The organism is Frankia sp. CeD, from assembly GCF_000732115.1.
Classification (GTDB): domain Bacteria; phylum Actinomycetota; class Actinomycetes; order Frankiales; family Frankiaceae; genus Frankia; species Frankia casuarinae.
In genome coordinates this window covers 1-94,137 of record NZ_JPGU01000003.1, presented here as the reverse complement: position 1 = coordinate 94,137, position 94,137 = coordinate 1, and the positions used below count along the sequence as shown (strand labels likewise).

The window sequence follows — 94,137 nt, the reverse complement described above, 5'->3', positions numbered from 1 at the left end:
GNGNNNNGATCGGGGACATCGTCCTCGCCGATCGCATCGTCGCCGCCGACCTCGGCGCGGAGTCCGGCCTTGACGAGGAACCGCCCGCTCCGCCGATCGGCCGCATCAGCGAGATGGACCGCAATCTCGGGTTCCACAGCAACGGCGCGCCGGCACCCCGCGGCGGCCTCGCCCACTCGTCGAACCCCGCGGGGTCGTTCCTGAGCCTGGAGGATCTCGGGCTCGGTTCGTCCACGGTGGTCCCGGATCCGGACCTCGTCCACCGCCTGGGCACGGTGCTCGACGTCACCGGTCGGCGGATCGTCACGGGTAGCGTGANCAGCGTGTCGACGGTGACGGGCACCGAGCGTCGGGCCACGGCGCTGACCGAGCGGCTGGACCCGGTGGCGGAGTCGATGGAGGGGTACGCCGTCGGGGTGGCCGCCCGGGCCTTCGGCGTCCCGGTGGTGGAGATCCGTACCATCAGCAACACGGTCGGGCGCCGGGACCGGTCCGGCTGGAACCTGCCGGTCGCGCTGGCCAGCCTCCGCACGGCCGCCGCGGCACTCGTCACCCACCCGGACGGCCTGGTGACGGCCGCACCGGTGGCCACCGCGAACGACGTCTCCACCACGATCCCGGCCGGGCACCCGGGTGCCCGCGGCCACCACGGGAACAGCGGCCACCACGGGACGGGAGAGCACTGAGATGGGTGCTGGCCGGGCGACCACCTCGAACCTTCCGGGTCCGCTCTCGCTCGCCATCTCGCCCTGCCCCAACGACACGTTCGCCTTCCACGCCCTCGCGCACGGACTCGTCCCGGGAGCACCCGAGGTGTCGGTGACCTTCGCCGACATCGACGTCCTCAACACCCGGGCCGCCGACGGGCGGGACGACCTCGTCAAGGTNTCCTACGCCGCCCTGCCGTGGCTGCTCACCGGGTATCAGCTGCTGACGGCGGGCGGGGCCCTGGGCCGCGGCTGCGGCCCACTCGTCCTCACCGCCGGGCGGTCGGACCTGCGCGGTGCCCGGGTCGCCATCCCCGGCACCCGCACCACGGCCTACCTGCTGTTCCGGCTGTGGGCGGCCGACGAGGGCGTGACGAACGTCGACGTGCTTCCCTTCGAGAAGATCATGCCCGCCGTCCGCGATGGCGCGTATGACGCGGGGCTCGTCATCCACGAGTCCCGCTTCACCTACCCGTCCTATGGACTGACGGCGCTCGTCGACCTTGGCGACTGGTGGGAGGGCCAGACCTCGCTGCCCATTCCGCTCGGCGCGATCCTCGCCCGCCGGGGGCTGGACGGTCCGGTGCTGTCCGCCGCGGTGCGGGCGAGCGTCGCCGCGGCCTTCGCCGATCCCGCCGCCAGCGCCGACTACGTCCTCGCCCACGCCCAGGAGATGACGCCCGACGTCGTCGACGCCCACATCCAGCTGTACGTCAACGAGTTCAGCCTCGACCTCGGCGACGAAGGGTTCGCCGCCGTCGAGGCCCTGCTCTCCCGCGCCGCCGACGCCGACCTCGTCCCCGTGCTTCCGCGGCCGCTGCGCTGAACCGCGAGCCCCCTCGGAGGGTCCTGATGGCAGGATGGAGACGTGAGTACCGATCAGATACCGGCTGTCGGCGTCGCGGAGCTACCGGTCGAGCTTTCCGCGGACGGTGCCCCGCTGATGGTGGACGTGCGGGAGCCCGACGAGTGGTCCGCCGGTCACATCGCCGGCGCGCTGCACATCCCGATGAGTGAACTGGTCGCCCGGCTCGACGAGGTTCCCCGGGAACGCGAGGTCGTCGTGGTGTGCCGCTCGGGCGGTAGGTCCGCCGCCGTCACCAACTACCTCAGGCAGGGCGGCTGGCAGGTCCGCAACCTGACTGACGGGATGCNCTCCTGGCAGGCGCACGGCCGCCCGATGGTGAGCGAGAGCGGCGCCGCGCCCACCGTCCGCTGAGAACCGCCGGCCGACCCCGCCGGGTCCGGGCCGACCCCGCCGGCTGCTCCGCATTTCTCGGATGATTCAGCGCCGCGGGCTTCCGGTCAGCCGCTCGGGGTCAGCCCCAGTGCCGGCTGGTTCGGGCACTTCTGGAGAACGGCGCGCATCGCGTCCGCCTCCGCCTGGACGACCCACAGGCGGTAACGGGCCTTCAATCCCACCTGGCGCGCGACGTAGGGGCACTGCTCCCCCGGGCTCGGCGGCAACCATTCGGCGGCGTCGTGATCGCTCTTGCGCTGATTCGTGGGACCGTCGACAGCCAGCAGGTTCTCCGGATCGTTGGCGAACTGGAGCCGTTCCCGAGCGGTCCAGTTGAGCGCGCCGGTCCGCCACGCATCCGCCAAGGGGACGACGTGGTCGATCTGCACGCTGGCGGAGTTCCGTCCACGGTCGAAACGGATGATTCTGGTGGTGTACGGATCCCGGAGCTCGCCGGTCAGCACCGTGCAGCCGTCCGATCTGCGGATGGTGGTGCTGCGCAGATCTCGCCGCAGAATGTCGTTACGGGTGTCACACCCGTTGTCGTCGATGTCCGACCAGGCGGGCCCGAACTCGTCCCGGCGGTACCTGGGAGAGTTGTCCTCCGCTTTGATCGGAAGGGTGGCGAGCAGCTTCAGCGCCGAGCCGCTGGCGGTCGGGGCACCAACCTGGTTGGACGTTCCGGTCTGGTCGGAAAGGTCACTGCAACCGGTCAGGCCGCCGACGAGGACGAAAACGGCGAGGACGGCGAGGGCCGCGGCTCCGCCGGGTCGACCGGGCCGACCGGGTCCGTGACGATCTGGACCGACACCGCTTCTTCGCACCGGACTCCCCACCTCGACGGTTCGGAACCCGTGGGAAGTGCTCGCCCCGCTTCGGGTCCGTTCGGATCGAGGGTGACATTAACTGGAGATCGGCCCGCCGGGTTGGTCGGCCACCGTCAGGGGACGGGAACGCGGGCTCCCGCGCTCACCGGATTGTCGTGCAGCTCCAACTCCTGGGCCGTGGCGTCCCGTGGGATGTCGAAGACCATGGTGCCCGCTCTGAGGTCACCCGGGTTGATCGAATCCCACAGATCCTCGTTACTCAGCTGGAAGCGGGCGAGGAAATCGGCGCTGTGCCGGCCGCCGCCGCCGTCCCACAGAAACTGGGATGAGGTCACCAGCGTGCGGGTGGAGTCGCCGATGTTGCGCACGGTCACGTGGGCCAGGCAGAACTGGCCGTCCGTGTGCCGAGCGAGCAGTCCGTCACCGAGTTTGGNCTGCCCGCATCGGAAGGAATCCACGATGAACTCGAGCTGGCCATCCGTGACGGGGCGGTTCAGGCCGCTGGCCGGACCCGGTGCCGTGCTCGGACCGGTGGAGCGCGACGGGACGGTCGTGGCCGCCGACTGTTCCGCGGAACCATTTTGGCCGCTCTTTCCGGGCAGGCTGACCACGACCGCGATGGCGATCAGCGCGCCCAGGACGATGACGGCGATCCAGACGAGTCGCCTGCGATCGAGCCCGCGGGCCGGCGGCGGCTGGGCGAAGGACGGGTACGGCGCGCCGGGCTCGCCCGGTACCGGCCCGTGCCGATCGGGAGCCTGGCCGGACCACGGCCCCGGCGGCGCGCCGGGGACCTGCCCACCCATCCGCTCGCCCAGCTGGGCGGGCCGCGGGCCGGGGCGTCCCCTCGGGCTGTGCGCACCGGACTGCCCCGGTGGTGCCTGGCGTGGTTGTCCCGGTCCCTGGCCCGCCCGGGCGGCGGGAGCGCCCGCGTTCCAGTGGACCTGACGCGCGGGAGCCGAGGTCGCCGGGCCGATCCGGGTCGGGGCGGCGCGGGGCACCTCGCCGGTTCTGCTCAGGAGCTCCTCGGCCTGACCCATCGCCTCGCCGATGGCACCGGTACCGCGGGAGGGTGGCTGCGCGATGAGCCGCAGCAGCAGGTCCCGGGCGCTCGGCCGGTCGTCGGGATGCTTGGCCAGGGCCGCGCTGACCAGGCCGACCAGTGGCTGCGGCAGACCGCGCAGGTCCGGGGCGGACCCGACGATGCGCATGCCGAGGTCGATGTCCGTACCGTCGCCGAACGGGTGGCGGCCGGTACCAGCGTAGGCAATGAGGATGCCCCAGGCGAAGACGTCCGCCTCCGGACCGATGGGCTGGCCGTGCACCTGCTCGGGCGCCATCCACCCGGCGGAGCCGAAGCCCCATGCCGTGGGCTTCGCCTTCGCGCCCTCGAGGGCCTGCGCGATCCCGAAATCGATCACGCGTGGCCCGGACAGTGAGAGCATCACGTTGCTGGGCTTGAGATCCCGATGGACGAGGCCGGCGCTGTGGATCGCGGTGAGCGCCGTCGCGACCCCCACGGCCAGTCCGGTCAGGGTCGACGAGGTCAGCGGGCCCTTGTCGACCTGCATGTCCAGCCGGACGCCGTCGATGAACTCGGTGACGAGGTACGGCGCGGGCGCATTCGGATCCGCGTCCAGGACTTCGGCGGTGCAGAAGGGAGCAACCTTGCGTGCCGCTTCGACCTCGGCCCGGAACCGGCGGCGGAACTCCTCGTCGGCGGCCAGGTCCGGTCTGATGACCTTGATGGCAACCCGCCGTCCGGCCCGGTTCCTCGCCAGGTAGACCGTGCCCATGCCGCCGACCCCGAGCCGGCTGAGCAGAACGTAGGGGCCGACCGACCGGGGCTCGTGTGGATTGAGCGGATCACCTGGTTCGGAGCGGCCGGGACCCATGCGTGCGGCGTTGTCGGCCACGGTCAGCACCGCACGGCTGTGATCACGACCGCTGTCCACTGCTTGTCACACGAATGCCTCTCGAATCCCGATCCGACGCCTCGTTCCGACCGCCGATCCGTGCCCTCCGCCGATCAGCGGAGGTGGGACGGCCCTCGGCGATGCCACCGCGGCCGGCTGCGGGGCTGCTCATGGTTCGGTCTGGTCTACGTTCGCAGTCTGCCGCACTGCCAACGCTTCCAGTCGCACGCGGGCTCCCCGCCGACGGGACCGGTCGGCTCCCCGACAATGTGTTGCCGCCACGGCGCGCAGGCCGCGGCGGATGAGGCCCTAACCGAGGAGGCATCGTGAACCGATGCGTACCAGTGTGGCCAATCTGATGAAGGGCTCGATCTCGGCTCATGCCCGGATCCCGATTGATGTGGCTGGCTCGGCCGGTGTCGCTGATCTGATGGGAACAGCGGATTCGACAGCGGATTCGATGGATGCGGCTAGGGTGACCGTTGTGCTGGCGGAAACGTGACATCCGGTCCGTCCGAGCCCGGGCCACGCGGGGTGGACGGCCCCTGGCTGCTCTGCCCCTGGTGCGGTGGCCCGGTGCCACTGACCCACCTGGCGGCGTCCGACGAGGAACCGGGCGCCCAGGTCGCGGTGTGCACCGGGTGCGGCCGACGGGTCGGTTTCCTGCCGCCGGTCTAGACCTCCAACTCGTTGGCTACGGCGTGCACGACCTTGGCGACCCGCTGGGCGGTCCGCCGGTCGGGATACCGGCCGCGACGAAGGTCCCGCTGCACGTCGTCCAGCACCTTGATCATGTCTTCGACCATGCTGTGCAGCTCGTCCGGACTGCGCCGCGCGGCCTGGGCGGCCGCCTTGGCGACCGACGGCGGGGCGGTCAGCAGCCGGACCGACAGTGCCTGGTCGCCACGCCGCCCGGCGGCGACGCCGAACTCGACCCGGTCGCCGGGTTTCAGCCGGTCGACCCCGGCGGGCAGGGCGGCCTTGTGCACGAAGACGTCGCCGCCGTCGTCCCGGCTGAGAAAGCCGAAGCCCTTGTCGACGTCGAACCACTTGACTTTGCCGGTGGGCACGGGCGACCTCGTTCTGTGTAACGGCAGGACAACGCAACGGAAGATGAGTGATTCCCAGGCTATCCGTCGGCCGCACGTCGCGTGCGTCTTCGGTAGCGATCGGCTGTCGGGTGCGCCCATCTCCCTCCCGTGACAGTGGCCCGGCCCGCGTTCGGCACCACATCCTCGTAGGCTGTCGCACGTGTCGGCGAAACCCTCGTCCCGGCAGGTCGGACCCGTGGCCGGCGGTGCGGTAAGCGAGGTCATGGCTCCGGTCGCAACCCCGCCGCCGGTGACCTGGGCGGATCGGCTGGTCCGGATCGGGGCCGTGCTCTTCGGAACCGGTCTGGTCGCCACGGCGGCGGCGGTGATCCCCTTCTTCCTGGGCGCCGAGAATCTGCCGACCTGGCTGAACGCCGTCGCCGGCGGCGGACTGACCATCGGGTTCGCCGTGGCGCTGGTGGGGGTGCTCGCCGCCGCCCGATCCCGGATTCCCGAGGAGAGCGATCCCGATCTCTACGTGAACAACCCACATCCGCCCGACCACGGGGCCCGCAGGGAGGCCGATCGTCCCGGGGACGCCGACCACCCCGGGGACGGCACCGGTTCACGGGCAGATCCTGTCACCCGTTCCCGGTAGTTCCTTGATCTCACGGCCGGGGGTGCGGACCCCCGCCGGGCCCACCGCGTCGCGGCGTCAGCCCGGCTGTCGTCGGCGCCGGGCCTCGTCGACCAGCCAGGGCGGGAAGTCGGCCAGCCGGGGGAGGACGACGTCGGCGCCGGCGGAGAGCAGATCGGCGGCCGAGCAGGGCCCGGTGGCGACCCCGACGGCGAGAGCACCGCCGTCGCGGGCGCCGACCATGTCGCCGACGTGGTCACCGACGAAGACGTCCACGCGGTGGGCGCGCAGGGCCTCGCCCTTCGTCTGCGCGAACCGGGCTCCCTCCACCACGTCGGCGGTGATGCCGATCCGGTCCAGACTCGCGCGGGCCAGCGCCGTGCTCTTCGCGGTGACGACCACTACCCGGCCGGCTAGCCGCCGCACCGCGGCCACCGCGGCCACCGCGGCCGGCATCGGCAGCGACGCCGGCAGCGCGTGGACCGCGTAGAGCTCGCGGTAGCGGGCCGCCACGGCCGCGACCTCGGCCAGCGGGAACCAGTGGGCGAGCTCCGTCTCCAGCGGCGGGCCGAGCCGGGCGACGACCGTCTCGGCGTCCACCGCCACCCCNGNCTCGGCGGNCAGGACGGCGAAGGTCGCCCGGATGCCGTGCCGGGCATCCAACAGGGTCAGATCGAGATCGAACCCGACGACCGGGACGGATGCCCGCCAGAACGACACCAGCCGAGCTTAAGGGCCGATGTTCCCGGGAAGCCCGCATTATCCAAGATCGCCTACCGGATCTGTACGATCTGTACGCCCCGGGCGGGCGAGATCCGGCTCACTACGCCGCTCGACCGGTAGTGTCCGCGGGTGTGACCAGGGTTGTGGTGGATGTGATGCTCAAGCCGGAGATTCTCGACCCTCAGGGGCAGGCGGTGCTCGCCGCGCTGCCGCGCCTCGGCGTGAGTGGGATCGTCGGGGTCCGCCAGGGCAAGCGTTTCGAGCTGGAGCTGGAGGAGGGCACGGACCTCGACGGCGCGGTCCTGGCCCGGGTCGAGCACCTGGCCTCGACCCTGCTGGCCAATCCGGTGATCGAGGACTACGCGGTGCGCATCGAGGACGTCTCCACGCCGTCGGTGGGCAGCCCCGCCGGCTGAGCCTCTCCGCGCAGCCAGCCAACCAAGGCAGCGCCGAAGGCGCAACGCGGGGGGCTCGGGGCGGCTCGGCCCCCCGGCCAGCATGACGAAAGCCCCTGACGGCNGCCAGCCAACCAAGGCAGCGCCGAAGGCGCAACGCGGGGGGCTCGGGGCGGCTCGGCCCCCCGGCCAGCATGACGAAAGCCCCTGACGGCGCAGCACGCGCCGCCAGGGGCTTGCGTGGGCGAGGGGGGAGTTGAACCCCCACGTCCGCTAGGACACACGGACCTGAACCGTGCGCGTCTGCCATTCCGCCACTCGCCCGAGTGGGACTATCTCTTGACCAGACGACACGCTACCACGCCGGAGATGTCCTTCACGGAGGGGGGTCGGGCCCGTCGCGAACATGTCAAGCTGCCGAGCCGTGGGACGTCCGCGCCCGGGGGCATACGATCTCACAGACCGGGAGAAGGGAGGTCGAGCATGGGCGTGCTACAACGCTTCGAACGGCGCCTGGGCGGCCTCGTCGAGGGTGCGTTCGCGAAGGTGTTCAAGGGCGGAGTCGAGCCCGTCGAGATCGCCAGCGCGTTGGCCCGGGAAACCGACGATCGGCGGGCGGTCAGTTCGAACCGGGTGCTGGTGCCCAACGAGTTCGCCGTCGAGCTCGCCGGCGGCGACTTCGCCCGGCTCGCCCCCTACGACCGGGCGCTGTGCGACGAGCTCGCCGAGATGGTTCGCGAGCATGCGGCCGAGCAGCGTTACACCTTCGTCGGCCCGGTGTCCGTGCGGATGTCCGAGGCCACCGATCTCGATGTCGGCGTCTTCCGGGTCCGCAGCAGCGTGGCCGCCGCGGACCCGGGAGCGGTGACTGAACGGCGCGCACGCCCTCCCCGACCGGGCGCTCCCGGCACCCCGCACCTCGTCATTACCACGAAGGCCCCGGGAGGGCCCGCGGGCGGAGGGGAACGGGAGTATCCCTTGGACGCCGAGACGACCGTGATCGGCCGCAGCGTCGAGTGCGACATCCGCCTGAACGACACCGGTGTGTCTCGTCGCCACGGCGAGATACGCCGGCTTCCCGACGGGCAGTTCCTCTACGTCGACGCCGGGTCCACCAACGGCAGCCTGGTCAACGGTCGCGCGGCGACGCAGGTCAAGTTGGTCAACGGGGACAAGATCGAGCTCGGTACCGCGACGATCGTCTTCCGTCGCGAGGACGGGCGGGGGAATGGTCCGGCGCGCGTGGGCGCCCGTGGAACACCTCCGCCGGCCCAGGCCGGGGGCCGGGAGACCATCCCGCCGGACCGCCGTCCCACGCCCGCGCCGGACGACCCGTACCGGCGCGGCTCGTCGCCACACGCCGGCCGTGTCGACCCGTACGCCGATCGTGATCGGCGCGGTGGGCCGGGGTACCGGGACGATTCATACCAGAACCGGAGGGACCCGTACCGGGACCGGACACCGGAACGGGATCACGGCTACGACCAGCCGCGCGACCACGGTGGTCGTGACCCCTATCACCGTGCCCCCCGTGACGGGCGTGAGGGACGAGCCGACGCTCCTCGGCGAGCCGACGCTCCTCGGCGAACCGACGCTCCTCGGCGAGCCGACGCTCCTCGGCGAGCCGACCCCTACCGCGAGCCGAGCAACCTCGGCCGCCGGCCCGGCTCCGGTTCGCCGCCCGATGGGCTCGAACCCCTCGACGACGTGTACGACGCCGACACGGAGCTCCCCGGCCGCGCCGCCGCGGAGCCTCCCGGCGGGGATGGTCGACGTGGCCGGCCCAGATCGGCTCGAGGCTGGTAGCGCCCGATGGACCCCACTGAACCCAGCGAACTCGTACTGCTGGTTGTCAAGATCGGATTCCTTGCCCTCCTCTGGGGATTCGTTCTGGTCGCCGTGCGCGCCGTCCGGCTGGACATGTTCGGCCCCACCAAGCGTCAGCAGCGGCGCGAGCCGCCCCCCCTGGTCCGGCCGACGCCGCCGCGCACTCCACCCCAACCTCCACGCAAGCCACAGACACCTAGCAAACTCGTGGTGACCAAAGGCCCCTTGACCGGCACAACGATCCCGCTAGGAACGGCACCTGTCACCATCGGACGGGCACAGGACTCGACTCTGGTCCTCGAGGATGACTTCGCATCCGGGCGGCATGCGAGACTCGTGCCCCACGACGGGCAGTGGTTCGTGGAGGACCTGGGCTCGACCAATGGCACATTCCTCAACCGTACGAAGGTGACCAGTCCCATGCCGGTACCTCTCGGCGCGCCGGTCAGGATCGGGAAGACGGTCCTGGAGCTCCACCGGTGAGCCTCAGGCTTCACTTCGCCGTCCGCTCGGATGTCGGGCACGTACGGGAAGGAAACGAAGATTCAGCCTATGCCGGGCTCCGCCTGCTGGCGGTGGCCGACGGCATGGGTGGTCATGCCGCGGGGGAGGTCGCCAGCTCAACGGTGATCTCCCGCCTGGCGGATCTCGACGACGCGATCGACAGCGACGATCTCGTGACGGAGCTGAACGAGGCCGTCCGGGACGCCAATCGGCAGCTGCGCGAGATGTCGCTGGAGAACAGCGCGCTGGACGGCATGGGCACCACGGTGACCGCCGTGCTCTCCTCCGGTGACATGCTCGGGGTGCTGCACGTCGGCGATTCCCGGGCCTACCTGCTGCGCGACGGCGTCCTCAGCCAGGTCACCCACGATCACACCCTGGTGCAGGATCTCGTGGACCAGGGTCGGATCNCCCCCGAGCAGGCGAACACCCATCCGCAGCGCTCGCTGCTGATGCGGGCGCTCGACGGTCGGGAGGTCGAGCCCGATCTCTCCGTGCGCCAGGCGATCGCGGGAGACCGCTACTTGCTGTGCACCGACGGCCTGTCGGGGGTGGTGAGCGAGGAGACAATCCTCGAGACGCTGCTGCTGCCCACCCCGCAGGAGGCGGTCGACCAGCTGGTCGACCTGGCCCTCAAGGGCGGCGGCCCGGACAACATCACCGTCGTGGTCGCCGACATCGAGGAGGACCACGGCGAGGCGGAGCCCTATCCCCTCGTAGCCGGCGCGGCGGCCGAGAAGCGGGCGGTTCCCGGCGCGTCGCCGGCCCGCAGCGGGCCGAATCCCCAGTACCCCGACCACGAGTCCGCGGCGGCGAAGGCGGCCCGTATCGGTCGGCCGGGCTTCCACCGGCGGGACCGCCAGGCGCAGGCCAGCGATCGGGGCGACGACGACGGCGACGACTCCGACCCGGAAGGATCCGGGGGNCGGCGCTCCGGGCGGCGGGTCCTGTTCGTCTCCACCGTGGTGTTCGTGCTCATCGCGGCCGGTGCCGCGGCCGGGTGGACCTACGTGCGCGGGCAGTACTATGTCGGCGTCGACGACGAACACGTCGCCCTCTTCCAGGGAGTGAAGGGCATTCCGCTGTCCTCGGTGGTACTCCCCCGCCGTCAGCCACTGTCGGAGGTTGCGGAGCCCGATCAGGCGGAGCTCCGACGAGGCATCCGCGCCGGCAGCCGCGACGATGCGGAAAAGATCATCTCGCGCCTACGGACCCCGGCCACGCCCTCCGTACGCCCGAGTCCGAGTCCGACCGACCGTTCCAAGGTGCCGTCGGGCACCTCGGGCTCCTCCCTCCTGTCCACCGCCCTGTGCCAGCCGGCGACCGGTGCCGGCGTCACGGTCCCGGGATGCCCGACCACNCCCGNCCCCNCCCCCNCNCCGTGATCTCAGGCCAGCGATGNCCCGCCCGCCGATCCCCCTACCTCCGCTACGCAGGCCGAGGTCGGCGGACCTCACCGCGACCTTCGCCGGTTTCCCGCTGCCCNCCGGCACCANCCTCCCGCCGTACCGGCGCCGGGAGCTCATCCTGATGATCTTCGCCGGCGTGCTCGCGACCAGCGCGCTCGCCGCGTTGACCTTCGCCGACATCGGCCAGGTCTCGCTCGGGATCTTCTCCATCGGTCTCGGCTTCTTCNGCCTGTGGGCGCTGGCCCACCTGGCGGTACGCAGGTTCGCGCCGGCCGCCGACCCGGTGCTGCTCCCGGTCGTCGTCGCGCTCAACGGCCTGGGCCTGGTCATGATCTATCGGCTCGACCTCGCCAAGGCGGATGCCGCCGAGCGGGCGGGAACCCACATTCCGCCCGGTGCCGCGCAGACGCAGCTCGTCTGGACCCTGCTGGCGGTCATCGTCTTCATCCTGGTGCTGGCGCTGGTACGCGATCATCTCTCGCTCGCCCGGTACGCCTACACGGCCGGCCTGGTCGGTCTGGTCGGTCTGGTGCTGCCGATCGCGCCGGGCATCGGCGCGACCATCAACGGCGCGCGCCTCTGGCTGCGGATCGGGCCGTTCTCCTTCCAGCCGAGCGAAGTCTCGAAGATCATTCTTCTGATCTTCTTCGCCGGCTATCTGGTCAACAAACGCGAGGTCCTCTCGGTGGCCTCCCGCTCCTTTCTCGGGATGGGGATCCCGCGCGCCCGCGACCTCGGGCCGGTACTGGTGGCGTGGCTGGCGAGCCTGGGCATCCTGATCGTGCAGAAGGACCTCGGCTCGTCCCTGCTGTTCTTCGGAATGTTCATGGTCGTCCTCTACGTCGCCACCGAGCGGGTATCGTGGCTCTTGGTCGGCTTCGTGCTGTTTCTGTTCGGTGCCGTGATCGCGCACAGCATGTTCAGCCATGTCCAGGTCCGGGTGGACGGCTGGCTGCACGCCTTCGACGGTGACAACCCGTCGAGCACGTCGTACCAGCTCGTGCAGGGCCTCTACGGCTTCGCCGCCGGTGGCATCACCGGTACGGGGCTCGGGGAGGGGCACCCGCAGAAGGTGCCGTTCGCGAACACCGACTTCATCATGGCGAGCCTCGGTGAGGAGCTCGGTCTCACCGGCGTCATGGCCATCCTGATGATGTACGCCCTGGTCGTGCTGCGCGGGATGCGCGCGGCCCTCGGCGCGAAGGACCCGTTCGGCAAACTGCTGGCGGCCGGGCTGTCCTTCACCCTGGCGCTGCAGGTGTTCGTGCAGGTGGGCGGGGTCATGCGGCTCATCCCGCTGACCGGGCTCACGCTGCCGTTCGTCTCCTACGGCGNGNCGTCCATCGTGGCCAACGCCGCGATCATCGCGTTGCTGCTGCGGGTCAGCGACGCCGCCCGCCGCGCACCCGAACCGGTGCCGGATGCCCCCCTGTTCGACCCGGGCGCGGTTGCAGAGAGTCCCACCCAGGTGGTGAAGACGACATGAACCGCACGGTGCGCAAGGTCGCCGTCGCCTGCATGGTCCTCTTCGCCGCGCTCCTGGTGAACGCGAACTGGCTCCAGGTGGGCGAGGCGGGCAGCCTCAAGTCCCAGCCGACGAACGGGCGTCAGATCACCGAGCGCCTGGAACGACAGCGGGGCGCGATCGTCGCCGGTGACGTGGAGATCGCACGTTCGGTGCCGTCGAACGACCAGTACAAGTACCAGCGGCAGTATCCGGCCGGGCAGCTCTACTCCAACGTTACCGGCTACTACACGCTGTTCACGGCGGCCGGCCTGGAGCGGTCCGAGGACGTCTTCCTGTCCGGAGACGACGACCGACTGCTCGCAAGCCGGGTGACCGGCCTGTTCACTGGCGCGGAGCGGCGCGGCGGTTCCGTGGTCACCACGATCAACCCCGCCGTCCAGAAGGCGGCGGCGGAGGCGCTCGGCAACCGCAAGGGCGCGGTGGTCGCCATCGAGCCGTCGACCGGCGCGATCCTGGCGATGGTCACCAACCCTTCCTACGACGCGAACGCGCTGGCGGCCCATGATGAGAAGGCCGCGGCCAATGCCTATGGGCTGCTGTCGGGCAATCCAGATCAACCGCTGCTGAACCGGGCAGCCCAGCAGACCTATCCGCCCGGTTCGACCTTCAAGCTCATCACCGCCGCCGCCGCGCTGTCACAAGGCAGGACGCCGGACACTCGTGTCGCGGCACCCGATGAGCTACCGCTCCCACTGAGCACCGTGCGGCTGCCGAACTTCGGCGGCGAACGCTGCGGCGACGGCGAGACCGACACCCTCATTCACGCGCTCGCCATCTCCTGCAACACCGCGTTCGCACAGCTCGGTATCGATCTCGGTGCCGACACCCTGCGCCGGCAGGCCGAGGCCTTCGGCCTGAACGCGACCTTCCCCGACTNCCCCTTGCAGCAGGCCCGTAGCGTCTTCCCCGCCAAGCTCGACGCCGCGCAGACCGCGCAGTCGGCGATCGGCCAGTACGACGTCCGGGTCACGCCCCTACAGATGGCGGAGGTGGTCGCGGCGATCGCCAACGACGGCACGGAGATGAAGCCCTATATCGTGTCCGAACTACGCAGCCCGGACCTCAAGAGGATCAGCAAAACCGAGCCGAAGAAACTCGGTGAACCGGTGAGCAGCGAGGTGGCCGCCCAGCTCACGACCATGATGGAAAGCGTGGTGACGTCGGGGACCGGTCGGCGGGCGCAGATCGGCGGCGTCACCGTCGCCGGGAAGACGGGGACCGCCGAGCACGGCACCAGCCTGCCGCACGCCTGGTTCGTGGGGTTCGCNCCGGCGGACGCTCCGAAGATCGCGGTTGCCGTCATCGTCGAGGACGGCGGCGGCGAGCTGGGTACCGGTGGTGCCGTCGCCGCCCCCGTCGCGAAACAGGTCATACAGGCCGCATTGGACAAGCCATGAACAACTCCCCGGGCAATCCCATCTCCCCGTCGCAGCCCTTCGCCGGCGCCGCGTCGCCGAACACCGTCCTCGACAACCGGTACCGCCTGAANGGGCGGATCGCCGCCGGCGGCATGGGTGAGGTCTGGCGTGGCCTGGACCTGACCCTCGGCCGCCCCGTCGCGGTGAAACTGCTGCGCCCGGAGTACGCCAGCGACGAGTCGTTCCTGGTGCGGTTCCGCGGCGAGGCCCGCCATGCCGCCCGGCTGTCACACCCGGGCGTCGCCTCGGTCTATGACTACGGCGAGGTCGCGACCGCCGACGACTACCCGACCGCCTACCTGGTCATGGAGCTGGTGGAGGGGGAGCCCCTCTCCGCCGCGCTGCACCGGGAGAAGCGGTTGTCCCCGGAACGCACGCTGGACATCCTCGGGCAGGCGGCCGACGCGTTGCAGGCCGCGCACGCCCTCGGCGTGGTCCATCGCGACGTCAAGCCCGGCAACCTGCTGCTGCGCCCGGACGGCGNGGTGAAGGNCACCGACTTCGGGATCGCCCGCGCGGTCGACGCCGCGCCGCTCACCGCCACCGGCATCATGATGGGGACGGCCTACTACGTGTCCCCCGAGCAGGCGTCCGGGCGTCCGGTGACACCGGCGAGCGACGTCTACTCGCTCGGCGTCGTCGCGTACGAGTGCCTCGCCGGTCGCCGCCCCTTCGACGACCGCAACCCCATCGTGGTCGTGATGGCCCACCAGCAGGACACCCCGCCCCCGCTGCCGACCGACATCCCCTACCAGGTACGGGCCCTGGTGGACTCGGCGATGGCCAAGGACCCCGCGCGCAGGCCCAGTTCGGCGGGGGCATTCGCGCGTTCGGCGGCCGGGATCCGGCGCAGTCTGTGGAGCCCGGAGCCGGCGCGCTGGCCCGGCGCACCGGACGCGACCGCCCGCCATCCGGGGCNGGGCGCCGNCCTCCCGCCCGCCGGTGCCGCCGCTCGCCCGCCCCGATCCACCTCGCGCACCCGGCCACCGTCCTGGGTGGCCGCACCGCCACCGTCCGGTCACACCAGTGGACCGGGGCGCACCGGCGCTTCGCCGGACAACGCCCAGGCGGTTCCCGATGGCCCGGAAGCCATGCTCGGCGGACCCGACGTACCTGCAACGGCCCTGCACAGCCCGCCCTTCGGCGGCCCCGACACGGCGTACGGTGGCCCCGAGTCGGCGTACGGCGGCTCGGCCTACGGGACGTCGGACCGTGGCGGCCCCCGCGATCCCGGCACCGCCTACCACCCGGGTCCGCCGCCGTGGGCCCGTNCCCCCGGCGGCCCCCCAGGTCCGTCCGGCCCGGACAGCCCGGATGATCTGCGGCCGGGCTGGGAGGGGCGAGCCGCTCGACGGCACCGGCCGAAGGCGGCCTCCCGTCCCGCCCTGCCACTGCCACTTCTGATCATTCTGCTGATCCTCACCGTGGTGATCGTCGCATTCGCGACCAACAGGTTGTTCTCCGGCAGCAATTCCGCATCGAACTCCGCGACCACACCACCGAGGGTGGTCTACCCAACCGCAATCGGTGATGAAATCGTCAGCGGTAACGCCGGGTCGGCGATTTCCGGCGCGGGAGGGGCGACGGCAGGGGAGTATTCGTGACCGACGTGACGGAGATGTATGCCCCGGGGGCTGGGCCGCAGATCATCGGCGGGCGTTACGAGCTGGGCGAGGGCATCGGCTATGGCGGCATGGCGGAGGNCTTCCGCGGTCGTGACATCAGGCTCGGCCGTGAGGTCGCCGTCAAGACGCTGCGCCCGGACCTCGCCCGTGATCCCACCTTTCTCGCCCGGTTCCGCCGAGAGGCGCAGTCCTCGGCCGCGCTGAACCACCCCGCGATCGTCTCGGTGTACGACACGGGCGAGGACCTCATCAACGGGGCGCAGATCCCCTACATCGTGATGGAGTTCATCGAGGGACGGACCCTGCGCGACGCGCTGCAGACCGAGGGCCGGTTCACCGAACGCCGCGCTATGGAGATCACCTCCGACGTCTGTGCCGCCCTGGACTACAGCCACCGGATGGGGATCATCCACCGCGACATCAAGCCGGCGAACGTGATGCTCAGCCCGGACGGCTCGGTCAAGGTCATGGACTTTGGCATCGCCCGCGCCACCACCGCGACCTCCTCGACCATGACCGCGACGGCGGCGGTGATCGGCACCGCTCAGTACCTGTCCCCGGAGCAGGCCCGAGGAGCCCGCGTTGACGCCCGCAGCGACGTCTACACCACCGGGGTGCTGCTCTACGAACTGCTCACCGGGTCGCCGCCGTTCCGCGGGGACAACCCGGTGGCCGTGGCCTACCAGCACGTGCGGGAGGACCCGCTGCCGCCGTCCGCTCACGATCGCGACATCTCCCCCGAGGCCGACGCGATCGTCCTCAAGGCGATGGAGAAGGACGCCGACGACCGCTACGGCACTGCGGGTGAGATGCGCGACGATCTGGAACGGGCGCTGGCCGGACGGCGCGTGCACGCCATGATGGGAGGTGGTGGCGCGGGCGGGGCCGCCACCACCCTCGGCCCGGCCGCGCCCGGCACGGCGATCCTCAGCCGCGGTGACCGAGCGGGTTATCCCACCCGGGACCGCTACCGCGACGACGACTACCGCAACGACGACCAGACCACTTACCGCGACGTCCCCTACGACGACGGCCGGTTCGGCACCGGTCCGTTCGACCGCTACGACGTGACCGGGGCCATCGACCGGCGGGCCGTTCCCAATCAGGAGCGTTCCCAGGCGTGGAAGTACATCCTCGCGGGTCTCGGAATCGTCATCGTCTTCGTCGCCGTCGTCCTGCTCGCCACGACCTTCCTCAGCACCGGTGACAACACCGCCTCCACGAAGAAGATCCTCGTCCCGACCGGCCTCGTCGGGCAGAACGAGCAGCAGGCCCGCGCCCGGCTGCAGAGCGCCGGCTTCGGGGGGGAGGTGGTCACGAAGCTGGTCGATTCACCGGACCTGGCCGGTCGGGTCACGGCGGTCGACCCGGCCGAAGGCAAGGAGGTCGCCGCCAAGGGGGTGATCACCCTGTCGATCGGCAAGGCCGCCGACGACGTCCAGATCCCCGCCGACCTGATCGGGAAGACCCAGGCCGAGGCCGAGGCGGCCCTGCGGGCGTTGGGGCTGGTCCCGAACCCGATGGCCTACGGCAACCCGACCAGCCAGAAGGTCGGCACGGTGGACAGCACCGATCCGCAGGCGGGTTCGGCCGTCAAGCGCGGCAGCACGGTCACGCTCAACGTGGTCAGCCCGAACGTCAACGTTCCCGACGTGCGCAACCGCACGTACGACAATGCCGCCGCCGAACTCGGCCGCTACGGGCTGAGGGCGGCCCAGCAGCCCGTCGCGAACAACAACGTGGCGCCGGGGACGGTTGTGGACCAGAGCCCGTCCGGCGGCAACGTCCCTCGGGGTTCGACCATCACGCTGTCCGTCGCCCAGCAGATCCAGACCACCGCGCCGCCGACTCCAACCGAGACGCCAACCGGGCCCACCCCGACCACGGAGCCGACCAGCACTTCGCCGAGCCCGACGGGTAATCCCACCCCTGGGACACCGGCCACGACGAAGCCGGGCGGCCTGGGGGGGCTGCTGGGCGGCCGCAACGGCGGTGGCGGTTCCGGCGGTGGCGGCACCTGAGGTCGTCGCGCCGACGGAGGCGGTCGTGGCTGCTCAGGCAGTATGGGACTGCGGCCGCCCACGGCAGGGTGCCTGATGCCGCGGGAGGTCACGATCTGATGCGCATCCTGGTGATCGACAACTACGATTCGTTCGTCTTCAACCTTGTCCAGTACCTGGGCCAGCTCGAGACCGAATGCATCGTGCGCCGCAACGACGAGATGACGCCGGCCGACCTCGCCGCGCTCGGCGTCGACGGGGTCCTGCTCTCCCCGGGACCGGGTACGCCCGAGGCGGCCGGCGTGAGCATTCCCATGGTGCGAGCCTGCGCGTCGGGCGGCATGCCGCTGCTCGGGGTGTGCCTGGGCCATCAGGCGATCGCGGTCGCGTTCGGCGCTACCGTCGACCGCGCCCCGGAGTTGCTGCATGGCAAGACCTCGGTCGTCCGCCATGACCGGACCGGCGTTCTCACGGACCTGCCGTCGCCGTTCGTCGCGACCCGCTACCACTCGCTGGCCGTCGAGGAGGACACCCTTCCCGAGGAAATCGAGGTGACCGGCCGGACCGAAAGCGGCGTGGTGATGTCGCTGCGCCATCGACGCCTCCCGCTCGAGGGCGTGCAGTTCCACCCGGAGTCCGTCCTCACCCAGGGCGGCCACCTGATCCTCGCCCGTTGGCTGGACCAGTGCGGCGACGGCGGCGCGGCGCGCAGGCTCGCACCGGGGCTGTCCGCCGAGGTCGAGACCCTGCGGACGGCGGCGTTCTCCTAGCCGCGCCTGGCGATGCCGGACGGGTCGATCGGCCCGTCGTAGCCGGGTAGCCGGCTGTCGGCGGCCTCCTCGACGCGGTATCCCAGCCGGTAGGCGTCGACGTACTGCCGGTAGATCGTGACCTGCGGATTGGCCTGCAGGCTGGAGCGCAGCGCGGCGACCTCCCCGATCGCCGTGATCCGGAACGGCGGGGNGAAGANCTCGCCGTGCAGCAGAAGAGTGTTCCCGACGCAGCGGACCGCCGTCAGTGCCGTCACCCGGCGGTCCATGATGCTCATCGCCTCGGCGCCGCCGGCCCACAGCGCGTTCACGACCGCCTGGACATCCTGCTGGTGCACGATGAGATCGTCGGGCCTCGGGGCGGGCACGCCGGGGGCGTACGGGCCACCCCGGCCCTCCCGCGGGGCGTCGTCCAGCTCGACGGTCAGCGCCGGCCCGCGCACCGGGGCCAACCCCGCGGGACCGGCCAGCGACTCGACCAGGGACCGGGCGGCGGCATCGGTCCCGAGCGCGAAGCCCGGTGCCCCCGACGGGACGGCCTGCGCCGTGGTCGCGCGCCGCCGCGACTCGGCGTCCAGCCCGGCGCGGCGGTCGGCCACCCGGCCCGCCTCCTCGTCTACAACCTGCGCGACTCCCGCCCGCTCCTGGGCCGCCCAAGCGGCAGTGTCCCGCGGGCCGGCCCGATCGAACGGGCCGCCGTCCAGCACCACGACGCCGGACAGCACGCCGGCCCAGAACAGCGACNCCGCCCAGATCNCCCGCCGCGACCGGCCCCCCGGCCAGGGCCAGGGCCGTAGCCCGCCGTGCACCGTCGTCCCCAATCTCCCTCGGTGCCCCGCTGAACGGTTCACCCATGCATGCCGATGAATCGCCGGGGGCGGCACGCGACCATGCCACAACCAGCCCGGCCGGGCGATCCGTCCGCCGCGTCGGAGGTATCGCCTCCCGCGCAGGCTACGCGGCCGATGGCGCTCTCGATGCCACATGGGTCTGATCGCCCCGGCACCGGCCGCGACGTCGGCGTCGCCCGGGCCCCGACCGGAGGTGAATCCCGCCGGCCGGTACGCAACGGCGTTTCCACGGACGCCCTGTCTACGCTGGTACCCAGCGCGAGACCGCCGATGGCCGGACGAGGACGGCGACGACGGTCGCCGCTCTCGTCCACGCACGGCCATCGAGGAGTTCCGCAGTGCCCGAGTCACGACGCCGCAAGCCCAAGAAGCCAACCCCGACCACCACCGCGGGCGCGTCGGCACGCAGGCGGAAGCCGCCGTCCCCGCCCTGGTTCGGCGGTCTGATCCTCGCGTTCTTCCTGCTCGGGATCGCCTACCTGCTCGTCTACTACTTCTCCAACGGCGGCGTCCTGGGGATGGAGGGGCTGGGCGGCTGGAACATCCTTATCGGGTTTGGTTTTGTCGTCGTCGGACTGGCCGTGTCGACCCAGTGGCGATAGCCGGCCCGCACGCCAGACGCCTGATGGCCACGCCCGGCACAACCACCAGAGCTTCCAGCCGTGTTATTCATCCACAACCGTTGTCCACAAGTGTGGATACCTCCACCTTGATCACCGATTACCCAGGGAATCCTGTTGCATCCTGAACGTCAGAAGATTTCCGGCTCCTCACCCTACGAAGCCACGATCGGGTTCTCCCGGGCGCTCCGCGTGGGCGAACGCGTGTTCGTCAGTGGGACTGGGCCGGTGTGGCCGGACGACACGGTTCCACCGGACGCTGAGCTGCAGACCCGGCGGTGCTTCGAGATCATCCGCACCGCACTGCGCGAGGCGGGCACCGATCTCGGTGACGTCACCCGTACCCGGATGTTCATCACCGATCCCGCCCACGCTCCGGCCGTCGGCGCCGTCCACGGCGAGCTGTTCGCCGCGATCCGCCCAGCCGCCACGATGGTCGTCGTTGCGGGACTACTCGACGAGCGTTGGGTCGTCGAAGTGGAAGCCGAGGCGATCCTTGGGTCCGGGGCTGGGTCCGGGGCTGGGTCCGGGTCCGGGTCCGACTGACGGCCGGCCCTGACGCCGGGTCCGGATCCGGGACCGTCAGCGCGCGATGACCGCCCTGCGCAGACGCGCCACGGCGCGTTCGGCGTCGCCGGTTGTGACGATCAGGCGCCGGAACTCGCCACCCGGGCGGACCTCCACCACGACCGCGGGCCGGCCGCGGTAGACAGCGACAAACTCCTTGCCGCCCCGCGACCGCCAGGTCCCGAGGGCCATGACGCGCGGCAGTCCGGTCCCGGGCGCCCGCCATCCGTGCACTTCCGCGAACGCATCCGCCGCCAGGCGTACGTCGAGTACCTCGTCGAGCCGCACGGAGACGTCCCCACGCACCGCGCCGATCCGTTCAAGCCCGCGCAGGACGACCTCGACCCGCTTGTCCACAACCTCCAGGCTGGCCACAGCTCCCACGTTAATGCCACGACCCGCTCGGGTTCGCCTGATCGCCGTGGCCACCTGTCCCGGGACCGGCCTGCACGATCAGGTCGAGGGGGACGGCCGGGCGTAGGCCTCGGCGTCCTCGGCCCTGATCACGTACATCACCGCGTTGATCAGGGCCAGATGGGTGAACGCCTGGGGGAAGTTTCCGAGATGGCGGCCACTGACCGGATCGATCTCCTCGGCATAGAGATCCAGCGGGCTGGCGAGGCTCAGCAGCCGTTCACACAGCTGCCGGGCACGGGTCAGCTCGCCGATCTCCACCAGGGCGGAGACCAGCCAGAACGAGCAGATCAGGAAGGCGCCCTCGGTGCCGGAGACCCCGTCGTCGGTCTCCTCCGTGCGGTAGCGCAGGACCAGCCCGTCAACGGTCAGCTCGTCGGCGATCGCGAGCACGGTGGCCTTCACGCGTTCGTCGGCCGCCGGCAGGAACCCGAGCAGCGGAATCAGGAGCAGTGAGGCGTCGAGCGCCTTCGATCCGTAGTACTGGGTAAACACACCGCGATGATCCACACCCTTCTCGCACACCTCGGCGTGGATCTCCTCCGCCACGGCCCGCCAGCGCGCCGCCGTCTTGGCGTCCCCCCGCATCTGCGCCAGCCGCCGACCCCGGTCCAGGGCAACCCAGCACATCATCTTGGACACGGTGAAGTGCTGCGGCGCCCCGCGCACCTCCCACATCCCGCGGTCCGGCTCCCGCCAGTGCGTGGCCGCCGCCTCGACGAGGCGCACGAGCACCGGCCAGAGCCGTTCGGAGAGGTAGTCACGGGACTTGGTGTGCAGGTACACGGAGTCGAGAACGACACCCCAGACGTCGTGTTGACGTTGCAGTGCCGCTGCGTTGCCGATCCGTACCGGGTAGGCTCCCTCGTAGCCGGACAGGTGACCGAGGACCTCCTCGTCGATCTTCGGCTCGCCGCTCACCCGGTACATCACCTGGATGTCGTCGTCATCGTTCTCGGCGACGTCGGCGATGAACGAGAAGAAATCGTTGGCCTCGTAGTCCAGCCCGAGGGTGTACAGGCCCCACAGCGCGAAGGTGGAATCGCGGATCCAGCTGTATCGGTAGTCCCAGTTCCGTTCGCCGCGCGGGGTCTCCGGCAACGAGGTGGTCGAGGCGGCGAGCAGAGCACCGGTCGGCGCGTAGGTCAGTCCTTTCAGCGCGAGGGCGCTGCGCTGCAGATGGCGCCGCCAGGGATGGTCGGGAAACATTCCCCGCGACAGCCACTGGCGCCAGAACTCCGTTGTCCGGTCGACGGCGACGCACGCCTGCAGGTAGGTGTCCGGAAGCAGGGGCTCCTCCGGGCGCCAGGTGAGCGCGACGAACGCGGTGTCCCCCTCCCGCAGCGTGGTGCGAGCCAGTGCCCGCCGGCCGTCGAAACCGAGCCGCAGGTCGGTACGCAGCCGCAGCGTGACGTTGGTGCCCGCATGGCTGATCACGCCGGAGGAGTAATCCTCTCCCTCGTACTGCCAGGACTCGGGCTCACGGCCGTAGTCGAAGTTCGGCTCGCACACCAGGCTGAGATCCACCGAGCCGTGCTCACAGCGAGCCAGCCGGAGCAGCACGTGGTCGGCGTCCCAGTCGCTCGGCGTCCGACGGTGCGTGTTCGAACGCTTGTGGGTGCGATGCCAGCGCCCGACCACCAGGCAATCGGTGACGATGAGCCAGCCGTTCGGCGTCTGCCAGGTGGTCTCGAGAATGTTCGTCCCGGGGAGGTAGCGCCGGCCGGCCGGGATCTGCGTACGCTCGGGACCGAAACGGAAGCCCCCGGCCGACCGGTCCAGCACCGACCCGAAGACACTCGGGGCATCGGGCCGGGGCACACACATCCACTCGACGTTGCCGCTGGGGGCAACGAGACAGGACGTCNCACAGTCGGACAGGAATCCGTACTCGGCGATCGGCGGGAAGGGACTGCCCCCNCTGCGCCGCACCGGTGAATGTGCCATCTGATCCCCCTGCCCGCGCCGTGCCACGGCATCCATCACGCTATCGCCACCACACGTAGATCGCTACTATGAGTATTGACAAGAAAGCGAATGGTAGCCGCTACTCGGCGGCGTGCAAGCGTCGCGGCCGTCCTCACCCCCGCGACCAGGGCTGTCGGGCTACAACTGCCGGGCTACACCAGTGTCGACGACTTGATGATCGCGGCGGCGAACAGCAACGCGAGCACGGCGGCGACCCCGCCCGCCTGGAGCAGCACCCGGCGGGGCGGGACGTAGGCGTAGATCAGACCGATGATGGCACCGACAGCCAGCCCACCGAGATGCCCCCATTTGTCGATGTTGCTGAACGAGAAGGTGATGGCGAGGTTGATCCCGAGCACGATGAGGATCTGCCGGGAGTCCACCCGCAGGCGGCGGGCGATGATGTAGTAGGCGGCAAAGAACGCGAAGATCGCGGTGGACGCGCCGACCGACACGGTGAACCCGTCACCGAGCACGTAACTCAGGGTGTTCCCACCGAGCGCCCCCGCCACGAACAGCGCGAGGTACCGAGCCCGCCCGAGGATCGCCTCGAGCTGAAACCCGAGCAGATACAGCGCGTACATATTGAACAGGATGTGGAGCACGCCGGCGTGCAGGAAGGCCGCGGTCAGCAGCCGATAGTACTGGTCGTCCGCCGCGATCCGGATTCCGATCATGGCGAAGTCGCCGGTGAAGCGGTTGAAGGTGCCGCGGCCGGTCAGCCCGGGCGCGCCCTGCAGGATGTAGGCGGCGACGCACAGGCCGATGAGGATCTGGGTGACCAGCCCCTGCCGGGCGACCTGAGCCGGGCCGCCGAGTGTGGTCCGCGTTCGGCGCTGCGGCGTGGAGCGGTCGCCCTCCTCCGGGCAGTGGAAGCCGACCGCCGCCGGGCGCATGCAGTCGGGGCAGATCGGCCGGCCGCAGCGCTGGCAGGAGACGTAGGTCTCCCGGTCCGGATGACGGTAGCAGTGCGGGATCATCGCGGCGCCGGGTGGCTGCGGCCGGCCGGCGGGAGGACCACCCGCGGGAAAACCGCCCGCGGGAAGACCGCCGGTGGGCGGCGGGGGACCGCCGGAACCGGAAGGTGGAGTCCACCCCGACCAGCCGGGCGCCGGGCCGACCGTGGGTCGCCACCCCGGCTCGGCCACCGGGTGCCCCGATCCGGCCGGGCGCTGCTCCGGGCCGCCCGGCTGGTCATCCGTGGGCGGTTCGACGGGCGGGTTCGCCGTCACCGCGCCGCCCCGGAGGCCAGCGTCGCCGCCGGAGGGGTACGGCTGACGTGAACACGTCCGGCCGCCCGTACGCACGCGGCGGCCGACGACCGCGCACGCCGCGCGGCTGGAGCTCTCATGCGCCGTACTCCCGGGTTCGAGGCGGTGACCGGCCGGTCAGGCGGACCGGCGGTCGATCACGATCTCCTGGATGACGATGTCGGACTTCGGCCGGTCCTGCGCCCCGGTCGGCGCCTTGGCGATCGCATCCACCACGTCGGTTCCCCGCGTGACCTCACCGAAGATGGTGTGCTTGCGGTTGAGCCAGTCGGTGGGCGCGACCGTGACGAAGAACTGCGAGCCGTTGGTCCCCGGTCCGGCGTTCGCCATCGCGAGCAGGTACGGCCGGTTGAAGGTCAGGTCCGGATGGAACTCGTCGGCGAACCGGTAGCCCGGACCACCTCGACCGGAGCCCAGCGGGTCACCGCCCTGGATCATGAAGTTCGGAATGACCCGATGAAAGATCGTTCCGCTGTACAGCGGCGTGCCGGTCTTCTTGGCACCGGTCTCCGGGTCCGTCCACTCCTGCGTGCCGGTCGCGAGGCCGACGAAGTTCCGCACCGTCTTGGGAGCGTGGTCGGGGAACAAGCGGATCTCGATGTCCCCCTGAGTCGTCCGCAGCGTCGCGTACAGCTCCTCGGCCATGAGCCTCTCTTCTCTTCAGATCGATCTCTGCGGGTGTCTGGTCAGCCGGCGTCCGGATGGGTCTCGATCGTATGCGCCGGGCGCCGCGGGGGAATTCCATCACCGAGGTTCGCACCGGGTACACCTTCCCAAGGGCACAGCCCAGACATGTCACCCAAGTATTAGTGACACGCTACGGAGGGTTAACGCGTTGGAGAAGCCCGCCGACGGGGTACGGCACACTTCACAGATCTTGACCACACCGATACCTGGGCACACCACCAGTTCGATGGTCGGACGCCTCGACCATCGGCTCAACGAGAGGGCACCATGAGTACGATATTGAAGGACAGACTGTCACATGTCGCCGACACGGTGCCGGTTAGCGGGCTGTCCGACACCGCGAAGAGCGCCGCCGACCGCGCCGGCACGGTCGCTCACAAGGCGGCGAGCAAGGCCGGGGGTACGGCCGGCTCGGCCGCGTCGGCCACCAGGGATGTGGGCGCCAGCGTGGCGCACCGGATCTCCGACGCCTCCAGCACGGCCACCAAGACCGGTGCGTCGGCCCAGAAGGCGGCCGGGAAGGCCGCGGGCCGGGCCGTCGGCAAAGCCACCGCCGTGTCCGGTCGGACCGCCAGGCGGATCGAGAAGGCCCGGGCGCATGCCGAGCTCGCCGCCGAACGCGCCCGGGCCGCCGCCGAACTGCGGGCGGAGAAGCATCGCTCCCGGCGCGCGGTGCAGCGCGAGGCCAAGGCGCGCCTGCAGGCCGACAAAGCCCAGGAGATCCTGGAAAAGCGGCTGGCGAAGGCCGAGTCCAAGCTCGCGAGGGTGCACCGCCGTCGGCGGCGGGAGTTCCTCACGCTCGCCCTCGTCGGCGCGGGTGCGGCGGGGACCGCCGCGGTGCGGCGGTACCTGGCCCAGGCGGAGGAAAGCCCGGCCACCACCGCCGAACCCGTGCCGCTTGACACCACCGCCACCGCATCCCCCGCCGGCACCACCGTATCCCCCGCCGGCACTGATACCCGGGGCGCCTTCGACGAAGGCCTGTCCGCCTCGGCGACCCCTGACTTCGAGGAGTTGCCCGGCGTCGACCCGTCGCGCGGTGCGCCCAGCCGGCGGCGCTGAGATCACGTGCCGGCGATCGACGTGCCGGCGATCGACGTGCCGGGCAAAGCGTGGCTGCCGGACGCACCCGCATCCCGGCAGCTCGTGGCCAGCATCCGGCAACCGGTCACCTCGTCCCCGCGACCGGTCCGACCGGGCCGACCGGGCCGACCACGCGGTAGGTCCCGGGAGCGCCGGCTGGGACGGCGGGGTGCGCCGGTGCTCTCGGCGCAACCGGCCGGTAGGCCGCCCCGAGAGGTGGGCGCGGGTCGGGTTCCCCCTTGTTCGGCCAGAAGGACATCGCCCGTTCGGCCTGCGCAGTGATGGTCAACGACGGGTTCGCGCCGAGGTTCGCCGAGACCGCGGCGCCGTCGACGACGTGCAGCCCCTCGTATCCGAAGACCCGGTGGTAGGGATCGATCACNCCGGTGGTGGGATCCGTGCCGATGGGGGCCCCGCCGAGGATGTGCGCGGTCAGCGGGATGTTGGCGATCTCGCCGATCGACCCGCCGGGGTAGCCGCCCATCCTGGCCGCGATCCGGCGGGCGGCATCGTTGCCCTCCGGGATCCAGGAGGGGTTCGGCTCACCGTGTCCCTGCCGACTCGTCAGCCAGCCGAGACCGAACGGCCCACGGCGCAGGGAGACGATCAACGAGTTGTCCCACGACTGCATGACCAGCGCAATGATGGTCCGCTNGGACCATCGCCAGGGCAGTGACGACGCCAGCGCCTGATGTGGGTGGAGCACGACCTGACGCAGGTATTTCAGCCAGCGCGGCACCCGCCCGCCGCCGTCGGTCATCGACGCGCTGATCAGTGCCATCAGGTTGCTCCCCCGGCCGTAGCGCACGGGTTCGATGTGGGTGTGCTCGTCGGGGTGGAAGGACGAGGTGATCGCGACTCCCCGGGCGATCCGCTGATCGGGGCGCAGCCTGGATGCGCCCAGGATCGCCTCGGAGTTCGTCCGGGTGAGATGACCGAGCCGGTCGGACAACGCCGGCAGGTCACCGCTCTGTTTCATCGCCAGCAGCAGCCGCTGGGTGCCCAGGGTGCCGGCGGCGAACACGACCTGCNCCGCGGTGAGGGTACGTCGCCGACGCCGGACGAGNCCCCCCGTCCGGACCATGTCGAGCTCATACCCGCCGGTCGAGCGTGGCCGGACAGCCGTGACCGTGGTGTCCGGGACTACCCGCACACCGGCCCGCTCGGCCAGGTACAGGTAGTTACAGTCGAGGGTGTTCTTGGCCCCTCGACGGCAGCCGCTCATGCACTCCCCGCACTCTACGCATCCCGTCCGAGCCGGGCCGGCGCCGCCGAAGTACGGGTCAGGGACACGCACGCCGGGTTCCCGGCTGCCGTCGCGGCCGAAGAAGACACCGACCGGCGCCGCCGCGAAGGTGGACCCGACCCGCATCTCCTCGGCGACCGTGCGGAACACCTCGTCGGAGTACGTCGTCGTCGGGTTGGGATTCNCCCCGAGCATGCGTTCGGCCTGGTCGAAGAACGGCTCCAGCTCACGGCGCCAGTCGGTGATGTCCCGCCACTGCGGGTCGGTATAGAAGGCGTCGAGCGGGCGGTACAGCGTGTTCGCGTAGACGACCGAGCCGCCACCGACCGCCGTTCCGGACAGCACCACGACCCGACCCAACCAGGTGATCTTCTGGATACCGTGGCAGCCCAACCGCGGCATCCACAGATACCGGCGAACGTGCCAGCTGTTCTTCGGCAGCGTGTCCGGGGTGAACCGGCGACCGGCCTCCAGCACGAGGACACGATGGCCCTTCTCCGCGAGCCGTAGCGCGCTGACGCTGCCGCCGAACCCGCTCCCGATCACGATCACGTCGGCGTCATAGCCGCCGTCCGACCCGGAATCAGCCACGGGTGTCGTCCACCGAAGTCACCATGACTTCCCATGATGGGCTGTCGCTGGGACTATGCAACACCATCCGCCACTGACCGTCACCATCCGCGGCCCGCCGCCGCTCGCCGCGGCGAGCGACCCGGACCACAGGTCGACCGGCTCAGGCCGCGCCGTCAGCCGCCGACTGGCTCGCCATCTGGGCATGCGCACGTCCCGCGCGAGCGGCCTCCTCGATAGCCTCCAGCGGTGGCCGCGGGATCGACACGNGCGGCGCCTCGGATTCCGGGCGGGCGGCTCGGGACCCGTAGGCCTCCCATCCTGGGCGTCCGGGCGCGGGTCCCTTCTCCTTCGCGGTGCGGGTGTAGCGCCCGCGCCCCTGGTTCGGGACGGTGGAACCCGGCGTCGGTCCGGTCCTGATCCCCCGGTTCTCCAGGCAGGCGCGGCAGTTGCAGTCGGCGGACGCCCTGGGCAGGCGATCGAGTCGCCAGGACAGATTGTCGATCTCGTCGCCATCCCCGACCAGGACACCGGTCGTGATGATGTGCACTAGATGCAGGGCCAGTTCAACCGGTTCCCAGCTGTCCTCCTCCAGGATCACCCGCAGTTTCTGGTAGATAGCCAGGTAGTCGGACGTCGGGCGCCGCATCGCGTTCGCGAGGACCGTGATCACCTGGCTGGCGGCCAGGGTCATCGGCTCGGGCGGCGGAGGGGGCAACGGGACTGTCGGGGCGCCCCGCTCCGGTTCGGGAGTCGACGCGTCCGCTGCCCCAGCGGTCTCGTCCGTCAGGACGTGTGGCTCGTCCGTCACGGCCCCGCGGGTGGCGGGATCGACGGTGCCCACGGCCGGAGCCGGTTGGGGGTCGCCGTCCGCTCGGGCGTCACCCGGCTCCGGCTGGTCTGAACGGGCGCTGTCCGGATCATCCGAACGGGCGGTGTCCGGATCATCCGAACCGGCGCTGTCCGGGCGGTCGGCGCCCCTCGAGGGGGCGAGGTTGACCGCCGGGCTGGCGGCACCAGGCGAGCCATCGCCCGCCACGGACGCCATCGCCCGGGGACGACGGCCGACCGCAGACGCCGTCCGCAGGCCGATCCGGCCACGGCGACCGCCGCGGCGCCGACGAGCGGGCGCGGCCGAGGCGGCGGTTGCCGAGCCGGCCTCCGCGGACGCCGGAGCCGCGGACGCCGGAGCCGCCGGCGAGGATGCGACGTCGGCCTCGACCAGGCGGACCTCGCCTGCCCGTACGGCGGCCTCGGGGATGCTCAGGGCTAACCGCGTCGTCCTGCCAGCCGCGGGCCGGGCCACCGTCGCCAACCAGCCCTGGTTGCGCAGCCTGGTGATCTGGCGCTGCACGTGGGTCCGGCTGTAACCGGTCTCCGCGACCAGGGTGACCAGGCCGGGGGCGCTCACCGCGGCACCGGCGGGCGCCGCCNGCGGNACCTCGGCGACGTGGCTCGCCNGCGTCAACGCGACCAGCTTCGCCGCCGACGGCAGGGCCGCCCGCAGCACCGCCCGCTGCCATCCCCCGCGATCGGACACCAGCGTGCCCGGCTCCTGCGCACGGACCAGAACCAGAGCACCGGGGAGGGCAAGCTGGGTCACGGCCGACGCCACGTGCCTCCCTTCCTCGGCGGGGTCACTCGAAGCTGACGGACTGCGCCCGCCCGAGCGGACCGGGGCGGGNTGCCCGGGGATCATGCCGACCTGAACGGGTTCGGTGGGTCGGGGACCGGTCAACGTCTGTCCAGGCACGGTACTCCGTGCCTGGAGGGGAGGCTCCTGGGGAGGGCCACCACATTCACATGAAGAGGACATGACTTCATCACCCTCGTTGGGGACTCGTGGTGCGACAGACGCATCAAACATCGCGCGACTGACGCAAAGCAAAAGATGGGGCCGGCGGCCACGAAAAGGCCACACCGGGCCATCCGGAAAGACCTCCCGAGCAGTTCTTCTCCCTGCCTTCAACCTCATCGGGTGACACCAGAAATCGATTTTTAATCCGTCATATTCAATTCCTTATTACCGCGTCACCCGGCGGGACTGCATCCCCGGGGAGGAGGACTCGGCGGCGTGGAGGATCCCCCCGCACCTCGCCGGAGGGATGGCCGGAGGGATGGCCGCCACGGTGACCGCGCCCGAGTACATCCTGCCCACGGCACGTGCGGAGGAAAGTCCGGGCGCGCTCACCGGTTGAACCGGCCCACCGGTATCCGGAACTACGACGGGACTCGGCGCACAAGAAAAATCGCCGGGAACCGGAACACCGGGAGAAACCGGACCGCCCGGTCACGGCATTCTTCGTCCTTGCCCGGCGAGGCCGGACGGGAACAGCCACCTCGCCCGATCGACCCGCCGCCACACAACGGACGCCAACCACCGTCACCGACAACAGAGATCGTGGACCTCCATTGTCGTACCTCGTCGTCTTATCGATCGATCACGGCAGGGGAGCGGCTGGCGCCCAGTGGCTTCCGGTCCGACGACGGGGTTACCGGGGACCGGTGACCCAACCATTCACCACTTCTCACCATGGATCACGCCGACGGGTGGGAAGGATGGTCCAACGTAGGGTTCACCTGGCCCGAACACACGAAAACAACACCGGAAGCTGTTGATCGGCGGGCAGCTCCACTCCACGTTGGCCTCCCCCGCGTTGGCCTCCCCCGCGTTGGCCTCCCCCGCGGGCGGACGGGGTTCCCGGCCGACCAGCCGGGTATCCCGGACCGGGCTTCGAAGGAGGCGGACGATGGCCGACATCGTGGTCGGGGTCGATGGTTCCGAGGGCTCCCACACGGCGCTGCGCTGGGCGTTCACCGAGGCGGAGTGGCAGGGGNGCGGCATCCAAGCCGTGATCGGCTTCGCCCGTGGTCCGGCCCAGCCCGGGATGCGTGCCGGCCTGGCGCAGGCGGCCGAGCGGACGCTGCACGAAACCGTGACGGCGGTCACGCCACCGGGATCGATCGTCTCCGTAACGGAGCAGGCCGTGGACCTGCCGGGTGCGGAGGCCCTGCTGACGGTCGGCCGCGACGCCCGCATGATCGTGGTCGGCGCCCGGGGGCAGGGGCTGCTGCACCGGCTGCGGATCGGGTCGGTCAGTGCCTCCGTCGCCGTACACGCCACGGTTCCGATCGTGATCGCCCGCGGTGACGTCGAGGCCGCGACCGCCGGCTCGGGCGCGACCCCGGCCGGCGCACCGTCCCGACCGTCCCGACCGTCCCGACCGATCGCCGTGGGTGTGGACGGCTCCCCCAACGCACTGTCGGCCCTCGCCTGGGCCGCCGGGGAGGCNGCACTGCGCGGGGTTCCGCTGATCGCCGTGCACGCCTGGCTCGCGGCGATCCCGTTGCCGTTCGCCGAGGCACCGGGGGAGATCACCCAGGCCCTGGAGGACCAGGCCCGGGCCGTGCTCGACGAGTCCATCGCGGGCGTCCGCGACCGCGGCCAGCTGCCGGCCGGACTAGACCTACGGGCCGTGGTGCTGCCCGCCTCGGCCACCCAGGCCTTGATCGTCAAGGGTCGCGAGTGCGATCTCGTCGTCGTCGGCGCCCGCGGTCACGGCGGCTTCGCCGAGCTGCTGCTGGGATCGGTCAGCCACCAGTGCATGCTTCACTGCCCCACCCCGGTGGCGATCATTCGGCAGCGGTAGCGGGGCGGCAGCCACCGACCGTTAACGGGTCGGGCCGTGCACGACCGCATGCGTATCCGGGAGGATCCCGTCCCAGGCGTACCACCGCTCGTTGTTCTGCCCGGGCGCCGGATCCCACGGATTACGCAGCAGCACCCGCCGGCGCGCCACGTCCACGGCGAGCAGGGTGTAGGCGTGCGCCGCGACGAGTCCGCCGGGCCGGGTTCGACGCCGGGTGGTCACGATCACCACCTCGCCGTCGGCGAGGAGCTCCCCGAGGGCGGGAACGGTCGCCTCGTGGGCGGCGAACACGTGCGCCGATCGCCCGGTGAGCGTCCGCAGGGCCGTCGCCGCATTTCCGAATTCGATGGCGGGATAGCCGCCGTGCAGCCGGGCGTAGGCCTTCTCGTACAGCGCCGGCCACAGCTCCGGCCGTCCCGCCGCGTCGTCGCCGTCCATCGCGACCTCCTCGTACCCAGCCGCACGCGACCGGGAGGTGCCCGGCGCCCGCGGCCCGGGTGCCTCGTCCTCCGATCGCCCGTACGGCGGCTGGACCCGACGAGCGGGCAGGCTGGCCGTGACGGTGACGCCCACGCCGGCGCCGGCCGGTCCGCGGGGGTGCATGATGATCGTGACAGTACCGTTGGGGTTGGCCCGCAGCCGCTCCGCGAGTAGTCCGGGATCCTGGCGGGCGATGCCGATCAGCGCCGCGACGAGGTAGCAGTCGGCGACGCCGCCCTGCCCCACATCGCTCGGGCTGATCCCGTCACGCACCGTCGGGTCGCCGGTGCGGTCGACCGCCACGACCTCGCCGGGGCGTCCGCGGACGACAGGGTAGCCGGGTTCGAGCCATGGGAAGGCCAGCAGGACGTCTCCGATCATGGCCGAGGAGGCCCCGGCGATCAGGGCGTCGGTGAGGTCGGCCAGCGCCGGCAGGTAACCAAGGATGCCGGGGCTCGGATTTTCGATCACCCGGGCGGCCACCGCGGCAAGGACCGCCAGAGGCCGGCCGCGCAGCCGGGAGATGACCGCCTGGCGCATCGCCGCGGACAGGCCAGCCAGCCGAACGCTGATCGCCGTCAGATCATTGACGGTCACCGTCGCCGGATCCGTGCCGATGCGGGCGACCAGCTCGGCCGCAGCGAAACGCGCCATCCGCCGGTCGATGCCGCGCGCCATGGCCGGCGCTCCGACAGCGACCGCGTGCAGTCCGAACCCGACGGGGTCGTCCCGTCCGGACGAGCCAGCCAGACCGAGCAGGCCAGCCGGAGCGGACGGTTTGCGCTCCCCGAACAGGCAGTGCGGATCGGACCAGTCCACGCCGCCGAACGGATCGGGCAGCCGGCTCAACCGTCCCCCGTCCGCGGCGACGGCTCGGGCCAGGGCGGCCGACCGGTCGCCCGCCGCCCGCAGGCGGTCGGACAGGACGCCCAGCAGGACCGGATCGAACAGAACGGTTTCGTCAATCGGGACCTTCACGGCGGGCCTGCCCCCAGCGTCGCCGGCATCGCCGGAGCCTCCGATAGCCCCGGGCAGGTCCTCCCTCCCCCCNGCATCGCCCTCGACGCCACCGGTGGCCAGTCCGTGCGCCAGCATCCACACCCGTGGGTCGTTCCCGACGCCGCCGGACGCGTCGAACCGGCGCAGCCGGGCGAGCTCGTCGGCGGATACCACGGCAGCCGCGCCTAGACCGAGGCGCAAGGCGTGGGCACGCTCGTCGTACCGCTCGGCGAGCCAGTCGAGCAGCCCGGCCCGATCGCGCAGCACCCCGGCGCCGACGTCAAGCGCCCGCTGCCAGTCGTCCAGCCGGGCGGCGCACCGGATCCGCCACGGTGACCGCCATGCCCGCGGGGTGTCGGCGGCACGCGCACCGGCCAGCACCCCGGCCACCTCCGGGACGAGTCGGCGCAGCCGGGCGGCGCACTCGCGCAGCTCGCCCGCGGCCGCGGCGAGGGCCGCGACATCACGGGGTGTACCAAGGTCTGCTCGCATCGGGCACGCCATCCGGCTCGCTGGCGACGGGATGATCAAAGCGTAACCCGACGGGTCCCCCTCGCCGCGTCGGCTCGGCCACCCGCGACCGCGGGCGCTCGTCCGCGTTAGGGTTTTGATCATTTGGCCGCAGGGACCACGGCCTCCGCGACCCTGCCGCCAAGAACACCGAGAACGCCAAGAACACCAAGAACACCGAGAACTGGGAGGGCATGTGACCGAGGCCGTTGTCGTCGCCGCAACCCGATCACCGATCGGGCGGGCGTTCAAGGGTTCGCTGCGGGGGATGCGGGCCGACGACCTCGCGGCCATCATCGTCCGGGCAGCCCTGGACCAGGTTCCGGCCCTCAACCCGGCCGACATCGACGATCTCATCCTCGGTTGCGGGCTACCCGGAGGCGAACAGGGACACAACATCAGCCGCGTCGTCGCCGTCAGCCTCGGGTTCGACACCGTTCCCGGCACGACGGTCTCCCGGTACTGCGCATCCTCCCTGCAGGCTCTGCGGATGGCTGCGCACGCCGTGCGCGCGGGAGAGGGTGACGCGTTCATCGCCGCCGGGGTGGAGGTCGTCAGCGGCTTCGTCAGGGGCAACAGNGACAGCCTGCCGGACACCCAGAACCCGCGCTACTGCGAGGCCCAGGCCCGTACGGCGGCCCGTGCCCAGGCGGGGTCCGCGCCCTGGACGAATCCCCGGGCGGCCGGCGAGCTGCCCGACGTCTACATCGCCATGGGGCAGACCGCCGAGAACGTGGCCCAGCTCGCGGGTGTGAGCCGCCTCGAACAGGACGAGTACGCCTGCCGCTCGCAGAACCTGACGGAGCGGGCCGTCGCGGACGGCTTCTTCAAGCGGGAGATCATTCCGGTGCCGCTGCCCGACGGCGGGGTGATCGACNGCGACGACAGTCCCCGGCCGGGAACCACGATGCGGGCGCTGGCCGCTCTCAGGCCGGTGTTCCGCCCGGACGGTACCGTCACGGCCGGCAACGCCTGCCCGCTCAACGACGGAGCCGCCGCGGTCATCGTCATGAGCGACACCAGGGCCCGCGAGCTCGGCATCACCCCGCTGGCCCGGATCGTCTCCACCGGCGTCAGCGCACTGTCACCGGAGATCATGGGCCTGGCCCCGGTGGAGGCGTCCCGGCGGGCCCTGGCCCGGGCGGGGATGACGATCGACGACGTCGACCTGGTAGAGCTGAACGAGGCGTTCGCGGCGCAGGTCATCCCGACCTACCGGGCGCTCGGGCTCGACGTCGCGAAGCTGAATGTGCACGGTGGCGCGATCGCGCTCGGTCACCCGTTCGGGATGACCGGCGCCCGGCTACTCACCACCCTGCTGAACGGACTACGCACCACCGACACGACCATCGGCCTGGAGACAATGTGCGTCGGCGGCGGGCAGGGCATGGCGCTGGTCGTCGAGCGGCTGTCCTGNACCGGGAGTTCGCGACCTTTCGGGCTTCGGGTCTGCCGCGACCGACGCTCCGTGCTAGGCAGAAAGAGCACGCGCATGCGATCGGTCACCGGAGCATCCAGGCAGAGCAGACCGGATCGCCCGGCAGGGAGGTCGACCATCATGATGTTCGCATCCGTCGGAGAGAGGTTCGTCGTCCACGGCCGCACGGTGGGCAGCCCGGAACGACACGGGACCGTGGTCGAGGTACGCGGCGAGGACGGAGGCCCGCCGTTCGTCGTGCGTTGGGATGACGGGCACGAGGGACTCTTCTTCCCGAGCTACGACTCGCTCGTCGAACTCCGACCGTCACGGGAGTCCGCGGGCGTCTGACCCCGGGCACGTCCGACCCCGGAGAGGATGGCGACGGTAGCCGAGCCCGGGGAGCCAGGCCCGGGGCGTGTTGATCGCCTGAAACATTTTCCGGCGAAATCGGCTGCCCCGGGGCCTTCAGGCGGTGTGACCTGCTGCGCTATACAGCNGGGACACAGCCGTCGGACCGACAGGTAACGCGCGTCGATCCGGAGGCAACGCGGATAACTCCGGAGCGTGACCGATGTCGACGCCTTCCCCCTCCACCGACGATCCAGCCGATCATCCCGGCCGGCCCGAACACCGGTCGGAGCCAGGCCGCACCTCGGAACCGGAGCACGGGTCGGGCCCGGACCGCCGGTCCGGGCCATCGGCGGCACTCGCCCGTATGGTCAGNNNNGTNNNTNNGNGNNNGGGCATCGTCGCCGTCGTGGCGCTGCTCGTCACCGCCGCCCTGGGGTTCGGAACCACCCGGCTGGAATTCACCACCGGCCAGGACAACTATCTGAACCCCGACTCCCAGGTTGCCCGGGACAACGTCGCCTACCAGTCCCTCTTCGGCGGCCAGGCGATGGTCACGCTGTTCACCCTGGACAAGGGCGAACGACTCGAGGACCTATTCACCAAGCGCAACATCAGCCAGTTCCGGGAGTTGCAGGCCAGCCTCGACGCCGATGACCGGATCGAATCGGTGATCACCCCGCTCACGGCGCTGGAGTTCACGAACAACCTGGTCACGAGCCCGGACGGCAATCCCGTCAACAGCCCCGCCGGGAAGATCCTGCTCGGTGCCCAGCGCCGCGATCCGGATCCGGTCTCCGCCCAGCGGCGCCTCGCCGACTCCGTCACGACACTGCGGCGGATGCAGGCGATCCCGGTGGCCGAGCGGGTCTACGACAACCCGGCCTGGGTCTCCTTCCTGCTCCGCGACAACACGGGTGCCATCCGTAAGTCGATCAAGCCGTTCTTCCCGACCGAATCCACCAGCCAGATGGTCACCCGACTGCGGGGCAACGCCTCCCTCACGACCGAGGGCCAGGCCGCGACCCTGGCCGAGAAGGCCGCGTCCGAACGCATGTTCGATAATGCGACAACGATGTCGACCGGGGCGCCCGCGCTGCTGCGCGACCTCAACGACTACCTGCGCGGCGGGTTCGTCACCCTCGGGGGCATCTCCCTGGCACTGATGGCCGGCCTGCTGCTCGTCGCCTTCGCGGTGCGCTGGCGGCTGCTCCCGCTCGGCGTCGTCGCCGTCGGCCTCATCTGGGCGTTCGGCCTCGCCGGCTACGCGGGTGTCCCGCTGTCGGTGGTGACCATCTCCGGTCTGCCGGTGCTGCTCGGCGTCGGCATCGACTTCGCCGTCCAGCTCCACAGCCGGGTGGAGGAGGAGGCCCAACTGGCCCGGGCCGGCCATCCCGTCACCGCGGCCCTGGCCGGGCTGCTGCCCGCGCTGAGTGTCGCCACCGTCGCCGCGGTGCTGTCCTTCCTCGCGCTGGAGTTCAGCGACGTCCCGATGATCCGGGACTTCGGCACGCTGCTCGCCCTGGGCCTGCCGGTGATCGTCATCGCCACGATCCTGTTCCTCACCGCCTCGTTGGGCCTGCGGGAACGTCGCCGGCCGACCCCCCCGAAGGACTACACCCACGGCCCGCTGGGTCGGACGGTGATCACCCTGGGGTCCCTGCCACGGATCACCGCGCTCCCGCTCGTCGCCGTGTCCGTCGCGGTCTTCGCCGTCGGGATCGTCACCGACGGCACACTGAAGATCCAGACCGATCCGGAGAAATGGGTCGACCAGCAGGGTCAGGTCATCAAGAACATCAACACGCTGCGCGCGAGCACCGGATCCGCCAGCGAGCTGGGCATCTACGTCCAGTCACCGAACGTCTTCGACGACGCCACCGTCGCCTTCCTCGCCGAGTTCGCGAACACCCGGCTCGCGAAGGACCCGGCCGACCTGCTGACCGCGTCGAGCCTCGTCACGACCATCAGCTTCATGATGGAGGTGCCGAACACGACGGTCGTCCTGCCGACGGGTCAGGACGTCCGGCTCGGCTACGCCGCGGCACCGCCCGACCTCCAGCGCGCCACGGTGAACCTGGCCCACAACGCGCTCAACCTCGTCTTCCGTACCGGATCGGGCTCGTTGGAACGGCAGGCCGCAATCGTCGACGACATCCGGGACACGGTCCATCCGCCGCAAGGGGTACGCGCCACCCCGTCGGGCCTCGTCGTGGTCGGCACCGGGCTGCTGGAGAACTTCACGAAGAACCGGACCCAGCTGACCTACTTCGCGCTGGTCGGCGTCCTGCTCATGCTGCTGGTCTGGCACCGCAGCATCGTCCGGGCGGTCCTGTCGCTGGTGCCGGTGCTGATCGCGGTCGGGCTCAGCTCCATGATCGCCTGGCTGGTCGGCGTCGATCTCAGCCCGCTCACCGCGGTCGGCGGCCCGCTCGTCATCGCGCTGGGCAGCGAGTTCACCACCCTGCTCGTGCTTCGCCACCTGGAAGAGCGTCGACGCGGCCTGACGCCGAAGGAGGCCGTCGACCAGACCGCGGCCCGCACCGGACGCGCCTTCGTGGTCTCCGCGCTCGCCGCCGTGATCGGGGTCGCCGTCCTGGCCTTCAGCTCCCTACCGCTGCTGCGTGACTTCGGTCTGCTGGTCGCCCTCAACGTCGCCATCGCCCTGCTGTCCGCGCTGGTCGTCCTCCCACCCCTGTTGATCTGGGCGGACGAACGCGGCTGGGTGCACCAGCCGCGCCAGGACGACCCGGGCCCGGCGGTCGACAGAACCGGACCGGGTCTTCGTCAACACGGCGACATGTGGGACGCTCAAGAAACCCGTTCCAAGGCCGGCGCATCACGGCCGCGGCCGATGGCGGGTGGAAACCGGGACGAGACATCCGCCGTATAGGCTCGGCAGCCGCCCGAGCGTCGAAGGAGAGGGCATGAGTTTCGAGTTCAAGGTCGCGGATCTCGCACTGGCCGAGTTCGGCCGCAAGGAGATCCGGCTTGCCGAGCACGAGATGCCCGGCCTCATGGCCACCCGGGCGGAATACGCGGCCAGCCAGCCCCTCAGGGGCGCCCGCATCATGGGCTCCCTGCACATGACAATTCAGACCGCGGTGCTGATCGAGACCTTGGTAGCGCTCGGCGCCGACGTCCGTTGGGTCTCCTGCAACATCTTCTCCACCCAGGACCACGCGGCCGCCGCCGTCGTCGTCGGGCCGAACGGCAGCAAGGACGACCCGCGGGGCGTGCCGGTCTTCGCCTGGAAGGGCGAGACCCTCGAGGAGTACTGGTGGTGCACGGACCAGGCGCTGGCCTGGCCGGACGGCGGCACCCCGAACATGATCCTCGACGACGGCGGCGACGCGACCCTGCTCGTCCACAAGGGCGCCCAGTTCGAGGCGGCCGGCGCGGTCCCCGCGACGGACGCCGCGGACGGCGAGGAGTACGCGATCGTCCTGGAGACCCTGCGCCGCACCATCGCGCAGAAGCCGGGTCGGTGGACCGAGACCGCGAAGAACATCAAGGGCGTCACCGAGGAGACCACGACCGGCGTGCACCGTCTCTATGAGATGGCGAAGGCCGGCACGCTGGCATTCCCGGCGATCAACGTCAACGACTCGGTGACGAAGTCGAAGTTCGACAACAAGTACGGCTGCCGCCACTCCGTCATCGACGGTCTCAACCGCGCCACCGACGTGCTCATCGGCGGCAAGGTCGCCGTGGTGTGCGGCTACGGTGACGTCGGCAAGGGCTGTGCGGACGCGCTGCGCGGCCAGGGAGCCCGGGTGATCGTCACCGAGATCGACCCGATCTGCGCCCTGCAGGCCGCGATGGACGGTTTCCAGGTCACCACCCTGGAGGACGTCGTCGCGACGGCGGACATCTTCGTCACCACGACCGGCAACTTCAACATCATCCATGCCGAGCACATGGCTGCGATGAAGCACCAGGCGATCGTGTCGAACATCGGGCACTTCGACAACGAGATCGACATGGCCGGCCTGGCCAGGACCCCCGGCATCGAGAAGATCAACATCAAGCCGCAGGTCGACGAGTGGGTGTTCCCGGACGGCCACTCGATCATCGTGTTGGCCGAGGGCCGGCTGATGAACCTCGGTTGCGCCACCGGACATCCGAGCTTCGTGATGTCGAACAGCTTCACCAACCAGGTGATCGCGCAGATCGAGCTGTTCACGAAGACCGAAAACTACCCCGTCGGGGTATACGTGCTGCCCAAGCACCTCGACGAGAAGGTCGCCCGGCTGCACCTCGACGCGCTGGGCGTGAGGCTCACCCAGCTGACCAAGCAGCAGGCGGACTACATCGGCGTGCCCGTCGAGGGTCCGTACAAGGCCGACCACTACCGCTACTGATCGGTCCGGTCCTCTCGCGCCGATTCCGGTTAATCCGATTAATCCGATCGACCGGATTCGGCGCTTCGACCTGAATCGGCGCTTCGCCGGCCGGGATCGGTCAGCGTCTCCTGGACGACCAGCAAACCGACGTCCACGACGGGTCGCTCAGGTCGTCCAGGCTGTACCAGCCGGCCGGCAGGTAGGTCCCCCAGGTCGCCGACGGGACGTCGGCGCTCGCCCGGTCCGGTACCGCGGGCCTGCGCACACCGAAGGTCGCGTCGCCGCCGGGGCAGCTCAGGTGCCCGAACCTGAAGATCGGCTCGCCGGCCTCCTCACCCCGGCCGGGACCGGTCCGGCACAGCGATGCCGTGGCCGGCGGCCACAACGAGGCGACATGGACGTAGAAACCGGCGTCGAGATACGTCGCGGGTCTGTTCGGCTCTCCGGCCGCCGCCGGCACACCGACCTCCGTCGCCTGCCCGCCCGGGCAGCTCGCCCAGGTCGCTCCACCGGCCTGCGCGGCGCCCGCGTTCACCAGAGCCAGGATGCCGCTCACCGCGAGGGTCGCCCCGGCGGTGGTCAGAGTGGCCAGGGTGGTCCGGGTCGCGCCGCCGCGCCGGCCCGCCCGCCGGGAACCGCGCCGCGCGGGACGACACCCTCCGGACGCAGCCGCTTCCGGTGCTCCCGGCGCTCCGGAGGATAACGGCCGTCCGACTCGTCGCGGGGAAGATACGGCATACCGCATTGAATGCCTCCTTCTCGAGCCCGGCTGCGGGTCGATCATGCGGTAGAAGGATACAGGCGCTAGAACGATACAGGCGGTAGAACCATATAGGCGGCATCGAAACACGGGCTCCGCCGCCCGGTCCGCGGTTCCCGCAAACATCCGCAAAAAACAGTCAGTATGCCCCTCGATACCGAGGGTTGACGAGGCGTCGAAGGGATGGCGGCTCGCGGCGGCGTCGGCTGTCCGTGCCTGGGGCGCACCACCGAACCGGGTCGGGCCCCTGTCAGGGATCCAGCGGGAGGGTTTCCACTCACCATATGTCCGGGCATACCGCCCCGATGCGGACCTCTCCGCAGCAGCCCGGCACTATGGCCATGCTGGTACTCCGGCTGGAAACTATGACTGTAGCGGTCAACCGACCTGATGACCCCATGAACAGGAAGCGGCCCGGAATCGTGATTTCCCAGACGAGGATCTGTCGCGGCGACACACGTGGGAAGGAGAGCCGGTAGCGATGGCNCCGNCCTTGTACCCGCCGGCCCGCTTCCGTCCGGTGCGGAACACGACCGGAGTGATGATCCAACCCACCCGAGGCCTCATCCCGCACGTCCAGGTGGGCGGCGGCTCCCTGTTCGGCTGGTTCGACAACCCCGCCAGCCAGGTCAGCTCACACCTGTGGCTGTCGAGGAGCGGCGACTTCGAGCAGTACGTTCCTTTNGACCGGAGGGCCTGGGCCCAGGCGGCAGGAAATCCATACTGGATCTCCTGCGAATGCGAAGGGTACGAGACCGAGGACTACACACCCCTACAAATCATCCGGCTCGGCGAGCTCTTTCAGTGGGGGATGCGGGAGTTCGGATGGCAGGAAGAGATCACCGACTCTCCCGCCGGTTACGGTATCGGTACCCACCGGATGGGCGGCCAGGCGTGGGGGGGGCACAATTGCCCGGGTGACATCCGGGCCAACCGACGCCGGGACATCCTCGCCGCCGCGCGGCATAACGGAGTCGGCGCAGCCGCCGATCCCCGGCACCGTTACGACGACCGTCCGACCCTGCGGGAGGGATCGCGTGGTCNGGACGTCGTGGAGCTCCAGAACGCCCTGAACATCATCTTTGGCCATGAGGCCCCCACCGGTGATCCCAACCGGATAACGCCGGATGGCGTGTACGGGCCACGGACCACTGCCCGGGTGGCCTCCCTACAGCGCTACGCCGCGCCGTGGTTCGGCCGCATCCCGGACGACGGGGTCTGCGGGCCCAACACCTGGCGTAAGATCGGTTACCTCCTCACCGGGATGAACCGCCGGGTCTGACCCACAGACCGGGCCCGGCCGCTCCCCCGCACCGGGCGCTCCCGCTCACCGGGCGGTCGTGACCCGGCGGGCCAGCTCGGCGCCGGCCCTCCGCAGCCACCGGAGCGGCTCGGCCATCGCCATGGCCGGCCCCCCGGCGAGATCGACGAGGGCGATCTCGGCCCGGACCCCCTCCGCTCGGGGGGCGTCAACCCGCCCAGCCACCAGGAGCACGGGCACCTCGGCGTCCCGCGCCAGCGCGAGGACTCCGCCGACCACCTTGCCGGACAACGAGGTGCGGTCGAACCTGCCCTCGCCGGTCACCACCCAGTCGGCGCCGGCAAGGGCCGCCGGCAGGCCCGCCGCCTGGATGATCGTCGGCAGGCCGGGGACCACCTCGGCTCCCCAGGCCGCGGCGAGGCCGTAGGCGGTGCCGCCGGCAGCCCCGGCTCCCGCGGCGTCGGGAGCACCACCCAACAGGTGGGCGAGCCGGCGCAGCCCCTCCTCCAGCCGGGTGATGTCCGCGGGTCCGGCACCCTTCTGCGGCCCGAATACGGCGGCGGCGCCGGCAGGGCCCAGCAGGGGCGCGTCGACGTCGACGAGACAGTACGCTCCCCCGGCCGGCGCCGGCCGCAACCCGGTCAGATCGATGTGCGCGAGCGACGTGAGGGCGCCGCCGCCGACGGCCAACGGCCGGCCGGCCGCGTCGAGGAACCGGGCACCCAACGCGGCGAGGGCACCGGTACCACCGTCGGTCGAGGCGGAACCGCCCAAAGTGATGAGAACGCGGTCGACTCCGGCGTCGATCGCGGCGGCGACCAACTCGCCGAGGCCCACGGTCTGCGCGCCCAACGGATCGAGTTCCCGCATCAGCGGCAACCCGCTCGCCCTCGCCAGTTCGATCACTGCGGTGCCATCGGGCAGCGACAGCCATTCGGCGTCGTGGCCCCGCCCGTCCGGACCAGTCACCCGTGCCGGGTGCCGCTCCGACCCGGGTACGCCGACGGCGAAGACGTCGAGGGTGCCCTCGCCACCGTCGGCGATCGGTACTCCCACGACCTGATCGCGGGGCCGCTCGGAGCGCCAGCCCGCGCCCAGCGCCGCGACCACCTCGGCCGCGGTCGCCGATCCCTTGAACGAGTCGGGTGCGAGGACCACCCGCGCGGGCCGGTGGGGGGACGGTACCCCCGTCATCGGAGCGTCACCGGCCGTCGGAGCGTCACCGGCCGTCGAGACATCCCGCGTCGGCGAGCCACGCATCGATGCCGGCGAGGGCCGCCGTCCGCACCTCGATCGGCGCGGCTCCGGATTCCACCGAGCTGCGGGCGCAGGCGGCCAGTTCCTCGTCGGTCAGGCCCAGCGCCGATCGGCACAGCTCGTACTCCTCCAGACAGGTGGGCCCGAACAGCAGCGGGTCGTCGGCGTTGATCGAGCATCGCACCCCGGCCCGCAGCAGGGCCGGAAGCGGATGTTCGGCCATCGACGGGACGACCGAGAGCAGCAGGTTGGACGTCGGGCAGACATCGAGGCAGGTCCCTCGTTCGAGGAGGGTGTCGACGAGTCGGGGATCCTCCATGGCGCGGATACCGTGCTGGAGACGATCGGCATCCAGGGTCTCGATGGCGCCACGCACCGACGCGGGACCGTCGAGTTCCCCGGCGTGGGGGGTCGAGAGCAACCCGCCGTCGCGCGCGATCCGGAACGCCGCCATGAACGGCTCCGGCGGCCAGCCGTTCTCGTCGTTGTGCAGCCCTAGGCCGACGATGCCCCGATCGGCGTAACGCAGGGCCAACCGGGCCACGGAGACGGCCTGTTCGGGGGAGTCGAAGACCCGGTCGACGGCCGCCATCCAGCGGACGGTCACCCCGTACCGCGCGCCGACCTGATCCGATCGGGCCAGCACCGTCTCCCAGGCGGCCTCCGCGCTCCCGAAGACGCCTAGATGAACGTACGGCCAGAAGCTGGGTTCGAGGTAGGTGACGCCCTCATCCGCGGCATCGATGATCATTTCGTCGACGAGACGTTCGAAGTCCTCGGGCCGGCGGAAGACCGGCAGGATGCCGGCGATCACTTCGCTGAAGCCCCCGAACTCGGTAAACCCCGTGGTGCGGGGAGTCGGAACGCCCGCGGCGGCGGCCAGGTCGGCCAGTGTCGACGGCCGCATCCCCAGCTCGAAATGCAGATGCAGATGGCCCTTGGGCAGCGAACGCAGATCCCGCATCACAGTCCTTCCTCCGTGGCCGCGCGGCCGGCGGTCTCCCCATCCCGTGGGGACAACCACGAACCCGCAAGACGGTGGATTGAAACTTACGTGGTCGAGCCGCCCCGCGGGAGCCGGACGAAGATGGTCGCCGGCTCAGGTCGCCGGCTCAGGTCGCCGAGACGATCCCAGTGGCCACGAGGAAGAGCACGGTGGCACCGAGCGCCAGCCGGTAACCGATGAAAACGCTGTAGCTGTGTCTGGCAATGAACTTCAACAGCCAGGCGATCGCGACGTAGGCGACGGCAAAGCTGACCACGGTCGCGATGATCGTCGCCGGCCAGCCCACCCCGTCGGCGATGTCGTCGGACTTCGTGAGGACCTGCAGCGCCGCGGCCGCCATCAGGGCCGGGATGGACAGGAAGAAGGACAGCCGGGTCACCGCCNCCCGGTCCAGGCCACGCAGCAACCCCGCCGACATGGTCGCCCCGGATCGCGAGATACCCGGGATCAGCGCCATGCACTGCACGATGCCGATCACCAGGGTGTCCTTCCACGTCACGTCCTCCTCGTGACGTTTCTGGGTACCGACGTGGTCCGCGTACCCCATCACCCCGCTCCAGAGGATCAGCGCACCGCCGACGAACCACAGGCTGCGTAGCGTGGTCTCGATCTGATCCTTGAAGGCCACCCCGACCAGGCCGATGGGAATCGATCCGAGAATGACGGCCCAGCCGAACCGGTAATCCGGATGCTCCCGCCAGGCGGGATCGCGCACACCGCGGCCCCACGCCGCCAGAAGGCGCCGGAAATCATGCCGGAAGTAAAGCAGGGTGGCGAAGACCGCACCGACCTGGATGATCGCGGTGAAAGCGGTGATGTCCGGGTCGTCGATGTCGTGGCCGAGCAGCTTCTCCAAAATTGTCAGATGTCCGGTGCTGGACACCGGCAGAAATTCCGTCAGCCCCTCGACCGCGCCGAGAAACACCGCTTCCAGGACGTTCACATGGACCCTTCCGCACCGGTACACGCCACCTGCTGATCGCGCAGGGCAGTGTATGACGACGAGGATCATCTGCTCCCGGTGGGGCGGGCCACGCGGCCGTCAGGCGGCCAGCGCCCGGGTCAGCGCACATCGAGCCGTCGCCCGGGCGACGGCCGCCTCGGTGCGGGTCACGACGGGCAGATCCAGCCGGGTCAGGGCCCGCCCGCCACAGCAGCGCCGCGGACGAGGAGAACGAGAGTCCCGCCGGCGTGCGGTTCACCTTGCCTGATGGGTGAAGAAGGCCCAGATGGTCGCGGTGGCATTCAGGGCGGTTGACGGCGGGTCGAGATGCAGGATTCGCTCGGCCGTCGGGNGGCGGGNACCGCCGGGCCACTGGTGGCCCGCGCCGGCAATGGTGACCAGTTCCACGGCCCGTCCCTGCGGGCAGGTGGCGATAAAGGTGGTGACGCTTTCCGTAGTGGTTGTGGCCGGGGTGGCACAATGATCGGCGGTACGCCACATCGCGTTCACGAACGGGACGGCCGGTCCGTTGATTTTTGCGACCCCGTCNCCCTCGCCGCCGTAGTAGCGTACGGTGTGGTCCGCGGTGCCGTGAATGGCGATGACGGAGATTGGCCGCGGTGCGGGGCAGGTGCCGAGCAGGGTCGCCGAATCGGGTCCGATCGCGGCGAAAATGGTGGTGTCGCAGGCCAACCGGTAGTCCATCATGCCGCCGTTGGAGATTCCGGTGGCGTAGATACGGGCGGTGTCGACCGGTACGGCGGCTTGGATGGCGGCTACCATGCCAGTGATGAAGGCGACATCATCCACGCCGGTCGCACCGGGCTTTCCGCAACAACCGCCGCCGACGGACCAGGCATGGTTCTGCCCTTCGGGATAGGCGACGAGAAAATGGCCGCGGTCGGCCTCGGCGTCCCAGCCGTAGGAGTTCTCGGCCTGCTCCGCGCCACCGAAACCGCCGTGGATCATGACGACGAGCGGCGCCCGCGCGGTCAGAGTCGGCGGCCGGTACAGCCGGTAGGCGCGGGTGGCGCCGCCGACGTTGATCGACCGTACCGACGATCCGACCGGGACAGCGGCCGGCGTAGAAGCCGTCGCGGTGCTGGCGGGCTCTGCCGGGCCTGCCGCGGAGCGCCGAAGCGGCCCCGAGCAGCCGGTGAGGGCGACCGCGCCAGCGACGAACACGGCGAGCAACCAAGACGTGCGGGGGAAGCGGATGATCATCGAACCCCTCTGGTCGGCGCCCATAAGCGGGCAAGGGAATGCCCACAGCCTGGCATACCCGCCCAACCATGATTTTGATCTGCTCGCGCCATAGCGTGCCGGGAGCGGGCGGCGTGGTGCCGACCGCGCCGAGTACGAGTTCGACAGCCACCTACGCCACTACGTCTCACCACCCGCTTTCGTACGGAATTCACATCTTTCTTGTATGGAATGCGGGGTGCGACGAGCCGCTGACCTCGTAGTGGCCGGGGGTGGAGCCCGCCGGCCGGGCTGGCGAGGGCTGAAGGGCGGCGGGAAGAGGTGGGGATGCGGGAAGAGGTGGGGATGAGTGCGGGAGACCCGGCCAGGGTGCCGCCGGCGCCGGTGCTCACGTTCGCCGATGTGACCCTGGACGAGGCCGCCGCTGGTGCGGCCGTACTCACGCTGACCGGTACGGCGGCTTGGCTGTTGCTCGGCCGGGGGCTACGCCCGCTGCGGGACATCACCCGTACGGCGGCCGCCATCGCCGGCGGCGACCTGGCTCGGCGGGTCCCGCCGGGGCGTCCGCGCACCGAGACCGGTCAGCTCGCGGCGGCGCTCAACACCATGCTCGGCCAGATTCAGGCGGCCTTCGAGGACCGTCGGCGGCCGGCAGCCGCGGCGGTGGCCGGACCGGCAGCGACCTCGGAATGGCGATCGTCGCCGCCATCGCCGCCGCCCACGGCGGCACCGCCACCCTCGACAGCGCCCCCGGCGCCGGCACCACCGTCCGCATCGTCCNCCCCGCCGGTACAGGGGAGGAATTGGCCGCGGTCCGGCCCGTCAACCTCCTCTGACCGGGCCGGCCCGTTTCGACCAGTGACGCCGCGTTCACCGCCTCCGCGGGTTGCCCGGTCATAGCAAGAAAACTGCGGATCCGAATGTGCCTCACATCTTGCCGGGAAAGGGTTCTCATTCCAGGCTGATGTTCTTGCCTTGCTGGCAGGGGACACGGGCACAGCCGGTCCACGGAAACCGTGGCACCCAGCCGGCTGGCTCCCACGGTCACCCGTCGGGGCCACCTGACCATCTCCGATCTCCCGAAGGCAGGTGTCCCGTTCCCATGAACCTTCAGGCTCCGGTCCGTCGAGGTCTCGCAACGGCTACCGTTGCCGGCGCGGCGCTGCTTACCATCGCGGCCTGCCAGCCTGGCACCCGGGTAGTGACCGCCGCGCCGGCGACGGCGACCGCCGAGCAGGCAGCCGACCAGCCAACCTCAACGACACCGGTGTCGGCGGCGACGTCGGCTGCCGCGACATCCACGGATGCGGTCGGGAAGGGTGCCGGCGGGCCGGGCTCCCTGACCGTGGCCATCACCTCCCCGGTGGCGGTCTCCGGCCACGTCGACACGGTGGTGAGCTGCCAGACCGCGGGCGCCCGCTACGTGGCGTCGGCGAGCGGCTCGGTCCACGGCTACGCCGTCTCGGACGTCGTGCGGGTGGCCGGTTACCACGGGCCAGGGAGCTACCAGGCTTCGGTGACCGTGTCGATGACCGGCCCGGATGCCCACTACGCGGTCACCGCCGTACCGGCCACCGCGCAGGTCACCGCTACTGGTGGCGACGTCTCCTTCTCGGCGACGAGCACCGGCGGCCGAACGCTCGCCGGTTCGATCGCGTGGGCCTGCTCCGCGTAGGCGCACATGCGACCAGTGACTTTAGGAGAACATTCGGTGACCAGGCCGCTCGTCGGCCACGGGGGCACGCCGGCCCGGAGACGTCTGCGCCGTCTGCTCCTGGTGGTCGCGGCCGTGGCGGTCCTGCGCGGTGTGCAAGCCGGCGTCGCTGCGCTCACCGTGCTGACGGCAGCGGCACTGCGGCTCGAACAGCCGCTGCCGCACCTGCATGTCACCCGCCTGGCCGAGACTGGGCCCGAGCCGCTGACCCCGCTGACCGCTCTGGTCATGGTCGCCGTGTCCGCGGCCGTGTCCGCCCTTCTGCTCCGCGCTCGCCGGACGGTCACGGCCTTCGCGGCTGTCAAGGCATTCGCCCTTATCGCGGCGTCGACCATCGCCGGCGTCGTCGCTGCCGGCCCGGTGGGCCTTCGACTGGCCGTCGCGGGGTGCGGCGCGAGCCTGGCCGTCCTGCTGTGGCCGGCGGTCCGGCGCGCCGCCGTAACCCTGCTGACGGCGGTCGGCCTGCCGCACGCCACCGGCCGGACCGCCGACGTCGCCCTCGCCGTGAAGATCGGCCTTCTCGTCGCGGTGGTGCTCGTCAGCTAATCGGCTATTAGCACCGCGCGCCCTCAGCACCGCGCGCCCGCTTCCCCTGCGTCCACCCCACTCGCTCCCATCTCCGCCCGAAAGGAAGTCGTGATGAGCCGCGCTCCCCACGTCCGCTCCGTCGCCGCGCCACCATCCACAGCCAAGACCTCCGACATCAAGACCTCCGACAGGGTGCCCGGCTCGGGAGAGGGGCCGGTCGAGGCGATCCGGCGGCTGCGTGCCGACCCGCTCACCCGGCTCAACGAGCTGGCCCGCGCCCATGGGCCGGTGGTGCGCCTGGCGAGCTGGCCGGTGTCGGCCTTCCTCGTCACCGACCCGGACGCGATCGCTGACGCCCTGGTCAGCGGACACCGGGCCTACGCCAAAGGTGCCGTACGCCGCGGCGCCGGTTCCCGGCGAACGGTGGTGCAGCCGCTGGCACTGCTGCTGGGCCAGGGCCTGCTGACCAGCGCCGGGGACACCCACCGCCAGCAGCGCCGGCTGCTGCAGCCGCTGTTCCACAAGCAGCGGATCGCCGGCTACGCCGACGCCTTCGCGGCCATCGCGGACAAGACCGCCGACGGCTGGCGGGACGGGCAGCGCCTCGACGTGCACACCGAGATGACCGAGATGACCCTGGCGATCGTCGCCCGGACCCTGTTCGACGTCGACCTGGACAGCCACGTCGTCGACGTCATTCGGGCCGCTCTCGACCAGAACATGCCCGCAGCCCGCCGAGCCCAACTTCCCGGCTTCACTACCCTCGAACGGCTACCGCTCCCGGCGCCCCGGCGCCGACGAGACGCCCGGAACGCGCTCGACCGCGTCGTCCACGATCTGATCGCCGACCGCCGCGCCACCGGCGCCACCGGTAACGACCTGCTGTCCCTGCTGCTGACCGCCCGCGACGCCGACACCGGCGCGTCGATGGACGACTCCCAGGTCCGCGACGAGGCGCTCACCCTCCTGCTCGCCGGCCACGAGACCACCGCTAACGCACTGACCTGGACGTTCCACCTACTCGGCCGGGATCCGGAAGTACTGGCGACTCTGCAGGCCGAACTCGACCGGGTGCTCGGCGAGCGGCGGCCGACGATCGACGACCTGCCCCAGTTGCCCTACACCAACGCGGTCATCAGCGAGGCGATGCGGCTGTACCCGCCCGTCTGGGCCATGGGCCGCCACCTCGTCGAAGACCGCGACGTCGCCGGCTACCGCCTGCCCGCCGGCTCCACCCTGGTCTTCAGCCAATGGGTGGTGCACCGCGACGAGCGCTGGTGGCCGCGACCGGAACTCTTCGACCCCATCCGCTGGACCGGGCCCGACACCGCCGATGAGCCGGCCGACGCCGGGCCGAAGATGCGGCCTCGCTTCGCCTACTTCCCGTTCGGCGCCGGCCCCCGCCAGTGCATCGGCAACACCTTCGCCATCACCGAAGGCGTGCTCGCCCTGGCCGCTATCGCCCGCCGCTGGTCCTTCACCCCCGTACCCGGCCTGCCCGTCACACCGCAACCCCTGGTCACCCTGCGACCGAAGGACGGCCTACCCATGATCGCCCACGGTAGGTACCCGAACCGGTAGCGGCCTTTATCAGGCGATCTCTATGCCGACGTCGGGCGGCTGGTGCAGCGAGTTGTGGACGGTGCAGTGCGAGGCCACCGCTACGAGGCCGGGCCGGCGCCGTTCCGGCAGACTGGCGGGAACGGCGATTCGCAGCCGCACCGCCGCCACCCNGGCGGGNCGGNCAGTCGCCNTGTCGAACTCGGCAGCAACCCGCAGACCGTCCCGGCACACGCCATGGCGGGTGAGGTACCGGCCGGCGTAGAAGGCGACGCAGGATGCGAGTGAGGCGACGAACAACTCTGTCGGCGTCGCCGCGATGTCGTCACCACCGTGCCGCAGCGGCTGGTCAACCAGCATCTCGTGTCCACGGACCCCGATCGCGTACGACTCACCCGCAAGGTAGGCTACATCGATCCGGCCCGGGTGACCGTCTCCGGACCCAGCCGTGTCCCGCCCGCGGTCAAGCGCCGAGTCTGCTGTCCCGACGGCATCCTCGCGGTCGCGTTCGGCTGCCGCGGCCTGCGCCAGCAGCCGTCCGGCCAGCTGCCGCGCCTCGGGCACGGTCAGGTGCGCCCACTCCTCGCCGCGGTCGTGCCGTTGGCAGCCGACGTTCAGAATGATCTGGCTGGCGCCCTGGCCCTCCCCATCCAGGGGAAGCCGTCCGATGATCATGTCCTGCCCATGGGCGGTCCGGATCACGTCGCGCGCGAGCGCATCGGCTGACTTCGTTCTCGGTCCGTTCATCACGCCCCCCTGACGTCTTGTACCTGCCATGCCGAGGTTAGGACGATGAACGGTATTGATCAGGGGCCATCGGTCCCGGCCAGCGGGGCCAGATGGACGCCCACCGCGCTGGGGATGAGGTCCTTTGAACGGCGTGGCGCGGACCGGCCCTGCCGCATGTCCGCCGACGAGGATCAGCCCACCGACCTTGCGCGCCGGAACCGGGAGCACACCGGCCGCGTACCAACGGCGCGCGGTCACGTACGCCACGGCCTGCGACTCGGCCCACTCCTTAAGGCTCGCGTGACCATCATAGACCGCCACAGAGCGCTACGGTGTGGTGCCAAGACTGGCGTGCCGCCGAACATCTGGGGGTTACCCAGCTGGCACCACTGCTGACCTCAGCTGAGCAGACGGACGGGATCAGCCTGTGGTGGTTCACCAGGAAGGCAGCCTCCTGGCGGATCCGCTGGCGCCCAGGCCCAAATCGGGACGGGCGCAACCCCGCGGAGTCCGGCGACGGCAGGCTCCGCGCCGTGCTCAACGGCGACGCGGTCCACCGCTGGGCNCCCGCCGTCTACGAGCCTGAGATCCACGCCTTCGGTGGCCCCGCCGGCATGGACGTCGCGCATCAGCTCTTCCACCACGACAGCCGCAACGTCCTCGCCCACCTCGACCGAGCCCGCCCCGAGCATCGGGCCGAGGTCGGACTCGTGCTGGCCGCGGCGCTGCTGAGGTCAGCTGGCCAGGACTACTACGAACAGGGTGACGTCTGGACCCGCGTCGCCAGTCACCGCCGCACCCGCCAGGCCAGTGCGCGGCAGCCCGCCGCCACGGCGGCTACCCGAAACGCCGTCCGGCAACTTCTCGCCGCCCGCACCGTGCAGCCCCTCAAAGCGCTACCGGCGTGGCCGGCAGCGTTCCGGCACGCGGGTCGGTCACTCGCGAACCTCGCCAACCAGGGCCAGCTCACCCGCGGCCTCCGCGCCGTTCTTGCCCATCACATCCTGTTCGCCTGGAACCGGCTCGGCTTCCCCGCCGCCGACCAGGCGCAGCTCGCCCACACCACCGCCGCCATCATCTTCGATGACCCCGGCCCGATCCCTGACGAACGGTGACCACGATGACCACCCGCACCCCCGAACAGCTCCGCGACAACCTGGTCGCCGACATCCACCGCTGGGGCACATTCCGAACCGCCCAGGTCGAAGCCGCGTTCCGCACGGTCCCGCGACACCTGTTCCTGCCCGACGTCGACCTGGAAACCGCCTACNCCCCCCAGGTCGTCGTCACCCGCCGCGCCCCCGACGGCACCGCGCTGTCCTCAGCATCCCAACCCAGCCTCGTCGCCGCCATGCTCGAACAGGCCGGCGTCCACCCCGGCCACCGCGTCCTGGAGATCGGCACCGCCACCGGCATCAACGCAGCACTCCTCGCCGAACTCACCGGCCCGACCGGCCAGGTCACCACCATCGAGATCGACGAGGAGCTCGCCGCAGGCGCGCGCACCGCACTGGTCAAGGCCGGTTACGAACGCGTGGACGTTGTCCACGCCGATGGTGCGGCGGGCCACCCGGGCGGAGCGCCCTACGATCGGATCGTCATCACGGCCGGGGCCTGGGACCTGGCCAAGGGCTGGTGGAACCAGCTCGCCCCCGCCGGTCGTATCGTCGTGCCTCTCCGTCTCCACGGAAGCGGCCTGACCCGCTCCCTCCCGCTCGACGCCGTTGAGCCGGGCCGGCTCGTCAGCCGCTCGGCGCTCGTCTGCGGATTCGTCCCCCTACGTGGCGCCGACGCCCACACCGGCCGTACCCTCGCCCTCGCAGACGGTGTCGCCCTGCACGTCGACGACCACGACCCCGCCGACGAGCCGGCGCTGCGCGCCGCGGCGGCCAGCCCACCCCACAACCTGTGGACGGGGCTGACGATCCACGACGACGAACCGACCGCGCACCTCGACCTGTGGCTCGTCACCATGGGCGCCCGCTTCGGCCGCCTCGCCGTCGACACCACCGTCCGCCCTGACAGCCAGCTCACTCCGACACGGCGCTGGGCCGGGGCCACCATCCACGACGGCACCACCATCGCCTACGTCACCCTGCGTCCCCTCGCATCCGACACCGACGAACTCGGCGTCACCGCCCACGGACCCCACGCGGCCACCCTCNCCGCGCNCCTCACCGATCTGCTGCACCAGTGGCGCAAAGAAGGCCCCGCCGAACCTGTCGTAACGGCCCATGCCGCGGACACCCTGGAGGACCAGACCGTCGCCGGACACCGCGTCGATCGGCCGAACAGCCGACTCACCGTCCGCTGGCAGCCCTGAGAAGAGGCGGGACCCGATGGCCTTCACCACATCGACAGATGCGGCACCCACGACGTTCGCTCTCGTCGCACCACGGTTTCCCCTCGTCCCCCGTGACCGGCCATCCTGCCCAGCCCTCGACGCCCGGATCTACCGGGGTGGATCACCCGCGGCGCCACCCGCGGCGCCACCCGGATGGCAGGTCCCGGGTCATCATCGCCGACGCCGAGATGCAGCGGCTACGCGAGCGCCGGCCCCCGGCTACTACACTCGCTGGGTGCCGATAACCGACGTTTCGCCAGCTGCTTCGCATCGAGTCGGACGGGACAAGAGCCAAGCGGGCACACCACGTCGGTGGAGGGGTAGGCTGTAGGTGTTGCTTGTTCTTCCGTGCGTGACCTACGCAGAGAACGGCACGACTGGACCACGGCACCGGCCGGGGTCTGGGGCGAGGCCGGTACGCGAAGGACGCTTACCGGGAGCGCGGCAAGGAGAAATAATCGTGGCGCAGGGTACCGTCAAGTGGTTCAACGCGGAGAAGGGCTTCGGATTCATCTCCGTCGACGGTGGCGGCCCGGACGTGTTCGTCCACTACTCCTCGATCGTGGCGGACGGCTACAAGTCCCTGGATGAGGGCCAGAGCGTCCAGTTCGAGATCGTGCAGGGCCAGAAGGGACCGCAGGCGGACAACGTCCAGCCCGTCTGAGGCCGTACCACCCCCAGCCTTACGCGTCGGCGCGCGGCTCCCGTGGGAGCCGCGCGCCGATGTTGCGTTGGCCGATGTTGTGTTGGCAGGCCGGTAGTCTCACCGCAGTAGTTGACCGACGCCGTCGGCGGGCACCGCTCGATCATGGGCCATGTGCACCTGACGAGCGACCAGATCAGCGCCCGGGCAACCGAACCACGGTGATGAAGAAGTCGTCGATGAACCGCACGTCGTCGACGAACCGGTCGAAATCGACCGCCTTCGTCACGTAGGCGTTGGCGTGCAGGTTGTAGCTGCGCAGGATGTCCTCGGCAGCGCCCGAGGTGGAGAGCACCACGACGGGGATGCGTCGCAGGTCGGTGTCGGCCTTGACCTCGGCCAGCACCTCGATGCCGCCCCGGCGCGGCAGGTTGAGGTCCAGCAGGATCAGGTCGGCCGCCGGGGCCTGTGTGAAGGGCTCCTCCCGGCGAAGGAACGCCATGGCTTGGATGCCGTCGTTCACGACATGNAGCCTGCCGTTGATCCGATCATCCGCGAACGCTTCGCGGGTCATGAGGACATCCCCCGGGTCGTCCTCAACCAGCAGTACGTCGAACGGGTCCGTACGGACACTCGCCGTCATCTGGATACCTCGAAGTAGAGGCCGCCATGGCATGGCAGCCGGACGAGAAGCGGGGGTAGGGGATGTAAAGCGGGGCCAGGGCGGACAGGACAATCAGCGCCTACGGCGCGGGACGGCCGCTCCTCGAGAGCGTGAGCGGGGCCGCGAGCAGGCGCGGGCGGAGTCCGTCCGGCCCGGAACGGTAACCGGACACCCCGGAATCGATGCACGGACTTTGGCGATGTCTGACGGTACGCCAATGGAAGTGGTCTGTCGCCCCCCTAACAGGGACAAGTCCGAGGACGAGCCGAGGCTCACCGTTTTCGGCCTCGCCGCGACCGCCCGGGCACCCACGACCCCACGACCGCCCGGCTACCCCGACCGCCCGGGCACGAGGCCGGGCTTCGGCCGTTCCCGGCGTGGCGGTTCCCGGTCGTCCCCGGCGGGNAGGNAAGGGGNCATGAGCTCCNGCAGCCCNGNCCAAGACGAGATCCGCCCGCATGCCCGCGAACTGCGTCGGCTGATCCCGGACGTATACCGGGGGCTCGGCACCCTGGGCGACGCGGCTCTCCGTGACGGCGCCCTGGACAGCCGCACGAAGGAGCTGATCGCACTGGCGCTCGCCGTGAGCACCCAGTGCGACGGTTGCATCGAGGCACACGCTCACGGCGCCGTCCGGCAGGGTGCGACCTGCCAGGAGGCGGCCGAGGCCATCGGGGTGGCACTGCTGATGAACGGCGGACCGGCGTCGGTCTACGGCCCGCGCGCGTTCGCCGCCTTCAGGNGTTTCCGCGCCGAGCGGCACGAGGCGGGGGACGGTACGGCGCCGCTCGGGCACGTAACCCCGGCCTCGCCGGGACACGCTCCATCAACCGCCCAGGTTCAGCCCCCCGGCAACACCGACGTCTGAACCGGCGACAGAGGACCCGCCGCGCCGGCGGCCCAACGGACGGTGGTGCCCGCAGACCGTCGTCAAGACCGGCTGAGGACACGCCGGCGCGGGTGCCACCGCCCTCCGGCGGACGGGCCCGGACGNCCCGGCTACAGGCAAGGAAAATCTCATGGTTAAAAATATCCCTGAAGATTTCCTCGCCCCCCGTTTCGGGCCATCGAAATTCGTTGCCCTACGGACGAGTTGTTTACCTGTCCTTTACAGTTCCACCCACCCCGGCCGGCGGCATCCTGTTACGATTTTCCCGTGACCGCAGGCGAACGGGGAAGAAGGCTCCGATGACGTTTGTCGTCCTGTCGCCCTGCATTGATGTCAAGGACACCGCCTGCGTGGAGGAGTGCCCGGTCGACTGCATCTACGAGGGCAGCCGCAAGCTGTACATCAACCCGGACGAGTGCATCGACTGCGGAGCCTGCGCGTCGGTCTGTCCGGTCGACGCGATCAAGAGTACCCGGATCGTGCCGGCGAGCGAGGCCGAGTTCATCGCGGACGAGGCCCGGTTCTTCACCGACATCCTGCCTGGTCGGGATGCTCCGATCGGTAATCCGGGCGGCGCCGGCAAGATCGGCCCGATCGGGGCGGACACCGCTTTCGTCGCGTCCTACAGACGCTGACGAGACAAGCCGCCGGCGAAGGCTGACGCGGCCACGGCGTCAGCGAGACCGCCGGCCCACGGCCGGTGCTCAGGACCCACCCCGTCCGGGCACCGGCCCTCTACATTTCGGGGGCGAAACAGGGGCCGAGACCGAAGCAGAGTTGCGGGTTTCCCAACGGGTGATGTCGACCAGTCGTGCCGTCGACCAGATGACGCGCCGCGGAATGTCGATTGACGAGAAGGCGGCGTGACAAAAATCCCGGAAAACGGCATGCAGACGTCATCGCCAGGCGACCGGAGAACATGACGGAAACCACGTGGGGCCGGAACCGAAATCACTCCGGGCCGAGGCCGGGGCGGGCACCGTAACGGACCCCCTGAGGGGATCAGGCCAGCCCCGACAGGCCTGATCCCCCGCCCCCCGAGCATCCATCCGACGACCGTCCATCGGTCCGGTTCGCCTCAGCCGTAGGTCTCATCCCGGCCGTAGGTCACCCGGCTGCGACCTACCCGGCCACCGTCCAGGAGTCGGCGCCCTGGAGCAACGTCCGCAGATCGCCCAGGCCGCCGGGCCGGGCGGTCGCCAGCCGCTCCTGGAACAGCTGGTCGAACACGGGATGCGAGACCGACCGGTAGACGCCGATCGGCGGCTCCGGAAACTCCGCCTGCGCCAACTGGGCCAGGGCGTAGGCATAGGTCGAGTTCTCCACCGTCGGATCGTGCACCACGACGCGGGGGTCACCGCTGTGCCCGACCGCCAGCTCCCCGGTGGCCGGGTCGCGGATCACGGCGTACTGCTCGTCCACGCCGAAAACCACCGGCATACCGGGCGAGAGCCGGATCGGCCCCTGCTCNCCCTTCGCCCCGGCGGCGCCGGCATCGGCATCGGCATCGGACCGCTTCGGCTGACGGGGGATCGCGTTGAACGTGGGGCAGCCCTGCCGGATCTCCACCAGCGCCGCTCCCTGATGCGCCGCGGCGGCGGTGAGGGTGGCGGTGAGGTGGCGACGGTCCGAGTCGATCGTGCGGGCGACGAACGTCGCGCCGGCGCCGAGCGCGAGCGCAACCGGGTCGAACGGGTTGTCGAGCGACCCGTGGGGGCTCGACGGGCTGATCGTGCCGATCCTGGAGGTCGGCGAATGCTGACCCTTCGTCAAACCGTAGATCTGGTTGTTGAACAACATGATCTTGAGATTCACGTTGCGACGCAGCGCGTGAATAAGGTGGTTACCGCCGATCGACAGCGCGTCGCCGTCACCGGTTACGACCCACACCGCCAGGTCCGGCCGGTTGATCGAGACACCGGTCGCGAAGGACGGCGCCCGGCCGTGGATCGAGTGGATGCCGTAGGTGTCGAGGTAGTAGGGGAACCGCGAGGAGCACCCGATGCCGGACACGATCACGATGTTCTCGGGCGGGACGCCGAGGGCCGGCAGCAGACCCCGCATCGTCGAGAGGATGGCGTGGTCCCCGCAGCCGGGGCACCAGCGGACCTCGTTGCCGGTCATGTAGTCCTGCGCGGTCAGCGCCGGCCGTCCCGCCAAGTCACCCGACGGTTCTCCGGATCCACCATTCAGCGAGATCATCGTCCTGCCTCCCCGGCCGTGCCGAGCTTCGAACCAAGGTGTACGTTCAACCGGGCGCTCACGTCCCCGACCGGCTTCGAGGCCGCATCCGCCGACGGCTCCTCGTCGATGCCCTGGATGATCCGGCTGATGACGGAGGTAAGCTCGGCGACCCGGAACGGCATGCCGCGGGTCTGGTTGTAGCCGACGGTGTCGATCAGGCATTCCCGGCGCAGGAGTCCGGCGAGCTGCCCGAGGTTCATCTCGGGGACGAGCACGGTGTGGTACTCCGACAGCACCGAGGCCAGGTTCGCCGGCAGCGGGGCGAGATGGCGCAGGTGCGCCTGGGCGACCTTCATGCCGTCGCGCCGCACCTGGCGGCAGGCTTCACCGATCGGCCCCCACGTCGAGCCCCATCCGATCACCAGCACATCGGCGCCGGATCCGGGGGGCCCGCTGGGATCATCGACCTCCAGGAGCGGCACGTCGATGTTATCGATCTTGGACTGTCGGGTGCGGACCAGCAGGTCATGGTTGTCGGGGTCGTAGGAGACCGCACCGGTCAAGTCGGCCTTCTCCAGACCGCCGATGCGGTGCGTGAGCCCCGGGGTACCCGGGATCGCCAGCGGGCGGGCCAACGTGATCGGGTCCCGCACGTACGGCAGGAAGATCGGGTTACCGGCCTCGTCCNCCCCGTTCGGGCCGGTGGCGAGATCGATCCCGATGGTGGGCAGCNCCGCCGTCTCGGGCACCCGCCACGGCTCGCTGCCGTTGGCGACGTAGGCGTCGGACAGCAGGATGACCGGGGTGCGGTAGGCCAGCGCGATCCGGGCTGCCTCCAGCGCGGCGTCGAAGCCGTCCGCGGGCGAACGCGCCGCGATCACCGGCAGCGGCGCCTCGCCGTGCCGGCCGTACAGGGCCTGGAGCAGGTCGGACTGCTCGGTCTTGGTCGGCAGACCGGTCGACGGCCCGCCGCGCTGCACGTTGACGACAACGAGCGGCAGCTCCATGATCACCGCAAGGCCGAGAGCCTCGGTCTTCAGGGCCATCCCGGGACCGGAGGTGACGGTCACGCCGAGCATCCCGGCGAAGGACGCGCCGATCGCGGAACCGATGGCGGCGATCTCGTCCTCGGNCTGGAAGGAGCGCACGTCGAAGGAGGCGAGCGCGCTCAGCTCGTGCAGAATGTCGGAGGCGGGAGTGATCGGGTAGGCGCCGAGGAACAGCGGCATCCCGGCCTGCTGCGCGGCGGCGACCAGGCCGTAGGCGATCGCCTTGTTGCCCTTCATGTGCCGGTAGGTGCCGGCGGGCAGCTTGGCCGGCTTCACCTCGTAGGAGAGCGCGAAGGCCTCGGTGGTGTCGCCGTAGATCCACCCGGCCCGCAGCGCGGCGATGTTCGCGGCCTGCACGTCCGGCTTCGCGGCGAACCGCTTCTGCAGGTAGGCGATCGTGTCCTCGATGGGCTGACTGAACATCCAGGACACCAGGCCGAGCGCGAACATGTTCTTCGTCCGGGCGGCGTCCTTGCGCTTCAGGTTGAACTCGGCGACGGCCGTGGCGGCGAGACCGGTGAGGTTGATCGCGTGCACGTGGTAGGCGTCCAGCGACCCGTTGGTCAGGGGATCGGCCTCGTAACCGGCCTTTTCCAGGCCCATCACCGTGAACGCGTCGGTGTCCACGATCAGGACCCCGCCGGGACGCAGCTCGGCGATGTTCGCCCTGAGCGCCGCGGGGTTCATGGCGACCAGAACGTCGGGCCGGTCGCCCGGGGTCCTGATGTCGTGGTCAGCGATGTGGAGTTGGTAGCTCGACACCCCGGCCACGGTTCCGGCTGGCGCCCGGATCTCCGCCGGGTAGTTCGGCAACGTTGCCACGTCGTTGCCGCCCGCGGCGGCCTGGGCGCCGAACCGGTCACCGGTGAGCTGCATCCCGTCGCCGGAGTCACCGGCAAAACGGATCACCACGTGTTCCAGTTGCGTGACCCCCGGATCTGGTCGTTCGGACAACTGTTCGGTTGGCATGGCGAAACCTCATCTCAACTTCTCAGCTACGCACGCCCGCGCCGGGCGAGCGGAACCGCGCGTGGCAACGCTGACAGCACGGAAGCGGGGTCAGGGAAGCGTGGGGGGAACGGGTCAGGGATAGGCGGATCGGGGGGCGGGCACCTCGGGCATGCGCAGGGCCCGCGAGAACACCCGGTCGGTGGGGATCTCCTGCGCCCGGNACTCGGNGGTGGGGCCGTCGAAAAGATCGTTCGACCGGTTCTGCTCCAGGGCACGCACGCGCAGCACCGCGCGAGCCACCGCGGCGGCGGCGGCGTGGATCTGGTCGACGCTGGTGAACCGGCCCACGCTGAACCGCAGGCTCTCCATGGCCGCCGTGGTCGACCGTCCCATCGCGGTGAGCACATGGGACGGCTCGGCGCCGCCCCCGTGACAGGCGGAGCCCGCGGACACCGCCACGTCCGGCAGACAGGCCTGGACGGCGTCGGCGTCGGCACCGACGAACCGCAGGTTGATGGTGTTCGGCAGCCGGCATTCGCGGCTCCCGCCGCGCTCACTCGGCCCGTTGAGCTCGACGGCATCGACGCCGAGCCACTCGACGAGCAGATCGTGCAGCAGCTCGGTCTGGGCCCGCTGCCGCGGGGCCTCGTCGTCCATCACCGCGGCGGCGATCCGCGCCGCGGCGCCGAAGCCGACCACCCCGGCGGTGTTGACCGTGCCGGCGCGCAGGCCCCGTTCCTGCCCACCGCCGTGGATCAGCGGTGCCAGCTGCGACCGGGCGTGTCGGCCGGCGATCAGCGCGCCGGTGCCCTTGGGCCCGTAGAGCTTGTGCGCGGACGCGAGGGCGAGGTCGATGCCGGCGTCCGCGACCGAGACCGGCATCCGGCCCAGTGTCTGGGTGATGTCGGCGAGGTAGAACGCCCCCGCCCCGTGGGCGAGCTCGGCGATGGGCCGCGGGTCGTTCAGCGTCCCGGTCTCGTTGTTCGCCGTCATCACCGCCACCAGGGCGACCTTCGAGACGGAGGCCCCGAGAACCCCCCCGTTCCCCGCGACGGCGGAACCGTCCCATACCGGTTGCAGCAGCGCGCGCAGATGATTGAGGTCGATCGTGCCGTCGGGATGAACCCGGATGGTCTGCACGATCGCCCCGTGCACCCGCGCCGCGGCCTCCGCCGCGGCGAGGACCGCCCGATGCTCGGTCGCTCCGACGAGTACGCGGCGGCAGGACGGCGGGGCGGTGGCCAGGACCCCGGCGATCGCCAGGTTGGCCGCCTCGGTCGCCCCGCTGGTGAAGATGACGTCACGCGGCTGGGCGCCGGCGAGGTTCGCCACGTCCCGCCGGGCTCCTTCGACGAGCCGGGCGACGGCCTGCCCCGCCGGGTGCGAGCTGGCCGGATTCGCGAAGTGGTCCCGCAGCAGCGGCAGCATCGCCCGGACAACCTCCGGGTCGACCGGGGTCGTCGCGTTGTGGTCAAGATAGATCACGGTGCGCCTCCAGAGCCGCAGTCCACGCAGGCGGGATCGCGCCGCGTCCGCGGCGTACGCAGGTCCGTGTCCCACAGGTCGAGGTGGATCAGCCGGCCGACCGCCGGCTCGGCGAATCCACCGGCGATCTTCAGCGCCTCGGTCGCCGCCAGGCAGCCCACCGTTCCGGCGACCGCGCCGAGCACCGGGAAACCGAGGGGCTCCCAGGACGGGTCCCCCTCCGGGAACACACACCGCAGGCAGGGCGAACCCGACCGGACCACCAGCAGATACGCCTCGGTGGCGTTCATCGCGGCGACGACCAGGGGGATCTGCGTCGCCAGGCACAGCCGGTTGAGCAGATACCGCTCGGGGAAGTTGTGCCGAGCGTCGACCACCACGTCCGCCTCGGCGATCAGACGGGGCAGGCTGGGATCGGTCAGATCCCGGTCCAGGGCGACGATCTCGACGTCCGGGTGGTGTGCGCGCAGGGTGTCGGCCGCGCACTCCACCCGGGCGTCGCCCACCCGGTCGGGCCGCATCAGGGTCTGCCGGTTGAGGTCCGGCTCCTCCAGAACGCCCGGATGGACCAGGATCAGCCGGCCGATGCCGGCGGCGGCCAGGTAGGTCGCCGCCGCTCCGCCGACCCCGCCCACCCCCGCCACCAGGACGGTCGCGCCGCTGAGCCGCNGCTGAGCGGACACTCCGAAGCCCGGAATACCCAACTGCCGCTCGTACCGTCGATTCGGGTCGAAGACGGACGGCGCCTGCCGACGGGATGGGTACGGTGCCGGCGGCCCGGCACAGATGGACCCCAGCAGACGCGGGTGGGAACGGAATCGGGCGGTGACCATCGGGCGCTCCCCGGGTTAGGCCGAACAGGTGATCAAGTAGTGCGTTGTCAGGACACCAGCGCGACCCGGCCGATCTCGGGCAGGGCCTCCTTCAACCGGCTCTCAATGACGCCGGTCAGGGTCGCGGTGGCGCTGGAGCACCCGCCGCAGGCTCCGGTAAGGCGCAGGTGCACCTCCGCCGTCCCGGGCTCGCCGTTGCCGGCGAGAGTCGCGACGACCTCGGCGTCCCCNCCGTCTCCCCGCAGGAAGGGCCGGATCTCCTCCATGATCTCCTCGACCTGCTCGCGCAGGCGGGCGTCCGCGGCGGTGCGCTCGGTGGAGTCCGAGGCACCGAAGGACGTCCCGCAGCCGCAGGAGCTGGTCGCGTTCGGGTTCTGGAAGGTGAACCCGGAGGAGGTCAGCGTCTCGGTGTAGTCCACGCGCAGCCCGCGCAGCAGGTGAACCATCGACGAGTGGACGACGACGTCAAAGCCGTCCTGGCCGATGACGACGTCCTCGGCCTCGGCACCGGGGACGAGCGCCAGGTTGTAGGTGAAGCCGGCGCAGCCACCGGGGTCGACGCCGATCCGCAGGCTGAACCCGCCCGTGCCGGGGGTCGAGGCGAGCAGGTGACGGACCTGCTTCACGGCCCGGTCGGTCAGTTCGACGGTGGGGGTGGTGGCGCTCATCGGACGGCAACCTCCGCTTCGGCACGATGTGCGACAAGGCGGGAGCCGACCTCGGCCACCGCCTTCTCGATCAGGTCGTAGAGCTCCACCGGTTCGATCCCGGCATTCTCGAGCGCCTCGCGCGGCCCGAGGCCGATCTTGCTGCACAACACCGCCGCGCAGTCGGACAGCATCGCGACCGTCTTGTCGAGCTTGGAGGCGTCCTCGTCGCAGTCCGACGGGCCGTTGCAGTAGCGGTCCACGTCGCGGGTCTGCACGAGCCGGGCCCAGCCCGGACCCCCCTCGTAGATCCAGAACTCGGTCGCGTGACCGAAGTGCTGGTTCACCACGCCGCTGCCCTTGGTCGCTACAGCGACGAGCACGACGTTCTCCGGGCGGGCGTTCCCCGGGCGGGCCCCGGCCGGGGTGCCCTCATCGGGGGATGCGCCCGGGCCAGAGGGAATGACCGCGCCGGTCGAGATGTTCAGCGCTCCCCGGGTGGCAGCCACCTCGGAGCGCCACCGTTCGATCTCGCTATGCGTCTGCCGGCGGCCNTCGAGGTCGTATTCGATCTCACGGCCACGGAACGCCTCGGGAGTGAACTCCTCACCCCGGTCCTCACCGAGCAGGCCGACGGCGTCGGCGCGGCACTGCCGGCAGTGCCGCATCATGTTCATCTCGGCGCCGTCGTCCTGCTCGCAGCGGTCCTGCAGCGCCTTGAGCTCCTGTGGGGTGGGGCCGCGCTGCCCGGTCAGGCCGAAGTGGGTGCCGTGCTCGGGCGCCGACACCAGCGGCATCACGTTGTGCAGGAAGGCGCCGAGCTCCTTGACCTTCCGGGAGACCTCGACGAGGTGGTCATCGTTGATCCCGGGGATCATCACCGAGTTGACCTTGCAGAGAATCTTCCGCTCGGTGAGCATCGCCAGGCCCTCGAGCTGACGCTCGGAGAGGATCCGGGACGCCTCCCGGCCGGTGTACCGCTTACCGCGGAAGGCGATCCACGGGTAGATCCGCTCCCCGACCTCGGGGTCGATCATGTTGATCGTGATGGTGACGTGGTCGACGTTCAGTTCGGCGATGCGGTCGACGTGGTCCGGCAGGGTCAGCCCGTTGGTAGACAGGCAGAGCTTGATGTCCGGGCAGTCCCGGGCCACCAGTTCCATCGTCCGGAAGGTCGGCTTCGGGTTCGCCAGCGGGTCGCCGGGGCCGGCGATCCCCAGCACGCTCATCTGCTTGATCTCGCTGGCCACCAGCTTGACCTTGGCGAGGGCGTCCTCGGGGGACAGCAGGGTGCTGGTGACGCCGGGACGGCTCTCGTTGGCGCAGTCGAACTTGCGGTTGCAGTAGTTGCACTGGATGTTGCAACCTGGGGCGACCGCCACGTGCATCCGGGCGTAGTACTGGTGGGCCTCGGCGCTGTAACAGGGATGATTGGCGATCTTCTCCGCGATCTCCGGGTCCCGCACCGGAGCGCTGGTGCCACAGCTGGACTTGCTCGCGCAGCCGGCGGCGGTGTCGGGCGCCGGCCCGGTGGCCTGCCGGGGCATCTCGCCTGCCGGGTCGGTGGGCAGCATCGGCAGGCTGACGGGGGTTGCCTTCACGACCGCCCTTCCTTCCCCCCGGCGGTCGCCGTGCCGGTGGCCGGAGCGGTCGCCGAGGAGGTCGCGGTGGTCGTCGCGGCGGGTGCGGCGGTACCGGCGGCGACAGCCGCGGCCTGCTGCCACTGCTCGGGGGAGACGAGCTCACGTTCCAGCGCGCCGACGATGCGGCCGTGGTCGAAAGCCACCGCGTACACGATGTGTTCCTGCAGGTAGAGGCCGACGTTGATGACCTGGCCACGGGTGCCGGCCTCGACGAGAACCTCACCGACGGCGATCGCCGGGTCCGGATACGTGCCGTCGTTACGCAATGCCTTGACGGCGACCACGATGTCGCCGACGTCGTAGGTGCTGTTCATCGGGTTCCACCCAGGTAGTCGGCGGACGCGGCGGCGTGGTGCGGCCAGGCGGACTGGGACGGCTCCACCGGGTCGGACGGCGCCGACGGCTGGGGCACCGTCGGGGTCAGCCGCTCGACGGTGATCGACGACGCGGGCACGAACGACGACTGCGGAGCGCGGTCCTGCAGCACCTTGAACAGGCGGTGGTCCAGGGCGGAGGCGGTGGTGAAGGCCTCATAGGAGCGGATGAGCGCGTCGCGATACTCCCGCAGCAGCTCCACCGGGTTCCCGGCCTCGGTCCGAGTGTCGTGCAGCTCGACCAGCTGGTTGGCGAAGTACCGGAGGATGTGCAGCCGGTTGACGGCCAGGACTCGCGGGTCGTAGTCGACGTCCAGCAGGATGAAGTACTCCTCGGCGGTGGAACAGCGGCGGAAGTCCGCCAGCTGGCCGGCGGCCATGCTCACGCTCATCGCGATGTCTCCTTCTTGAGCAGGCCCTCGAGGAGGGCGATCTCCGCATAGGCGTCGTAGGTGCGGCGGGCGGCGTCGAGCAGGCCCTCCCNGCCGATCGGGNGGNCCTCGGCGAGGNCGTGCAGGTCGAGCTTGAGCTGGGAGGCCCGGCTGCGAAGCTTGCGCAGCCGCAGCTCGGTGTCGGCCGGGGCGCCCCCTGCCGGGGTGTCGGCGGCTTGGGCGTCGGCGGCCGGGGTGTCGGCGGCTTGGGCGTCAGGAGTCATCGCGGGCCACCTCGTTCCATCGTTCGATCTGCTTGGTCGCGCCGGTCACCAGCGACTCGCCCCGGGCGGAGAGCTCGTCCATGGAGCCGAAGCCGAACCGCTGCACGTCCCGCAGCGCGTCGGAGAGGACGACGAGCCGCCCGGCACAAATGATCACGCGCCCGAACCCCTCGTGGCTGAGGTCGAGCACGGTGGTGGTGAACGCCCCGGTCGCCTTCTCGGTGGCCGCCGCGACCGCCTGGTAAAAGGAGCGCACCCGGCCCTCTACGGCGGCGTCGATGTCGCAGTTCACCGCGATCTCGCGGCGCTGCTCCCGCGTGACGATGAACGGGCGGAGCAGGTCCTCGTCGGAGAACCGTTCCAGTTGGCCGTAGGTGTCCCCGGCGCGCAGCTGGTCGACCAGGTCGCCGAGGAAACCGGTCTTCGCGGTCATGCCGCGTCCCCCTTGGGCTTCAGAGCCGTAGCACCGCCGCGGGTCCAGGTCGCCGCCGGCTGCGGCTCGTGGGACCGCAGCACCTTGCGCAGCCAGGGCGGAGGATTGCCGGCCAGCGTCGAGGTGTAGCGGCGGAGCAGCTCGGGGATGGCGGTGCCCTTGACCACCTTCACCGGGTGAACCCGGGCCTTCACCACCTTCGCCGCGGCCGTCCCGCCGATATCACTGATGTTGAGAATCGCGCAGTCCGAGACCGCGGCGAGCCTGGATTCGATCTTGTCCTGTTCGTCCGTCGGCGCCGCGTCGAGCGCGCGGGTCTCCAGGAACCTGGCCCCCTCGGGGCCGACCTCGTACACGTCGAACCGTTGGCACCACCCGAAATGCTGATCCACAGCGGTGCCGTCGCTGGTCGCGAAGGCGATCTTCAACACGGAGACTCCTGGAACAGGTTGTCGAGTTGATCGGATTCACCCGCGGAGCCGGGTTGGGTGGGGATCTCGGTCCGGTGGGCGGGCTGTCCATCCGCGCCAGACACGGAGAACCTCCGCCCGGAACGGCGGTGCACGTGCTCGTGATCGAGCAGACGATTCGCGGCGTCGATGAGCAGGCGCAGGCTTCCGGCGTACCCGGCGGTACCGGCCAGCGCCGCGCCGAGCCGATCGAAGATCGGGAAGCCGACGGGCAGGTGCGCGGCGCCAATCCGGTCGGCGACCTCGCGGGCGTGGCTGGAACCGAGGACGAGGTGCGCACCACCCGCCCGAGCCCGTTCGGCGAGGTCGGTCAGATCACCGACGACGACCTCGTCCCAGGGCGCGTCCGCGAGGACCGGCGCGGCGGTCGGGGACACCGCCGCCACGACCTCGGCCCCGACGTCGTGCAGCAGGGAACCGACGGCGACCAGGGTCTCCGGCTCCATTGCCAGCGCGACCCGGGCGCCACCGAGGACGAAGTGCGTGTCGAGCAGACCGTCGGCGAGCCGGGCCCGGGCCTGCCGGACCCGGGCCGGCGCGGACGCTCCGGTGAGTTCGATCAGCTCGGTGACCAAGGTGTCCATCTCCGTCAGCCCGCTGAGATGACGGTGGCGGAGGATCCGGGCGCCGGTCCGGGCTGCGAGCAGGTCACCGGCCGCCGCCGCGGTCGCACCCGCGACGAGCACGGCCCGCGACCGACCGAGCGCCCGCAGCCGCGCGAGCCCGGTGCCGCCGGTCGTCGTGGGCTGCCAGGCGGGGGCCAGGTGCCCGTCCACCGATCCGGACAGGTCGGGGACGAGTACCGGGTCGAGCCCAAACGCGCGAATCAACTCACCGAGCTCGTCGAGGTCGGCCGCCGTCAGGGACGGGCCGACCAGGACGGCGAGCTGGCGCGGGTCCAGAGCACCACCGTCCGCCGCCGCCACCCGTCGGGCGGCGGACCCCAGGGACCTGGCGGACCTGGTGGACCTGGCAGCCTCGGCGGACCCCAGGGACCTGGCGGACCTGGTGGACCTGGCAGCCTCGGCGGACCCGGCGGACCCGGGGGTAGTGAGATGCGTTACGGGAGCGCTGGCCGCGATGAAGGCGGTGCGCCCGGTAAAATACCTCGCTTCGGAAGGCTCCGTTTCGGAATGCTCTGCCGGCACCACCGCTCGGACCAGCGCCTCCAACGCGGCCGACCAGCCGTCGGACAGCCCCCCGATGAAGTCCGGGGTGGAGACCCCGACGATCAGCGGGGCCCTGCCGGGGGCGGAGCCGTTCGCGCCCGCCTCCGGCCCGCTCGAGTCGGTCTCGTTCCAGGCCGAGAGGTACTTGCGCAGCTGGCCGCCGACGTCCTCGCCGCTGACCTCGGTGACCCCCGTGGTGAGCAGGCCGATGATCTCCGGCCGCTGCTTCTTCCGGATGGCATCGAGCGTCTCCACCATCGCCTCACCACTGCCGAGGACCGCGGTCACCTCGGTGATCGCGGTGGTCTGCAGCGGGATCGGCTCGTTGAAATGCCGGGTGAGCAGGGCCTTGGCGAATGACGCGCACCCCTGCGCACCATGCATGATCGGCAGCGAGCCGGCGAGGCCCAGGAAGACCAGCGCACCCCCGAGCGGCTGGCTGTGCTTGAGCGGGTCGATCGTCGCCTGCCGCTCTCCGGTCACGATCTCGGCCATCAGCGGGCTCCGACCAGGTCCCAGGGAGCGGGCCGGCTGACCTGCTCCCAGACCGGGCTCGCGATCGCCAGGTCGAGGCGCCGGGCGAGCTCGACCATCCCGGTGTAGCCGGCGTAAGGGATGTGCCGCTCCTGGTTGATATCGAGGAACGGCAGCCGGCCCTTCAGCGCGGTGTACTGGTTGCGGCCGCCGGCGACGAGGATGTCCGCCCCGGTCTGTTCGGCGACCCGCAGCAGCTCGCGCGGACNGCCCTCTTTGATCATTTTTGCGTCGCCGAGCAGCTCGCGGATCTTGTCCACGTCGCCGTCGGAGCTCTTGGTAATGCCGCTGCCGACCACCTCGATGCCGAGGTCCTGCAGCGCGGACACGATCGACCAGCTCTTGACCCCGCCGGTGTATAGCACCGCCTTACGCCCGGCGAGCCTGCGCCGGTACGGCTCAAGTGCGACGGCGACGGCCGCCTCCTCGACAGCGATGAGCTCCTCCGTGCGGCGGGAGAGCTCGTCGTCCTCGAGCAGGCGGGCGAANCCNCGCAGGGNGTCGCCCNTCGCCCNGGNGCCGTAGAAGCTGCCCTCGAACCACGGGATCCCGTAGCGTTCCTGCAGGCCACGGGCGAGTCCGAGCAGCGCGCGCGAGCAGACCACCATCGTCGCCCTGGCCCGATGGGCCGCGGCGACGTCACGGTAGCGGGCATCACCGCTGATGCACGCCTGCACCCGAAGGCCCAGCCGGGACAGCAGCGGCAGGACGTCCCACAACTCCCCGGCGATGTTGTACTCACCGATCAGGTTGACGTCCCGGTCGGTGGTGAGCTCCGGCTCAACGGTGCCGATCACGTGGTCGAGCNGGGCCTGGCCGGCGAGCCGGTTGCCGAGGTTCTNGCTGCCGACGAACCCGGGCGAGTGGATCGGGATCACCGGCACCCCGGACTCGGCGGCGGCAGCCGCGCACACCGCGTCGAGATCGTCTCCGATCATCGCGGTGACGCAGGTCGAATAGACGAAGACCGCTGGCGGCGAGTGCCGCTCGACGACCTCCAGGATGGTGTCGAACAGGCGCTGTTCCCCCCCGAGCACCACGTCGTTCTCGGCCATGTCGGTGGTGAAGCCGTGCCGGTAGAGCACCGGCCCGGACGACAGGCTGCCTCGGCCGTCCCACGAGTTGCCCGCGCAGCCGATCGGGCCGTGGACCACATGAGCGCAGTCGGCGATCGGGACGAGGGTGATCATGGCTCCGTCGAAGGCGCAGCCTCCGGAAGTGCCCCCGGGCTTGGGTTTGGGACAACCCGCCTTGCGGGCCTTGGTGCTCTTGGCGTTGTTGTGGTTACAGGCCGGTTCGGTGAACAGCGCGACGCGTTCTGTGGCTGCCATGGGCCATCCTCGGAAGGACGCGGTTCTACGGGCACGGTTCTTGAAAGAGGTGAGACGGGGGCGAGGGGTCGATCGATCCGGGAGGTGATCGATCGACCCCACGGCGGGGNGGNCGGCCGGNCGCAGGGNGCGCGGNGGGTGCGGCCGGCCGACCACGTTCAGATCCGGCCGGGAGCCGGACCGGCCACAGCTGTGCCCGGTCGGACGCTCAGCGGACGACGTCGAAGCTGTGGTCGGGGCTGGTGCGGTCCAACTCGTCGAGCACCGTGTTGACGAGCTGGGTGAGCAGGTGCAGACCGCCGGTGTAGCCGACGATCGGGAAGCGGTGCAGGTGGTGCCGGTCGAAGATCGGGAAACCGACCCGGACCAGCGGCACGTTCGCCTCCCGGGAGATGTACTTCAGGTACGAGCTCCCAATGAGCAGGTCGACCGGCTCGGTGAAGACCAGCGACCGCAGGTGCCAGAGGTCCTTGCCCGGCCAGACGGTCGCCGCCTCGCCGAACTTGCTAGTCGAGAGGACCTTCTCCAGCCTGGGCGCGAAGGAGTTGTCGGCGTTCGTGCTCAGCAGGTGGACCGGGATCATCCCGAGTTCGAGGGCGAAGCCGGTCATCGCGATGACGAGGTCAGGGTCACCCGCGATGGCGACCCGCTTGCCGTGCAGATAGGCATGCGAGTCGGTGAGCGCGTCCACCAGGCGGCCACGCTCGGCGGTGAGCTCGGCCGGGATCTCGACCTCCGCCAGGCGGGCCACCTCAGTCAGGAAGCGGTCGGTGTTCTTCACCCCGATAGGGGTCTCGAGCACCACCGTCTCCTGCTTCCACCCGTCCCGGACGAACTCCGTCGTCTTGCGGGTGGTGGTCTCCTGAAGCATCACGGTAGCGCGGCTGAACCGAGCCGTGGCGGCCTCGGCGAGCGGGGTACCACCTGGGTAGAGCTCGTACTCACCCGTCGCCGGCGAGTCCAGGGAGCTGCTGTGGTCGCCCAGGATCAGGGGGTCGACACCCATCAGCTCGAGGATGCGGCGGTACTCGCGGNGGTTGCCGACGTAGGTCTCGAAGCCGGGCACGATGTTCAGCCGGGGCTTCCCGGGGGACTCGACCTTGTCGGCGTCCGCTGTCCTGCTCAGGAGCTCCAGGATGCCCTTGAGCATGCTGTCGTAGCCGGTGAGGTGCGAGCCCACGAAGCTCGGCGTGTGCGCGTACGGCACCGGGTAGTCGGCGGAGATCGCGCCCTTGTCCCGCGCCGCGCCGATGTAGGCGAACAGGTCCTCCCCGATCACCTCGGCCATGCAGGTGGTGCTGACCGCGACCATCTTGGGCTTGTACAGGGTGGTCGCGTTCTCGAGCGCCTCGACCAGGTTGTTCAGCCCGCCGAAGACGGCGGCGTCTTCGGTCATCGACGAGGATGCCGCCGGGACGGGCTCCTTGAAGTGCCGGGCGAAGTGGCTGCGGAAGTAGGCGACGCAGCCCTGCGAGCCGTGCACCAGGGGCATGGTGCCCTCGAAGCCGAGGCCCGCCAGGACCGCGCCGAGCGGCTGGCACGCCTTGGCCGGGTTGACGGTCAGCGCCTCCCGGGCGAAGTTCTTCTCCCGGTACTCCCAGCCGCGGGTCCACTCCAGGACCCGGGCGACCTCGGCGGCGTCGCTGCCGTTCTCGAACTCGCGCTTGCCCTCGAACTGCTTCTGGTAGACCTCGTCCTTGAACAGCTCGCTGTGGTCGAGGACCCGCAGCGGGACGGAACTGTTTGTTTCCGGAGTCGTCGTCACCGGACATCCNCCCTTCTACCGTGGCTGATGACTGCCGGCTACCGCCGGCGGGGGCCGGACCGGCCGGTCAGAACACCTCTCCGGCCTTCGACCAGGGGGTCTCCATGAGGTCCCAGGTCGGGCTGTTGATCGCGATGTCCATGTCACGGGCGAAGACCGCGAAGCCGTCCACGCCGTGGTATGGCCCGGAGTAGTCCCAGGAGTGCATCTGGCGGAAGGGGACGCCCATCTTGTGGAAGACGTACTTCTCCTTGACGCCCGNGCCCATCAGGTCCGGCTTGAGCCGCTTGGCGAACTCCTCCAGCTCGAAGGCCGTCGGGTCGTCGTAGAGGACCACGCCCTCCGCGAGAGCGGGGTAAGTACGGGTGTAGTCGTCCTTGTGCGCGAACTCGTAGCCGGTGCCGACGACCTCCATGCCGAGGTCCTCGTAGGCACCGATGGTGTGCCGGGGCCGCAGTCCGCCGACCGCGAGCATGACCCGCTTGCCTTCCAGGCGCGGCCGGAAGGCGTTCGTGATCTCGTCGAACCGGACCTGGTAGCGGGCGATCGCAGCCTCGGTCTTCTGCTTGATCTCGTCGTCGAAGAAAGCCGCGATCTTCCGCATCGAATCGACGATCTTGGTAGGACCGAAGAAGTTGAACTCGGTCCACGGAGTGCCGTAGCGCTCCTCCATGGTCGTGCAGATGTAGTTCATCGACCGGTAGCAGTGGATCAAGTTCAGCTTCGACAGGTGCGTCGAGGCCATCTCGTTGATCGTGCCGTCACCGGACCACTGGGCGATGACCCGCAGGCCCATCTCCTCCAGGATCTTCCGGGAGGCCCAGGCGTCGCCGCCGATGTTGTAGTCGCCGATGAGCGCGACGTCATACGGCGTCTGCTTGAAGGTGTTCCCGCCGGTACCCAGCACGTGGTCGCGGACCGCGTCGTTGGCGATGTGGTGGCCGAGGGACTGGCTGACCCCGCGGAACCCCTCGCAGCGCACCGGGACGACCGGCAGCTCGAGCTTCTTCGAGGCCTTGCGGGAAACCGCCTCGATGTCATCGCCGATCAGACCGATCGGGCACTCGGACTGGACCGAGATCCCCTTGGCCAGCGGGAACAGCTCGACGATCTCGTCGCAGACCGTCTCCAGCTTCGGGTCACCGCCGAAGACGATGTCCTTCTCCTGGAAGTCGGTCGTGAACTGCATCGCGGCGAAGTTATTCACGCCCCAGGGGCCGCGGGCGTAGTTGCGCCGGGTGGCCCAGGAGTACTGGCCACAGCCGACCGGGCCGTGGCTGATGTTGACGATGTCCTTGACCGGGCCCCACACCACACCCTTGGAACCGGCGTAGGCGCAGCCGCGGATCGTCATGACCCCCGGGCGGGATTTGATGTTGGACTTGACCTCGCACTCCTTCGACCCATCGGGGTCATTGGCCTTGAGGTGCTTGGCCCGGAACTTGGCCGTCTTCGCAGGGTAGTTAGACAGCACCTCGGCGATCATCGCCTCGGTCTCGGCCTTGATAGGTGCCGGCGTCGTCGTCATGGTCGGGACCTCATCCTCGACGGAGTCGGAGCAGGTGACAGGGTCAGGCGACAGCGGCGGCCTTGCCGATGATGCTCTCGTCCTCCTGCTCCATGATCCCGAACTCGATGAGGAGCTCCTCGAGCTCGTCCATGGTGATCGGCGTCGGGATGGTCTTCATGTCGTTGTCGACGATCTTCTTGGCGAGCTGCCGGTACTGGTCGGCCTGCTCGTTCTTCGGGTCGTACTCGATGACCGTCATCCGGCGCAGCTCGGCGTGCTGCACGACGTTGTTGCGCGGGATGAAGTGGATCATCTGGGTGTTGAGCCGGCGGGCGAGCTCAATGATCAGCTCGTCCTCGCGGTCGGTGTTGCGGCTGTTGCAGATGAGCCCGCCGAGCCGGACACCACCGGAGTGCGCGTACTTGAGGATGCCTCGGGCGATGTTGTTCGCCGCGTACATCGCCATCATCTCGCCGGAGGTGACGATGTAGATCTCCTGCGCCTTGCCCTGGCGGATCGGCATCGCGAACCCGCCGCAGACGACGTCACCGAGGACGTCGTAGGTGACGAAGTCGAGGTCCTCGTAGGCGCCGGCCTCCTCCAGGTAGCTGATGGAAGTGATGACACCGCGGCCGGCACAGCCCACACCGGGCTCCGGGCCACCGGACTCGACGCACTTGATGCCCCACTGGCCCTCTACCAGGACCTCGTCGAGCTCCAGGTCCTCGACCGAGCCCTTCTCGGCAGCCAGCTGGATGACGGAGGTCTGGGCCTTGGAATGCAGGATGAGCCGGGTCGAGTCGGCCTTGGGGTCGCAGCCGACGATCATGACCTTCTTGCCCATCTCGGCCATCGCCGCCATGGTGTTCTGCTGGGTGGTGGACTTGCCGATACCACCCTTGCCATAGAATGCGATCTGGCGCATGCGGTGTTCCTCCTCGGAACGGTTGCCCAGCGCAGGGGGCACCGGTGCCACGACCACGCCGATCGGGCAGGTCGGGCCGCGAGAGCCCCTGGGCTGGAGTCGTGCCGCCGGCCGGGTTTGGCCGGGACATCGGCACAACCGTTAGTTGTTGATCTACCCCGTTGCGTCTGTCAGCCGGGTCCGGGTCCTGCCGGACCCGGCCTAGGACGGCGGGGCCTCCACTCGGGGGGCCGGCACTTCGGCCCGCCCGAGAAGCTCCTGGAAGTCACGGCCGTGCAGGCCGCGCTTCGTCTGGGTCGCCGTGGTCCGGACCCGCTCAAGCAGCGGCTCGATCTCGCTGTCGTCGGCGGTGATGCCGTACTGGGCCAGCGCGTAACGCACCGAGGCCCGGCCACTATGCTTCCCGAACGCGAGCCGCCGTTGCCCGCCGACTTCGGCGGGGTCGAACGGCTCGTAGGTCGACGGGTGTCGCAGCACGCCGTGGACGTGGATCCCCGACTCGTGCGCGAACACCGACTCACCGACCACCGCCTTGCCTACCGGCAGCGGGCGGCAGGCGGCCCGGGCCACCATCCGCGCGAGCCTGCGGAACGAGGTGGTGTCCAAGTCCACCGGCACCTTCAACAGGTGCCGCAGGGCCATCGCCACCTCCTCGAGCGGGGCGTTGCCGGCCCGTTCCCCCAGACCCAGCACCGTGGTGCTAACCCAGGTGAATCCGGCCTGAACCGCGGCGAGGGTGTTTGCGGTCGCCAGACCGAAGTCGTCGTGGGCGTGGATCTCCCACTCCCCCGGGACCGCCTGGACCAGCCGGCCGAGCCGGGTGTAGGCGCTGACCGGGTCCAGCAGACCGACCGTGTCGGCCCAGCGGATCCGGGTGGCGCCCCACTCGCGCAGCTCGCCGGCCAGCTCGATGACGAAGTTGTCGTCCGCGCGGGAGGCGTCCTCCAGGCCGACGCTGAATCGCAGCCCGCGGTCGGCCGCGTCGAAGACGCAGTCGCGGATGCGGCGCCGCGCCCATCCCCGGTCCCGGCCCAGCTTGCTCTTCAGATGCAGGTCGGAGACGGGAATGGTGAGGTGCGCGGTGACAATTCCGCAGGACACCGCGGCATCGATGTCGCGGCGGTCGGCCCGGCACCACGCCACCACGCCGGCCTGGGGTTGCGTCGCGAGGATCTCCCGCAGGACATCCCGTTCGGCGGGTCCCATGGCAGGTATTCCGGCCTCGATCTGGTGTACGCCGATGGCGTCCAGAGCAGCGGCGATGGCAAGTTTCTCGGCTGCGGTGAATGCCACTCCAGGCGCCTGCTCGCCGTCGCGCAGGGTGGTGTCGCAAAACCTGACCGGCGCGGCCGGCTCGACCGTAGGCGCGGATGAGCTGGGAAAACGGGGACCGGGCACTGTCATCACCAGCCGTCGATCGAGAACAGAAGGCCATGGGATCGCCCCCGAACAGTGGTTCTTCGTTTGTCCGGTGGCGACACGAAGAACACTAGGAGCCGTTTATTTCAGCCCTGCAAGCCCCGGTAACTTCGGCGTTAACAGGTATTCCGTCGGGATGACTGGAAGCTTCTCCCGAAAGATACCTCGAAGGATATTCTCAAGGAAAAATCTTTAATTAAAATTTTCCTGGAAACTTTCCCCCGTGGCGCCGCCCACATAGCCCCGGGCGCGCCGCCGAAGTGGTCCGGAGCACACGGTACGCCAGGAAGATCGCCCGATTACGGGGATCCCCCAGCTCCGTCGGCGCGATGTAGATGACAGTAGCAAACGCCCCGTGCAGATGAGATGTTATCGGAACATTCGAACAAGAGTTTCAGCGAGGTACCTGCCATGTTACGTAGAGATGTCGGCGCTATCGATGCTGGTCACGGCGGATGAACAAGATGACTCACATTCATGTTGGCAGCTTCCCGACCGCCGCGCGATCCCGATCACCAGGATTAACTTTTCCGAAACCGACAAGGTCCGTCGTGAGTGGACCTCGCCCGAGGAGTCGGTTATCTTATGGATAACAGTTATTTTCCGCCGGGCGACGCCGGGCGACGCCGACCTGGCAGCACGCAGTGCTTTCCTATGGAGAGCGGAAGGAGCTGGGCGTGTCGGTTCGCGCATACGTGGAGTACTTGGGTTGCCAGTCGGGATGGTAGAGATGACGGACACGCAGATGGTCGGCGTGCCGTCCGACCCGCCGGGAACGTGGGAGGACCTGCGTGCGACCGTAGTAGGCAACAACGGTGTCTTCCGGATCAACATGGGGACACTGCGGGAGATCGGCGGCTATGGCCGATTGGGTACCAACGTGCGGCAGATCCTGAGCCGGAACCTCGCCGGCATCGGTCTCGGGCACCTGCCCACGGAACTACCGTCCTACCAGGACAAAGAGGTTCTGCTCTTCCAGTTCGGCACACCGGCGGCAGAGATCGTCGAGGCGGTCCGGGAGGGCGCCTCCGACGGAGCTGAATCCGCGCTGGTCAGGCTGAACTCCTCGCAGGACATCGCGAAGGTGCGCGACGCCTCACTCAAGGCTGTCGAGCTCCTCTCGATTCTGAACGACCGCTGCCGGGACTGCATGCGCCCGCTGCATTAAGCGACCGGTGGCCGTCACCTCCGTCGCCGGCCTGACGGTCGGCGACGGAGGTGTCTGGTCGTGGCTGCCGGAGGCGGTGGACCGCCAGGTCAACCGGGGGAAATCCNGCAGCTTCGTGTTCGTCACGCCTATGTTTGATCATGGCCGCGAACCACGGCGTGGGAACGACGGCGACAAAGCGTCATCGTGGCGACGGCGCTGTCCCGCTCCGCCCACGCCATCGCCCAGTGGAAGTGGCCATATCGTGGCTGACCGTCATGGTTGGCGGCACGGACCGGGACGGCGGGCGGCGTTTTCCAACGCCACCCGCCGTCTTCGGCATTGAACTCGCCGTTGAGCTTGGCGTTGAACGCCATGAGACAATGCACCGTCGATCGAATCCCGCATCGCCGGGACGGCCCCCGCATTCGCGGAGCGCACTTGCATTTGCCGGAACGCACCTGCGCTGTCGGCCTGCCCCCGTATTTACCCGGCGCCCCGCATTGTTGTTGAGCACTCGCATTCGCCGGACGCCGCTGCACTCGCATTCGCCGGACGCCGCTGCACTTGCATTGAGCGCCCGGAACAGACGTGGATGCCTTCGGTGGCCGCCCGGTCCGGCGTCCCGTATCCGTGGCGTCAGGGGTGGAGTCAGGCCGCGGTGCCGGTTGTTCCGGCCGGCCCCGTCGACGGAGGCAGGCGGGCGGGATTCGACGCCGGCAATCCGGTGGTTCGACTGTTATCGATGACCACTACCGGGAACTGTACGGCCAGCAGCTCACCGGTATCGGCGTCGACTCACTGCCGGTGGACTGGCAGCGCGAGCAGCTTGAGTGGTTCGCCGCCGACGTCGCCCCCCGAACTGCGTCGCCCCCCGAACTGCGTCGGGCGTATCCGAGCACCCGCTGGGAGCCGCAGGATTCGGCCCAGACCGCGTCACAGGCTTCGACGTAGGCCGCGTCACGGGCCTCGTCACGGGCTTCGACGTAGGCCCCGTCACGGGCCCCGTCACGGGCTTCGACGTAGGCCCCGTCACGGGCCCCGTCACGGGCTTCGACGCAGGTCCCGTCACGGGCCCCGTCACGGGCTTCGACGCAGGTCCCGGTTGGCTGACCCCGATCAGCCGAGAGATGTCGGCCGCCGCGGATCGCCGGCCGAGAGCCGACGACTGCTGACGGGGGTCCGCGGCACCACCCACAGGAACGCTCCGAACCCCGGATCGATGGTCGCGCGACGCAACGCCGCCAACACCACGCGTACGTGAAAGGCTCCGCAGGAAACCGAGAAGCCTTTTTCCATACCGCAACCATGCCCCCAACCGACCAAGCGCCGCGACCGGCGCAGGCGTGCCGCTATAGCAAGTGATGAGTGAGCGCGCACTTGCGCTAACTCCAGCCGGCAGCCGAGCTAGCAGGCGGGCGCTAACTGTTGAAAGCGTATCAGCTAGCACGGCAATCACCGCTCGACCACTTCTCGTCCGGCTTATCGAAGGTCAGTCCGTCTCGTCGGACCGGTCCAGTGATACCACCGCCGCGCGACGAGCGGATCGGGCGACCGCGCCGCACCGATCACAATGCACAGCCAGCCGCACATCCAGACATCCGGCCGACCATGAACGCGGTGCCGAGGAGGAACGGTCCCCTCAACGTCGTTGACCGACGCCCGTTCCGGAGCACTCCAGCGGCGGTTCCAGCGCGAGGGNTGCGCACCCCTACGAGGNAGTCCGACACCGGAAGCGGGGGTACCCCTTCTGGCCCCCTCATCGGGAGGTAGGCCATGGCCCGGAACATTCTCGGCTTCCCTGAACACCGTTCCCCGCAGGCGTGTCGGGAATACGGATGACGGGGACAGCCGGGTACAGCGAAAACAGCCCTACGAGGCCCTCCGCAAGCCCCCTACGGGGTTAGTCCGGAGGTTGGCTCGGGGGTTAGTCTGGGGGTAGTCCGGCCTAGGCGCCGGTTCCACCGTCGGCAGCCGTTGCCATCGGCCGCCGGCCATCGGCCATCGTGATTCTCCGCGGCTCGGCTACCCGGTCGGCTACCCGGGGCAGCCGCTCGGACGGTCCGCCGAGAGTNGCCGTTGTTTAATGTTGTGCGCTTTCGTTGCTTCAGCACGATTGCCCGATGTCATACGACGATGATCTGTTGTTGCGGGGGTGGACGCCAGTCGGATGATCGGCGGGGCTGCCGCCGAGGGNGGCCGGGNTTTNTTTGGGTCGCAGACGTGGGTGGATCAGGCGCGGGNGACCTGGCGCCCATGCTGGCGGCGAGGTAGGTGTGTTGTCTGACATGGCAGTGGGTAACAGTAGAGCTTCTGGCGACATTTCCTGCCTATCCGTTGTGTCAAGGCAGTGTTCTGTCGGTGCGGGGCGCCTGCGTGCGGGAGGCCGGACTCTCGGGGTCGGTGGTCGACATCGACCTGTTCGGGGTAGGCGAACCGGTGGCACCGCACTGCCCGCTCCCCCCGACGCGGGCGGTGCGACCCGCACGGACCGATCAGGCGCGACCGCCTGTCGGACATCACTCGTCCGCAGGACCCTTCCGCACGACTGTTCCGCACGACTCTTCTGCAGGTGAGGCATGTACGCGGCACGGACGGACGGGTAGGAGTTGACTGACGGCACCTGGCGGCACCCGAGAGGACAAGGTGGACCGATGAGCCTGAGCATCCGCAACCGACTGACCGGAACCGTCACCGACATCACCGAAGGTGCGGTGATGAGCACCGTGACCGTCGATCTTTCCGGCGGGCAGACCGTCACCGCCGCGGTGACCCTTGATGCGATCAAGGATCTCGGCCTCTCGGTGGGGGCCACCGTCGAGATTCTGATCAAGTCCACCGAGGTGGCACTGGCCACGGGCGGCGTGGACGGTCTGAGCATCCGTAACCGGCTGCGCGGCACGGTATCCAGCCTGGAGACCGGCGGTGCCATGGCCGTCGTGCACATCGCCCTCGACGGNGGCGGCGTGCTCACCGCGGCGATCACCCTGGCCGCCGCGACCGACCTCGCTCTGGCCGCGGGTTCCTCGGTGACTGCCCTGGTCAAGTCGACGGAGGTGGCCCTCGCGACAGCCTGACGGGGCCGGCTGCGCGCTTAACCGCGGAGTCGAGCCGGGTCTTGGTCCCGGGGCACGTTCGAACAGGGGAGAGACGCTGTGCGGGCGACCTTCGTGGTGGGACGGATCGCTGGAGTCCGGATCGGGGTCCACTGGAGCGTGCTGCTCATCTTCGGCATCATCGCGTTCGGCCTCGCGCAGGGCCGCCTCCCACAGGCCTACCCGGGCCATGCCCTGGTGGTGTACTGGGTGGCGGCTCTTGCCGCCGCAGTGGTTTTCTTCGCCTCGCTGCTCGCCCACGAGGTGGCGCACGCCGTGGTGGCCCGGCGCAACGGGGTGGCCGTGGACGACATCGTGTTGTGGCTGCTGGGCGGGGTGGCCCGGCTGAAGTCGGAGGCGTCGAGCCCGGCAGCGGAGCTGCGGATCGCGGGTGTCGGCCCACTCGTCAGCCTCTTGCTGGGCGGGCTCCTCGTGCTGGGCGCCTGGCTGCTCGCCCTGGCGTCCGCGCCCGAACTCCTGGTCGAGGTGGTGGCCTGGCTGGCGGGCATCAACCTGCTGCTCGCCGTCTTCAACGCCTTTCCGGCCGCTCCGCTCGACGGTGGGCGGCTGCTGCGCGCCTTCCTGTGGTGGCGTACGGGAGATCGGCTGCGGGCGACCGCCGGGGCCACCGCGGCCGGACGCGTCCTCGGCTGGCTGCTCGTCGTTCTGGGACTCCTCGTGTTCATGAGAGGCGGCGGATTCGGCTGGCTCTGGCTGGCCCTGATCGGCTCGTTCCTCATCGCGGCCGCCACCGCCGAGGGACGGCAGGCGCAGTTGCGCGGTGTGCTCGCCGGCGTCCCGGTACATGACGCCATGACGACGAAACCGCTCACGGTGCCCGCGGCCCTGACCGTCGCGGACCTGCTGGCCGGCCCGCTGTACCGGTACCGGCACTCGGCGTTCCCGGTGACCGGCGAGAACGGAGTCCCGGTCGGGCTGGTGACCCTGGACGGCGCCAAGCAGGTGCCGCCGGAGAAGAGCGGCACGGTAACGGTAAGCGAGGTGATGGTGCCACTGTCGCGGNCCACCATCGCGGGTCCCGACGACCCGCTGGCGGATCTGCTGCCGCGCATGGAGCCCGGCGCCGAGCACCGCGTCCTGGTGATGGATCAAGGCAGACTCGTCGGGATCCTGTCCCTGTCGGACATCAGCCGCACGGTGACGTGGCTGATGAACGCCGCCCCCGGGCCGCGCGAAGTCCCGTGACCGAACCCCACCGCCAACGCGGGCCTTCGGCTACCGCGGTTGGCGGCGGTCAGCGGAGATCGTGGGGTTCCCTGGCGGCATCGTCAGGTTCCCTGGCGGCATAGATCGCTGTTTCGGCGCGGATGGCGGCGGCCACGTTTCGGGCCGCCGCCGCGACCTCGGGGTCAAGTCCGAGGCCTGCGGAGAAGGTATGGCCGCAGATTGCGTAGATGACGAGATGCCGGGGAAGCCAGCCGAGTGTTCGGCTGATCTCGATGGTGTCCGCGAGGCCGAGTGCGTGGGTCGATGGCCCGACGAGATCCGCCGGTAGTGTGCGCTCGTTGGCCGGTATGCGGTGCACAGTTCCGGGCGGGGCCGCGGAATGGGCGGCGTCGATGATCCAGACGGCGTCGGCCCCTTCCCAGGCGGCGAACAGCCCTGTCGGCTCGCCGGCGCCTTCGAGTACGTCGACGCCGGCTGGGAGCGTGCAGCGTAGCTGCCGCGCGACTGCCAGGCCGACGGCGTCGTCGTGTCGGTAGGGATTGCCGATCCCGATGACGGTCAGCCGTGTTCGATGTGGAGAGTCAGGAAGTGGGTCGCACATGAGATGCAGGGGTCGTAGTTGCGGATGGCCCGTTCGCAGCGCAGGGCGAGTTCGGGCTCCGGCAGGTTCATGAAGCGTTCCACCACACCGCGCAGGTCTTCTTCGATCGGACGTTGGTTCTGGGCGGTTGGTGGCACGATCTTTGCGTCGAGGATGGTGCCGTTGTGGTCGATCGTGTAGCGGTGGTAGAGCAGGCCGCGGGGTGCCTCCGTGACCCCGTATCCGGTTCCCGCCCGGGGCGGGGCCTCCAGCGCGGAGGGGTCGGGCTCGGTGTAGTCCGCGATGATCCGCAGCGCCTCGTCGGCGGCGTGGACCATCTCGATGCAGCGCACGATGATGCTGCGGTAGGGGTTGCGCTCCGGTGGGCGCAGGCCGATCTCGGCGGCGGTCTCGCGGGCGGCGGGCGCCAGCCGCTCCGCGCCCAGCGCGAAGCGAGCCAGCGGTCCGGTGAGGTAGGAGCCGCCCGCGGCCAGGGTCGAGTGCAGGGCGTTCGACCAGGGCACCTGTTCTTCGGTGNAGTGCCGGTCGTAGTCGGCCGGGGCGATGTCGAGGCCAGCGGTGGAGGCGATCCGGCCGCGCTCAACGGGGTATTCGCCAGGTTGGTGGAGCGCGACGAAGGTCTGGTGGAGTTCGTCTTCGGGGAAGTCCAGGGCGGCGGTGAATCGGGCCGTGTCCCGGGCGATGTCTCGCGCCTGTTCCAGTTGCCCGACAAGCTCGGTCAGGTCACGCCGGCGTGGTGCCCGGTACCAGCCGCCGACCCGCGCGTTGACGGGGTGGATCGCGCGGCCGCCGATGACCGTCATGAGCGTGTTGCCGGCCTTCTTCAGCGTGAGTCCCAGCTTGACCAGGGCGGGCTGGTCCTGGGCAAGATGCAGTGCGCTGTCGTAGCCGAGGAAGTCCGGTAGGTGCAGCAGGAAGACGTGTAGTGCGTGACTCTCGATCCATTCACCGCAGTAGATGAGCCGCCGTAGGGCGGCGGGTGGGCCGGTGACCGTGACGTCGCAGATTTGTTCGATGGCCGCCAGCGCGCTCATCTGGTAGGCGACCGGGCAGATGCCGCAGATCCGGGCGGTGATGTCGGGTGGCTCGGTGTAGGCCCGGCCGCGGAGGAACGCCTCAAAGAAGCGCGGCGGTTCGAAGATCTTCAGGTGGGCCTCGTCCACCCGCCCGTCGGTGATCTTGATTAGCAGCCTTCCTTCGCCCTCGACCCTGGTGAGTGGGGGAGGTGCGATGGTCCTAGTCGCGCGCATCGGTCTCACCGCTTCCCGAACCCTCGCCGGGGGCGTCGCGGAATGCCGGCGCGGCGGTGTTGAACGTCCGGAACACTCGGTCGACGTTGTCCTCGTTCATCCCGAGGACCCGTAGCTGGCGGATCAACGCGGGGGTGTTGGGGCTCTCCATCGGGCCGAAACAGCCGTAACAGCCGCGGTGATAGGCCGGGCAGATCGCACCGCATCCGGCATGCGTGACGGGGCCGAGGCACGGCGTGCCGTGCGCGACCATCACGCACACCGTCCCCCGCCGTTTGCATTCGGTGCAGACGGCGGACGAGGAGATGTTCGGGCGTCGGCGAGCNAGGAACGCGCTGATGACTTCGAGGAGCTGGCGAGGGTTGATCGGGCAGCCCTGGAGTTCGAAGTCCACCCGGACGTGCGTGGAGATCGGGGTGGAGGTCGCCAACGTCGAGACGTACGCCGGGGTGGCGTAGACGGCCGCGAGGAAGTCACCGACGTCGGCGAAGTTGCGGAGCGCCTGGATGCCGCCGGCGGTCGCGCAGGCGCCGATTGTGACCAGACGCCGGGACGCGGCCCGGACCTGGTGGATGCGTTCCACGTCCTGTTCGGTGGTGACCGAGCCCTCGACGAGGGAGAGGTCGTAGGGACCGTCGACGGTCGCGCTGGATGCCTCCAGGAAGTAGGAGACGTCGATCTCGCCGGCGAGCGAGAGCAGCTCATCTTCGCAGTCGAGCAGGGTGAGCTGGCAGCCGTCGCAGGAGGCGAACTTCCAGACGGCGAGCCGGGGCCTGGCTGGGCTGGTCGGCGTCGGCGTCGGCGTAGACATCGGCATCGGCATCACAGCTCCCGGACGGCGAGCAACGGTTCCAGGCGGTCGTAGCCGCAGACCGGTCCGTCCAGACAGAGCATCAGCGGGCCGAGCTGGCAGCGGCCGCAGTGACCGAGGCCGCAGTGCATGTTGCGTTCCATGGACAGGTGGATGCGGTCGGCGAGTACGCCGGCGTCGACCAGGGCCCGTGCGGTCAGCCGCATCATGATCTCGGGTCCGCAGGTGAACGCGACGGTTCTGGCCGGATCGAAACGCACGTGCGGGAGGAGGGTGGTGACGACGCCGACCCGGCCGTCCCATCCGGGCCGCGCACCGTCGACGGTCACCAGGGCTTGGAGGTCGGTGCGGTCCTGCCAACCGGCCAGCTCCCGGCGGTAGAGGATGTCCGCGGGTGTACGGGTGCCGACGAGCACGACCACGTTGCCGTAGTCGGCGCGCCGTCGCAGGATCTGCCGGACGACCGGCCGCAGCGGCGCCAGCCCGAGCCCGCCCGCGACCACGACGACGTCCAGCCCGGCTGCGGCGCCTACCGGCCAGCCTCGCCCGAACGGGCCACGCACCCCGAGGACGTCGCCCGGGCGGGACGCGCAGATCGCTTCCGTCACCGCGCCGACCGCTCGGACGGTGTGCACAAGCGGGCTGTCGGTACCAGCCGCCACGGAGTCGTCGCCCGCCACGGATTCGTCGCCCATCGCCGGGTCGCAGCCCGTCACGGACAGGGGGACCTCGCCGACGCCGAAAGCGTAGACCATGGTGAACTGGCCGGGTGCGGCGATGATCGGAACGTCGGAGAGCGGCGCGAGTTCCAGGGTCCACGTGTCACCCGTCTCCTGGTGGCGGCGGGTCACCCGGAACGGCCGAGGGGTCATCTCCCCGGCCGCGCCGTCAGCCCTGGCCCGGGTTTGCGTAGACATCGAGCAGCCGCAACCGGGTGGCCTGCAGGCGCTCGATGAGCACCTGCGCAAGGTGGGACAGCACGTCGTAGCCCAGCGCCGGGTCCTGGGAGAACTTCCCGCGTAGGCAGGCACCGTCGATGGCGGTGGCGCGGACCAGCGAGAGGGCACGGGCGTCGAAATGGAGCCGGTACGGCGGGAACAGCCAGGACCAGCCCACCACATTGCCGGCTCCGACGGTCTCGATGGGGACCAGACCCCGGGTCGGGACGAAGGTTTCGATCGCGACCGTGCCGTGCCGGATGACGTAGAGGGTGTCGGCCGGGTCGCCTTCCCGCAGGAGTACGTCGCCCGGGCGGAAGATGGCGTGCCGGGCACACCCGGCGAGGAGGGCGAGGTGGTCCGGGTGCATACCGGCGAAGACGCCGACCTCGCCGAGCGGTGCCTCAACCAACGTCATCGCCGGCCGCGGAGTTCGCTCGAATGGCGGTCAGTTCCTCGGTGACGTCGATGCCGACGGGACACCAGGTGATGCACCGTCCGCAGCCGACGCATCCGGACGTTCCGAACTGGTCGTGCCAGGTGCCGAACTTGTGGGTCAACCACTGGCGGTAGCGGGAGCGTCCGGAGGCACGGACGTTGCCGCCGTGGAGGTAGGAGTGGTCCAGCGAGAAGCAGGACTCCCAGCTGCGCCAGCGCTCCGCCTCACTTCCGGTGAGGTCGCTGACGTCCTCCACCGAGGTGCAGAAGCAGGTTGGGCACACCATCGTGCAGTTGCCGCAGCTCAGGCACCGCTGCGCCACCTCGTCCCACCGTGGATGTTCGAGGTTGTCCGCGAGCAGGTCACGCAGGTCGGCCGCGTCGACGGTGCGTCCCATCCGGTCGGCCGCCCCATCCACGGCCGCCTGGGCCGCGCTCCGGTCGGCGGCTTCGCCCGGGCGCCCCGCCAGCTCGCCCAGTATCTCGACNCCCCGGGGGGTGCCCGCCTCGACGAGCAGCCGGTGGTCACCGGCCAGGACTTCGCTGAGGACCAGGTCGTAGCCCTCCCGCACCGCCGGGCCCGTGTTCATCGACACGCAGAAGCAGGTCCCACCCGGCTCGTGGCAGTTCACCGCGACGATGAACACATCGCTGCGGCGAGCAGCGTAGTCGCGGTCGGCGTGGCGCCCCCCGAGCAGGATCCGGTCCTGGGTCGCGATGGCCTGCAGCTCACAGGAACGGACGCCGAGGAATGCCACCGCTGCCCGCGGTAGCGGTTCCTCCGCCACCTCGAAGCCGCCGTCCCCGAAGCCGCCGTCCCCGAAGCCGCCATCGCCGAAGCCGCCATCGCCGTCGCGGCGGGTCGTCAGCAGGCGCAGCCGGGGCGGCAGCAGGTTCTGCTTCCACGAATGCGGCCCCACCGCGTAACCGAACAGCGCCGCGTCGCGACGACGCTCGAGCCGGTAACGACCCGCCTCCTGGACATCGGTCCACCCCACCGGGAGCTGCGCCGCGCTACTGATCTTGTCGTACACGATCGCGCCATCCCGCACCGTCGGGCCGACGACCTGATACCCGCGTGCACGCAGCACGTCAACGAGCGTCCCGAGCACCGCCGGCTCGACGACGAGCTCGGCCACACCTGCGTCCGTCACCTCACCCTCCACTCCCCGGACAGCGGTAACCTTCTGTGGCGAGTTCCATACCCCTGGGTGCCGTCGGGGAACATGCGCTTCAGGTGGGGATCCCCGCCCTGGTAGCGATGGACGCCGCGGACGGCCCGACCGCGATCCGCGCCGCCGGCGGCGGGTTGTCGACCGAGGCTTGCGGGACCGGGTCTTGCGGGGATGTGCCCGTCGTCCTGGCGCCGCGGCGGCTGGAGCCGAAGACTGGACGGCATGAAGTCGTCGGCTGATCCCTGGGATAGGCCGGTACGGGTCGTAGGTGCCGCCGGTGGGGTGCTGTGGCGGCCCACGCGGGACGGGCGGCAGATCGCGGTCGTGCACCGGCCGCGGTACGACGACTGGTCCCTGCCCAAGGGCAAGCTGCGTCGGCGGGAACATCCGTTGCTCGGTGCGTTGCGGGAGGTCGAGGAGGAGACTGGTTACCGGGCCTGGCTCGGGCCCCCGCTCGGCGAGTACCGCTACCTGACGGACGGCGGCAGGACGGTGAAGACGGTCCGGTACTGGGCGATGCAGGCCCGTTCCGGCACGTTCGTCCCCACCCGGGAGGTGGACAGGCTTGCCTGGCTGGCGAAGGGGGATGCGGCGCGCCGGGTCAGCTACGACACCGACCGCCACGTCCTCGCCGAGTTTGGTCGGCTGCCGGCGGGTCGGCTGCCGGCGCCGACGGCCGCACTCGTCGTCATCCGCCACGCTCGGGCCGCCCACCATCGGCGCTGGGACGGGCCTGACCGGCTACGCCCGCTCGATGAGCGCGGCCGGGCCCAGGCGAACGCACTGGTGCCGCTGCTGACCAGCCTGGGGATTCGCCTGTTGATCAGCGCCGACCTGCCCTGCTGCACCGCCACGCTCGCCCCGTACGCGCGCGCGGCCGGGCTCGCCGTCGAACCGGAGCCGGCGCTGGCGGACACCGGCTATCCCGGATCGGAGGCGAGGGTGGTCGCTNCCTTGATGGGGCTCGCGGCGTCCGGGACTCCGACGGCGATCTGTAGCCAGCGCACCATCGTTGCCGACCNGATCCGACGGCTCCTGGACGGCTGGTGCTGGCCGGTCCCGGACCAGCTCGGGGTACGGGAGGGCGGCTTCTGGCTGCTGCACTGCCCTCCCGGCAGGCTGGTCGCAGCGGAACGTCACGATCCCGTAGCATGATTAGCCTGACGGTGCGTGTTTGTCACGCATGCAGGGTTGAACCCGTCGTCCTTTTCAGCCGGTGCCGCTGCGGGCCTCCTCGGGAGGGTGGCGGACCTCGGCGTCCGGTCCCGGGTAGACGAAGCTGACGTGCCCGGTGTCGGACCAGCGGACGGTGAACGGTGGGTCGCCGGCAGGCGAGCGCACCTCAAGGATCTCCCCAAGGCGGTCCGGTTGCGTGACGGTGGGACGGTGGACAACCAGGGTGTCGCCGGGATGGGCGCGCATCGCCCTACGCCGGGGCGGCAGTTCGAGCGCCAGCTCGACGGGCTCCTCGCCGGTGGTAGCCAGCGGTGGGGCCTCGCGGTGGGGGGCAAAGACCTCATCGGCGAGCGGGTGTACCAGCTCGGCCATCTCGTGCTCGGTGCGGATGAGCAGATCGTCGACGGACAGCAGGCCGACGAGCCGGCGGCCGTCGACGACCGGGAGCCGGCGGATCGCGTGGTCACGGAAGATTTCGTAGGCCCGTTCGAGGTCAACGCCGGACGGTACGGTGATGACCTCGGTGGTCATGAGGGCGTCGATCCGGCTGTCCGTCGGGATACCGCGGGCAACGCCGCGTAGCACGATGTCGCGGTCGGTGACGATCCCGACCAGGCGGTCGTTCTCCATGACGAGGAGCGCGCCCACGCCCTGCCGTTCCATCTGCGCCGCCGCGTCCCGAACCGTGGTGGACCGCTCCACGGTGACCGGCAGCCGGACGATCGTGCTACGAATGTCGGCCATGCTTNCCCCTCCAGGAAGGTGCTCGCCCCCGGGCAGTGACCCCTGGCCCCAGCCCCGCGCCGGCCGAGCAGCCCCGCCGCGGACGTCCGCGCCTGCGACCTGGGCAGACCCAACAGATCGGACCAGTTCCGCCGAGGGCGCTGGCGTTCCATGCTCGCCATCTGGTTGTTCCGTCCTGGCGGCAGGCAGCTGCCCGGCCCAGCCGGCGCCACACACGCCCGCCTGCCGGACGCCGCCGGCCCGTTGTAGACGGGTCCAGATGCCACCGGATGANCGTCGCCAGACGGTCGCCGAGTCGCGCGGGTAAGGTCACAATCTTCTCTTCTCCCTAGAAGAATGCAGATCATCACCCAGCGTGTCCATTCTGACCACTTTCAGTCTCTACCCACGCCTGGCTCGCCCGAACCACAGACCGGCCAGATCCAGGCCCACGACGGGCTAGCTCGCCCCGGCCGCTCCATCTCGGCAGGACGCCGATGATCGCCATCTATCCGCTCAGGTGCGCGCTGCCCCCGGTCGGATCACCCCCACGGGCGTGGGGAGGACCGAGGTGGTATCTGCCCGGCAGAGCGGGCAGGCACAGTAGTGACCAAAGCTTCACCGTATGCTTTCGCCTGGATCAGGGTTTCGACATGAAACTGCTCGCTACGCGGCACCGGGCATCCCTCCACCTGGCACCCGCCACCCCCGCACCGCCCGACGCCTCCCACCCGGGCCCGTCCCGCACGGGCCCGTCCCGCACGGCCGTGTCCGCAGCCGACCTCGGGCTGCTGCTGCTTCGGATGACCTTCGGTCTGCTGCTCGCCGGGCACGGCGCGCAGAAGCTCTTCGGCCTGTTCGGCGGCCACGGCCTCACCGCGACCGGCAAGGGATTCGCCCAGCTGGGTTACCATCCCGGCACCTTCTTCGCCGGGCTGGCCGGCGCGTCCGAGTTCCTCGGCGGCCTCGGCCTGGCGGTGGGCCTGCTGACTCCGTTGGCGGCCGCGGCCGTGATCGGCGTGATGATCAACGCAATGATCGTGACCGCACCGAACGGACTGTGGGAAACCGACGGCGGCATGGAGTACCCGCTGTGCGTCGCGGTGGTCGCGATCACGGTGGCTGCGGTCGGTGCCGGGCGGCTGGCGCTCGACCGCCTCTTCCGGCGGCGCGACGGCGGGCTGCCCGAGGCGGCCTTCGCCCTCGGCCTCGGCGGCATCAGCGCCGCCATCGTGCTGGCGGTCTAGAGCGAACTTACGTGATCGTTCTCTGCCGAAAGCGGCCGTGGCCAGGGTGTTCGAAGAGTTCGAGTCGGCACACTCGAACCAGCGTTCGAAAGTGGACTCACCTTTCCAAGAACAACCACTCTTCCCTAGGGCCTGCAGACCACCGTCGCCCGTAAACGTAGCCAAACGATGGCTCATTACCGTACTCTTACCTGTGACATAAGGTGAGGGAGTAGTAACGTGCTTTTGGATGGACCGGCAGCGCGCATCCCCGCCACCGCTGCGTCGACCGCCGGCACGTCGACCGCCCATCCGCCGACGACCGCCTCGTCGACGCGAGACGCCGACCCGCTGCCAGAACCGTCGGCCCTCGGTCAAGCTGTCCTGCTCGGGATGGAGATCGACGGAGTCCAGCGACAGATCCAGCACCTGACCGACGTGCTGAAGCAGTTACGCCGCCACCGCCAGCGCTGGGAAGCCGGTGGCCGGGCCGAGCAGAGTGTGGTCCGAGTGCTGGTCGGTATGGACGACGCAGGGTGGCACGTGCTGCCGGACCGACGGTGGCCAGGCACCCGCCGGGCCAACATCGACGTGATCGTGGTGGGGCCTGGCGGAGTCTTCGTGGTAGACGTGAAGAACTGGCGAGAGATCACCGTCGAACGCGGCCGGTTATGGCGTGGCGACGCCGACGCGGACGACGATGTCCGCAAACTTCTGGATCAGACCGTAGCGGTGGAGGAGGTGCTGGTAGAGGCAGGTCTGCCACCGACCGAGGTGGTTCCGCTGCTGGTTCTGGCCAGGCGGAAAAACGTCCGGGCACAACTCGACCGGGTGACGGTGCTCGGCGAGCAGGACCTAACCCGCGACTTGGCGCGTCGTGGCGCACGCCTGGCACCGGACCTCGTTGAACAACTACTGGACCGTCTGGCACGCGGTTGCCCGCCGATGCCCCGCGCCACCGCCGCCACCACCACCGCCGCCGCCGTCACCGCCGTCACGGTCGCCAAGGCGCCGACCTCACGGTCTGTCCGCCGTCCGGTCGCGCGCCGGGCAGGTCCCTCTTCGAACGGTACGGCCGCGACCGAAAGCCCAGCCGCTATCGAGCGGCCCACTCAGGCCTACTGTCCAGCTCCGGCCGGGCGTCCGACTTCTTCCGAGCCGCTGTCGCCGCCCGAGCAATCGGTTCCACCAGATCAGGATGCGCTGCTGAGCCGCGAGGAGCTGTGGCAAGAACTTCTCGACGCCGCCGCCCGAGAGCCGATCGAGACGTGGATGACCTGGCTGCACCCGACGCAGGCCCGCCTGGCCGGCCGGCAGTGGTCCGGTCCGGCCCGCGTCCGCGGCGCGGCCGGTACCGGCAAGACGGTCGTCGCGTTGCACCGCGCCAAGTATCTGGCCGCCCGCGGGGAACGGGTGTTGTTCACCTCGCTGGTGCGCACGCTGGGGCCGGTCTACCGCGCACTGCTGACCCGGATGGCCCCCGAGCACGTCGACCGGATCGAGTTCGCCACCGTCCACGCCGTCGCCACACGTTGTCTTCGCGANCACGGCTTGGCAGACCGGCACCAGCAGGAGGCCGCCGACACCTGTTTCTGGCGCGCCTGGGGGCAGGTCGGGCAGTTCTCGGTTCTGCCCGGGCTCGGCCTGGCTCCCGGGTACTGGAAGGACGAGATCGCGACAGTCGTCAAGGGCCGAGGCCTGACCGACTTCGAGCAGTACGCCAAGCTGGCACGCGTCGGGCGCAGCACTCCCTTGCAACCGACCCACCGGCGTGCGGTGTGGGAGCTGTACGAACGGTACGAGCAGCTCCGGACAGAGCGCGGCGTCCTCGATCGCGACGACGTGCTGCTCCTGGCTCGCGACCTGGTGCGCGAGAGTTCCGACACCCGGTACGACGCGGTGATCGTTGACGAGGTACAGGACCTGACGTGCGTCGGTCTGCAACTGCTGCATGCCTTCGTCGGCGACAAGCCGGACGGCCTGCTCGTGGTCGGCGATGGCCAGCAGTCCATCTATCCCGGCGGTTTCACCCTCGCCGAGGCCGGCGTCGCCGTCGTCGGACGCTCCACCGTGCTCGGGAGAAACTACCGTAATCGCGAGAAGATCCTGCGCTACGCTCAGGCGGTAGTCGCCGACGACAGCTTCGACGACCTCGACGGCGTCCAGGAACGCGGGCGGCGCGAGGTCGACGTCGACCGGCCGGGAGGCGAGATCCGCGAGGTCACGGTGTCGGGCACCGTGGCGCAGGATGCGGCGCTCTGCGAGCACCTCGTGGAGTTCCATGACAATCGGAACGTCCGTTACGGCGATATGGCGGTGCTCGTGCCGACGAACGCCGCGGCTGCACGGTGGCTGCGCGTCCTCACCGAGCGGGGCATTCCAGCGGTTTCCCTCAAGGAGTATGACGGAACCAGCTGTGAGGCGGTCAAGGTCGGGACGTACCACCGGGTCAAGAGTCTCGACTTCGCCCATGTCTGTATTCCCGACCGCAACCTCTTCCCGAAGCCGCGGCGGCCGTCCGAGTCGGCCGACGCGTTTCGCGAGCGTACCCAGTTGGAACGCCGACAGATGTACGTGGCCATCACGAGGGCACGAGACAGCGTGTGGGCCGGTATTCGCGAGGTACCCGACTCGAACCACTCGATCCCCGCCGAGATCGGGCACAGCTCCAGGTAGGAAATCTGGTTCGACTCCACCCAAAAGCGGACAGTGGTTAACTGGTTTGATACATTTAGGTAATATCCGTGCGCCACCGCCTCCGGAATGTGACGCTACGTACGCGAGGTACGCTTCCATCACTAGCTCTGGGGGGGGAGAGGTGTTGTGGCCCTCATGCCTGTGACTCGGATGGTTGAACGGCCCCATCCGGAACAGGGAATACGGAGATCAAGGAAGCGATCGTTCCTGTCTATTGAGACTTCCACGCACCCGTTTACTGGTCCGATCGGGTAGAAAAATTGGCCAGGAGCGCAGCCGGAAGTCGAGAAAATTCCGGCCGGAACGTGCGGTGTTCTCTCCGGGCCGGCGCACGCAGAGATGCCTCCTGCTAACTCCTGTTTGCCGATGGCCGGGTTTTTCTCGAAACCATACGAACCTACTCCAGCCAGGAGAGGTTTCCCGCGCAAGCCAGAATGGAGCAGACCATGGCGGAAATTGATCTCGGATTGGCCACGGACTGGGATGAGGGCGACACCCACGGCCGAATCAGGTTGAGGCAGAACCAGAAGTACCCGAACTCGCCCAAGAAGGATGTGCTCATCAGCTCACCGGTGAGCATCGAACTCTCGGTCAACACAAACTACTCCACCTCCCAGGAAGCCGACAAGATCTTCTTCACGACCCACCACGGCAACCAGAAAAAGATCATCGCAGTACTGGACTCCAACGGAGACCTCTACATCGCTGGCCGCGTGATCGAAGGGCAGTCGAACCTGTCCTACGAGTAGCCCGACAGCTCGGGGTGGGCCGGCACCGCCGCGCCCACCCCGGCACGGACGTCGCTGCCATGCTCGCCCCGCTGGGCCGGCGGCTGCTGGTCGTCGACCCGGCCGAGGTCGACGACGACCTGGTGCGCGACGTCACCGAGATCCTGACGTCGCTGTGCGCCCGGCTGCACGCAAGCCTGACACTGTCCGAACGCACGTTCACCTGCCAGTCCTGCGGGCTGGTAGGCGACCGCGACCTGAACGCCGCGGTCAACCTGTCCAACCTCGTCGCCGCCAGTACATCGGAGACGGTAAACGCCCGTGGAGCCGACCGTAAGACCCCGTCCGCGGGGCGGGCGGCTGGGAAACGGGAACCCGGCACGGCTCCGGCCGGTCAGACCGGGAGTGCCTCACCGCAAGGTGAGGCGGCATGAGCGCCGCTNTCGGGCGCTCTTATGCAACGGTTACTCCGATCCCCACGTCACTCCCCTATGTCCCCTCCCCTGTGTCCACGCCGCGATGTCCCGGTCCGACGCGATGCTGTGAGGGCGCGTGCTCGTCGAGTCGGCCGCGTTGTCCGGCCTCCACACACGGCCGAACACCTGGTAGGACTGCCCCCGGGCACCGAGGAGGCGGCCCCGCCAGCACCGGGACTGGCGGATAGGAGGCCCTTCCGCGTCTGACGCGGCCCCGCCGCCCATCGGCCAGCCAGGTGGCGGTGCTCATCCAGAAGCATAACCGGCAAGATCATTATGCTCCGTCCGTCTGTGGCTACATAACGAACAACCCAGCCCCCGCCAGGTCGGGCGAAGCCCGACACTCGGGGGTCCGGGGGTCGCCCCCCGGGCAGGCATAACGGCCGATGGCGCAGCCGATCAAAGATCGGCAAGCAGCCGAAGCCGGCGCGTGGAGACGAGGGGACTCGAACCCCTAACCCCTGCCTTGCAAACACTGAGCTTTCACGCTATATGGGCGTTTTGGGTGCCTTCAGGTGTCGTCTGGTGCGGGCTCTAGACCGTCTCGTGTCGGCTGGTGATGGCCTGTGCTGGCGGCTGTGCTGACGATCCGCTGACTCTGATCATGGCTCGTTCTCGGGCGACCTGCGACGCTCCGACACGCGGAATGGGGTCGGCGGTCGACGCGCCACGGGGTGCCGACCGGAGGGAGGCGGGGCCCCGTGTCGCGCGGCGAACCGACTGGGGCCCCGTTCGGCGTGGCGGGTGCGGCGCGGGGGGCGCCTGCGGGCCCGGAGGGCCCGCCTTGAACAAGTAAGGAAAGTTGGCACGATGCGCCCTGGATCACCTGGATCACCTGGAACGTCTCAGTTCACGGCGAGACGGTAGGAGAGCACGGATCGGTGCCCTGCCATGACGATGTCGGCCGTCTCGACCNGCGTATCACCCGCCCGGTAGGTGCGCTTCATCACAAGGGTGGAGACACCTGGCGGAAGTTGAAGCGTCGTCACTTCGTCGGCGGTTGGGGGGCGAGCCGTGATCTCTTCCTCAACGGAGTCGATCCGGTGGCCGATGAGGTCGAAGCGTGCCACGACGCCAATGGCCGCGCCTTCCTCGGGAAGCTCGATCGGCGTGCCTGCGGTGAGGGCGGCCGGTTCCCAGGATGTGGCGGTCTGGATCGGCGTCCCGTCATAGAGGTAGAGATATCGCGTCACGATCACGGGGTCGCTGGACTGGATGGCGAGCCGCTCGGCGGTCTGCTCGTCTGCGGTCTCACGAGTGGTCTTGTGGTTCCAGGACGCTCGTCCGCCGGACGCTGCGACGGAACGTGCGAACGGAGACGTCGACTCGTTAGATGCTTGCGGACGTCTCCGGTAGAAGTCGGTCGCAATGCGGCGGACCGACGGTCGGGTCTGAACGAAGGTCCCGTGCTGCCCACGGGTCTCTACCAGACCTTCACTTTGTAGCTGAGCAATCGCTCTCCGGATCGTCTCCTGGGCTGCATTGAACGTCCGGGATAGCTCGCGGTGCGGCGGGAGTCGGGNACCCGGGGGGNATTCGCCAGTGTCGATCTTGTCTCGCAGCGATGCCGCGATCCGGGCATACGGCGGGCGGCTCGGTGTGGACATGCCCTAGAGCATATCGAGTGCCACCGACCAAAAGATCTTGAGGTCATGCCCTAGGGCATGTGGACATGCCTTAAGGCATGCTGTACTCTGTAGTTACGCCACGGTGGGAGGCAACCCGTCGGGCGTCCGGGCCTTCCGGGCATGAGGAAGGCCCGGGTGGGAGGCAACCCACCACGGGCCGGCGCACCTTCAGAGTGCTCTTCAAGAGTACCGCGTCGGCCGTCCTGACTACCAACGCGGGAGGGCTCTGTGAAGCTTCGCGGAAGGCTTGGGCGCGAGACGACGTACGTCGTGGCGGATGGCGCGCGTGAGAAGTTGCAGCGGGCGGCTGGTTCCCGCAAGCCGGTGCCCATGGAGCGGACGGCGGACGGCGGCTGGTTCTCTCCGGACGACCCG

General features: G+C 70.0%; 81 protein-coding genes, 1 tRNA gene and 5 pseudogenes (1 of these 87 only partly in view). 41 read left to right on the top strand and 46 right to left on the bottom strand.

Features of this window, described 5'->3' with window-relative positions:
- The 3 genes and pseudogenes from mqnB to CED_RS03315 form a co-directional block, all read left to right on the top strand.
- A pseudogene (gene mqnB / locus CED_RS03325) lies at nucleotides 1-686 on the top strand (futalosine hydrolase); it begins 328 nt to the left of the window's first position.
- Nucleotide 687: 1 nt separating this feature from the next.
- A complete protein-coding gene (locus CED_RS03320) occupies nucleotides 688-1,533 on the top strand; it encodes a 1,4-dihydroxy-6-naphthoate synthase (protein WP_011438776.1) in 846 nt (281 codons plus the stop codon).
- A gap of 42 nt (nucleotides 1,534-1,575) precedes the next feature.
- Nucleotides 1,576-1,926: a rhodanese-like domain-containing protein gene (locus CED_RS03315; protein WP_035908594.1), complete on the top strand. Its 351-nt coding sequence runs from the start codon at nucleotides 1,576-1,578 to the stop codon at nucleotides 1,924-1,926.
- A gap of 86 nt (nucleotides 1,927-2,012) precedes the next feature.
- Here CED_RS03315 and CED_RS03310 read toward each other — a convergent pair whose 3' ends face one another.
- Together CED_RS03310 and CED_RS03305 are read right to left on the bottom strand one after the other, a co-directional pair.
- A complete protein-coding gene (locus CED_RS03310; protein ID WP_011438778.1) occupies nucleotides 2,013-2,771 on the bottom strand; it encodes an HNH endonuclease family protein in 759 nt (252 codons plus the stop codon).
- 116 nt (nucleotides 2,772-2,887) lie between these two features.
- A complete protein-coding gene (locus CED_RS03305) occupies nucleotides 2,888-4,669 on the bottom strand; it encodes a DUF4352 domain-containing protein (protein ID WP_051868654.1) in 1,782 nt (593 codons plus the stop codon).
- 355 nt (nucleotides 4,670-5,024) lie between these two features.
- Here CED_RS03305 and CED_RS24170 point away from each other — a divergent pair, with 355 nt between their 5' ends.
- Complete coding sequence (locus CED_RS24170) at nucleotides 5,025-5,192, top strand: hypothetical protein (protein WP_023840638.1); 168 nt, start codon at nucleotides 5,025-5,027, stop codon at nucleotides 5,190-5,192.
- Nucleotides 5,193-5,364: 172 nt separating this feature from the next.
- On the opposite strand, the gene CED_RS03295 is transcribed toward CED_RS24170, so the two are convergent.
- Entirely contained in the window at nucleotides 5,365-5,760 is a 396-nt protein-coding gene (locus CED_RS03295) for a cold-shock protein (RefSeq protein WP_011438780.1), read from the bottom strand.
- 244 nt (nucleotides 5,761-6,004) lie between these two features.
- Here CED_RS03295 and CED_RS03290 point away from each other — a divergent pair, with 244 nt between their 5' ends.
- A complete protein-coding gene (locus CED_RS03290) occupies nucleotides 6,005-6,379 on the top strand; it encodes a hypothetical protein (protein ID WP_175637531.1) in 375 nt (124 codons plus the stop codon).
- A 57-nt stretch (nucleotides 6,380-6,436) separates the two neighbouring features.
- Here CED_RS03290 and CED_RS03285 read toward each other — a convergent pair whose 3' ends face one another.
- Nucleotides 6,437-7,078 (bottom strand): HAD family hydrolase, encoded by a 642-nt coding sequence (locus tag CED_RS03285; protein ID WP_051868644.1) that lies wholly within the window; start codon nucleotides 7,076-7,078, stop codon nucleotides 6,437-6,439.
- 134 nt (nucleotides 7,079-7,212) lie between these two features.
- Between CED_RS03285 and purS the strand changes: the two genes are divergently transcribed.
- Nucleotides 7,213-7,497: a phosphoribosylformylglycinamidine synthase subunit PurS gene (purS, locus tag CED_RS03280; RefSeq protein WP_011438783.1), complete on the top strand. Its 285-nt coding sequence runs from the start codon at nucleotides 7,213-7,215 to the stop codon at nucleotides 7,495-7,497.
- 220 nt (nucleotides 7,498-7,717) lie between these two features.
- Here the strand turns inward: purS and CED_RS03275 are convergent.
- Nucleotides 7,718-7,800, bottom strand: a tRNA-Leu gene (locus CED_RS03275).
- Between the two features lie 159 nt (nucleotides 7,801-7,959).
- Here CED_RS03275 and CED_RS03270 point away from each other — a divergent pair.
- From CED_RS03270 to CED_RS03235, 8 genes are all read left to right on the top strand, one after another.
- A complete protein-coding gene (locus tag CED_RS03270; protein WP_035908590.1) occupies nucleotides 7,960-9,282 on the top strand; it encodes an FhaA domain-containing protein in 1,323 nt (440 codons plus the stop codon).
- Between the two features lie 6 nt (nucleotides 9,283-9,288).
- Nucleotides 9,289-9,786, top strand: coding sequence for an FHA domain-containing protein (locus tag CED_RS03265; protein WP_011438785.1), 498 nt, complete (start codon nucleotides 9,289-9,291; stop codon nucleotides 9,784-9,786).
- Complete coding sequence (locus CED_RS03260) at nucleotides 9,783-11,192, top strand: PP2C family serine/threonine-protein phosphatase (RefSeq protein WP_035908589.1); 1,410 nt, start codon at nucleotides 9,783-9,785, stop codon at nucleotides 11,190-11,192. Before CED_RS03265 ends, CED_RS03260 begins: the two co-directional genes overlap by 4 nt.
- 13 nt (nucleotides 11,193-11,205) lie before the next feature.
- Nucleotides 11,206-12,702: an FtsW/RodA/SpoVE family cell cycle protein gene (locus CED_RS03255; protein WP_035908672.1), complete on the top strand. Its 1,497-nt coding sequence runs from the start codon at nucleotides 11,206-11,208 to the stop codon at nucleotides 12,700-12,702.
- Complete coding sequence (locus tag CED_RS03250; RefSeq protein WP_035908588.1) at nucleotides 12,699-14,141, top strand: penicillin-binding protein 2; 1,443 nt, start codon at nucleotides 12,699-12,701, stop codon at nucleotides 14,139-14,141. The genes CED_RS03255 and CED_RS03250 overlap by 4 nt, the downstream gene beginning before the upstream one ends.
- The gene (locus tag CED_RS03245) at nucleotides 14,138-15,766 is read left to right on the top strand and encodes a serine/threonine-protein kinase (RefSeq protein WP_035908587.1); all 1,629 of its coding nucleotides are present in this window, start codon (nucleotides 14,138-14,140) and stop codon (nucleotides 15,764-15,766) included. Before CED_RS03250 ends, CED_RS03245 begins: the two co-directional genes overlap by 4 nt.
- Nucleotides 15,763-17,808, top strand: coding sequence for a Stk1 family PASTA domain-containing Ser/Thr kinase (gene pknB, locus CED_RS03240; RefSeq protein ID WP_035908586.1), 2,046 nt, complete (start codon nucleotides 15,763-15,765; stop codon nucleotides 17,806-17,808). Before CED_RS03245 ends, pknB begins: the two co-directional genes overlap by 4 nt.
- 98 nt (nucleotides 17,809-17,906) lie before the next feature.
- Nucleotides 17,907-18,557, top strand: a complete 651-nt coding sequence (locus tag CED_RS03235) for an aminodeoxychorismate/anthranilate synthase component II (protein WP_011438791.1) — start codon at nucleotides 17,907-17,909, stop codon at nucleotides 18,555-18,557.
- On the opposite strand, the gene CED_RS03230 is transcribed toward CED_RS03235, so the two are convergent.
- Nucleotides 18,554-19,408 carry a DUF881 domain-containing protein gene (locus CED_RS03230; RefSeq protein WP_369807774.1) on the bottom strand — a complete coding sequence of 285 codons (855 nt, stop codon included), beginning with the start codon at nucleotides 19,406-19,408 and terminating at the stop codon, nucleotides 18,554-18,556. The genes CED_RS03235 and CED_RS03230 overlap by 4 nt on opposite strands.
- Before the next feature lie 338 nt (nucleotides 19,409-19,746).
- Here CED_RS03230 and CED_RS03225 point away from each other — a divergent pair, with 338 nt between their 5' ends.
- Together CED_RS03225 and CED_RS03220 are read left to right on the top strand one after the other, a co-directional pair.
- Entirely contained in the window at nucleotides 19,747-20,010 is a 264-nt protein-coding gene (locus tag CED_RS03225) for a cell division protein CrgA (RefSeq protein ID WP_011438793.1), read from the top strand.
- A gap of 135 nt (nucleotides 20,011-20,145) precedes the next feature.
- The gene (locus CED_RS03220; RefSeq protein ID WP_035908584.1) at nucleotides 20,146-20,574 is read left to right on the top strand and encodes a RidA family protein; all 429 of its coding nucleotides are present in this window, start codon (nucleotides 20,146-20,148) and stop codon (nucleotides 20,572-20,574) included.
- Nucleotides 20,575-20,610: 36 nt separating this feature from the next.
- On the opposite strand, the gene CED_RS03215 is transcribed toward CED_RS03220, so the two are convergent.
- The 4 genes from CED_RS03215 to CED_RS03200 form a co-directional block, all read right to left on the bottom strand.
- The gene (locus CED_RS03215; RefSeq protein ID WP_023840019.1) at nucleotides 20,611-20,970 is read right to left on the bottom strand and encodes a hypothetical protein; all 360 of its coding nucleotides are present in this window, start codon (nucleotides 20,968-20,970) and stop codon (nucleotides 20,611-20,613) included.
- A gap of 78 nt (nucleotides 20,971-21,048) precedes the next feature.
- Complete coding sequence (locus tag CED_RS03210) at nucleotides 21,049-22,956, bottom strand: glycoside hydrolase family 15 protein (protein WP_035908671.1); 1,908 nt, start codon at nucleotides 22,954-22,956, stop codon at nucleotides 21,049-21,051.
- 173 nt (nucleotides 22,957-23,129) lie between these two features.
- Nucleotides 23,130-24,209: a rhomboid family intramembrane serine protease gene (locus CED_RS03205; protein WP_235186869.1), complete on the bottom strand. Its 1,080-nt coding sequence runs from the start codon at nucleotides 24,207-24,209 to the stop codon at nucleotides 23,130-23,132.
- 156 nt (nucleotides 24,210-24,365) lie between these two features.
- Nucleotides 24,366-24,893, bottom strand: coding sequence for a peptidylprolyl isomerase (locus CED_RS03200; RefSeq protein ID WP_011438798.1), 528 nt, complete (start codon nucleotides 24,891-24,893; stop codon nucleotides 24,366-24,368).
- 309 nt (nucleotides 24,894-25,202) lie between these two features.
- On the opposite strand from CED_RS03200, the gene CED_RS03195 reads away from it, so the two are divergent.
- The gene (locus CED_RS03195; protein WP_035908583.1) at nucleotides 25,203-25,997 is read left to right on the top strand and encodes a hypothetical protein; all 795 of its coding nucleotides are present in this window, start codon (nucleotides 25,203-25,205) and stop codon (nucleotides 25,995-25,997) included.
- 106 nt (nucleotides 25,998-26,103) lie between these two features.
- Here CED_RS03195 and CED_RS03190 read toward each other — a convergent pair whose 3' ends face one another.
- Both CED_RS03190 and CED_RS03185 read right to left on the bottom strand, forming a co-directional pair.
- Nucleotides 26,104-27,855: an FAD-dependent oxidoreductase gene (locus tag CED_RS03190; RefSeq protein ID WP_035908582.1), complete on the bottom strand. Its 1,752-nt coding sequence runs from the start codon at nucleotides 27,853-27,855 to the stop codon at nucleotides 26,104-26,106.
- 142 nt (nucleotides 27,856-27,997) lie between these two features.
- Nucleotides 27,998-29,449, bottom strand: a complete 1,452-nt coding sequence (locus CED_RS03185; protein WP_035908581.1) for a hypothetical protein — start codon at nucleotides 29,447-29,449, stop codon at nucleotides 27,998-28,000.
- A gap of 1,135 nt (nucleotides 29,450-30,584) precedes the next feature.
- On the opposite strand from CED_RS03185, the gene CED_RS03180 reads away from it, so the two are divergent.
- Nucleotides 30,585-31,484: a universal stress protein gene (locus CED_RS03180; RefSeq protein ID WP_035908580.1), complete on the top strand. Its 900-nt coding sequence runs from the start codon at nucleotides 30,585-30,587 to the stop codon at nucleotides 31,482-31,484.
- Between the two features lie 21 nt (nucleotides 31,485-31,505).
- On the opposite strand, the gene CED_RS03175 is transcribed toward CED_RS03180, so the two are convergent.
- Nucleotides 31,506-33,455 carry a C2 family cysteine protease gene (locus CED_RS03175; RefSeq protein WP_023840015.1) on the bottom strand — a complete coding sequence of 650 codons (1,950 nt, stop codon included), beginning with the start codon at nucleotides 33,453-33,455 and terminating at the stop codon, nucleotides 31,506-31,508.
- 214 nt (nucleotides 33,456-33,669) lie between these two features.
- On the opposite strand from CED_RS03175, the pseudogene CED_RS03165 reads away from it, so the two are divergent.
- The 4 genes and pseudogenes from CED_RS03165 to ahcY form a co-directional block, all read left to right on the top strand.
- Nucleotides 33,670-34,887, top strand: a pseudogene (locus CED_RS03165) (acetyl-CoA C-acetyltransferase); the annotation flags it as partial.
- On the top strand, nucleotides 34,861-35,241 hold the full coding sequence (locus CED_RS26010) for a DUF1918 domain-containing protein (protein ID WP_369807777.1): 381 nt from the start codon (nucleotides 34,861-34,863) through the stop codon (nucleotides 35,239-35,241). The pseudogene CED_RS03165 and the gene CED_RS26010, both read left to right, overlap by 27 nt.
- 223 nt (nucleotides 35,242-35,464) lie before the next feature.
- Nucleotides 35,465-38,134 (top strand): annotated as a pseudogene (locus CED_RS03160) (RND family transporter).
- Nucleotides 38,135-38,168: 34 nt separating this feature from the next.
- Nucleotides 38,169-39,605 (top strand): adenosylhomocysteinase, encoded by a 1,437-nt coding sequence (ahcY, locus tag CED_RS03155; RefSeq protein WP_023840013.1) that lies wholly within the window; start codon nucleotides 38,169-38,171, stop codon nucleotides 39,603-39,605.
- A gap of 100 nt (nucleotides 39,606-39,705) precedes the next feature.
- On the opposite strand, the gene CED_RS03150 is transcribed toward ahcY, so the two are convergent.
- Nucleotides 39,706-40,143, bottom strand: a complete 438-nt coding sequence (locus tag CED_RS03150) for a hypothetical protein (RefSeq protein ID WP_232234815.1) — start codon at nucleotides 40,141-40,143, stop codon at nucleotides 39,706-39,708.
- A gap of 685 nt (nucleotides 40,144-40,828) precedes the next feature.
- Between CED_RS03150 and CED_RS03145 the strand changes: the two genes are divergently transcribed.
- Entirely contained in the window at nucleotides 40,829-41,629 is an 801-nt protein-coding gene (locus CED_RS03145) for a peptidoglycan-binding domain-containing protein (protein ID WP_035908578.1), read from the top strand.
- Nucleotides 41,630-41,674: 45 nt separating this feature from the next.
- On the opposite strand, the gene CED_RS03140 is transcribed toward CED_RS03145, so the two are convergent.
- From CED_RS03140 to CED_RS03125, 4 genes are all read right to left on the bottom strand, one after another.
- The gene (locus CED_RS03140) at nucleotides 41,675-42,802 is read right to left on the bottom strand and encodes a glycerate kinase (protein WP_035908668.1); all 1,128 of its coding nucleotides are present in this window, start codon (nucleotides 42,800-42,802) and stop codon (nucleotides 41,675-41,677) included.
- A 25-nt stretch (nucleotides 42,803-42,827) separates the two neighbouring features.
- On the bottom strand, nucleotides 42,828-43,829 hold the full coding sequence (add, locus tag CED_RS03135) for an adenosine deaminase (RefSeq protein ID WP_011438812.1): 1,002 nt from the start codon (nucleotides 43,827-43,829) through the stop codon (nucleotides 42,828-42,830).
- Between the two features lie 148 nt (nucleotides 43,830-43,977).
- On the bottom strand, nucleotides 43,978-44,814 hold the full coding sequence (locus CED_RS03130) for an undecaprenyl-diphosphate phosphatase (RefSeq protein WP_035729072.1): 837 nt from the start codon (nucleotides 44,812-44,814) through the stop codon (nucleotides 43,978-43,980).
- A 255-nt stretch (nucleotides 44,815-45,069) separates the two neighbouring features.
- On the bottom strand, nucleotides 45,070-46,038 hold the full coding sequence (locus CED_RS03125; protein WP_035908667.1) for a PHB depolymerase family esterase: 969 nt from the start codon (nucleotides 46,036-46,038) through the stop codon (nucleotides 45,070-45,072).
- Between the two features lie 393 nt (nucleotides 46,039-46,431).
- On the opposite strand from CED_RS03125, the pseudogene CED_RS26005 reads away from it, so the two are divergent.
- From CED_RS26005 to CED_RS03110, 5 genes and pseudogenes are all read left to right on the top strand, one after another.
- A pseudogene (locus CED_RS26005) lies at nucleotides 46,432-46,665 on the top strand (HAMP domain-containing protein); the annotation flags it as partial.
- Between the two features lie 41 nt (nucleotides 46,666-46,706).
- Entirely contained in the window at nucleotides 46,707-46,853 is a 147-nt protein-coding gene (locus CED_RS26000) for a hypothetical protein (RefSeq protein ID WP_152569690.1), read from the top strand.
- Nucleotides 46,854-47,119: 266 nt separating this feature from the next.
- Entirely contained in the window at nucleotides 47,120-47,692 is a 573-nt protein-coding gene (locus CED_RS03120) for a hypothetical protein (RefSeq protein ID WP_023840009.1), read from the top strand.
- Nucleotides 47,693-47,728: 36 nt separating this feature from the next.
- On the top strand, nucleotides 47,729-48,277 hold the full coding sequence (locus CED_RS03115; protein ID WP_023840008.1) for a hypothetical protein: 549 nt from the start codon (nucleotides 47,729-47,731) through the stop codon (nucleotides 48,275-48,277).
- 93 nt (nucleotides 48,278-48,370) lie between these two features.
- Nucleotides 48,371-49,840: a cytochrome P450 gene (locus CED_RS03110; RefSeq protein ID WP_011438818.1), complete on the top strand. Its 1,470-nt coding sequence runs from the start codon at nucleotides 48,371-48,373 to the stop codon at nucleotides 49,838-49,840.
- A gap of 9 nt (nucleotides 49,841-49,849) precedes the next feature.
- Here the strand turns inward: CED_RS03110 and CED_RS03105 are convergent, their stop codons facing one another.
- Nucleotides 49,850-50,566, bottom strand: a complete 717-nt coding sequence (locus CED_RS03105) for an OsmC family protein (protein ID WP_235186877.1) — start codon at nucleotides 50,564-50,566, stop codon at nucleotides 49,850-49,852.
- 314 nt (nucleotides 50,567-50,880) lie between these two features.
- On the opposite strand from CED_RS03105, the gene CED_RS03100 reads away from it, so the two are divergent.
- From CED_RS03100 to CED_RS03090, 3 genes are all read left to right on the top strand, one after another.
- Nucleotides 50,881-51,663 (top strand): thiopeptide-type bacteriocin biosynthesis protein, encoded by a 783-nt coding sequence (locus CED_RS03100; RefSeq protein ID WP_011438820.1) that lies wholly within the window; start codon nucleotides 50,881-50,883, stop codon nucleotides 51,661-51,663.
- A gap of 5 nt (nucleotides 51,664-51,668) precedes the next feature.
- Complete coding sequence (gene fxlM / locus CED_RS03095) at nucleotides 51,669-52,871, top strand: methyltransferase, FxLD system (RefSeq protein ID WP_035908666.1); 1,203 nt, start codon at nucleotides 51,669-51,671, stop codon at nucleotides 52,869-52,871.
- Nucleotides 52,872-53,352: 481 nt separating this feature from the next.
- Nucleotides 53,353-53,556: a cold-shock protein gene (locus CED_RS03090; protein ID WP_011438823.1), complete on the top strand. Its 204-nt coding sequence runs from the start codon at nucleotides 53,353-53,355 to the stop codon at nucleotides 53,554-53,556.
- 175 nt (nucleotides 53,557-53,731) lie between these two features.
- Here the strand turns inward: CED_RS03090 and CED_RS03085 are convergent, their stop codons facing one another.
- Nucleotides 53,732-54,178: a response regulator gene (locus CED_RS03085; RefSeq protein WP_011438824.1), complete on the bottom strand. Its 447-nt coding sequence runs from the start codon at nucleotides 54,176-54,178 to the stop codon at nucleotides 53,732-53,734.
- Nucleotides 54,179-54,617: 439 nt separating this feature from the next.
- Between CED_RS03085 and CED_RS03080 the strand changes: the two genes are divergently transcribed.
- Both CED_RS03080 and fdxA read left to right on the top strand, forming a co-directional pair.
- Nucleotides 54,618-55,067, top strand: coding sequence for a carboxymuconolactone decarboxylase family protein (locus CED_RS03080; RefSeq protein ID WP_035908576.1), 450 nt, complete (start codon nucleotides 54,618-54,620; stop codon nucleotides 55,065-55,067).
- 320 nt (nucleotides 55,068-55,387) lie between these two features.
- Entirely contained in the window at nucleotides 55,388-55,723 is a 336-nt protein-coding gene (fdxA, locus tag CED_RS03075; protein WP_011438826.1) for a ferredoxin, read from the top strand.
- Nucleotides 55,724-56,210: 487 nt separating this feature from the next.
- Here the strand turns inward: fdxA and CED_RS03070 are convergent, their stop codons facing one another.
- The 17 genes from CED_RS03070 to nifV form a co-directional block, all read right to left on the bottom strand.
- Nucleotides 56,211-57,290, bottom strand: a complete 1,080-nt coding sequence (locus tag CED_RS03070) for a 2-oxoacid:ferredoxin oxidoreductase subunit beta (protein WP_011438827.1) — start codon at nucleotides 57,288-57,290, stop codon at nucleotides 56,211-56,213.
- Nucleotides 57,287-59,290: a 2-oxoacid:acceptor oxidoreductase subunit alpha gene (locus CED_RS03065; protein ID WP_035908575.1), complete on the bottom strand. Its 2,004-nt coding sequence runs from the start codon at nucleotides 59,288-59,290 to the stop codon at nucleotides 57,287-57,289. Before CED_RS03065 ends, CED_RS03070 begins: the two co-directional genes overlap by 4 nt.
- Nucleotides 59,291-59,404: 114 nt before the next feature.
- Nucleotides 59,405-60,757 (bottom strand): cysteine desulfurase family protein, encoded by a 1,353-nt coding sequence (locus CED_RS03060; protein ID WP_035908665.1) that lies wholly within the window; start codon nucleotides 60,755-60,757, stop codon nucleotides 59,405-59,407.
- Nucleotides 60,754-61,590, bottom strand: coding sequence for a HesA/MoeB/ThiF family protein (locus CED_RS03055; protein ID WP_035908574.1), 837 nt, complete (start codon nucleotides 61,588-61,590; stop codon nucleotides 60,754-60,756). Before CED_RS03055 ends, CED_RS03060 begins: the two co-directional genes overlap by 4 nt.
- A 47-nt stretch (nucleotides 61,591-61,637) precedes the next feature.
- Nucleotides 61,638-62,258: an iron-sulfur cluster assembly accessory protein gene (locus CED_RS03050; protein ID WP_011438831.1), complete on the bottom strand. Its 621-nt coding sequence runs from the start codon at nucleotides 62,256-62,258 to the stop codon at nucleotides 61,638-61,640.
- Entirely contained in the window at nucleotides 62,255-63,784 is a 1,530-nt protein-coding gene (gene nifB, locus CED_RS03045) for a nitrogenase cofactor biosynthesis protein NifB (RefSeq protein ID WP_369807776.1), read from the bottom strand. The genes CED_RS03050 and nifB overlap by 4 nt, the downstream gene beginning before the upstream one ends.
- A gap of 50 nt (nucleotides 63,785-63,834) precedes the next feature.
- Entirely contained in the window at nucleotides 63,835-64,194 is a 360-nt protein-coding gene (locus CED_RS03040; protein WP_011438833.1) for a nitrogen fixation protein NifZ, read from the bottom strand.
- Complete coding sequence (gene nifW, locus CED_RS03035; RefSeq protein WP_011438834.1) at nucleotides 64,191-64,646, bottom strand: nitrogenase-stabilizing/protective protein NifW; 456 nt, start codon at nucleotides 64,644-64,646, stop codon at nucleotides 64,191-64,193. The genes CED_RS03040 and nifW overlap by 4 nt, the downstream gene beginning before the upstream one ends.
- Nucleotides 64,643-64,909 (bottom strand): CCE_0567 family metalloprotein, encoded by a 267-nt coding sequence (locus CED_RS03030; RefSeq protein WP_035908573.1) that lies wholly within the window; start codon nucleotides 64,907-64,909, stop codon nucleotides 64,643-64,645. Before CED_RS03030 ends, nifW begins: the two co-directional genes overlap by 4 nt.
- Nucleotides 64,899-65,342, bottom strand: coding sequence for a NifX-associated nitrogen fixation protein (locus CED_RS03025; protein WP_011438836.1), 444 nt, complete (start codon nucleotides 65,340-65,342; stop codon nucleotides 64,899-64,901). Before CED_RS03025 ends, CED_RS03030 begins: the two co-directional genes overlap by 11 nt.
- Nucleotides 65,339-65,773, bottom strand: a complete 435-nt coding sequence (gene nifX / locus CED_RS03020) for a nitrogen fixation protein NifX (RefSeq protein WP_011438837.1) — start codon at nucleotides 65,771-65,773, stop codon at nucleotides 65,339-65,341. The genes CED_RS03025 and nifX overlap by 4 nt, the downstream gene beginning before the upstream one ends.
- Nucleotides 65,767-67,476 (bottom strand): nitrogenase component 1, encoded by a 1,710-nt coding sequence (locus CED_RS03015; protein ID WP_035908572.1) that lies wholly within the window; start codon nucleotides 67,474-67,476, stop codon nucleotides 65,767-65,769. Before CED_RS03015 ends, nifX begins: the two co-directional genes overlap by 7 nt.
- Nucleotides 67,476-68,846 carry a nitrogenase iron-molybdenum cofactor biosynthesis protein NifE gene (gene nifE, locus CED_RS03010; protein ID WP_035908571.1) on the bottom strand — a complete coding sequence of 457 codons (1,371 nt, stop codon included), beginning with the start codon at nucleotides 68,844-68,846 and terminating at the stop codon, nucleotides 67,476-67,478. The genes CED_RS03015 and nifE overlap by 1 nt, the downstream gene beginning before the upstream one ends.
- A gap of 208 nt (nucleotides 68,847-69,054) precedes the next feature.
- The gene (gene nifK, locus CED_RS03005) at nucleotides 69,055-70,611 is read right to left on the bottom strand and encodes a nitrogenase molybdenum-iron protein subunit beta (protein WP_035729059.1); all 1,557 of its coding nucleotides are present in this window, start codon (nucleotides 70,609-70,611) and stop codon (nucleotides 69,055-69,057) included.
- 67 nt (nucleotides 70,612-70,678) lie between these two features.
- Nucleotides 70,679-72,139 carry a nitrogenase molybdenum-iron protein alpha chain gene (nifD, locus tag CED_RS03000; protein ID WP_035908570.1) on the bottom strand — a complete coding sequence of 487 codons (1,461 nt, stop codon included), beginning with the start codon at nucleotides 72,137-72,139 and terminating at the stop codon, nucleotides 70,679-70,681.
- A 43-nt stretch (nucleotides 72,140-72,182) separates the two neighbouring features.
- Nucleotides 72,183-73,046: a nitrogenase iron protein gene (gene nifH / locus CED_RS02995; protein ID WP_011438842.1), complete on the bottom strand. Its 864-nt coding sequence runs from the start codon at nucleotides 73,044-73,046 to the stop codon at nucleotides 72,183-72,185.
- A gap of 201 nt (nucleotides 73,047-73,247) precedes the next feature.
- Nucleotides 73,248-74,453, bottom strand: coding sequence for a homocitrate synthase (nifV, locus tag CED_RS02990; protein ID WP_035729057.1), 1,206 nt, complete (start codon nucleotides 74,451-74,453; stop codon nucleotides 73,248-73,250).
- 742 nt (nucleotides 74,454-75,195) lie between these two features.
- On the opposite strand from nifV, the gene CED_RS02985 reads away from it, so the two are divergent.
- On the top strand, nucleotides 75,196-75,633 hold the full coding sequence (locus CED_RS02985) for a hypothetical protein (RefSeq protein ID WP_011438844.1): 438 nt from the start codon (nucleotides 75,196-75,198) through the stop codon (nucleotides 75,631-75,633).
- A 128-nt stretch (nucleotides 75,634-75,761) separates the two neighbouring features.
- Here CED_RS02985 and CED_RS23340 read toward each other — a convergent pair whose 3' ends face one another.
- Nucleotides 75,762-75,989 carry a hypothetical protein gene (locus CED_RS23340; protein WP_041258067.1) on the bottom strand — a complete coding sequence of 76 codons (228 nt, stop codon included), beginning with the start codon at nucleotides 75,987-75,989 and terminating at the stop codon, nucleotides 75,762-75,764.
- A 2,277-nt stretch (nucleotides 75,990-78,266) separates the two neighbouring features.
- Between CED_RS23340 and CED_RS02980 the strand changes: the two genes are divergently transcribed.
- Together CED_RS02980 and CED_RS02975 are read left to right on the top strand one after the other, a co-directional pair.
- Nucleotides 78,267-78,689 carry a molybdopterin-binding protein gene (locus CED_RS02980; RefSeq protein ID WP_011438847.1) on the top strand — a complete coding sequence of 141 codons (423 nt, stop codon included), beginning with the start codon at nucleotides 78,267-78,269 and terminating at the stop codon, nucleotides 78,687-78,689.
- A gap of 78 nt (nucleotides 78,690-78,767) precedes the next feature.
- Nucleotides 78,768-79,913 (top strand): site-2 protease family protein, encoded by a 1,146-nt coding sequence (locus CED_RS02975; protein WP_035908569.1) that lies wholly within the window; start codon nucleotides 78,768-78,770, stop codon nucleotides 79,911-79,913.
- 49 nt (nucleotides 79,914-79,962) lie between these two features.
- On the opposite strand, the gene CED_RS02970 is transcribed toward CED_RS02975, so the two are convergent.
- The 6 genes from CED_RS02970 to CED_RS02945 all read right to left on the bottom strand — a co-directional run bounded on the left by CED_RS02970 (nucleotide 79,963) and on the right by CED_RS02945 (nucleotide 85,087).
- On the bottom strand, nucleotides 79,963-80,496 hold the full coding sequence (locus CED_RS02970; RefSeq protein WP_011438849.1) for a hydrogenase maturation protease: 534 nt from the start codon (nucleotides 80,494-80,496) through the stop codon (nucleotides 79,963-79,965).
- Entirely contained in the window at nucleotides 80,454-81,746 is a 1,293-nt protein-coding gene (locus CED_RS02965; protein ID WP_035908568.1) for a Ni/Fe hydrogenase subunit alpha, read from the bottom strand. Before CED_RS02965 ends, CED_RS02970 begins: the two co-directional genes overlap by 43 nt.
- A complete protein-coding gene (locus CED_RS02960; RefSeq protein ID WP_049761148.1) occupies nucleotides 81,733-82,557 on the bottom strand; it encodes an oxidoreductase in 825 nt (274 codons plus the stop codon). The genes CED_RS02965 and CED_RS02960 overlap by 14 nt, the downstream gene beginning before the upstream one ends.
- 11 nt (nucleotides 82,558-82,568) lie before the next feature.
- A complete protein-coding gene (locus tag CED_RS02955) occupies nucleotides 82,569-83,474 on the bottom strand; it encodes an FAD/NAD(P)-binding protein (RefSeq protein ID WP_235186867.1) in 906 nt (301 codons plus the stop codon).
- Nucleotides 83,446-83,913, bottom strand: a complete 468-nt coding sequence (locus tag CED_RS02950) for a cyclic nucleotide-binding domain-containing protein (protein ID WP_011438853.1) — start codon at nucleotides 83,911-83,913, stop codon at nucleotides 83,446-83,448. Before CED_RS02950 ends, CED_RS02955 begins: the two co-directional genes overlap by 29 nt.
- Nucleotides 83,900-85,087 carry a 4Fe-4S dicluster domain-containing protein gene (locus CED_RS02945; RefSeq protein ID WP_023839997.1) on the bottom strand — a complete coding sequence of 396 codons (1,188 nt, stop codon included), beginning with the start codon at nucleotides 85,085-85,087 and terminating at the stop codon, nucleotides 83,900-83,902. Before CED_RS02945 ends, CED_RS02950 begins: the two co-directional genes overlap by 14 nt.
- Before the next feature lie 243 nt (nucleotides 85,088-85,330).
- On the opposite strand from CED_RS02945, the gene CED_RS02940 reads away from it, so the two are divergent.
- Nucleotides 85,331-86,263, top strand: a complete 933-nt coding sequence (locus CED_RS02940; RefSeq protein ID WP_035908566.1) for an NUDIX hydrolase — start codon at nucleotides 85,331-85,333, stop codon at nucleotides 86,261-86,263.
- A 54-nt stretch (nucleotides 86,264-86,317) separates the two neighbouring features.
- On the opposite strand, the gene CED_RS02935 is transcribed toward CED_RS02940, so the two are convergent.
- The gene (locus CED_RS02935) at nucleotides 86,318-87,028 is read right to left on the bottom strand and encodes a DUF1918 domain-containing protein (RefSeq protein ID WP_011438856.1); all 711 of its coding nucleotides are present in this window, start codon (nucleotides 87,026-87,028) and stop codon (nucleotides 86,318-86,320) included.
- A gap of 632 nt (nucleotides 87,029-87,660) precedes the next feature.
- On the opposite strand from CED_RS02935, the gene CED_RS02930 reads away from it, so the two are divergent.
- From CED_RS02930 to CED_RS22105, 4 genes and pseudogenes are all read left to right on the top strand, one after another.
- Nucleotides 87,661-88,254 carry a DoxX family protein gene (locus tag CED_RS02930; protein WP_035908565.1) on the top strand — a complete coding sequence of 198 codons (594 nt, stop codon included), beginning with the start codon at nucleotides 87,661-87,663 and terminating at the stop codon, nucleotides 88,252-88,254.
- Between the two features lie 219 nt (nucleotides 88,255-88,473).
- Nucleotides 88,474-90,909: a UvrD-helicase domain-containing protein gene (locus CED_RS02925; protein WP_035908564.1), complete on the top strand. Its 2,436-nt coding sequence runs from the start codon at nucleotides 88,474-88,476 to the stop codon at nucleotides 90,907-90,909.
- A 467-nt stretch (nucleotides 90,910-91,376) separates the two neighbouring features.
- Nucleotides 91,377-91,679: a DUF6342 family protein gene (locus tag CED_RS02920; RefSeq protein ID WP_023839993.1), complete on the top strand. Its 303-nt coding sequence runs from the start codon at nucleotides 91,377-91,379 to the stop codon at nucleotides 91,677-91,679.
- A gap of 68 nt (nucleotides 91,680-91,747) precedes the next feature.
- A pseudogene (locus tag CED_RS22105) lies at nucleotides 91,748-92,092 on the top strand (zinc ribbon domain-containing protein); the annotation flags it as partial.
- 887 nt (nucleotides 92,093-92,979) lie between these two features.
- Here CED_RS22105 and CED_RS02910 read toward each other — a convergent pair.
- Nucleotides 92,980-93,741: a GntR family transcriptional regulator gene (locus tag CED_RS02910; protein ID WP_035908562.1), complete on the bottom strand. Its 762-nt coding sequence runs from the start codon at nucleotides 93,739-93,741 to the stop codon at nucleotides 92,980-92,982.
- Nucleotides 93,742-94,137 lie beyond the last annotated feature (396 nt).

Excerpts from the sequence above, each read along its gene's own strand:
- fdxA (WP_011438826.1), top strand. The coding sequence starts at position 55,388 with ATGACGTTTGTCGTCCTGTCGCCCTGCATTGATGTCAAGGACACCGCC.
- CED_RS03235 (WP_011438791.1), top strand. The coding sequence starts at position 17,907 with ATGCGCATCCTGGTGATCGACAACTACGATTCGTTCGTCTTCAACCTT.
- CED_RS24170 (WP_023840638.1), top strand. The coding sequence starts at position 5,025 with ATGCGTACCAGTGTGGCCAATCTGATGAAGGGCTCGATCTCGGCTCAT.
- CED_RS03015 (WP_035908572.1), bottom strand. The coding sequence starts at position 67,476 with ATGGCCGAGATCGTGACCGGAGAGCGGCAGGCGACGATCGACCCGCTC.
- CED_RS02985 (WP_011438844.1), top strand. The coding sequence starts at position 75,196 with ATGACGGACACGCAGATGGTCGGCGTGCCGTCCGACCCGCCGGGAACG.
- nifH (WP_011438842.1), bottom strand. The coding sequence starts at position 73,046 with ATGCGCCAGATCGCATTCTATGGCAAGGGTGGTATCGGCAAGTCCACC.
- CED_RS03040 (WP_011438833.1), bottom strand. The coding sequence starts at position 64,194 with ATGAACAGCACCTACGACGTCGGCGACATCGTGGTCGCCGTCAAGGCA.
- ahcY (WP_023840013.1), top strand. The coding sequence starts at position 38,169 with ATGAGTTTCGAGTTCAAGGTCGCGGATCTCGCACTGGCCGAGTTCGGC.
- CED_RS03290 (WP_175637531.1), top strand. The coding sequence starts at position 6,005 with ATGGCTCCGGTCGCAACCCCGCCGCCGGTGACCTGGGCGGATCGGCTG.
- CED_RS02955 (WP_235186867.1), bottom strand. The coding sequence starts at position 83,474 with ATGTCTACGCAAACCCGGGCCAGGGCTGACGGCGCGGCCGGGGAGATG.
- add (WP_011438812.1), bottom strand. The coding sequence starts at position 43,829 with ATGCGGGATCTGCGTTCGCTGCCCAAGGGCCATCTGCATCTGCATTTC.
- CED_RS02935 (WP_011438856.1), bottom strand. The coding sequence starts at position 87,028 with ATGGCCGACATTCGTAGCACGATCGTCCGGCTGCCGGTCACCGTGGAG.
- CED_RS23340 (WP_041258067.1), bottom strand. The coding sequence starts at position 75,989 with ATGGCGTTCAACGCCAAGCTCAACGGCGAGTTCAATGCCGAAGACGGC.
- CED_RS03140 (WP_035908668.1), bottom strand. The coding sequence starts at position 42,802 with ATGACGGGGGTACCGTCCCCCCACCGGCCCGCGCGGGTGGTCCTCGCA.
- CED_RS03195 (WP_035908583.1), top strand. The coding sequence starts at position 25,203 with ATGAGTACGATATTGAAGGACAGACTGTCACATGTCGCCGACACGGTG.
- CED_RS03270 (WP_035908590.1), top strand. The coding sequence starts at position 7,960 with ATGGGCGTGCTACAACGCTTCGAACGGCGCCTGGGCGGCCTCGTCGAG.
- CED_RS02950 (WP_011438853.1), bottom strand. The coding sequence starts at position 83,913 with ATGACGTTGGTTGAGGCACCGCTCGGCGAGGTCGGCGTCTTCGCCGGT.
- CED_RS03025 (WP_011438836.1), bottom strand. The coding sequence starts at position 65,342 with ATGACCGCGAAGACCGGTTTCCTCGGCGACCTGGTCGACCAGCTGCGC.
- CED_RS03200 (WP_011438798.1), bottom strand. The coding sequence starts at position 24,893 with ATGGCCGAGGAGCTGTACGCGACGCTGCGGACGACTCAGGGGGACATC.
- CED_RS03120 (WP_023840009.1), top strand. The coding sequence starts at position 47,120 with ATGAACCTTCAGGCTCCGGTCCGTCGAGGTCTCGCAACGGCTACCGTT.
- CED_RS02930 (WP_035908565.1), top strand. The coding sequence starts at position 87,661 with ATGAAACTGCTCGCTACGCGGCACCGGGCATCCCTCCACCTGGCACCC.
- CED_RS02970 (WP_011438849.1), bottom strand. The coding sequence starts at position 80,496 with ATGTGCGACCCACTTCCTGACTCTCCACATCGAACACGGCTGACCGTC.
- nifW (WP_011438834.1), bottom strand. The coding sequence starts at position 64,646 with ATGAGCGTGAGCATGGCCGCCGGCCAGCTGGCGGACTTCCGCCGCTGT.
- CED_RS03110 (WP_011438818.1), top strand. The coding sequence starts at position 48,371 with ATGAGCCGCGCTCCCCACGTCCGCTCCGTCGCCGCGCCACCATCCACA.
- CED_RS03265 (WP_011438785.1), top strand. The coding sequence starts at position 9,289 with ATGGACCCCACTGAACCCAGCGAACTCGTACTGCTGGTTGTCAAGATC.
- CED_RS02920 (WP_023839993.1), top strand. The coding sequence starts at position 91,377 with ATGGCGGAAATTGATCTCGGATTGGCCACGGACTGGGATGAGGGCGAC.